We start from the raw sequence: 115343 nt of genomic DNA, 5'->3' as shown, positions 1-115343 counted from the left end.
GAGCCCATTCCCAGCGCTCATGGTGCTGATAGTCACCGGCGTACCAGGAGCGGCATAACGCAGTGCGTTTGCAATCAAATTGGCCAGTGCCCTGCGTAGCAACTGCGCGTCAGCGTACAACGTGCCACTGGCCTGATTTATCAACTCAATACCGCGCTCTTCCCCCATCCCTTCGAAATATTCGCAGAGCTGTCCGGCAAGCTCCTGCAGGTCGATGCGTTCGCGGCTGATGGACGACTTTGGCTGCTCGGTACGCGCGAGGAAAAGCATGCTGTCAATCATCCGCGCCAGGCGCTCGTATTCTTCTTGATTGGACACCAACAGATTCTGGTATTCCTCAATCGAGCGAGTACGACCAAGCGTCTGCTGGGTCTGCCCCATCAGGTTGCTCAATGGCGTACGCATCTCGTGGGCAAGGTCTTCGGAGAAGCGTGACAGCTGAGCGAAGCCTTGCTCCAGGCGGCTAAGCATCTGATTGAGCGCATGGCTCAGGGCACTTAGCTCGCTGAGATCATTGAACGCTTCCAAGCGCACATGCAGGTGCTGCACATCGATGGTCGCTGCGCGTGTCGCCAGTTGACGTACCGGCTTGAGGCCGCGCTGACTAACCAGCCAGCCGAGCAGAAACGCCAGCAACGCACCAACCGTCACTGCTGTCAGCACTTCCCAACGATAGGCACTGAGCATCTGCTCACGCTCACCGAGGTACTTACCCGCAATTAGGGTAAGGCGACGCTCTGGACTCGAGATATCGACCCAGGCAAAACGCAAAGCTGGATCATCAGGACTATCGGCAAGCTTTGGCGCGGACGATTTCGGCAGACTCGGCAATGGCACAGCGAGCGGGTTGATTTCGATTAGCAACTGCCCATTGCTGTCGACAATCCAAAGCATGTTGTCGCGGTTGCCCAGCATGTTTTCGTACAGCTGCGGGCGCGTGCGCAGCGAATCTACACTCTTACTGTCGCCGATCAGTGCCTGCATATGCTGCAGCCGACCGAGCAGGGCCTGATCATCACGCCAGGCTATTTCGCGTTGCAGAGAGTGATACAGATAGAACCCTACAGCACCTAAGAGCACCACGCTGATCAAGGCAAACATCAAGGCCAGGCGAAGGCTGAGTTTACGTGGCCATAGGCTCATGGTTGAGCATCCATCATGTAGCCCATTCCGCGTACGGTGTGAATCAGCTTGATCGGATAAGGATCATCAACCTTCGCACGCAAACGTCGAATAGCAACGTCTACGACGTTGGTATCGCTATCGAAATTCATCTGCCAGACATGCGAAGCAATCAGCGTACGTGACAGAACCTCACCTTCGCGGCTGAGCAACAAATGCAGCAACGCGAACTCTTTGTTGGTAAGGGGCAAACGCTCGCCACCGCGAGTGACCTTGCGCTTGAGCAAATCGACATGCAGGTCGGCAATCTGAAACTGCTCTACTTCTCTCGCCGGACCGCGGCGAAGCAGCGTACGTACACGAGCCAGCAGTTCCGCGTAAGAGAAAGGCTTCACTAGGTAGTCATCCGCCCCCAGCTCAAGCCCTTTGACCCGATCTTCGATAGCATCGCGCGCCGTCAGAAATAGCACAGGCGTCTGCCACTTTCGTCGGATGATCTGCAGCAATTGCCAGCCGTCCAAGCCGGGCAACATGACATCGAGGATGATCAGATCAAACTCGCACTCCTGCACCAAGTGCTGACCGTCTAATCCATTCAGGGCGACCTCCACAAGATAGCCGGACTCACTCAGCCCCTTGTGCAGGTAGTCAGCTGTCTTCGCTTCATCTTCAACAACCAGGATACGCATCTAGTCCTCCAGCGCAGGTGCATAGCCTAGGCCAATAAACAGCTTCGTCCCATTACAAATTGGTAATCCTCACGCAATCAGTCTGAGCGCAACGCTTATGCATGATGGCCGCCAATGGCTCAACCGAGCTTTGAACGGGAGGATTTATGCAAATCGCAAGAAGCTGCACCACCTCACTCCTATCCCTGGCGATAGGTTCAAGTGCCGCATGGGCAGATACCTCACCGGTTGCCCAGCGTGCGGATGTCACCCTTGCCGTGGCCAACCAATTGCTAGACGCCACATTGGCAGCCTGCCATGCAGACGGCCGTACCGGGGTAGCAGCAGTCGTAGACCGCGGAGGCAATCTGGTAGCCGTACAGCGCGATGACAATGTCGGGCCACACAACACACTGGCAGCGCAGCGCAAGGCCTTTACCGCCCTATCAACAAAGACCGCTACAGGCCTGTTATCAGACCGTGCACGCAGTAACCCCGAAGCTGAAAACCTAAACACACTCGATGAGTTGTTGCTGTTAGGCGGTGGAGTACCGCTGAAGGTGGGCGATCAAGTCATCGGTGCCATCGGCGTTGCCGGGGCCGGCGGTGCGCAGATCGATGAAGGCTGTGCCCTCAAAGCTATCGCACAAGTTTTACCCACCCATAAATAAATAGGAGACTCATCATGAATACATTGAAAACCCTTTTGGCCGGTGCCGTGTTGAGCGCACTTTCCTCCGCTGTTTTTGCGGCTGGTAACCCTCTGAGCGTCCATGTGCTGAACTTACAAGACGGCCTGCCATCACCTGGCGTGAATGTGACACTTGAAAAACAGAACGGCCAAGACTGGAGCAAACTGAACACCGGCATTACCAATGAACAGGGCCGTATTACTGCGCTTTATCCGGAAAACAAGGTGCTCGAGAAAGGGACCTATCGCGTAACGTTCAAAACGGGTGACTGGTTCAAAGAGCATCAGTCGGCAACATTCTTCCCGGAAGTACCTGTGATTTTCGAAGCAGACGGTAGCGTGCCTCACTACCATATTCCGCTGCTGCTCAGCCCCTATGGGTTCTCGACTTACCGCGGCAACTAAATTATTGATGTGGCTTTGCCCCGTTTTATGGGGCAAAGCCAGCTCTTGAGCAGAGTCGTTCAGGAGCACCTATTCATTGAGCCGCCCTAGATTCGTAGCCATATTTATGGCTGCTATTGGCCGAGAAAAGCCATTCATGAACAGCGACTCCAGGCCTCGGCTGATCTAGCAATGAAAGAGCTTTTCAACCAAGCTCGCCTCCAGCGGTGAGAGCTCCAGCGATTCAGACGCTTGAACCAATAGCTACGCAGCTCCCGCCAGAGTCGGGGTCAGCGCCGCATGCGTATTCCAGGGGGCATCGGCCCAAGCTCCGCTGCCGGGCGTCAGCAACTGGCGCAGATGCTGCTCATGGAACGCTTCGCCCAGCGAGTCGACGCGAAACGCCGCCACCCACTGCTCGCGCCCTAGCTGATAGGCCTTGCCGAATTCTTCCCAGCTGTCGAAACAGTCCTGCGCCCGCTGTGCATTGAGCAGCAGCACACGCCAGGCGAGGTCGGGCTCGAGCCAACGCATCAGCAGCGCGCAACGGACCAGAAACGCCACCCGAACGCAGGCAAAGGCCATGGCCGCACGCGGCTCATCACCGGTCATCAGCGCCTGCAGGTCGAGGTTGTACCACTGCTGTTCGAGGGTCGCACTGAAGTGCGACCGCACGGCTTCGTCATTGCAATTGCTGCGTATCCCGGCCTGGTGTAACAACGCTGCGCGTACAATCGTCTGTGCTTGCTCGGTGAAGTGATCGCACGCCGACGAGTAGAAACCCTCGACTTCCATCGCATCAGCCATGGGCCTGGCCAGCAGCAGCGACCAGTGCCTGCGTTGGCTGAACAACTGGGCGCCACGCGGTCTGAATGCTCGGCACAACATCCAGGCTGAAACAACAACTGCGATAAGCAAAAACATCCCGCTCTCCTTACCTTGCCCGGGCCTGCCAGGCCAGGATTTCCTCGGCCATTGGCGAGGTCATTTCAGGCCACGGCACACCTTCGGTGAGGTACAACGGGTCTTTGGGCTGACGCTCAATGTATTTGCTGAAAATGTGCCGGATGGCGTACTTGACCGACACCGCCTTCGGGGCCGCCTGCAGGAATTGCTGCGGCTGACGCCCGGCGACCAGCCATTCGACCATGGCGGACGGCGCATCGAGGCGCTCATAAAGTTGCGGATATCGGGCTACCAGGCGAGTCTGGGCGGTCGGGTCGTTGACCTCCTCGATACGCAGCCAGCCGGCTTCGGTACGCACGATGCCGATGGCGATACAGTCGGCGGGTGTCTGCTGGTCGGTGTCCAGAGCATTCAGGCACTGCAGCAGGTCCTGGTAATAGCGCTCCACCGGAGGCCGGTTTTGCTTACCCTTTACCTGCTCGAGCGTCAAGGTGCCGTCGGCCTGGACGATCAGGCTGATGGTGATGTGTGGCTGGCCCTGACTGTCACGCAAACTGAACACGCGCATGCGCTGCTGTTCGACCGCTTCGGCATAGCGCTCGCCGTAGCCGCCAGTCAAGGCGCGGCGATCGGCGAACTGGCCCAGACAGTGGCGCATCACGTAGCTTTCAAAGGCCATTTCCGCGCGCAGCAAGGAACTTTCGGGACGCAGTTCCTGCAATACGTGCTCCACGGTGTTCACCCGTGCAAGCAAGGCCTCGGGCTGGCTCTGGCGCCAGCCTTGTTCGACACGCGCCGCCATCTGCGCGTGTTCCTTTTGCCACAGCATCAACGCCTGGGGGCAGTTGATGCGTTCGAGCTTGCCCGCCAGTGCTGTGCCCTGACGCGAGGTCAGGAACTCCACCAGCAAGGCTTCCAGCGCCAGCAATGGCGCCTGCTGCGGATCGACCCAGACCAGCGGTGCAAGTGAATCTTTTTTTGCATCGCTCAAATGCCCAACCACCCAGGACGGCGGCTCGGCTCCCAATGCCTCGATAGCCTGCCCCATGCTCAGGATTCGCCGCGCAGGCTCGAAATTGCCGACCAGATGACGGTAAAAATGGTTGAGCAACCATTTGCCCACCTCTGGCGCATCACCTCGGGCCTTGCTGCGCTCGGCAATGCCACGCTTGAGTTGATCGGCATTGAGTGCGTTGCGCGGGGCATAACCGGACGTTCGCAGCTCCGGTGTCACTTCCATATCTGCCACCAGGCTTTGCCGGCCGGTTTTGCCGGCGCCTGCAGTTCGGCGATGCACTGGCGGATCATTTCATTGTTTCCCCGATCAACTTCGTTGTTCGGATCACTGCGCAGAATGGAGCGCTGATAATAGGCCACGGCCTCTGCCTTGCGCTCGAGCCCCTTGAGCACATCGCCGGCACAAGCCAGCAGAGAGGATTCAGAGAGTTCATCGATGACCGGCGCGTAACGTAACCACAGGTTAGTGGCCGCCTCCGGCAGGCTGTATGACAGGTACATGGCAATTTTCATCCGTGCGAACAGCGGCGAGTACTCCAGGTCCTTGTCGCTGATTTCGCGCTCTTCCTGCCATTTGAGAATGCGCTCCAGCCAGATCAGAAGCTCGCGCTCGCGGTCCAGTCGAAACAGGGCGCGGGTGACGTCCTGTATGTAATCTTCCGGGTTGTGGCGGCCGTAGCCATAGTCGGCTGCGTAGTGCCATAGCTGTTCGGCGGCTTCGGCGACGCCTGGGTTATCGTTCAGCAGAATACGATTTTCGAGGATGCCCTGATAATGTTCGGCGAACGGGCTGGCGGCGATGCCACGGGAATGCAACTCAAGTGCTTGACCCATGAGTTTGTCGTTGTAGCAGCGGTAATTGATCGCCAGGTTGTTGCACAGCATTGAGTACAGGTGTGCGCAGGCATCGTAGCGGTGTCCGCGGCCGCTGGCGAAGCACTGCTCCATACGGGCCTGGCCATGTTCGTAGGCAACCTTTTGCACTTCCCGCAGCCGCCACCAGGCCGAATCTGCCTCCTCGCTGGAAAGCTTCTCGACATGCGTTTCGACCACGCTTTCAAGGGACGTCGCAAAATTGTAGTAGTACATGCCACTGGCCAATAGCGGCAAGGGTTGGCGCAAGGCATCGAATATGCCGAACGCACTGGCGTGGGCGCTGAACAGGCTGTAGACGCTGCGGTGGTCCTGCAGATCGCCGGCCGAAACCGCCTCGCGTAGCATCGTCAGTTCGGTGTTGGCGTCGATGCGCCCGGCCTGACGTTCACGTACCGCCACCAGACGAGTGATCCACGGGTGGTTCGGCGCGCGTCGCCGGGCTTCTGCAAGGGCCAGGGTGAAGACGTTGTCAATTTGCTCAAGGTCATCGCGCGCGTCATGCAGTGCATCGAGCAGCGGGCCCATGGACGGGGTCGACTCGTCCCGCCACGGCAGGCCGGAAGTGAAGCGCTCCAGCACCCTCTGATCATCACAGGCACGTATCACGCACAACGGCCACCACGCTGACTGGTCCTCGGCATCGAGCAGGCGATCCTGGACCCAGTAGGCCGTGCCCGGCCACATTTCGCCGCGCATTTCATAGATTTCCATGAATGCACGTTGCCCCGCGTCGTCGATTTGGCCGTTTTCAAGCAGCCAGGGCAAATGGAAGTCAACGAAGTTGTCACCGCCGCCGGACTCCAGACTCAGGGTCGCCACTTCACAGATTTTCAAAGCACCGGCGAGGTCGCCCTGGGCCTGCAATGAACGGGCGGCCAGACGTGCCAGGCGCACTTCCCATTCTCGACGCTGGGGCAGCGACAATTCGGCGATCAATCGCACAACCGGCTGTTCGAACATCGCCAGGCGCAACGGAACGATTTCGATCAGCGCATCGCCCAGCCACAGCCAGTCGTTACCGTCGACATCCTGATCTTCGCCAGCGGTGCGTAACGCGGCAATTGCCGCCAGCGCGGCTTCACGAGCCTCTTCGTCGCGTTCATGGGCGGCCAGCGCCTGGGCCCGTCGCTGGTGTTGATCGGCATCGTCCCAGGCTCGCAGTGCATGACGGTCGGGGTTGATCAGGGCAAGGGTGTGACGCACTTCGATGGTCTTCAGGGCGACGTCGAGGGTGGCGTGTTGGAGATCTTCGAAAATGCGGTAGCGCCGGTACTGCTCGATGTCGAACGGCAGCGGCTCGTTGGTCAATTGCTGAAGGTTGTCGAGCGCCTGAAGCAGGCCCTGCTCGTCTTTGAAGTAGTTGCCCAGACGCAGTTGGTAGATCAGCAGGTTGACCTTGAGTTCGTTGCGCTCATCATCAGGCGTAGCCTCGATCAGTGCCTGGCCGTCGTCGGCCAGTACCGCCCTGGCCGCGTCTGCATCACCCGCATTGACCCACAGCACGTGCAGCCGTCCGATCGACTCCAGCGAGGTTGCCTTGAGCGGTTGGCCGCGCAGCTGGCCCAACAGGTAGTCGACACCATGTTCCTGATGCTCGACCTCAAGACGGTCCATGAATTGATCCAGCTGGATGCCCGACAGCACGGTGCTGTTTTGCGTCATTGTGAACTCCATTTGCGAATGACTGTGCATCGCCCGATGCGTCCTGCGTCAGTGCCCTCGAGTGGGGCAACGGTTCTCGTGCACGTCTGCCTTTTACAGGTCACGAATGAAGAAAGGGATCGGGCAATACAGCGAGGTGCCGAACGCTACCAGCTGGCGTTTAAAAAACCAAGAGTGCGCGGGGGGGCAAAGTCAGTGATTAACGTGCATGCAGCGAGTCGAAACTGCGAATCGCCCGCAGATTGGTCGGCACTTCAGAAGGCTGATTCTGGCCAATTGCTGCCGTTCGCGACCGTCGGCTTTCGGCCAAAAGCTGACGGTGGCTACAGGCAGAAATCGACCCACTGCTGCCGTCTAGATCAGACGTGATCTTTGTTGGAGCGGGCTTACCCGCAAAGAGGCTGCTTGAGCAACGCACATACTCTTCGAGCGATGTCATCTGCGCCATCGGGAATGTCCACTGAAATGCCTAAATAGTGTTCAAGGTGCAGGGTGAGCGTGTGTTCATCTACCAACAGATCCCAGTAGCGCTGATCTTGACCATCGAGCCTCTCTTTCCAGCAACCTCCCAGCCCTTGCTCAAGAACCCGGGCCACGTCCTCGAAAAGCGTCCAGTCGGCTTCTTCTGAAACTTCAATCCTCACCATGCGTCACCTCACCACCAGAAGTCCCCCGATTCTGGTGGCTCCTGCGAATGGTCGCAATGGGTCGATTTCGGTCAGTCGTGACAGGCAGAAATCGGCCAATAGCGCACACTCAAGTATCGACTATGCTTGGAGCAATTCAGCCCTGTACCTGAAGGATCTAAACAATGGGGTACCTTGTCGTTGCTCACGCGATGAATGTGAAGCCGGAGCTAGAGCCACTTTCTACTTTGCCGATGAGTATTGGGTGGTCATTGCACCAGGATGAAAGCGCCACGTCGTTCTACTTAGACACGTTTAAGGCTGGCGAAGAACGGAAATGGCCCTTTACATCTATGCCACCTATTAATGATGTACCGTTTGAGCTCCCTCAAGAATTGGCAGCTCTATCGCGGGTATACAAATTGCTTAAGGATGCTCAGCTGGCCGACTACTTCAAGAGAGCTTTCCTGAATGTGAATTTAGCGCTAAGCAAAAGCCTTCAATTACGCGTTTGCAGCTTTTGCACAGATGACGACGGGCTGGATTTTGTGTGCGTATCGTCGAATGGTGAACTGCAAAGGCTGCGTTGCGTTTGCGGTGATCTGGATATCACCTATGAGCTTGGGACGGTCTTGATCCAACCGCTTCTGATAGATGGCGTGGAAGGCACCGACGCAAGTGGTCTACATGACCCGGAGAGTGGTATTCACGTCTTGAGTCGGAATATAGCGCCTTCGTCGTTACTGCATGCGGTGGCTTCAGCAGAAACCACTCGCTTTCTACAAGCAGAAAGCCCCCCTCTGGGTCTAGGTAGCTTCGATGGTATGGAGGTCGCTCCGATAAAGATTGCAGGCTCTAAGATCGCCTCGCTGGCGTCTAAGATGGTTGCTCAGAAGGCGTGGTGGAAGCGGTGGTAGTCGTATCGACGCCTTCGACCCAAGCCAGGAGGATTCTTCGGCGAAAAATAGTCAATTATCAGCCTCGAAAAATTGGGGCCGATAATGGGGTGCCAATTTTCAAAAAACTACCCGTCAAGATGGGCTGCAATCGGCCAAACGCGGCCGCTCGATATTTTTTAATTCATGAGGGCCGCTATTTCTCCAGCAAATTTTCGCGCACGAGCTTTAATTAAGGCTGACGCGGGCTGAAAAAAAAGCACTTGAGGCTTCCTTTTGACATTCACGCAACTGAGAGGGCGCATGGACGAAGTAGTCAAATTTTCACTGCCTGTGGTCTTGGCGATCCTTGCCTGGTGACTAAAGCTGTCTCGGGAGCAAAGCACAGTTGGTCGAGCTATTAACCTGGCAAATAAATAGGGCATATTAGATAATCTGTCTCCATGAAAATAGATGCCCGCAAACTCAGCCCCCAAGAACAACGTGAAAAGCGCTCCACGGCCCTACGCATGCGTGAGCAGGGTTACACCTACAAGGCTATTGGCGAAGCGGTTGGTGTTCACCCCCGCACTATTGCTCACTGGGCGCAGGTCGCAGAACATAAAGGCGAAAAGGCTGCCATTGCCGGCGGCCAGCGTGGTGTGCGCCAGGGTGATCGCCGCAGTTTGAGCTCCAGCCAGGAAGTGCTGATTCGCACCTTGATGACCGATAAGATGCCCGACCAACTCAAGCTCGGCTTTGCGCTCTGGACGCGTGATGCGGTGCGAGAACTGATCCGCCAGCGCTGTGGTTTTCTCATGCCGGTTCGAACGGTTGGTGAATATCTCAAGCGTTGGGGCTACACCCCGCAGCGCCCACTGCATCGGGCTTATCAGCAGAAACCTGAAGTGGTTCAGCACTGGCTGGATAATGAATATCCACGCATCGCACAGCGGGCCAAGGCTGAGAATGGTGAGATTCAGTGGGGCGACGAAACCGGTATGCGCAGTGACAGCCATGCTGGCCGCAGCTACGCCCCTATTGGCGAAACGCCGGTGCGCCTGGTCAGCGGCAGTCGTTTTTCCACCAACATGATTTCCACCGTGACCAATCGGGGCAAACTGCGCTTCATGCTGTATCGGGAAACGCTGACAGCCCCAGTGCTGATTCGCTTCCTGAGCCGCCTGATTCGCGATGCTCAGGGCCGCAAGGTGTTCCTGATTCTCGACAACCTGCGCGTACACCACAGCAAAAAGGTGAGCGCCTGGGTTGGCGACCGCAAAGAGCAAATCGAACTGTTCTTCTTGCCGGCCTACGCCCCGGAGTTGAACCCTGACGAGTATTTGAATTGTGATTTGAAACATCAGGTCCGCACGGGCTTGCCGGCGCGTAATCAGGACGAACTGGAAAGGCGTGTTCGCTCGGTCATGAGACGATTGCAATTACGCCCTCAAAGAATCCGTTCTTATTTCCGGCATCCACGTATCGCCTACGCAGCATGATTTGGTGTATTTGATTGCCGGGTTAATATCTACTCGGAGATCATGGCGCTAACGGAGATAACGAGACATCGGCACTTTTTGCAAGATTTGAGAGTGCGCGCAGAATTTTATCGCAGCGACCCGTCCAAGCCAGCCGAGGAGTACCGTATATCAGTGGCAGACCATTACTGCCGGGTTTACGCCGGGAACATTCAAAACATCGGTTGCTTGGATGCGGAACAAGCAGCCCTCATTGTCAGGTTCTATCAGCTTGCAGATAGTGTTGTGAGAGACGTTTCGCAGGGCGGGCAATTGTACCAGGGCACCAATGATCCATGTGCTTATGAGGAGAACGCTTTGCTTCTTGAACAAGCCATGCAGGTTGCCGAGAATCTCAAAATGCTGCGAGAGCGGCAGTCTAACGAGCCCTGGTATCTCCGCTGTTGGAAAGCAGTCACATGATTGCTGCATCGTAAACAGGACGAATCCCCCCCGATTTCCTATCCGCTGCATAAGTTAAAGTGCAGGGCATGTGAGAATATTGGCAATGGCGCGTAAAAAATCGGCGGGTTTGGTATGTCAAGCTTAGAGATGGTAAAGAGTCGATTTGAGTCGTTGAATGGCATTCGCACGGTGGATCCGAATTTTATTGAAAAGCTCGAGCATGAGTTGAAAATATCACTTCCAGATAGCTTCAAATTGGTTGGGGAGTTTTTCGATGGAAGTGGTATTTATGTTTTACCGCTGCACCAGATCGGTTGGGAATCCCCAACTAACGTTCTTGATGAAACGAAGCGTTTGAGAAACAGTGGCCGACTTTTATCAAACTATCTTGTGTTGGGGGAGCCTGCTGAAGGTTTGATCGTGATGGATTGCAATTCCCAATTGGGGCAAGTGCTCTGGTGTGATGCGATTGATGTTAATCGGATTGGTAAAGAATCACTGATGACAGCACCTGAAGTATGGGGCTCCTACTTGGATTTTGTTGAGTATTTGGTTTCGGAGGAAGAGTCTGATCGACTGTAAGCAGCGCGTTAAGGCGTGCTCGACGTCGACCCATCTTCTGCTCGGGAGAAACCAGGTTCTTGATCAATTCACAGGATGCATCCGAGTCGTAACTCTATACCGTGCAGGCCTTCAGTCAATCATGTCGGCGATTCTAACCGTCCCGAAACTTCGTACAAAACCTAAACCGAGGTCCGTCAGGGAATGAATACCGCTGTTTTGATAGACATCATTGAGGGGCCGCTTCTGGCCGAACGCGGCCATACGACAAGTGCCCCGAATCGTGGGCAATTTGGTAGTTCGTGTTCGGCCGGCAGGTACCCCCCGGAAAGTCTAAGAAGTCACTAGATGAGGGGTCACATAGACCCACGCGGCATATGTGAAGAAACACATGCCAGTGCAGAAGCAAACAAATCCAATCAGGCTTGCCCCCCACATCAAACATCTCGCTTCACGCTGCGTCCCGCCCTGACTACTGCCAGCCCCCCTTGCCATTTTCATAACACTTGACCTTCCCCTCATGGCAAGCCGGATAAGACACTCCAGTGTTGGTTTGTCCTGAAAATTACAAGGAGGTACACGATGTACGGCAAGCGCATAACCCTGGTCGCCGTGGCGATAGCTGTCGTGTTCACGCTGGGTGGCTGTAAAGAGAGCGCGCCCGCGGCCGATGCCGCCAAGCCGCCTGGTGTGCCGGTGGCCGAGGTGGTTGCGCAGCCGGTGACTCCGTTTGTTGAATACACCGGTTCCTTGACCGCGATTGAGCAGGTTGAGTTGCGCCCGCGTGTCAGTGGTTATCTGCAAAGTGTCAGCGTGCCTGAAGGGCAATCCGTGGCCAAGGGCAGCCTTTTGTTTATGATCGACCCGCGGGAGTTCCAGGCGGCGCTGAACGCTGCCAAGGGCCGTTTGCGTGAGGCTGAGGCCAATGCATTGCTGGCCCAGGCCGAGCATGGTCGGGCTGAGCAACTGTTCGCCAAAAAGGTGGTGGCGCGGGATCGTCTCGACAGCGCCATCGCCTCGTTGAATGCCGGCAGGGCTCAGGTCGACGCCGCCAAGGCTGCGCTGGATGCTGCACAACTGGACTTGAGCTACACCCGCGTCACTGCGCCCATCAGCGGGCGTGTCGACCGCGCCCTTGTCACCGAGGGCAACTACGTCACCCGTGGGGTGACGCCGCTGACGACGATCGTTTCTATCGACCCGCTGCATGTGTATTTCGATGTCGACGAGCGCACCTATCTGCGCTCGCTTGCCGCGACTCGGGAGGTTGCTGCGTCGAAAGGGGAAAAGGCCGCCAGGGTCATGGTGGCGATGCTTAACGATGCAAGCTATGCACGCGCCGGGCGGGTGGACTTCCTGGCCAATGCGGCCGACCGCAAGACCGGCACAGTGCGTGCGCGTGCCGTGGTCGACAACCCGGATGGGCGCCTGACGCCGGGGCTGTTCGCCAAGGTCAAGCTGGACATCGGCGCGCCGCAACCCCGGGTGTTGGTGGCCGACCACTCGATTGGCACTGACCAGGGCCGCCGCTATGTGCTGGTGGTCGGCGCAGACGACAAGACCGAATACCGTCCCGTCGAACTGGGGCCGATGGCCAACGGCTTGCGCGTGATTGAGCAGGGCCTGCAACCGGGTGAACGCATTGTCGTCAAGGGGCTGGTGCGCCCCGGCATGCAGGTGACGCCATTGGCCGCCAGGATTGATGGGGCGCCGTTGGATGCGCCGTTGGTGTTGGGGGGCGTGCAATGAGCTTCCCACGCTTTTTCATTGACCGGCCGATCTTCGCCATCGTGCTGTCGGTGTTAATGATGATCGCCGGCATCGTGGCCTTCTTTCATTTGCCTCTCAGCGAATACCCCGCCGTGACGCCGCCCACGGTGCAAGTGACGGCTTCTTATCCGGGCGCCAACCCCCAGGTGATCGCCGAGACGGTGGCGGCGCCCCTTGAGCAGGTGATCACCGGCGTCGAGGGCATGCTGTATATGACGTCGCAATCGGCGACCGATGGCCGCATGATCCTCACCGCGACCTTCGCCCAGGGCACCAACGCGGACATGGCGCAGATCCAGGTGCAGAACCGCGTCTCGCGGGCCCTGCCGCGTTTGCCCGAAGAGGTGCAGCGCCTGGGCGTGGTTACGCAGAAGACCTCCCCGGACATCCTCATGGTGGTCCACCTGCTGTCGCCCGACCAACGTTATGACCCGCTCTACATCTCCAACTATGCCTACCTCCAGGTGCGCGACGAGCTGTCGCGGATTCCGGGGATCAACGACGTGCTGGTGTGGGGGGCGGGCGAGTACAGCATGCGTCTGTGGCTCGACCCGGACCTGATCGCCGCCCGTGGCTTGACCGCAGGCGATGTAATTACCGCAGTGCGTGAGCAAAACGTGCAAGTGGCGGCCGGCTCGGTCGGCCAGGCGCCTGACTCCAGCGCGGCGTTCCAGGTCACGGTCAATACCCTCGGGCGCCTGACGGACGAGGAGCAGTTTGGCGACATCATCATTCGCACCGGTGATAACGGCCAGGTGACGCGTCTGCGCGATGTGGCCCGTGTCGAAATGGGCGCCGATGCCTACGCGCTGCGCAGCCTGTTGGACGGCGAGCCGGCCGTTGCCCTGCAGATCATCCAGAGCCCGGGCGCCAACGCGCTGGATGTGGCGCAAGCGGTGCGCGATACCATGCAGCGTCTGGAGGCCAATTTCCCCGAGGGCATGGTGTCGCGGATTGCCTATGACCCGACAGTGTTTGTGCGTGCATCGCTGGAGTCAGTGGCCATCACCCTGATGGAAGCGATCCTGCTGGTGGTCCTCGTGGTGGTGGTGTTCCTGCGTAACTGGCGTGCGTCGCTGATCCCGTTGATGGCCGTGCCGGTGTCGATCATCGGCACCTTTGCGGTCATGCATCTGATGGGCTTCTCCCTCAATACCTTGTCGTTGTTCGGCCTGGTCCTGTCCATCGGGATTGTGGTCGACGATGCAATCGTGGTGGTCGAGAACGTCGAGCGGCATATCGAGAACGGCGAGGAGCCGACGCAGGCTGCGCGGCGAGCGATGGGCGAGGTCACCGGGCCGATTATTGCGATCACCTCGGTACTCGCTGCGGTGTTCATCCCCACCGCCTTCCTCAGTGGCCTGCAAGGTGAGTTCTATCGGCAGTTCGCGCTGACCATCGCGATTTCCACGATCCTGTCGGCGGTCAACTCCTTGACCCTCAGCCCGGCACTCGCCGGCCTGTTGCTGCGCCCGCGCGACGCTGCAGTGGTGCATGACCCGCGCAGCCTGCGCGGTCGCGCCGCGCATCTGGTGCAAGTGCTGAGCCGGCCGTTCCAGCGGGCACCGCAGGCGTATGGCAACACGGTGCGCAAGGTCGCGGGTCGTCGCGGCGCGGCGCTGTTGGTGTATGGCGGCTTACTGGCGCTGACCTGGTTTGGTTTCAGCGCTGTACCGGCGGGCTTCGTGCCGATGCAAGACAAGTACTACCTGGTAGGTATCGCCCAGTTGCCCAATGCGGCCTCCCTCGATCGTACCGATGCGGTGGTGCGGCAGATGTCGAAAATCGCCCTGGATGAGCCGGGCGTCGAAAGCGTGGTGGCGTTCCCTGGGCTGTCGGTCAACGGCTTCGTTAACGTACCGAATGCTGCCGTAATGTTCGTTATGCTCGATCCGTTCAAGGAGCGTACTTCTCCCGACATGGCTGCGGTCGCCATCGCCGGGCGCCTGCAAGCCAAGTTCGCGAGCATTCCCGACGGTTTCCTCGGTGTATTCCCACCGCCGCCAGTGCCCGGCCTTGGAGTGACCGGAGGCTTCAAGCTGCAGGTTGAGGACCGGGGTGGGGTCGGGCTCCAGGCTCTGGTGCAGCAGACCCAGGTGCTGATGACAAAAGCCACCGAGTCGGGTCAGGTCGCCGGGTTGATGACCAGCCTGGACGTCAATGCGCCCCAACTGAATGTCGATATCGACCGCACCCAGGTCAAGAGCCAGGGGGTGCGACTGGCGGATGTGTTCGAGTCTTTGCAGGTCTACCTCGGTTCGCTGTACGTCAACGACTTCAACCGGTTCGGCCGCACCTACAAGGTGACTGCCCAGGCCGATGCGGACCACCGCATGCAGGCCGAAGCCATCGGCCGCCTGCAGGTGCGCAACGCGGCCGGGGACATGCTGCCGTTGTCGGCGTTTGTCACCGTTACACCGAGTTCCGGGCCCGATCGGGTGATTCATTACAACGGCTATCCTTCGGCCGACATCTCTGGCGGAGCGATGCCTGGGGTCAGTTCCGGGCAGGCCGTCGCACTCATGGAGCGCCTGGCACAGGAGGTACTGCCCGAGGGCGTGACCTATGAATGGACGGACTTGACCTACCAGCAAAAGCTCGCCGGGTCATCGGCGCTGTTCATTTTCCCGCTGTGTGTGTTGCTGGCCTATCTGATCCTGGCCGCGCAATACAACAGTTGGTTGTTGCCCCTGGCGGTCTTGCTGATTGTGCCCATGTGTCTGCTCAGCGCGATCATCGGCGTTTGGTTGGTGGACGGCGATAACAACGTGTTTGTACAGATCGGGCTGGTGGTACTGGTCGGCCTGGCTGCGAAAAACGCCATCCTGATTGTCGAGTTCGCTCGCAGCCTTGAAGCCGAAGGCGCCAACCCGCTGGAAGCGGTTATCCATGCGTGCCAGCTGCGCTTGCGACCGATTCTGATGACCTCGCTGGCGTTCATCGCCGGTGTGGTGCCGCTGGTATTTGCCAGCGGTGCCGGGGCCGAGATGCGCCATGCCATGGGGGTTGCGGTGTTTGCCGGGATGTTGGGGGTGACCCTGTTCGGTCTGTTCCTGACGCCGGTGTTCTACATGGTGATGCGCAGCCTTGCGCTGCGCAAGGTTTCGAGTCCGAAGCTGCAGTTGGAGGAGCGCGTGTCATGAAATTGGCCTATCAAGCGTTTCTGGTGTCGTCGCTCCTGCTGGCTGGCTGCACCGCAGTCGGGCCCGATTACTCCGCGCCGGTGTTGCCCGCCGCGCAACGGCCAGCAAGCTTCGGCGCGCCCATTGCCGGTCTTGGTACGGGCGATGTCGAGGTGCAGTGGTGGCGTGTGTTCGATGAGCCGGCCCTCAGCCAATTGATCCAGCAGGCGCTGGCGGCCAACCACGATATCGGCATCGCGGCCGCGCGTCTCGACGAAGCCAAGGCGATGTTGCGCGAGAGCCGCCAGGGCTTCTTGCCCAGCGGCGGTGCCGCGTTAGGGTATGAGCACCGACAGCGCAGCGAAGTCGAGACCCCCTCGGCCAGCAGCGCTCCCTTGAAACCACGCGCGCGGCGCTGGATGCCGCCTGGGAAATCGATTTGTTTGGCCGCGTCCGGCGCTCGGTGGAGGCGGCGCAGGCCCAGGCGGGATCGCGCCAGGCGTTGCTGCGCAGCGTGCAGGCGAGCGTCGCCGCCACCGTCGCGGCAACCTGGTTCGAGCTGCAGGGGGCGAAGCCGAGCAGGCGGTAGTGGCGGACATCAGTCAAAGCCAGCGTGACAGCCTGGGCCTGGTGGAGCACTTGGTCAGCGTAGGCGCCGCCACCGAATTCGATCGGCTGCGTGCCGAGGCCTTGCTGCGCAATGTCGAGGCGGTAGCGCCTGGCCTGGAGCGACGTCGGGCAACCACCACCAACGCGTTGGCGGTATTACTGGGGCAGGCGCCACAAGGGTTCAAACTACCGCAGGCCCGGCCCGGCCGTGAGACCTTGAACCTGCGCACCCTGCAGGTGGGCGACCCGGCCGGCTTGCTGGCCCGGCGCGCCGATATCGCCGCAGCCGAACGGGTGCTGGCAGCCGAGACCGCGCAGATCGGCGTGGCAACAGCCGGTTTGTATCCGGATATCCAGGTGCAGGGCTCCATCGGTCTGCTGGCCGGAAGCCTCGGCGCCTTGGGCGACTCGGGCATGCAGTCGAACTTTATCGCACCGGTCATTCGCTGGTCGCTGCTGGACACTGGGCGCGTACGCGCGCGGATCGCCGCCAGCGAGGCGCGCACCCAGGCGGCATTGATCAGCTACGACCAGACCGTATTGCGCGCCCTGCAAGAAACCGATGACGCGTTCCAGGCCAACAGTGCTGCAGGCAGCACCTTGGGCTTGCGGCTGCTGGAAGCGGCGGCCAATCGTGAGGCGGCGAGGTTGGCCCGCACGCGTTTCACGGAAGGTGAGGGGGTGTATCTGGACGTCCTGGAGGCCGAGCGCGCGGACTTCAGCAGCCGCCGCGCACTGACTGTGGCGCGCACCGAGCAGCGCTTGGCGGTGGTCGGTATCTACAAGGCATTGGGCGGTGGCTGGCAGATCTGCGAGCAGGCGGGGCAGGTGTGCAGCGGTGCTGCGGCACTGCGTTAGACACCGTTGTTGTACGCAAGCGCGCTGCTTGCGGTGTTCGGCGAAGAACGGCCTGGCGGCAGATTTACTGTCGCAAGCCACCATTTATCGAATGAGGAGTCACCCAGATGGATACCAAGCAGGTTCTAACCGTTGGCCTGGCAGTGCTAGGCGCGGCGACAATGCCGTCGATGGCAGCCCAGGAAAGCATCAAAGGCACGTTCGCGCTGCCCGGCGAGAGCGAAAAGGCTGTTGGCGCGCTGATCGTCAAAGAAACCGGCCCACTGACACGTGAGTTGTCGATTGCCTTTACCGACAAGGCCACCGGGCAACCGATCGTGCAGTTTGACGAAGAACTGACCCAGCGCCTTCATGTGCTGGCGACCGACAGCCATTTCACCAGCTTTATCCATGAGCACGCGGCCAAGCTGGGCGCTGATGGTCGCTTCAAGGTCGCGATGAAGTTTCCCCGGCCGGGCACCTATTACGTCTATGCCGATGCCGTGCCGAGCGGGCTTGGCCAGCAGGTGGTGCGCTTCGAGGTGCCAGTACAAGGCGGCAGCGATGCGGTGGCCCAGGCGCCGGCCAAGCCGGAGCAAGGTAGCGATGGCCCGTACACGGTCAAGTTGGACACGTCGGCCTTGCGTGCCGGCAGCGAAAGCATGATGTCGCTGACCGTGCTCAAGGATGGCAAGCCGGCCCAGGACCTGGACACCTACCTGGGTGTGGCGGCCCATGCGGTTTTCGTCAGTACCGATGAGCTGGACTATGTGCATGCGCACGCCATGGCGGCGCAGGCCGCCCACGGTGACCATGGCGACCCAGGCGCAGTCTCGGCGCAGTTGATGCTGCATGCCAAGCCCGCGCATGCGGGGCCTTATGCCTTGTGGATTCAATTCAAGGGAGGCGACAAAATTCGTACCGTGCCTTTCCTCGTGACAGTTCCCGCCGCGTCCTGAAGCCTCCCCCCGGCATCCTCGCCTCGCCGTTGGTCAGCCATCGGCGGGGCGAACAGCCCTGGTTACGGGCTGTTTCAACTCAATGAAAAGAATTTTCCTACAGGTGTTGACCTTGCCACTGGAGGAACCTTTAGGATTTTTTTCGAGTACGTAAACATCATAAAAATAAGGATCAAAGGGGTTATCAATGGATACTGCTGCCCTGCAACAACGCCCGGACGCCCATCAGTGCACCATCGCTTCGGCGCTGATGGCTGATGCTTTAAAGCCCGGCGCGCCATACACCCAGGTCACCAGCGCGCTGGAAGCGCTGCTCGCGCTGACCCGGCAAGGCCTGTCGGGAGACGCCGGCGCCTACGCCCACTACCAGTCAGCACTGCTGCAACTGCACATTCCCGGCGAGCCGCGCACCGAGCCGACCCGTCGCTGGATGGCCAGTGAGGTTTACCGCGTTGAAGATGAATTCGCGGCCGACCTGCCGAGTTTCACCGCACTGCCGGCGGATGAGTTCCGCAAGCAGGTCGATGCTGAAATCGCCGCACGCAGCCGGGTCAATCATCCCATGTCGGTGCACCTGTTCCAGGGCACGCCGCCGGTGCAAGACGTGCGCTTCTTCCTGGAACACCACTGGACCCGCTCTTACAACTTCTACAGCCTGCTGGCCGAACTGGCCTTTCGCTTCGAAGCCATTGAGGACGCGTCGGTGTTCTACCGCAACCTTTACGGCGAAGCGGGCGCGGAGACACCGGAGCGTTCCCACCCGGCGATGCTGGCCCACCTCATGGAGTATTTCGATATTCCGCTGGCGATTGACTTCCCGGCACTGCACCCCCTGGAAAAGGCCTACCTGAACAATCGCATTCGTTGTGTGCGGCACACCGATGTGGCGTGGGGCCTGGCGTTGCTGTACGCCGTCGAGTCGGTCAGTTGCGTCAACCATCGGCGCATCTACGAGTTGTTGCAGCGCCTTGAGGTGCCAGAGGGGCCCAGTGAGTTCCACCGCCTGCATGGCACCCAGGATGAGATCGACACCGAGGAAATGTGGGCACTGATCGCCAAGTTCGCCAGTGATGAAGGCTTCCAGCGCATGTTCATGCGGGCGCTCAAGCGTCACTTCGAAATCAACAAGGCCTACTTCGACAGCCTGTGGCAGCAGATGCAGGAACAACGCCTGCCCGCCTGATCCTCCCAGCGACCCTAGAACAAAAAAATGGAGCACATGATGAGCCCACGTAATTTTTCGCTGCCGCAATTACAGAGCATTCACACCGCTGAAGCCCGCCTGCTGGCTGAGGCGCTCAAACCTGACACGACATTCAACCGTATCGAAATTGCCGCCAATATGCTGCGCGCCTTGTGCGAATCGGGCCACCGGGGCGATGCCGCGAACGCGGCGCAGTGTCAGCAATTGTTGTACATCCTGTCGCTGAGCGATGACGTCGCCACTGCCTCGACCCGGCGCTGGCTGGCCAATGCGATCTATGGCGTGCAAGAGCGTTTCATGCCGTCTGCGGACCTGGCATCGCCCTTGTCCGAAGCTGGCTTCCAACAGCGCCTGGAAGAGGAAATCGCCGCGCAGTCGCGGGAAAACCATCCGATGTCGCAGTACATATTTGAAGGCAAGGCCTCCCGTGAGCAACTGCAGGTGTTCCTGCATCACCAGTGGTTCCGCACCTTCCGCCTGTACCGCGACGCAGCGGACCTGCTGGTCAACCTCACCGACGTGGATGAGGCAGCCGCGCTTGGCCGTTACCTCTACGGCGAGCTGGGCGAAGAGGACGAGCAGCGCTCCCACCCACGGCTGTTGGCCAAGCTCCTCGGCGCCGTGGGCCTGCCTGCCGATTTCGACGCCATCTCGACCATGCCCGAAGAGATCGCCTACCTGAACAACCGGGCCCGGTGCTTTCGCAACCCGGATGTCGGCTGGGGCCTGGCGGTGTTCTACATCACCGAACTGGTGGTTCCCGGCAACCACGGCAAGTTGTACAACGCCTTGCGCAACGCTGGCCTGAGCCAGGACGACGCGGAGTACTACGAAGTGCATATCAGCCTTGTCCCGCCGCGGGCCAAGCGTGAATGGGCGCTGATCTCACGGCGTATTCCGGACCTCGCGTTCCAGAATTCATTCCTGACGTCCCTGGCCCAGCACTTCCGGCTGGAGAGGGCTTATTACGACGCTGTCTGGGAAGAAGTGCAGCGCGTGAAGTAGCCCTCCCTGGACAACGCGAGTAACCCGACATGCCGAGTCATATATCAGAATCCCGTATCCACGGGGGCGCTTACTCGTCCCCGGAATTTGCCGCGATCTTCTCTGATGCCAATCAGGTGCAGAAGTGGCTCGATGTTGAAACAGCGCTGGCGGCGACCCAGGCGCAGATGGGCATCATCCCCCATGAAGCTGCGCGGGAAATCGCCCGGGTGGCCAGTGTGGAGCTGCTCGACCTCGACGCACTGGGGCGCGAGAGCATGGAAACCGGGCACATCCTGGTGCCGACCATTCGCGCACTGGAGGCCTTGTGCGCCGATGGGTTGGGTGAATACGTGCATTACGGCGTGACCACCCAGGACATCCTCGATACCGGGCTCATCTTGCAGGTTCGCGATGCCTGGGGCCTGGTCTTGCAGCGTTTGCGGGGGATTCGTGGGCATTTGCTCACGCTCGCCCTGCAGCATAAGCACACGCCGATGGTCGCCAGGACCCACGGGCAGCAAGCGCTGCCCACCACGTTTGGCTACAAGGTCGCGGTGTGGGTCGATGAAATTGATCGACACCTTGAGCGCTTTGATGAGGCGTATGCCCGGGTAATGGTGGGCAACCTGACCGGCGCCGTGGGCACCTTGGCGGCCTTGGGCACACAGGGCCTGGAGGTACAGCGCCGGACCCTGGAAAGCCTTGGCCTGGCGGCACCGTTGAGCAGTTGGCACAGCGCCCGCGACCGGGTCCTGGAGGCGGCCTGGCTGCTGGTCCAGGCCTCGGCGACCTTGGGCCGGGTCGCCAATGAGATCTACCACCTGCAACGCACCGAGATAGATGAAGTGCGTGAAGGCCGCCGGGCAGGGCAGGTGGGGAGCAGCACCATGCCCCACAAGCAAAACCCGTCGACGGTGGATCTGATCAGCGCGCTTTCGCGGCTGGTACGCGCACAAATGCTCGCGCTGACCGATGCGGCGTTCCAGTTGCACGAGCGTGACGGCACCACCTGGCGCATCGAATGGGCGGCCTTGCCGGAGCTGTTCATCTACGCCGGTGCCTTGCTTGCACGGATGGAGGGTGTGCTGCTGGCCGGGCTGGACGTGCGCGAAGCGCGCATGCGCAGCAACCTGGATTTGCTGGACGGGCTGATCCTGTCGGAGCGGGTCATGCTCGCGCTGGCGCCTCGTCTGGGCAAGCAGACGGCCCATCAGTTGGTCCACGAAATAGCTCTGCAAGCCCAAGGCGCGGGTGTTTCTTTTCGCGAAGCCCTGCTCAACGATCAGCGTTTGCACGGCTGTTTCACCCGCCAAGCGCTCGACGACCTGCTTGACCCGACCACCTACACGGGGCTTGCGGCACAGATGGTCGAATTGGTGGCGAACAAAGCGATACCCCGGTCTTCAAGCGATGGCCTTGAAGCGGTGATGGCAACCCCAGGAAATGTCGGTCAGTCCCAGTACGCGATGGAGGGTATGTGATGGATTCGCAAACGTTGGAAAAGGTAGCCCGTGCATCTTGCACCGCTCGTTCGGAACACCTCGGCCTGGGTCATGACGGCGAGCAGTGCCGGCACGAACACAGCCACATCCTCGACTCGAAAACCCACGGTTCAGGCTATGCCGGCCCGCAGAGCCGCAAGATCTTCTGCAGTCACTGCCGCCTGCAGCGCTGGCTGGATGTGGAAGCTGCGCTGGCCATGGCCCAGGCCGATGTCAATATCATCCCGCTCGAGGCCGCCCTGGAGATCGAAAAAGCCGCCTTGCTGTCGGGCATCAATGTGCGCCAGTTGGCCGAAGGCGTGGCTGCCACCGGTCATTCGCTGATGCCCTTGCTGAGCGCCCTGCAAAAAAACTGCAGCCCGAGTGCCCGTGAATTCGTGCACTACGGCGCCACCACCCAGGACATACAGGACACCGCCCAGTCCATGGAAATGCGCGACGTCCTCGACGCGATGGACCTGGCCCTGGAAACCTTGCTGGGCAAACTGTCGACGCTGGCCGATGCGCACCGTGATTCGCTGATGGTCGCCAGGACCCATTCGATCCCAGCCTTGCCAACCACCTTCGGGCTGAAGGTCGCCGGCTGGATTGATGAACTGCTGCGCCACCGCCAGCGCCTGGCTGAGGCCCGCCAGCGAGTGCTGGTGGTGCAGCTGTTTGGCGGGGTCGGCACGATGGCGGCGTTCGGTCCGGACGCGATGCCCATGCTGGAGCGTTTTGCGCAGCGCTTGTCGCTGCAAGTGCCCCTGACCGGATGGCACGTGTCCCGTGACCGTGTCGCAGAGTTCGTCAGTACCTTGGCCATGGTCACCGCATCGCTGGCCCGTGTGGCCGACGAAATCCGCACGCTCAATCGTTGGGAGATCGGCGAAGTGGAAGTGGGCTGGAGCGATCAACAGATCGGCAGCAGCACCATGCCCCACAAGCGCAACCCCGAGGGCTGCGAGCAGGTCGTGGTCCTGGCGCGGTTGGCCAAGGCCCAGGTCGTGCTCGCGCTGGACGCGATGATCCTCGAGCACGAGCGCGATTACCGTGGCACGCGCCTGGAGTGGTGTGCGGTGGCGGACGTTTCGCACTATGCGCTGATGGCGCTCTCGATCCTGACCGAGACCATCGACGGGCTGACCGTTAACGTCAAGAAGATGGAATGCACCGCCCAGGGCTATGGCGATGCGATCTGCACCGAAGCCGTGGTGTTCGAAATGGCACGCAAGCTCGGCAAGAGCAGCGCCTACCAAATCATCTTCGAAGTGTCCCAGGCGAGCCAGCGCGATCACGTGTCGATCCGCACGGCGATCGAGGCCGATACCCGGGTGGTCGCTGTCATGGATGCAGGCGTCCTGGCGCGGCTGTTCGAGCCCAGAAGCCATCTGGGCATGTCCGAACGCATTGTCGATAACGTGCTGTCCAAACTGACGGACCGCTGACCCTTGCTCAATGAGCAGGCTTGCAAACTTATCAAGGAGAGACAGATGTCTAAGGTTATGGAAGTTGATAAAACCAAGGTTCAGCAGTTTTCCGCGCGGATCATGGAGGATTACGGCAACACACTGCGCGGTGCGATGCTCTACATCGGTGACCAGCTTGGCCTGTTCAAGGCACTGGCCGACGGTGAGGCCGTGACCCTGGAACAGCTGGCGCAGAAGACCGGCTACAACGCACGCTATCTGCGCGAATGGCTGGGCAGCATGGTCACCGGCAGCTATGTGACCTATGACGCGCAAACCCGTAGCTACCAGATGCCCGCTGAATTTGTGCCGGTTCTCGCCGATGAAGACTCGCCCTATTTTGCCGGTGGGATCATTCAGCTGAGTGTGCCGTTCGTGAGCATGGCGCCCAAGGTCATCGAAGCTTTTCGCCACGGTGGTGGTTGCGCCGAAGAGGCGTTTCCGCTGGAAACCTGGAAAGGCATGGAGCGCATGACCATGCCTTGGTACAAGCACTACTTGGTGCAGCACTGGATTCCTTCCCTGGACGGCGTCGAAGAGAAGCTCAAGACCGGCGGCAGTGTCCTGGATTTCGGTTGCGGCGCCGGCCTTGCGGCGATCACCATGGCCAAGGCGTACCCTGAGGCCCGGATTGTCGGCTGCGACTTTCACCTGCCTTCCATCGAGCTGGCACGGGCCAATGCCGAGGCAGCCGGGGTCGGTGACCGGGTGCAATTCGAGGTGAACGATTCGGATGCCTTGCGAGGCCAGCAATTCGACTTCGTGACCACCTTCGTGGTGATCCACGATGCCACCGATCCTCAGCAGATGCTCAAGGACCTGCGCGCCGCGACGGCCGAAGACGGCACCTACCTGATGGTCGAGCTCAACCTGTCCGAAGAGCTTCACGAGAACATGAACCTGTTCGGTCGAGTGATGTATCCGCAGAGCACCCTGTATTGCATGACCTGCTCGCTGTCCCACGGTGGGGCAGGGCTGGGGGCGTTCATGGGCGAGAAGCGCGCACGGCAGATGGCGCAAGCCGCCGGGTTCAGCCACTTCCGCAAGGTACCTTCCGAATGGCCGCCAATGCCGGCGTTGTTTGAACTCAAGCCGTGACCTAGCGTGCCCGGGGGCGTGTGGTACACGTTCCCGGGCATGCTCCTGCGACACCTGCGTGATGGACCGCCCAACTCTGTTATCGTGGCGCCCCTCTGAACGCACGGAAGCAATCACCCATGGATTTCTGCAAACCCCTGGCAATCGTCCTCCTGGTGTCGATTGGCAACCCCGCTGTGGCCGCCGAAAACAATAACCCGTTCCAGGGGGCGCTTATGCTCACCTCGGTAGCGCCCTTTGTGATTACCTCGGGAGCCACCGCCGGTACTTCCTACATTCCAGAGCTTTTCAAATCCTCCAAAAGTGACGCGCTGGCGTTCATTGGCTCCGATGGTGAGATCCGGGGTGCACAGTTCGAGCAGGCAAGCAGGTTTTATCGCTCGACCTACACGCCGCCGCTGATGTCTGACGCACAGCTGGCCCTGGCGATCGCGGCCTCATCTATACCGGCACTCTAGTGTTGGTTGTTCACGCCGCTCAACGGAACGTATGATCTGAGCCAGCCCTCCTTAGTTGGGGCTGCGCCGACTCACACCCGTTGAAGGACATGAGCATGCAAAAGCACTTCGGTAATTCAGGCCTGTTCAAGGCTGCTTCGTATCACTGCAACAACTCCCTGGTGAGCGGCATCGCGCGCTGGGAGCTGAAAAACATTGCGCTGAATACGAAGGAGTTTTTGATATGTCCAAAGAACTACTCGGAGTTTTTGCTCTAGGGTTGATGGTGATCGGTGAGTTTTGTGCAATCTACAGCGAAGTAGTCACCGCCAGGCTGGCCCATGCCGGCGACGGTTCATGGCAGGCATTCATCATGCCTGTAGTGCTGATGTGCTTTGCCGGGCTTTGCCTGTTGGGCGCCTATTGGCTGGGGTATGTGGCGGTCGGTGATATCTGGATCGTCACCGTGGTCTCGGTCACGTCCTTGCTGCTACTGGAGCCTGTGGTGGTCTGGGCGCTGTTCCATGAGGCACCTGGGCGCGGCGCATTGATCGGCTTTTGCCTGGGGGCGCTGGGGATGCTGGCTACGGTATTGTTGTAGTTGCACTTTCCTGGCCCGGCATGCAGATGCCGGGCACCCCGCTTTCAGCCAAATCCCAGACAAAGAAAAGCCCGCGATGGGGAGTGCGGGCTTAAAGGTTTTCACTAGGAGCTGGGATCACCTTAGGCGCCCGACTGTGAAAGGGATGTGAAAGCGTTAAGCAATCTGCAGTCGCGCTGATCAGCGCTGTATCGATAAGCGATAAACCCCCACCGGCCACTGCACCAGGGATTTACCCTTGTTGAACAGGGCTACGCGGTCCATTTGTGGAGTGGGCAGCCACAACGTCCCGTCCTTGTCCAGGAAGGGCGCGTCAACCCAATGCAGGCGCTTGTCCACGACCAGGGTTTCGATCTGTCCGTCAGGGCGGCGCACGCGCATGGCGTCGTGGGCCAGATCGGAAAAGTACAGGTTGCCCTGTGCATCCATGACCGAACCTCCCGTTGCCGGTATATCGGCAAAGAATTCTACCCGCGCGGCCAGTTGTTCCGGGGGCAGGGCCGGGTTCGCAAGGTCCTGGATCCGCACCTTGAACCACGGGCCTTGCAGCGCGCCATAGTACAGCCAGACGCCGTCAATGCTGACTTCCAGCGGGTCGGCGTTGACGCGCAGGGGTTGGCCGTTGGGGGCCTTGACCACCTGGTTGCTGAGGATCAAGTCCCGGTCGGGCCGGGCGACCACTGAGGCATGCTGGTTCAGCACGCGCCGGGCTTCGCCGGTCTCCAGGTCGACGACAATAATGCCGGCATTTCCCGCATCGGTGAGGAAGGCCTTGCCGGCGCTGAAGCGGACGTCGTCCACGTAGCTGCCGGCCATGGCGATATCCGGCCCGAAGAAGTAGGTGCGAACCACCTGGTTTGTAGGCAGGTCGATACACACCAGCTTTGCGCCTTGGCTGACAGGGTTGCCGCCGAATTCGGGCGATCCGGTATCCACCACCCACAGTTTGTCGCCCTCCAGGCGCAGGGCATTGATATTCACGAAGACGTTGGCAGCATCCCGCCCTGGTGCCCAGCTGTTCCAGGCACCGCTTGGATAGGCAGCGCGCTGGCCATTTTGGTCGATTGCCGTCAGTTGTGGCCCCTGGGTCCCGGTCCAGCGTGGCCCAGAGAGAAACGTGCGGCCGCTGTAGTGCGCTACGGCGTTCCAGATCTGCCCGGAGCTTTGGACCGCGACGTCCAGCTCGGGCTGTTTGACAGTGGCACACCCGGCAAGCAGTGCCAGCATGGCGGCGCCCAGCAGCAAACGGGTCATGAGCGTGCTCCCCCAGCGCGGGCACAGGTATCCCACAACTCGGTGAGGCGTTGATGGAGGGTGTGCATGAACTGGCTGACGGTGGCTTTCGACATGATGATTCTCCTGCATCTGGTGACGTGACCTAACGAGGAGATAGCTTGATTGCTGGCGTTTAACTGAAAAAGCCCAGGTTCGATGCAATCAGTTTCTTCAAAATATTGATAATCCGCGTTCACACAGCCCAATACGCCACGTTCGTTGCGCAATGTTTCCCCGGGTGAGAAGTTGGCCTAATTGTGACCGGTTATCATCTGCTGCCTATGTCATCTCCTTCCGCACGCATCCTGGTCATCGAGGATGACCTCGAGCTGTGCACCTTGCATAAACACGCCGGCAAGCCCTTGTCCAAGCGGCGCAAGCTCGTGGCGATGAACCTGCAGATGCTCAGCCAGGGGCGTTAGGTCCGCCAGGCTGGCACGCCCTTGTCGTCGATCGTCCAGTGCGGCTGCCCCGCTACGATCTGCACGCCACCGACCCAGCGCTCGTGGCTTGCATGATCGGGCCAGTACTCGCTGCCACTCAACACCTGGTGGCCCAGGGGCGTCAGCGCCAGTGTGCGGCCAGGCCAGGGTAGGTGGCTGTCGGACTCAGTCAGCAAAGGAGAGGCCCCGTCGATCAGCGGCCGCATCAGGGCATGGAACATCATGTCGCCGAGGTAGGGCAGGGGTTCACGCTTGGCCATCAGCTCGGCGAACACCCGGGCAAACGGCGTGGGGCCGACTTCTACCAGATACTGCAGGGCCAGGCGCTCGGTCAGCGACAAGCCATCGCGAGCGCCGGGCAACTCCTGCAACTGTCGGCGCAGTGCCGGGGCCAGCAAGGGCAAGGCGGGGAGGGGTTGCGGGCCAACTGTGCCAGGGCCACGGGCGAGCTGTCGCAATAGGCCGCCCACGCCTGCCGCGCCAATTGGCGCATGGGCTCGTCAACTGGCCGGCGCTGGGGCCACAGCCAGGCCAACACCTGCGGGGCCAATTGCCCGATGCCGATAAAGCGCTGCACGCCGGGAATGCGGTCGACCGCGATCAACTCCAGCCTGGCCGGCGTGTGCTGAAGACCTGCCAGGGCACGGATCAGGAACAGTTGGTCATAGGCATCCGCTTCGCACCACAACACGCTGTGGTCGGCGCTGCCCAGCTCTTCAAGATGGCTGTACTCATCGTCCAGGCGGCGTGCGGCATCTGCCACATCCAGGGTAAACACCTGGCCGATGAAGCGCGCCCGCATCGCCCGGTAGGCCTCGCCAGGCAAGGTCTGGACCGGGCCCATGCACAGCGGGTCGCTGAGCATCCGAAACCGCCCCTTGAACCCCGCCACGCCGAGGCTGTGGGCAATATCATTGCCGCAGCGCCAATGGGTGGTGCGCGCTTCATCGCTGGCTTCGAAACCGGGGTGGTTGGCGGCGAAATCCACTGCATCCACATGGGCCTTGAGCTTGGGCCAACTGCTGAAACCCAGTTGCCGGGCAATCAGCCATTGGGCATCGGAAAGCGTCGGGTGCGGGTTGGCAAGCAGCGCCAGTTCGGTTGGCGCGGTGCCATGTTTCAGGCGCTGCAACAGTTCCTTGGCGCGCTTGCGCTGCTGCTCAAGGTTGATACGGCCGTCAGTGGCTGATGAGGCGGGGCGTTGCGACATACGATCTCCTTGCACAAACCTTGTCCGCTTTAAGGTTGGGAGTCGTAGTGATGAGGTCTGCAGTCATGTCCTGGGCGCAGCCCTTTCCGCGGAAGGTGGCGTAGATGGCGCCTGGCGCGAATATAGGTAGGGGGAGGGTGGATTGCAAGGTGTTCTGTTTCTGGATGTTGAAATCGGCAACTTCTCCAAGAGCCGAAAAAACACTTGAGGTAGCCTTATTTCCTACAGACAACAAGGAGTCGTCATGCAACGAAAAACCATCAATCCCCCGACAGTCTTCAACTCCCTGCAATACGGTTTCAGCCAGGCCATGGAGGTGCGCGAGGGCCGGCGCATTCTCTTGTCCGGCCAGGTGGGGGTGGATGCAGACGAGCGCACCGTCGGCCCCGGCATCGCCGAGCAGACCGCCACCGCCCTGGACAATATTGAAAAGGTCCTGGCCGCGGCCGAGGGCGATCTGTCCCATGTGATCATGCTGCGCCTGTATATCGTCGAGTCCGCCCGCGATCAGCAGGAGCCTATCGCTGCCGCGCTGCGCGAGCGTTTCCCCGACAATCCGCCGCCGTCGTCATGGATCATCGTCAGCGGCCTGTCGCTGCCCGAGTGGTTGATCGAGATCGAGGCGGAGGCGCTGATCCCGGGGTGATCAATAGCGCATCATCACCGACTTGAGTTCGGTGTAGTCCTCGATAAACGCGCTGCCAAACTCCCGGCCAATCCCCGAGGATTTGTTGCCACCGAACGGCACGGCCGGGTCGAGCAGGGTGTGCATATTCACCCATACCGTGCCGGCGTTGATCGCCGGGACCATGCGCAGCGCCTTGCCCAGGTCGTTGGTCCACAGGCTGGCGCTGAGGCCGCCAGCGGTGTGGTTTATCAACGCCAGCAACTCATCCTCGTCGTCGTAGGGCAGGAACGTGGCGATGGGGCCGAAGGTCTCTTCGGTGAGCAGCGTGTCGTTGATGCTGTTGGCGAGAATGATCGTGGGCTCGACATAGCAACCCGGCCGATCCATTGGCTGGCCGCCATGGATGATTGTGTTGTTTTCGGCGCGGGCGGTGGCAAAAAAACCTTCCAGCTTCAGCTGGTGCTGACGGTGGGTGACCGGGCCGAACTCGGTGCGCTCATCCAGTGGCGAGCCGATATTCAGTCGGCTCAAACGCTGGGCCAGGGCTTGCATGACCGGGTTGATCTGCGAGCGGTGGACGAAGAACCGCTCGGCCGCCGCGCAGATTTGCCCGGAGTGCAGGAACCCGGCTTCGATAATGCCGTTGACGGCGGTTTCCAGCTTCACATCGGGCAGGAACGCCGCGGCGTTTTTGCCACCCAGTTCCAGGGTCGCGCGGGTCAGGCCGGCACCCATGGCCGCGCTGCCCACCGCAAGGCCGGTGGGCACCGAACCGGTGAATGACACCTTGTCGGTGCCGGGGTGTTCGATCAGCCCCTTACCCACCTGGCCGCCGCCGGTCAGCACATTCAGCACGCCAGCGGGCAGGCCGGCTTCCACCGCCAGTTCGGCAATGCGCAGCAGGGTCAGCGGCGTGAACTCGCTGGGCTTGATGATGATGCTGCACCCGGTCACCAGGGCCGAGGCGAGTTTCCAGATGGCGATCATGGTCGAGAAATTCCACGGCACGATGCCTACCACCACGCCCACCGGTTCGCGCAGGGTGAAGGCGGTGTAGCGCTCGCCGGCAAACGAGGGCAGTGACGGGGTGAGGGTCTGGCCGCTGATCTTGGTCGCCCAGCCCGCGTAATAACGCAGGAAATGCGCGGCCTGGTCCACCTCGAACGCCCGGGAAATCTGGATGATCTTGCCCGACTGACAGGTCTCGATCTGTGCCAGCTCCTCACGGTGGCGTTCCAGCAGGTCGGCGAGTTTGAGCAGCACGTTACCGCGCACCGCCGGGGCGGTCTGCGACCATTGTTTAAAGCCGTGCCTGGCGGAGGCCACGGCCAGCTCGATATCACTGGCTTGCGCGTCGGCGACCGTGGCGATGACCTGGCCGGTGGCGGGGTTGATCACCGCCAGGGTCTGGCTGGACTGGCTGGCGACGTAGCCACCGTCGATAAACAGGCCGTGGTCTCGACGCAGGAAGGCTTCGACGGTGGGCAGCAGCGCGATATCGCTCATGGGGAGGTTCCTGATCAAAAGGGAAACCCCGAGGCTAACCAACGCTGCAGGCGACAGCTTGACTGTGCCTGCCGGGGCGTATGTCTGTGGCTGCCATGCCCCTGTGGGAGCGGGCTTGCCCGCGATGGCTGAGTGTCAGTCGATACATTCGGCGGATGAACTACCGCTATCGCGGGCAAGCCCGCTCCTACAGGGGAAGTGCGGTGGCTCAGGCGCAACCCACGGCTTAGAACGGCACCGCCACCACCAACTGGCTATACACGTTGGTGCCGTTGCCACCGACCTGGTTGCCGCCCGTCTCCTGGTCCTTGTCCGGTTGGTACAGGCCAATCAACGGCGTGATGATCAGGTGTTCGTTCACCGCCCATTCGACATACAGGTCCAGCTCGCGGCCATCCAGGTCGAGCATGTTGCGCTTGCTGACAGTCTGGTAGTCGAAGAACAGTGCGCCGAGGGTCAGGTTGTCCAGCGGCTTGACCTTGAGTGCCACGTGCTGCACCGAGGTGTTGCTGTTGTAGGGCCCGGAGTAGTTGCCCGCTACTTCGCCCTGGACCCAGGTACCCAACCCTCGATTGAAGCCAGCGAATAGCGCATCCCAGTTTTTCGAGTAGCGCGCATAGCGGTAGGTCAGGTCCGGCGACCAGGGCAGTTCGGCGAAGGTGTAGCCGGCCTCGGCGTACCAGGCTTTTTCCGGGCCGGGGTCTTTGTCCTGCCAGGCGTATTCAAACGAGAAGTGCGCGTTGTCGATCCCGGCATTCCCGGTGCCGCGCAGGCTGTAGAGGTTCATGCCCTTGCGTTGGCGTTGCAGGTCGTTGGCAAACCGCTCGTCCACGTCGATGCCATGCAGGTAGGTCAGACCCAGGGTGCCTGGCGCTGCGCTGTATTCCAGGGTGCCGATGGCCATTTCGGTCAGGGCCTGGGCGCGGTTGTCGGACTCGATCCACATCAGGCTGCCATGCAAGCCGTCCTTGCCGCCCAGGCGCATCACTGCAGCCTTGTCGAACGCATGCCGCGCCGCGATGTAATAGGCGCCGCCGCGGTCGAACTCACCGTCGGCCACGCCATTGCCCAGGTTCGGGCCATCGTCGTTGATGATAAAACCGTCGCCCACGGTGATGATCTGGCGCCCGTACGACAGGTCCAGGCCATCCTTGCCCAGGGCCGGCAACAGGTCCCCCGAGCGCCAGCCGGCAAAGGCTTCGTCGAACTTGGTGGTGCGCTCGCTGCCGTCAGTCACGCGGGAGGCATCGCCATCGCCCCAGGTGCCGGAACTCACCAGGTTGGCGGTGCCATACACACTGGCGTTGCTGCCCAGGGTCTGCTCGACGCTCAAGCCATACTTGATAAAGCCTTCACGCCAGGTCGAACCGCCCTGGCTGCCCTCGTAGTTCTTGCGACTGTTGAACATGCCGTACACGGCCAGGAAGTTGCCGGTGACGGTGGTGTCGTCGTCGGCATACAGTTCGATTGCCTGGGCTGAAGGTTGGCCAATCAACAGCGCCAGACCCAGGCCGACAGCCGGGCGCAGGTGGCGGGTTTTGCGTGTGTGCTCCATTGTTATAGTCCCCCAAGGGTTAAGTTGAGGGCGCATTAGGGCGAGCGTCGGCGGCGCAAGTCTTTCACCTGCGTGCCAGGTAATTGATCCTGGCCGCCAGGCTGCAAACCCTGGCAGGGAGCAACAAAACCGGCGGCAGCCAGGGGCAAGACGATCAGGTGGGGCGGGGCGCACAGTGCAAACACTTCTAAAAAATCCCTTTCGAGGATCTGCACCATGTCGAGCAATGACAGACTTACTGCGCACCTGAACCGGGGCACGGTGGGTTTCCCCACCGCGTTGGCCAGCACCATTGGCCTGATCATGGCCAGCCCGGTGATTCTCACCGCGACCATGGGCTTTGGCATCGGCGGCAGCGCGTTTGCGCTGGCCATGCTGCTGGCCGTGGTGATGATGCTGGCCCAGGCCACGACCTTCGCCGAGGCCGCCTCGATACTGCCCACCACCGGCTCGGTGTACGACTACATCAATTGCGGCATGGGCCGTTTCTTTGCGATCACCGGCACCTTGTCGGCGTATTTGATCGTGCATGTGTTTGCCGGCACCGCCGAGACCATCCTCGCCGGGGTCATGGCGCTGGTGAACTTCGAACACCTCAACACCCTGGCCGAATCCGCCGGTGGCTCGTGGCTGCTGGGTGTCGGTTTTGTGCTGGTGTTCGGCGTGCTCAATGTGTTTGGCGTCAGTGCCTTTGGCCGCGCCGAGATCATCCTCACCTTCGGAATGTGGACCACCTTGATGGTGTTTGGCGTGCTGGGCCTGATCGCCGCGCCGGCAGTGCAGCTGGACGGCTGGTTTGGTGAGTCCCTGGTGGGCACCGACCTGGTGACAGTGCTGTCGTTGGTGGGCATGGCGATGTTTATGTTTGTCGGCTGTGAATTCGTCACCCCGCTGGCGCCGGACTTGCGCCAGTCGGCCAAGGTCATGCCCCGGGCAATGATGCTCGGCCTGATGGGCGTGGCAACGTGCATGTTCATCTATGGCGCAGCGATGAAGCGCCAGGTGGAAAACGTGGTGCTGGACGCGACCAGCGGCGTGCATCTGCTGGACACACCCATGGCCATTCCACGCTTTGCCGAACAGGTGATGGGGCAGATCGGGCCGCTGTGGCTGGGCATTGGCTTTCTGTTTGCCGGCGCCGCCACCATCAACACCCTGATGGCCGGTGTGCCACGCATTCTGTATGGCATGGCGGTGGATGGCGCGTTGCCCAAGGTCTTCACCTACCTGCACCCACGCTTCAAGACTCCGGTGCTGTGCATCCTGGTGGCGATGCTGATTCCGTGCCTGCATGCGCTGTACCTGGGCGGCAACACCGACAACATCATGCACCTGGTGCTGGCGGCGGTGTGTGCGTGGAGTTTCGCCTACCTGTTGGTCACGGTGTCGGTGGTGATCCTGCGCATTCGTCGCCCCGATTTGCCACGGGCTTATCGCTCGCCGTGGTTCCCGCTGCCGCAGTTGCTGTCCAGCGCCGGCATTCTGTTGGGCATGTGGTTTATCACGCCGCCAGGGATGAACCCGGCGGATATCTATGTCCCGTTCGGCGTGATGCTGGGCGGCACTGCGGTGTATGCGCTGTTCTGGACCCTGGTGGTGCAGAAGGTCAATCCATTCACGCCGGCGTCGGTGGAAGACGTGCTGGCCAAGGAGTTTGCCAATGAACCGGGTCACGCTCATCACGGCTATGTCAGCACTGCGGCAAAAGCTGTCTGAACTGTTCAGTGCGCAACGGGCGCCCGCCGGCTATCAGCCTGGGCGCACCCTGGGGCAGTTGCAGCGCAACCTCGGGCTGGCGCGTTTCGAGCAGGTATCGCCGACTTTGGCGCACGCCCTCCTGGACGACGACAGCCTGCACCTGGAGATCCGCGAGCGCACCGAATCGCAGTTGTTGATGCACCTGGTCATGACCGAATTCAGCCTGCGCCTACCCGCCTCGGCAGAGGGCGCGGCACGCTTTGAATTGCACCATGGCGGGGCCATTCGACGAACTGGAATCTGCTGCCGGCAGCGCGCGGGCGAGGGGGCATTGCTGGGGCAATTGCAGGCGCGCTTGCAACAGGACAGCGCCCTGCACGAGGCATTGATGCCCCTGGATTTCAAGCGCCTGCACATCGAGCTGCATGCCCAGCAATGGCACGTACGCCTGGAGCACATGGGCGGCAGCGAGGTGGTCAACCGCATGCCGGCCTTCCGACGCTACATTGCCCTGAGCCGTGAACAGCGGGATGTACTGCTGGCTGCGCTGCTCGGCTTGCAGCGCGTATTGCGCACGCTCTGATTGGCATCATTAGTGCTAACACAATGGTGGACAGGTACTTGTTGCGCGCATATAGATAACATGTTAACTATTGCCCGACAAAAACAATAAGCCATTGTGGAGACACCCATGGGTATCCAACAGAGTGCACAACAGGGGCTCGACACCTGGAACCGCGACTTGCGTGCCATGTGCGGCCACTTCGACACCGAACTGGCCTTCAACCGCTCGCTGTTTATCGGCGAGTTCTCCATGCTCGCCAGCGGCGGCCTGTCGTTGGCCAGCCTGCGTACCAATGCCGGGTTGATCAAGCGCCAGGCGACCAACCCCGACCGCGATAACGATCAGGATTGCTTTTTGGTCAGCCAGCGCAGCGGCTATTCGCAGATCGTGCAGAACGGCCAGCGGGTGCAACTGGCTCCTGGCGAACTGCTGCTGATGGACTCGGTGGGCTCTATTGAAATCACCCCATTCGGCTTGATCGAGCATATCTCGCTGTCGTTGCCGCGCACCCAGGTGTGCAAGCAGATGGGCAGCCAATCAAAGACCTTTGGCAAGATCTCCTCCAGCAAAGCCTGCGGGCGCATGTTGCATGTGTTGATGGACCAGTTGTGCAAGGGCAGCGAGGGTGCCGAGGACGAGGTTGAGGCGCTGCAGTGTGCCTTTGTGTCACTGCTGGGCTCGGCCCTGGAGCAGGACGATGACGCGCGCGAGGACGTGGCCGCGTTGCAGGGCAACAACCTGCGCAGCTACGTGCAGAAAATCATTGATGAGTCTCTGAGCCAGCCTGGCTTGAGCCCGGTGGGCCTGGCCAGCCGCTTGAACATCTCGGTGCGCCATTTGTACCGGCTGTTCGAAGAACAGGACGACAGCGTCTGCCGCTACATCCAGCGCGCGCGGCTCAAGCGCAGCGCCGATGACTTGATCAACCCGTTCCTGCGCAGCGAGTCGATCACCTCGATTGCCTACAAATGGGGCTTCACCGATTCTGCGCATTTCAGCCGTTCGTTCAAGAAGCAGTTTGAGCAGTCGCCCAAGGCGTTTCGCAGTAGCCGGTTGCAGCAGGTGGTAGGAATGGCCTGACCGCGACTTATCAATCAGCCCACCCCCAATGTGGGAGTGGGCTTGTGTGGGAGCGGGCTTGCCCGCGATTGCTGAGTGTCAGATTAGAAGTACTTAACTGATCCACCGCCATCGCGGGCAAGCCCGCTCCCACACCAAGCAACGCAGTTATGCGACCGCGAAGTAGTGCTTGACGAAACTCTCGCTGACCACTTCCCACAGCACGGGTGTGCCCTGGGTCACGAACCAGCTGTCACCGGCCTGGTAGCGGGTGGTTTGGCCGGTGTTTTCGTCGGTCAGGCGCACCTCGCCGGTGACCACTGTGGCTTGTTCATGAAACGGGTAGACCATGCGGAATTTGCCCTGGGTGGTGCCGAAGTAGGCGCTGCTGACTTTGTCGGTGGGCGCACCAAAAGTCATTTTGCCGAAAGCCTTGAGCTCGCCGGCGAGGATCTCGGAGCCGAGATCGGCAACGGTGCCCCAGGCGTCGAGTTCAGACAGCTGGATATCTTTCTTGAGGGTAACGAGGGCCATACAGTTGCTCCTGAGGGATAAAAATGGAGTTAGCGGCGACCATTCCAGTAACCGGACAGTTGGTGCCAGGATTTGCCGGCGGTCAGCAGCAAGGGGCGGATTGCGTCCTTGCCGATAATCGTCGGGCGGTGGATTGAGCTGACCAGGTCATAGCGCGCCGAGCCTTCGCTCATGCCTTCGGCCAGGACCTTGCAGATGATGTGGCTGGGGGTGACGCCAAAGCCCGAGTAACCCTGGACGAAGAACGCATTGCTGCGCCCCGGCAGGGTGCCGATCTGGGGGAACAGGTTGGGGCTGCAGGCCATCGGGCCGCCCCAGGCCAGGTCGATTTTCACGTCCTTGAGGTAGGGGAAGATCTTCAGCATCAACTTGCGGTTCCAGGCTTTCAAATCGCCGGGAATGTGCTCTACCAGCGGCGTGGCGGCGCCGAACAGCAGGCGGTTTTCGTTGGTCACGCGGTAGTAGTCGATCACCGGGCGGATGTCGCTGTAGGCCCCGCGAATCGGGCTTATCCGCTGGATCAGTTCTTCGCTCAACGGCTCGGTCATCATCTGGAACGCGTAGGTGTTGATGGTCGAGCGATGCAGCTCCGGCTCCAGCTTGTTGAGAAAACTGTCACAGGCCCACAACAGCTTGCTGGCCTTGACCGAGCCGCGCCCGGTGCGCACGGTGATGCGCTCGCCATAGCTGACTTCCAGCGCCGGGCTGTTCTCGAAGATCCGCACGCCAAGGCCGGCCAGGGCGGTGGCTTCGCCCAGCAGCAGGTTCAGCGAATGCACATGCCCGCCGCCCATATGCAACAGGGCGCTGCTGTAGGCGTCGGAGCCGATGATCTGCTGGACATCGGAGCCGCCGAGAAAGCGGATTTCATGCTTGCTGTTGATCGACTTGAAGTCTTTTTCCCAGGCCCGCAGGGTCTTTTCCTGACGGGCGTTGAAGCCCATATAGCCGTAGCCATGGCAGAAATCGGCGTCGATGTTGTACTTGGCGATCCGGTCTTTGATGATGTCGGCGCCCAGGTCACTGATCTCGAACACTTGGCGCAGGCCGTCTTCGCCGACGTCTTGCTTGATTTTCTCCAGGTCGTGGCCGATGCCGGCCATGATCTGCCCGCCATTGCGCCCGGTGCCGCCAAAGCCCAGGTAGCGCGCCTCCAGCACGACAATATTGGTGATGCCCTTTTCTGCCAGTTCCAGAGCCGTGTTGATCCCGGAAAAGCCGCCGCCGATCACGACGACGTCGGCCTCGATGTCCTGCTCCAGGGTGGGAAAGCTCAGGTTGTACTTCTTGGTCGCGGTGTAATACGTGGGGGTTTCAATAGTGATCATGGCGCAGCCTGAAAAGTGAAGGAAGGCTCTAAAGCAGATGTCTTCATTAGGGGCTTTGGCGGCAGCAATGTCTTGATCCTGCGTGCCGGGGCTTTTGATTCAGCGCGCCATGGACGTGCGCGACCATTAAGTTATAGCGCTTGCGCGGGGTGGGGATGTTAGAGTTTCGTTAAAACATTAACTAAATATCACGTGACCCTGACTCTATGCTCAAACCCCGGCAGTCCCTGACCCTCACTTTGCTACAGGCCCGCGAAGCGGCCATGAGTTTTTTCCGCCCCTCGCTGAACGAGCACGGCCTCACCGAGCAGCAATGGCGGGTGATCCGCATCCTCAATCAACACGATGAACTGGAGATTTACCAACTGGCGGAACTGGCCTGCATCCTCAAACCGAGCATGACTGGCGTGCTGGTGCGCATGGAAGCGGCGGGGATGATCCATCGGCGCAAGGCCGAGCAGGATCAGCGGCGGGTATTGGTGACCCTGGCGGACAAGGGGCGGGCGAGTTTTGCCTCCATGAGCCAGTGCATGGAGGCCAACTACCAGCGCTTGCAGGAGCAACTGGGGGAGGAGAAGTTGCAGACGTTGCTGGGGCTGTTGGATGAGCTGAAAAACATCAAGCGCTGAAACACGATCTCTCAAACACCACGCATCCAAAATGTGGGAGCGGGCTTGCTCGCGAAAGCAGTGGTTCAGTCACTGAATATATTGACTGACACACCGCTTTCGCGAGCAAGCCCGCTCCCACATTGGGTCCTGCGGCGTTTGAAGGTGATTAGTAGGCGCCGCCAGTGCTCGCTGGCGCGGGTTTGTCTTTGAACTTGCCCACCAACCCCTGCAACCCACGCATCAGCACCGTGGTATCCACCCCCACCGCGACAAACCCCGCGCCCAGTTCGATGTAACGCCGTGCCAGTTTCTCATCGGCACTGAGAATCCCCGCCGCCTTGCCCGCCTGGCGGATCCGCGCAATGGCATCTTCGATTGCCGCTTGCACGTCTGGGTGCCCCGGATTGCCTCGGTGGCCCATGGAGGCACTCAAGTCCGCCGGGCCGATAAACACGCCGTCCACCCCCTCGACGGCGGCAATCGCGTCGAGGTTGGCCAGGCCTTGCAGGCTTTCGATCTGCACCAGCAGGCACATCTGTGCATCGGCCTGGTCCAGGTAGCCGTCGATGCTGTTCCAGCGCGAAGCCCGCGCCAGCGCACTGCCCACACCGCGTATGCCCTGGGGCGGATAGCGCATGGCGCGCACCAGCTCCCGGGCCTGGGCGGCGCTTTCGACCATCGGCACCAGCAGGGTCTGCGCGCCGATATCCAACACCTGCTTGATCAGCGCGGTATCGCCGATCACCGGGCGAATCACCGCCGCGCTGGGGTAGGGCGCCACGGCCTGCAATTGGCCGAGCATGCCGCGCACGTCGTTGGGGGCGTGTTCGCCGTCGATCAGCAGCCAGTCGAAACCGGCATTGGCCGCCAGTTCCGCGCAGTACGCGTCCGCCAGGCCCAGCCACAGGCCGATCTGCGCTTCACCGCTGGCGAGCCGCTGTTTGAAACGGTTGACAGGCATGTCCATGAATCAGTCCTCCAGGGGTCAGACGAAGCGGCAGGAAATCGAACCGAGCATGTCGTAGTCGACATGGAAGGTATCGCCCGGGCTCGCCGCCACCGGCCGGGTAAACGAGCCGCCGAGGATGATTTGCCCCGGCAGCAAGGTGACGTCGTAGGGCGCCAGCTTGTTTGCCAGCCAGGCCACACCCTTGGCCGGGTGGTTGAGCACGGCGGCCGAGACCCCGGACTCTTCGATCACGCCGTTGCGGTACAGCACCGCCGGCACTTTGCGCAGGTCGATTTCGGTTGGCCGCACCGCGCGGCCGCCCATGACAACGCCGGCATTTGCGGCGTTGTCGGAGATGGTGTCGAACACTTTGCGCGTGGCCTTGGTGTGCGGGTCGATCTGCTGGATACGCGCGTCGATGATTTCCAGGGCCGGGATCACCCACTCGGTGGCGTCGAGCACATCGAAAATCGTGCAGTTGGGGCCCTTGAGCGGTTTGCCGAGGATGAAGGCCAGTTCGACCTCGACCCGCGGCACGATAAAGCGCTCGAACGGAATGTCGGTGCCTTCCTCAAACAGCATGTCATCGAGCAGCGCACCGTAGTCCGGTTCGGTGATGTTCGACGACACCTGCATCGCCCGCGAGGTCAGGCCGATCTTGTGCCCGACCAGCTTGCGGCCGCCCTTGATCTTCTGGGCGACCCAGGCGCGCTGGATGGCGTAGGCGTCCTCGATCGTGATCGCCGGATGCTCAAGGGAAAACTGGCGTACCTGTTCGCGGCTGCGTTCGGCATGGTCCAGCTGGGCGGCGGCTTGCAGGATGAGCTGTGGATCAAGCATGACAAGGGTCTCTTACTGAGGGTTGACGATGGCAGCGTTGGTGCGCAGCACCAGCAGGCCGCCAAGGGCGATAAACAGCGCCAGCACGTACAGGGCGAGGCTGGCGCTCTGGGTGGTGTCGCGCATCCAGCCGATCAGGTAGGGCGCGAGGAACGAGGCAATGCTGCCAAACGAGCTGATCATGGCGATCCCGGCCGCCTGGGTGCAGTTGGACAGGAAGGCCGGCGGCAGTTGCCAGAACATCGGCAGCGCGGCGCTGGCGCCCATGCCGGCGACGATCAGGCCGCCCATCACCACCAGCGAGTTGCCCGGTGCCAGGCCGGCCACCGCGATCCCCGCCGCCGCCATCAGCAATGGCACACACAAGTGCCAGCGGCGTTCGCGGTTGCGGTCCGAGGAGCGTCCGCAGCCGATCATGAAGAAGCAGCCGGCCAGGTACGGCACGGCGCTCAGCAGGCCGACCTGGCTGTCGCGGCCGATGCCGGCGCCATGGATCAGGGTGGGCATCCAGAACGCCAGGGTGTTGACCGCCAGCATCACCGCAAAATAGATCGCTACCAGCAGCCACACTTGCGGGTCGCGCAGGATGCCGCCAAAGGAGGTGATGGATTTGCGCTTTTCCTCGGTGCTCAACTGTTCGCGCAATTGTTGTTTCTGCGCAGGCTCCAGCCATTTCACTGTTTCAAAACTGTCCGGCAGGTACTTGAGCACCACCAGGCCCAGCAGCACCACGGGTGCGCCTTCGATCAGGAACATCCACTGCCAGCCGCGCATCCCGCCGAAGTCGTGGAAGTTCTCCAGGATCGCCCCCGAGAGCGGCCCGCCAATCACCCCGGCCATGGGCACGGCGATGGCGAACAGGGCGGTGATCTGCGCACGTCGGCGCGCCGGGTACCAGCGGTTGAGAAACACCAGGATCCCGGGGAAGAAACCCGCTTCGGCCACGCCCAGCAAAAAACGCAGGACGTAGAAGCCGGTGGAGCTTTCGATCCACAGCATGCTGGTCGACAGGATGCCCCACACCACCATCAGGCAGGCGATCCAGCGCCGTGGCCCAACGCGGTCCAGGGCCATGTTGCTGGGCACGCCGAACAGCGCGTAGGCGATAAAAAACAGACCGGCCCCGAAGCCATACACCGTGTCGCTGAAATGCAGATCGTTGCTCATCTGCATCTTGGCGAACCCGATGTTGATCCGGTCCAAGTGGGCAAACAGGTAACAGATCAGCAACAACGGCATCAGGCGCCAGGTGACAGTGCTGTGGGTGCGATCATGCTCGGCAAGGGTGACGCTGTGGGCGGTATTGGCTGTGCTCATGATGTTGTACTTTTTGTCTGAGAGGCCGTTGGGGGAGGCGGGGGGTCAACCCGCCTGGTTGCTTAAAAACGCGTGGACGTTGTTCTGTTTGAAATTCAACTGCGGGTGCAGCTCGACCATCTCGAAGGACAGCGCCAGCAGCCGTTGTGCCTGCAGGGCGGCGAAGTGCTCGGTGATCACCATGAACAGGGTTTCAGCCACCGCCTGACGGGTAGGCAGGTCGCGACCGTGGCCGACCTTGAGGGTCATATGGACGAAGGCGTAGTCGTGTTTGCCATCGGCCATGCGCCAGGTGTCCAGGCGCACCGCGCGGCTGCGGATGCCGCCGAGGGGGAACACGCCACTGTCTCCCAGCACCTGGTGGACCTTTTCAAACAGCCCTGCCAGGTCGGCCTGGGGTTCGAGGTTGTCGGTGTATTCGGCGATGAAATGCGGCATGCAAAGCCTCCTTCTGTAGGCGATTTAATGTGGGCGCTGTGTCGCCGGGCGAGGCTGCGCCCACATCTGCGGGTGTTGTATTCAGAGCGGGAAAATGGCGTTGATCTGGCCGGTGCCGGAGCTGCCGAACGGCTCGGTGATGATCTCGGCCGGGCGGTTGTACTCAGGCCCGCCGAGCAAACCCAGGAGCATCGCGGTGTCGTGCATCTTGCCCTCGCCAAAGCAGTGTTCGGCGTAGTCCGGGAGCATCGCGCAGAACTCCTTGAAGCGGCCTTCGCGCCACATCTGCACCACGTGCATATCCACTTGCTTGTCGAACTCGCGGGTCCAGTTGTGGATGTTGGCTTCGGCTTCGCGGTCGTCGGAGAAGCGGTGCGACAGTGACCCGGAAGCCAGCACCAGCACCTTGCGATCACTCTTCTCGATGGCCCGGCGCACGGCGGCACCGAAGGCGAAGCTGTCTGCCAGGCGATGCCAGGCGCACCAGGCGGCGATGGAGATCACCTTGAATTTCTGCTCTTGGGGCACGTCCATGTGCATGTAGCGCATGGGCACCAGGGTGCCGTATTCCAGCTCCAGGCTCGGGATGTTGTGGTTCATGGTGCGCACCCCGGCCAGGTTGGCTTCGGCGGCAATCAGTTCACCCAGTTCCGGGCAGCCGGGGTAGGCGTACTCCATGTTCTTGATGAAGTGTGGCAGCTCATTGCTGGTGTAGGTGCCCTGGAAGCGCTCGCCACCGTTGACGTGGTAACCGCTGTTGACCAGCCAGTGCACATCGAATACCACAGCGGTGTCGGCCCCCAGTTCACGGGCGCGGCGCCCGATCTCCTTGTGCCCGGCAATCGCCGCCTCGCGGCAACCGTGGTGCTTGCCCGGCAGTTCCGACAGGTACATGGAAGGCACGTGGCAGATTTTCGCCGCCAGGACTACTTCACCCATGATCATTCTCCTGATTTCATTATTCTTGTTGGTGCGCTACGGACCCTGTAGGAGCCAGCCCCGGCGGGTTATACGCCCCAGCGCGGGATGTGGTGGCTGCCCATGGAAATGCACACGTTCTTGATCTCGGCGAACACTTCGAAGCTGTACTGGCCGCCTTCACGGCCGGTCCCCGAGCCCTTGACCCCGCCGAACGGCTGACGCAGGTCGCGCACGTTCTGGCTGTTGATAAACACCATGCCGGCCTCGATGCCACGGGCCAGGCGATGGGCCTTGCCGATGTCCTGGGTCCAGATATAGGACGCCAGGCCATACTCGGTCTCGTTGGCCAGTTGCAGGGCCTCGGCTTCGTCCTTGAAGGGAATCAGGCACACCACCGGGCCGAAGATTTCTTCCTGGGCGATGCGCATGTTGTTGTTGACATCGGCGAACACGGTGGGCTGGATAAACTGCCCGCGTGCCAGGTGCGCCGGCAGGTTGGCCGGCCGCTCCAGGCCGCCTGCAACCAGGTTGGCGCCTTCTTCGAGGCCAATCTTGATGTAGCCGGTGACTTTGTCATAGTGGGCTTGCGTGATCATCGAGCCCACCTGGGTGTTAGGGTCTTGCGGGTCACCGACAATCAGGCGTTTGGCGCGGGCGGCGAACTCGGCGACGAACTGCGGGTACACGCTCTCCTGGATAAACACCCGGCTGCCGGCGGTGCAGCGCTCGCCGTTGAGCGAGAAGATGGTGAACAGCGCGGCATCCAGGGCCCGTTCGAGGTCGGCGTCTTCAAAAATCAGCACTGGCGACTTGCCGCCCAGCTCCATGGAGTACTTTTTCAGGCCGGCGGTCTGCATGATCTTCTTGCCGGTGGCGGTGCCGCCGGTAAAGGAAATCGCCCGCACATCCGGGTGACGCACCAGGGCATCGCCGGCGGTGGCGCCGTAGCCCTGGATCACGTTGAGCACGCCCTTGGGGATCCCCGCTTCCAACGCCAGGCGTCCCAGTTCGTTGGCGGTCAGCGGCGACAGCTCGGACATCTTCAGTACCGCCGTGTTGCCCAGGGCCAGGCACGGGGCGGTCTTCCAGGTGGCGGTCATGAACGGTACGTTCCATGGCGACACCAGCGCGCACACACCCACCGGTTGGTACAGGGTGTAATTGAGCATCTGGTCGTCCACCGGGTAGCTGTGGCCGTCCATGCGCGTGCAGACTTCGGCGAAGAAATCAAAGTTGTGCGAGGCCCGAGGGATCAGCACGTTCTTGGTCTGGTGGATCGGCAGGCCGGTGTCCAGGGTTTCCAGTTCGGCCAGGTGCGGTACGTTCTGCTCGATCAGTTCGCCGAGCTTGCGCATCAGGCGCGCGCGCTCCTTGGCCGGGGTGTTGGCCCACTTCGGGAAGGCTTCCTTGGCCGCAGCCACGGCCTGGGCGACTTCTTCGGCGCCACCGCTGGCCACTTCACCAATCGCCTCGCCGGTGGCGGGGTTGTAGTTGATGAAGGTGTCTTTGCTTTCGACCTCACGGCCGTTGATCCAGTGTTTGATCATGGGGTTCAAGCCTCTTTCCGGGCGGCGAAAAAGTCCGCCTCGCTGACAATTCGGTTGACCAGGCGGCCGACGCCTTGCACTTCCACCACCACTTCATCCCCTGGCACCACATCGGCCAGGCCTTCGGGGGTGCCGGTGGCGATCATGTCGCCGGGTTGCAGGGTCATGAAGCTGGACAGGTATTCGATCAGGTAGGGGATATCGAAAATCATGTCGCGGGTGCTGCCTTCCTGGCGCAACTCACCGTTGATCCAGGTGCGCAGGGTCAGGTTGCCTGGGTCCGGCACATCGGCCACGTCGACCATCCATGGGCCGACCGGGGTGGTGGCGTCGCGGTTTTTCACACGCAGGTTGGGGCGGTAGTAGTTTTCCAGGTAGTCGCGGATCGCGTAGTCGTTGCACACGGTGTAGCCGGCCAGGTACTCCAGGGCGTCCTCGCGCTTGACGTTGCGCGCCGGCTTGCCGATCACCGCCACCAGTTCGCACTCGTAGTGCATATAGGCGATGTTGTCCGGGCGCCAGGTGATCTGGTTGTGCCCGGTGTAGGTGCCTGGCGACTTGATAAAGGCCAGCGGCTCGGTCGGCGGGGCGAAGGCCAGCTCGGCGGCATGGTCGGCGTAGTTCAGGCCCAGGGCGAACATATTGCCGGTGGCCGGTGGCAGCCACTCGACCTGGTCTTCGGCCAGCAGCCGGCCATCGGCCAGGCGCACAGCGTTATCGGCTTCGACGTGGACCTGATGGACCTGGCCTGCATAGCGGATACGGGCGTGTTTCATGGGTGCTCCTCGGCCTGGATGTGGTTGACCAGGCGGCCCAGGCCGCTGATCTCGACTTCGACGGTGTCGCCGGGCTGCACATCCACGCGGCCTTCAGGCGTGCCGGTGATCAGCACATCGCCCGCATGCAGGGTCATGAACTCGCTGATTTCGGCGATCAAGCGGGGAATGTCGCGCACAAAATTGGCCGTGGTGTTCTGCTGGCGCAACTCGCCGTTGACGAACAGCTTGAGGCTCAACTGATGGGGGTTGGCGATCTGCTCGCGGGCCACCAGCTCAGGGCCCAGGGCGCAGAACCCGTCGCGGCACTTGGCTTTGACGGCGGGGCGGTAGTAGCTGTCTTCCGGCAGGCTGAACTCATTGACGATGACGTAGCCCGCCACGTGCTCCAGGGCATTTTCCACGCTGACGCGGCTGGCGCTTTTGCCGATCACCACGCCCAGGGCCGGGCCCGGTTGCAGGCGTTCGCCGTGGGGCTGGAGCACGATGCCGTCATGGCTGTTGCGGGTGTTGGGGGTCTTGATAAACAGCACCGGCTTGACCGGCGGCTTCTGGTACGGCGGCTGCTCGAATTCGGCGAGACGCTGGTTCAGCAAGCCCTGGTAGTTCAGCGCGACGCCGAACAGGGTGCCGCTGGCAACATCATGCAGGGTACGGCTCATGGATTTCTCCTGGCGATGGCGACTGCTCTGGAGGCAGTTCGTTAATGTGTTAACGTTATAATTAATATGTTAACTACCGTCAAGCGTGGCAAAATCATCGGGTGCAAAAAACAATAAAGAGGCGCCTGTGAAACCGATCCCCAACATCAACATCGGCCAGGTCTACGACCAGCGCTACAGCGATGCCGACGTGCATTACGACCGGCTCGGCAATCTGGCGGGGTTTTTCGGGCGCAATATGCCCGTGCATCGGCATGACCGGTTTTTCCAGGTGCATTACGTCAAGAGCGGCGCCGTGCGGGTCTACCTCGACGATCAGCAGTACCTGGAATCCGGGCCGATGTTTTTTCTCACGCCGCCCACGGTAGCCCATGCCTTTGTCACCGAAGCCGATGCCGACGGCCATGTCCTGACCGTGCGCCAGCAACTGGTACGGGCGCTGATTGATGCCGACCCGAGCCTTGCGCCCGGCCCGCAGATACCGCCCGCCTGCGTCGCGCTGGCACGCCTGGCACCCACGTTTGAGCCCGAGATCAAGCGGCTGGAGTGGCTGTTCGACGAGCTGTGCAACGAGGTCAACAGCACGGGCGCCGGGCGGGCGACAGCCCTGGAAAGCCTGACCCGCCTGATCATGATCAGCCTGCTGCGCCTGTGCGCCAATTCCCTGGAAGCGCGCCCGGCGCGCCACGAAGACTTGCGCATCTTCCATCGCTTCAATGAACTGATCGAAGACCACTATTTGCTGCATTGGCCGCTGTCGGCGTACGCCGAGCACATTGGCGTGACCGAGGCGCGGCTCAACGACGTATGCCGGCGTATTGCCGACCTGCCGTCCAAGCGCCTGGTGCTGGAACGGCTGATGCAGGAAGCCCGGCGCCTGCTGCTGTTTACCGGCAGTTCCGCGAATGAAATCTGCTACCAGTTGGGGTTCAAGGACCCGGCCTATTTCAGCCGGTTCTTCCAGCGTTATGCACAGATGACGCCGGGGGAGTACCGCCTGCGTCAATCGGGCCTGCGTTGATCACCACAGCGCCAGGCTGTAGCCGACGATGATGCGGTTTTCGTCGATATCACTGGTCAGGCCGTTGCTCGACCGCAGGGTCGCGTTACGCAGCCTGACGTTGACGTTTTTCAGCGGCCCGCTCTGCACGGTGTAGGCCAGGTCGGTATCGCGCTCCCATTCGCGGCCATTGCGCACGCTGGCGGTCTGCACATGGCCGCCGTCCACATAGCGCGTCATAAAGGTCAGCCCCGGCAGGCCGAGGGCGGCGAAGTTGTAGTCATAGCGCGCTTGCCAGGCATCGGTCTCGGCCTTGGTGAACACATTGATGGTTACCAGGTTGACCGAGTAGGGGTCCATGCCGGGGTAGGCGAAATCGCCATGGCCTGACAGGTTCTGGTAGCCCAGGCCGAACTTGTGCGCCCCTGTCGACAGGCTCAGCATGCCGTTGAAGAACCGGTTGTCGATGCGCCCGCCATCCACCCGCGAAGCGCCGCGCAATTCATGGCTGCCCTGTTCGCGGGTATCGAAGTAGCGCAGGTCGCTGCGCAGGCTCATGCCGTTGCTCAGCGGCAGGTCATGCACCAGGCCGATGAAGTGCTGGCGGTAGATATCCTGCATCTGTGCGTAGTAGTAAGTCGTCGCCAACTGTGGGGTGATTGCATAGGTGCCGCCGGCCAGGTCCAGGTGGCTGCTGTCGACGCCGGCATAGCTCATCGCGTCGTTGCTGGAAGAGTCGCGCAGGTTTTGTTTTTCCAGGCGGCCGAGGTTCAGGGTCAGGCCGGCGATGTCCTGGGAGGTGAGCAACTCGCCGCTATAGGTCGAAGGCAGTAGCCGGGTGTCGTTGTAGGCGGCCACCGGCAGTTGCGGCTGCAGGGTGCCGGCCTTGAGCACGGTTTTCGAGACCCGCACCTTGGCCGTCAGGCCCAGTTCACTGTAATTGTCGACGGGTTGCTGGCTGGCGCCATACGGCAGCAGCCCGGTGCCACGGCGGTCGCGGCTGGAGTCGAGCTTGACCCCCAGCTCACCCAGGGCATCCACGCCAAAGCCCACCCGGCCTTCGGTGTAGCCCGACTCCAGGCGCAGCACAAAGCCTTGGGCCCACTCATCGGCCTTGTTCTGCGGCGCGTTGGTTTGGCGAAAGTCGCGGTTCATATAGAAGTTGCGCAGGTCGAGGCTGGCCTTGCTGTCCTGGATAAACTCGGCGTAGGCGCTCAAAGGGCTGAACGTAGCGCACAGGCCAGCGCTGGCCGCCAGGGGAAGGAGGCGCAAATGCATGACAGATTCCTTTTGTTGTTTTTGTAGGTATCGCCCTTCGGATCGCTGAAGGGAGTGGCATATTGTTAACATGTTATATTTATTATGGGTAGACAATTTGCGCTGCTTCAAAATAATTCGTGTCGAGGTTAACGAGTTTGTGTGGCGGCCGGCTTGCATGCCCGTGGAGCCGACCCTAAGCTTCGACGCTTCGATCTCTTTTGTGCGTGAGCCATGTCCACTCCCAGACCTTCCCTGACGCTGACCCTGCTGCAGGCCCGCGAAGCCGCCATGGCGTTTTTCCGGCCGTTGCTCAATGAACATCAATTGACCGAGCAGCAGTGGCGGGTGATTCGGATCCTGCGCCAGCAGGGCGAACTGGAGAGCCATCAGTTGGCGCACCTGGCCTGCATCCTCAAACCGAGCATGACCGGCGTGTTGGCGCGCCTGGAACGTGACGGCATCGTGCGTCGGCGCAAGTCCAGCGAAGACCAGCGCCGCGTGTTCGTGACCCTCACCGAGCAGGGGCAACAGTGCTTCGTCGAGATGAGCGCGGGGATGGAAAGCAACTACCAGAAGATCCAGGAACAGTTCGGCGAAGAGCAATTGCAGCAACTGCTCGACTTGCTCAACCAGTTGAAAAACATCAAGCCCTAAGCTGTTGCCGGCGATGGCGCCTCATACCGCGCCGCACACAGGTTGAACACTCATGGAAAGACGGCAATTCAGCGGCGGGATGAAAGGCAAGAACCTGCGCTACCTGAACGAAACCCCGGGCCAGGCCCAACGCCAGGTGCGTGCAGGGTTTGTGTTGCTGGAACACTTTTCCCTGCCGGCCTTCACCCAGGCGCTGGACACCCTGATCACCGCCAACCTGCTGCGCCCGGGGTTGTTCACTTCACGCACTTTTGGCCTGGACGAGCAGGAGGTGATCAGCGACCTGGGCCTGGTGATTCGCCCGGACGCGCGCCTCGACCACAACGCCCTGGGCGACCTTGATCTGTTGGTGATTTGCGGCGGCTATCGCACCCAGCTCAAGGCCGGTGAAAGCTTTATCGAACTGCTCAAGGCTGCAGCGCAACAGGGTGTGATCCTCGCCGGCCTATGGAACGGCGCGTGGTTTCTGGGCAAGGCCGGGGTGTTGGACGGCTATCGCTGCGCCATTCACCCGGAACATCGCCCGGCCCTGACGGAAATCGCCAAGGCCACCCAGGTCAGCAGCGAGCCCTATGTGATTGATCGCGACCGACTGAGCGCGTCCAGCCCTTCGGGCGCGTTCCATATGGCCCTGGACTGGATCAAGAGCCTGCACGACAAGGCGCTGGTGGAGGGCATTGAAGATATCCTGGCGTTTGAGGAGTCGCGTTACCGGCGGATCAAGCCCGCCGAAAATATCTGCGTGAGTGCGCCGCTGCGCGAGGTGGTGCGCCTGATGGATGCCAACCTCGAAGAACCCCTGGCCCTGGAGCAACTGGCGGTGTATGCCGGGCGCTCGCGGCGCCAGCTGGAGCGCTTGTTCCGCGAGCAGTTGGGCACCACACCGCAGCGCTACTACATGGAGCTGCGCATCACCGAGGCCCGGCGCCTGCTGCAGCACACCGAACTGTCCCAGGTCGAAGTGCTGGTGGCGTGCGGGTTTGTGTCGCCCAGCCACTTCAGCAAATGCTACAGCGCCTACTTTGGCTACCGGCCTTCAAAGGAAACCCGGCTGGTGAAGTAACCCCCCCATTTCTACGCGGAATGCGTCGCCGGTTTGCTCGCCGTTGCGCGCTTGACGCAATGCGCCAGCGCCTGCTCGATATCCGCCAGCAGGTCTGCGATATCCTCCAGCCCCACCGATAAGCGCACCAGTCCTTCGGCAATCCCGTGCTGGGCACGTTCCTCCGGGGTGTAGGTGGAGTGGGTCATGCTGGCCGGGTGCTGGGCCAGGGATTCGGCGTCGCCCAGGCTCACTGCGCGGCTGAACAGCTTGAGCGCGTTCATGAAGCGTTTGCCGGTGGCGATGCCGCCCTTGAGTTCAAAGGCAATCATGCCGCCCGACAGTTTCATCTGACGTGCTGCCAACTCGTATTGCGGGAAGGAGCGCAGGCCGGGGTAGGTCACCGACTCGACTGCCGGGTGGGCCTGCAAGGCCTCGGCCACGGCCTGGGCATTGCTGCAATGGCGATCCATGCGCAGGGCCAGGGTCTTGAGGCCGCGCATCAATAGAAAGGCGTCCTGGGGCGACAGTACGGCCCCGGTCAGGTCCTTCAAGCCCTGCAGGCGAATGCGCTGCGCCAGGTCATGGCGGCTGACGGCGATCCCGGCAGTGATATCGCCATGCCCGCTGAGGTACTTGGTGGCCGAATGCACCACCACATCCGCGCCCAGTTCCAGCGGGCGTTGCAGGTACGGAGTGCAGTAGGTGTTATCAACCACCATGGTCACGTTGGCTTGCTGGTGAGCGATCTTCGCCACGGCGGCAATGTCGATCAATTGCAGGTTGGGGTTGGCCGGGGTTTCGCAGTAGATCATGCGGGTCGCGGGGGAGAGTGCGGCACGCAGGGCGTCGAGGTCTGCCAGGTCGACATGGCGCACCTTGATGCCGAACTCACCAATGCCATGGTGCAGCAGGGCGAAAGTACAGCCGTACAGGGTCTGGCTGACGATCACCTCATCGCCGGGGCGTAATAGGGTCCAGAAGGTCGCCGCAATCGCGCCCATGCCGGAACTGAACGCCACTGCGGCCTCGCCGCCCTCTAGGGTGGCCATGCGTGATTCCAGCAGCGCCAGGGTCGGGTTGGAAATGCGCGTGTAGAAGTGCCCGCTTTCTTCACCGGCAAAACACCCTGCGCCGTATTCGGCGGTCGGGAAGGCAAAGGTCGCCGACAGATAGATCGGCGGCACCAGGGCACCGTGATGGTCTTGCGCATCGTAGCCGTAGTGAATGGCACGGGTAGAAAAGCCGAATGTGTTGTGTTTATTGTGCATGTCGGACACTCCTTATTTCCTACAATGCTATGCTCATAACCGAGGCAGAACGTTGCCTACTTTGCCGAGAAAAGCCTGTGGCGAAGGATGAAATCCCATAAAAATAACAACTTGAGGCAAGACATGCCCAGCAGCCTGGACCGTACCGACAAAGCCCTGCTCAACGCCCTGCAAGGCAACGCTCGCCTGACCGTCGCCGAACTGGCCGAGCGCGTGTCCCTGACCACCTCGCCCTGCTGGCGAAGGGTCAAGAACCTGGAAGACAGCGGCGTGATCAGCGGCTACCAGGCGATCCTTTCGCCCAAAGCCCTGGGCTACGGGGTTACGGCCTTTGTCAGCATCATGATGGATACCCACTCCAAGGAAATCGCCCGGGCGTTTGAACAGCGGTTGCTGGACATCCCGGAAATCGTCGCCTGCCATAACGTGTCCGGCCGCTATGATTTTTTACTGGAAGTGGTGGCCAGGGACCTGGAGTCCTTCGGCGAATTTGCCCGTGAGGTGTTGCAGACATTGCCGTGTGTGAAGGAAATCTACTCGAGCTTTTCCTACAAGTCGGTCAGGCCGTTGCGGGTGATTCCGTTGCCGGGATGACGAGGCACTCGTGGGCATTGCGCAAGGCCGTGGTGCTTTCCTGCCGGCTTAAGAGATAAATCGTATTTCTTGCTCCGCTGTGACCCTTCAAGCCCATACGGTACTGCCGGATGCTAAAGGGCAGGGGGGCGATGTCTGGTTTGTAAGCAATGATAAAGATATGTCCGTGCCCAAAGCCCAGCCTGGTGATGCCGGTCGCCATACGCTCATCCATGAACTGGGCCACGCAATGGGGCTTACGCACCCCGGCAACTACAACGGCATTCTCGATCGTTCGAAGATCGACTCCCATGAAGACTCTCAAAGCCATAGCGTCATGAGCTATCGGGGCGAACACACGACCTATGCCAATCATGGGGGCTTTCGGGCGTCGGCTCCCCAGCTCGACGATATTTACGCTTACCAATCCAAATATGGCGTCAATCACCAGACCCGCAAAGACGACACCACGTATGGCTTCAATTCCAATACCGGTCGTGACTTCCTGAGCGTCAATACCAAGCACGACAAAATGGTCGCCGCCATTTGGGACGGTGGCGGCAATGACACGCTTGACTTCTCGGGCTACAGCCAAGACCAGAAAATCAGTCTTGAAGAGGGTACGTTTTCCGATGTGGATGGCCTAAAAGGCAACGTTTCCATTGCTTATGGCGCCACTATCGAGAATGCCAAGGGTGGGACAGGCAACGATTGGCTGGTGGGCAACGCCGCGAATAACGAACTGCGCGGTGGCGATGGCAACGACTCCAGCGCCACGGCACCGGACCGGATCCAGGACTTTGTCAGCGGCGAGGACAAGGTTGACGTGTCAGGTATCAGGGCGCAGCTGGGTGATAAACCGTTGCAGTTTGTCAGCCGTTTTACCGGGGTGAGCGGTGAAGCCATCGTCGCCTATGACCGACAGTCGAACATGAGCACGTTGCAGATTTCGGGAAAACCCAGCCAGCCGGCCTTTGTCCTGGAGGTGCAGGGAGAACTGCAGCGCAGTGATATCGTGAGCTGATCGCTAAAGGTGTCCAAGGGCGGTGGGCCAGTCCTGGCTGTTCAGTACACCCAGCACCTTGAGCTTGCCATGCGCATTGATTTGAACGAACAGTGAGCTGCCATATTCGGCGCCATCAGCGTGGGGGTAACCCAGCACTCGCTCCAGGTCACCGATGCATTCGCTGTGGGTGACCAGCAACAGGTTGCGCCCAGGGCGTTTGCGTACCGGCAGATCGTGGGCGAGGGCCGTGCCACATAAGGTCAAGCGGTCGGGCAATATCTGGGCATCGCCGAACATGAGTCGCGAGGTTTGCACGGTACGCGTGGTAGGGCTGCTCACCACATCGCTGTGGGACATGCCCAGGGTGTGGAACGCGCTACCCACGGCGACGGCCGAGACACCGCCGGGGCGGCTCAAGCCATCCGCAGGGCCCAGGCAGGGGTTGCCGGAGCGGTCGCAGCGTTCTTCATGGCGCACCAGTACGATCAGGTCGCCACTGCGCCAGGCCGCCAAGGCTCCCGAAGTGACCAGGCGATTGTCGATTCCCAGGTTCGGCGGCGTGGTTGGCCAGAGCATTGCGCCCATCACCACCAGGCACAGGGCGATGAGCGCAACGAAACGCAGCCATAACTGCTTGAAGGTTTTCGCCCGGGCCTCATCCGGGCAATTTATGTCAACCACACTCTTCACCCTGACACCTGAGATACAGCCATTTAAGTTGCTGGGCAATTTAGGGGCCGGGGCGTGGTCGGCCAGTGAAAGCGATGTGAAAAAATTGCCTGGGTGGCGAGGGATAAGTCCCTCGCAACAAGGTCAGTTTCTCCTACAGCACTGATCACATCCTCCTTACATCTATTTGAAAAAATACTGTACAGATATACAGTATTATCCTACAGTCCATCCCAGGTGAACGGATTTCACCGCGCACCGACGCCACAATTTTTTAACTATGGATGGATAAAAAATGAAATCGAAAAAAGCCTTTATGCTGGGCGCGGCCATGGCGGCCTCCTGCTTCGTTTCGGCCTTTGCAATGGCCGAACAATACCCTTCGCAAGCCCCAGCCAAACTGTCCGCCCAGGCAGTCAAGCAAGCGGTCGACCAAGTGCTTAAAGTGGGGGGCAAGGTCCAGTCGTCGAAATTGTCGGTCGAACTCAAGCAAAAACTCAAGGCGGCCAAGGCAGCCAAGCCCAAGGCCCTGGCGAGCAAAGCCGCAGCCAGCGCTGCGCCCTTTGAGGCGGTGATCGGCGAGTTGCAAAAGCCGCAGCAGGATCAACTGCAAGGCGCAGCGATCGCGGCTTTTACCCCACAGTTCCCGACCCTGGATATCAACACTCTGTACACCCTCACCGGGGTAGAGACCGGGGCCGAAATCGCCTATCACTTCAACCTGCCGAAAAACGCTCGCATCCAGGTCCAACTGCTGAACCAGAGCGCCGGTACCGATATGTCGTTGAGCCTGTTCCATGACGATGGTCAGGGCAACCTGACGCTGCTGGGCACCTCTGATAACGCAGATAGCGCTGATGAATACCTCAACGGCGTGATGCCTGCCGGCGATTACTACTGGTACATGGTGGCCAAAGCCGCGAGCAATTCGCAGTTCAGTTTTGGCGTGGCGGTGGACAGCAATATCGACGCCTTCGAGCCCAACGACACCGCGCAAACCGCGTTCGCCCTGCCGGATGCCCTGAACCAGGTGACCGGCAACCTCGACAGCGTCAACGATGTCGATTACTTCGACTTCACCGCGCTGCGTGGCCAGGGTGTGGGCATGTTCCTTGGCGATGACGGCGAGGGCACCCGCGACCAGTGGATCTTCGAGCGCTTCGATGGCAACAATTGGGTGGTGATCCAGCCAAACAACACCTCCACCTACCCCAACCTCACGCCTGGCTACACCGTCAAGGTTCGGGTGCGGGCCAACCCGGCAGTGGCGCTCAACCCGCAGGCGCGATACCTCTTGTCTTTTGGCTCGGCGCCGCGACTGAACCAGAGCAATGTGAATGGCGATAACGTGGTGCGCATTCCCAGTTCGATCATGCAACTGGCCACCCAGGCTGCCCGTAGCCTGAGCTGGAGCACCCAATGGTCGGACAGCACCGGTGAGCCGTTGCGGGGTGTGACCCCGGTGCTGCGGGTCGACAAGCGTTTCGATAACACCATCAACTACCACTGGGTCAACTACGAGGCCAAGACCGGTATCACCGGCGCGGCCTCCGGCAATGTCGACCTGGGCACCTGCTCCGGCGATCTCAATGCGGTCTACCCGGACAGCTCGTCCGGCCAGACTTACAACTGGCGGACCTGGTTCAACATGGGCGGCTGGCGCATCGAGCTCAAAGAGTTCCCCGGTGTTGGCGTGGGCGGCAACATCACGCAGTACGTAAGCCTGGGGCATATCTGCAGCCAGACCATCGTGCGCTAACCGAAAACGGCTTGCCGGCGATCGCCGGCAAGTCGGCTTCTACAGCGCCAGTTTCAGTGGCAAGCGGGCCATGCTGGTGTTCTTCAGCGAGCCCAGGTACAGCCAGTCGCCATGCTCGCGCGCCGTGGTCACCGGCGAATAGTTGCCGGCACTGCCATCCTGCAAATTAGCGATCACCTGGCCATGCACGTCCAACCCCAGCACAAAGGCTTTGCGCTCCACGGGCTTGGGCAGCACCAGCAGCGCACGTACCACCATCTTGCGGACCGCCGGGTAACCGGCCAAGCCATCAAGCAGCGGGTTACGCGGTGAATACAGGGCTACCCAGAACCGATCCCGGCCGTTGAAGGTGAGGTTGTCCGGCAACCCTGGCAGGTTGTCGATAAACAGGTCATGGGTGCCCGCCTTGTCGCCCTTGAGCCAATAGCGACTGATGCGATAGGCCCCGGTCTCATTGACCAGCACATAGGCCTCATCCGGCCCCAGCGCCACGCCGTTGGCAAATTGCAGTTGATCGAGCAACACCTCGGTCTGGCCGTTGCTGAAGTCATAGCGCAACAAGCGGCCATCGCCACCATGCTCGATCACCGCCTCACCATCCTGGCCATAGCCCCAGCGGCTCGACGCGTCGCTGAAGTAGGCGTAGCGCCCGGCCGTATCCACCGTCACATCATCGGTAAAGCCGAAGGGCAGGCCATTGGCGCTGGTCGTCAGGCTGGCCAGTTTGCGCTGGCCGTCCAGTGCCAGCAGGCCTTTGATCCCGTCGGCAATGATCAGCCGCCCGTCCGGGTGTTGCGCCAGGCCCAGCGGCCGCCCCCCGGTATGGGCCAGCACCTCCAGGGTCTGGCTGTCGGGTGCGGTGCGGATGATCCGCCCGTCATGCAGGCCGGTGATCAGAAAACCCTTGGCATCCACCAGCAACGCTTCAGGCCCGTCGATGCCCTGGGCACCGATACGCTGGACGTCCTTCAGGCGCTGGTTTTCGCTGTAGGGCCCATCCTTCAGCGAGGGGGCCTTGGGTGGTGTCCAGTTGACCGGTTGCACCTGGGTGGGCATCAGCAGCAGGAAGGCCACGACGACGATCAATACCAGGAGCAGCAAGTGGCGGATTTTTTGATTCATGGTGTGTCCCGAGGGGCTTTGGAGGGGGGCGTGACCGGCTCCCAGTGCAACGTGCCGAACAGATAGTCCATCAGCGGCAGCACAATGTTGAAGTTGCGCCCTTGCATCAACTCACGGCGGTGGTGCAACGCATGGAGCTGGTGCATGTGCCGGATCCACGGCAGGCGTGCCAGGGGATGGTCGGAGGGCAGATGTTCACAGGCATGGAAGGTTTCGTAGAGCAGGTAACCGAGGATCATACACCCGGCGAACAACCCCGCCACGTTGGGGTTTAACTGCTTGAGCAGCCACCAGGCGGGGAGGGTGATGGCAAGGCTATGGACAACGATCAGCCAGGCGGGAAACAGGATCACCCGCCAGTCCCTGGTGCTGTCGTAGGTCATATGGCCAGGGGTGAAAAAACTGTGGTGATCGCCGGTGTGGCGTGCATAGAACAGCTTGGCGACAGCGTGTTTGTGATGGCCCAGGTGGCGGTGGACGAGGTAGATGCACAGGTTGAAGAACACCAGGGTCAGGGGGATGGTCAGCCATTCCCAGGCCTGAATGTGCTGGGTGCTGCCCCATGCCAGGAGGATGCAGGACAAACCGTAGAGCAGTACAAAACCGGCATGCAGCCACGGGTTATAGCGTGGGTGGACAGCGGCACGGTAGCGTTCGCGAAAGGCCTCGGTGGGATGGGTCATGGCGTCGCTCGTTGTATTTTTTGTTGGTGAGTGAGCTTAGTCCGGCCTGAGGATTTTGCGAGCTGAGCTTGCCCCTGTGGGCGCTGGCTTGTCGGGTCGCCACATCGCTGCGATCACGCCAGTAAGAACACCCCGGGTGTGCGCCTTAACGACCCACGCGAGCATGCCCACACCCACAAGGGATATCGCAAGGGGCTTGCACCCACCTCATTTCCTTGCTAGCTTCTGGCAAAATGTTAACGATAACATTTGCTCTAAAAATAAAAACAAAACAGAGAACCACGCCATGAAAATGCTTCGCAAAACCCTGTGTTTGTTGGCTTTAAGCATCTCCACCGTCGCCCTGGCCGACACCAAGCCTGCCCCCATGCGCATCGGCGCTTCCTTCCAGGAAATCAACAACCCGTACTTCGTCACCATGAAAGACGCCCTGCAAGAAGCGGCGGCGACCATCGGTGCGCAATTGATCATCACCGATGCCCGCCACGACGTGTCCAAGCAGGTCAGTGACGTGGAAGACATGCTGCAAAAGGGCATCGACATCCTGCTGATCAACCCCACGGATTCGGTCGGCGTACAGTCCGCCGTCAAATCGGCCCACGCCGCGGGTGTGGTGGTGGTTGCAGTGGATGCCCAGGCCGAGGGGCCGCTGGATTCCTTCGTTGGCTCGAAAAACTTCGACGCCGGCTTCCAGGCCTGTGAATACCTGGCCAAGAGCATCGGCGACCAAGGCAATATCGCGATCCTCGACGGCATCGCCGTGGTACCGATCCTCGAGCGCGTGCGCGGTTGCAAGGAAGCCGTGGCCAAGCACCCGCAGATCAAGATCGTCAGCATCCAGAACGGCAAGCAGGAACGTGACCAGGCGCTGAGCGTGACCGAAAACATGCTCCAGGCCCAACCCACCCTCAAGGGCATTTTCAGCGTCAATGACAACGGCTCCCTCGGCGCACTGTCGGCCATCGAGGCCAGCGGCATGGACGTCAAGCTGGTCAGCGTCGATGGCGCACCGGAAGCGATCAAGGCCATCCTCAAGCCAGGCAGCAAGTTTATTGCCACCTCGGCGCAGTACCCCCGCGACCAGATCCGCCTGGCCTTGGGCATCGCCCTGGCGAAGAAGTGGGGCTCCCATGTCCCCGCCAGTATCCCGGTGGACATCGCCCTGATCGACCAGGCCAAGGCCAAGGATTTCAGCTGGTAAACCGTCCATGCCCCACGTCAATCGTGGGGCACAGGGCATCCTTCTGAACGAGAGGTCGGCGGTATGAGCAGTCTTTTGCAACTGGAAAATATCTGTAAGCGCTACCCCGGGGTGCAAGCCCTCAAGTCCATCAACCTGCAGGTGGAACGCGGCGAAATTCATGCCTTGCTCGGGGAAAATGGCGCGGGCAAATCGACCCTGATGAAAATCCTCGGCGGCGTCGAGCACCAGGATGAAGGGCGCATTCTGATTGACGGGCAGGCCCGACACTTTGCGACGTATCGCGATGCGATTGCCGCCGGTATCGGCATTGTCTTCCAGGAGTTCAGCCTGATTCCCGACCTCACGGCCGTGGAGAATATTTTCCTCGGCCATGAGCTGAACAACCGCTTCGGCCTGCTGCGCAAGCGCGATATGCATGAGGCGTCCCAGGCATTGTTTCAGCGCCTGGGGGTGAGCATCGACCTGCAATGCCCGGTGCGGCGCCTGAGCGTGGCCGAGCAGCAGTTTGTCGAAATCGCCAAGGCCCTGGCCCTGGAGGCGCGGCTGCTGGTGCTCGATGAACCCACCGCGACCCTGACGCCGAGCGAGGCCGAACTGCTGTTCGAGATCATGCGCGAACTCAAGCGCCAGGGTGTGGCGGTGATTTTTATCTCGCACCATCTGGAGGAGATCTTCCAGGTTTGCGACCGCATCAGCGTGTTGCGCGACGGCGGCAATGCTGGCGTCACCGACGTGGCCGACAGCGATATTGACCGCCTGGTGGAGATGATGGTGGGCCGCAAGCTGGAATGCAGTTTTCCCGCCAAACCCACCGCCGCGCGCGGGCCGCTGCTGCTGGAGGTCAGGGATATCCAGTTGCAGCGCAATGGCCCCCACAACCAGTTCCACCTGCACCAGGGCGAAATCCTCGGCTTTGCCGGGCTGGTCGGTTCGGGCCGTACCGAGCTGGCACTGGGGATGATGGGCGCACTGCCGTCGGTGACCAAGGATGTGTGGTTGCGCGGCGCCAAAATCAGCCTCGACGACCCGGCCCAGGCGTTGGCCCACGGCATCGGCCTGTTGCCGGAAAGTCGCAAGAGCGAAGGCCTGATCACCGATTTCAGCATTCGCGAAAACATCTCCATCAACAACCTGCACAAGTACCAGGGCGCCAGCGGCCTGATCGACAAGGGCAAGGAGTGCGCCAGCGTCGAAGCGTTGATGCAGCAACTGTCGATCAAGGCGCCGAGTGGCGAAAGCCGGGTGTTCAACCTGAGCGGCGGCAACCAGCAGAAAGTGGTGATTGCTCGTTGGATCAACCATCACTGCGATGTGCTGGTGTTCGATGAACCAACCCGTGGCATCGACGTCGGCGCCAAGGCACAGATCTACGCGCTGATGCGCAAGCTCACCGAGCAAGGCTACGCAATCATCATGATTTCCTCCGAACTGCCGGAAATCATCGGCATGTGCGACCGCGTCGCCGTGTTCCACAAGGGCGCCATCGTCAAGGTACTGGAAGCGTCCGCCGTCAACCCACAAGAGGTCATGCGCCATGCAACAGGGGGCTCAAGTGAATACGTCCATTAACCGCGCAGGTACCCAGGGGTTACGGCTGAACCTGGCACGACTGGTGCGCTCGCCGGCGTTCTATCCGTTTATCGGGCTGCTGGTGGTCACGGCGGTGATGATTGTGGCCAGCGACAACTTCCTCACCGCCAGCAACCTGTCCAATATCGGCCGCCAGGTGTCGATCAACGCGATCATCGCGGTGGGCATGACCTGCGTGATCCTCACCGGTGGTATCGACTTGTCGGTGGGGCCGGTGATGGCCTTGTCCGGCACCCTGACCGCCGGGCTGATGGTCGCGGGCCTGCCGCCGGGCCTGGCGATTGGCGCGGGCCTGTTGATCGGCGTGGCCTTTGGTATCGGTAACGGGCTGTTCGTGGCGTACCTGCATATGCCGCCGATCATCGTCACCCTGGCGACCATGGGCATCGCCCGGGGTTTTGGCCTGATGTACACCGATGGTTATCCGATTTCCGGGCTGCCGGAGTGGTTTGGTTTCTTTGGCCGCCAAAGCCTGCTGGGCATCCAGGTGCCGATCCTGATCATGCTGGTCACCTACCTGATGGCCTACGTGCTGCTGCAACACACACGCATCGGTCGCTACATCTACGCCATCGGTGGCAACGAAGAGGCGGTGCGCCTGTCCGGGGTGCGCGCGGCGCGCTTCAAGTTGCTGGTGTATGGCATCAGCGGCCTGACCGCAGCGATTGCCGGGCTGGTGTTGACCTCGCGCCTGATGAGTGGCCAACCCAACGCCGGCATCGGTTTCGAGCTGGATGCGATTGCCGCGGTGGTCCTGGGCGGCGCCTCGATTGCCGGTGGGCGCGGGGTGATTGTCGGCACCTTGCTCGGCGCCATGCTGTTGGGCGTGTTGAACAACGGCCTGAACATGCTCGGGGTCTCGCCCTATGTGCAGAGCGTGATCAAGGGCGCAATTATTTTGCTGGCGATCTTTATCAGCCGTCAGCGCCACAAGTAAAAAAACCAGCACCTCGACGCGGCCGCCGTGGCCGCGACGGGCTCTCTCATCTTCAATAAAGGTCAGTACATCATGGATAAGCACAGCCAAATGCAAGCCGTCGTCTGCCACGGCCCGAAAGACTACCGCCTGGAGCGCATCAGCAAACCCCTGGCGCGGCCCAATGAACTGGTGATCCGCATTGCCGCCTGCGGGATCTGCGCCAGTGACTGCAAATGCCACTCGGGCGCGGCGATGTTCTGGGGTGGCGACAATCCGTGGGTCAAGGCGCCGGTGGTGCCGGGGCACGAGTTTTTCGGTTACGTGGAGCAAGTGGGCGAGGGCGCCGAGGAGCACTTTGAGGTCAAGGTCGGCGACAAGGTCATCGCCGAGCAGATCGTGCCCTGTGGCAAGTGCCGCTTCTGCAAGTCCGGCAAGTACTGGATGTGCGAAGTGCACAACATTTTCGGCTTCCAGCGCGAAGTGGCCGAAGGGGGCATGGCCCAGTACATGCGCATCCCCAAGACCGCCATCGTGCACAAGATTCCCGAGTCGGTGTCCCTGGAGGATTCGGCGTTGATCGAGCCCATGGCCTGCGCGATCCATACGGTCAACCGTGGCGACCTGCAACTCGATGACGTGGTGGTGATTGCCGGTGCCGGCACCCTGGGCCTGTGCATGGTCCAGGTGGCTGCGCTGAAGACCCCGAAAAAGCTGGTGGTGATCGACATGGTCGACGAGCGCCTGGAGCTGGCGAAAAAATACGGCGCCGATGTGGTGATCAACCCGGCCCGTGACAACGCCCGTGCGATCATCAACGGCCTGACCGACAGCTACGGCTGCGACGTGTATATCGAGACCACTGGCGTGCCGGCCGGCGTGACCCAGGGCCTGGATTTAATCCGCAAGCTGGGGCGGTTTGTCGAGTTCAGCGTGTTCGGCGCCGAGACCAGTGCCGACTGGTCAATCATCGGTGACCGCAAGGAACTGGACGTACGCGGCGCACACCTGGGGCCGTATTGCTACCCGGTGGCCATCGACCTGTTCGAGCGCGGCCTGGTGACATCCAAGGGCATCGTCACCCACGATTTCCCCCTGGATAACTGGGCCGAAGCGTTCGACCTGGCCAACTCGGTGAAGTCGATCAAGGTGCTGCTCAAGCCGGGGCAATAAGTATGAAATACGTGATTGGCGTGGACATTGGCACCCAAAGCACCAAGGCGCTGTTGGTGGATGGTGAGGGTCGGATCATTGCCCAGCACAGCCAGGGCTATCGCGTGGACACGCCAAAAGTGCGCTGGGCCGAGCAGTGGCCGCAGGTCTGGCTGGACGCGGTGGAGGCCTGTGTGGCCGGGTGCATGGGCAAGGCCGGGGTCGTCAAAGAGCAGGTCAAGGCGCTGTGCATCAGCAGCCTGTACGGCGGCTCGGGGATAGCCGTGGATGCGCAGATCAAGCCGCTGCACCCATGCCTGATCTGGATGGACCGCCGCGCCGGCGAGCAGGTGGCCTGGGTCCGCGAGCAGGTTGACCTGGAGCGCCTGTTCGCGGTCACCGGCAACTCCCTGGACAGCTACTACGGCTTCACCAAGATGCTCTGGCTCAAGCAGCACCAGCCTGAAGTCTGGGCCAACACCCGCTACCTGCTGCCGCCCAACAGCTATATCAATTACTGCCTGACCGGTGAGGTGGCGGTGGATCACAGCAGCGCCGGCAATATCGGCGGGGTCTATGATGTGGCCGCGCGCGGCTGGTCCGTCGAGATGCTGGCGGCGCTGGATATCCCGTTGGCAATGATGCCCGAGCGCTTGCTGTATTCGGGCGAAGTGGTGGGCGGTTTGCTGCCGGAATGGGCTAGGCGCCTGGGCCTGGCGCCGGGCATGCCGGTGCTGGCCGGTGGCGTCGATGCGGCGATGGCGACCCTGGCGGCCGGCGTCACCCGGCCGGGCAACCACGTGGCGATGATCGGCACCAGCATGTGCTGGGGCTACCTCAACCAGCAGGTGGATGCCCGCCATGGCCTGGTGAGCATGCCCCATGTCTATAACGGCCAGCAGGACCTGTACATCTTTGGCGGCGCGATTACTGCCGGTGCCTCGGTAAGCTGGTTTCGCGAGCAGTTCTGCCAGGCCGAGGAGCAACAGGCCCAGGCCACCGGCCAAGACAGCCTGTGGCTGCTGGAACAGCGCGCGCGCGAGATCCCGGCGGGCAGTGAAGGGCTGTTGTTTTTGCCCTACCTGATGGGCGAGCGCAGCCCGGTGTGGGATGACCAGGCCAGCGGCAGTTTTGTCGGCCTGAACCTCTATCACAGCCGCATCCACCTGTACCGCGCGGTGCTCGAAGGCGTGAGTTTTGCCCTGCGGCACAATATCGAGGCGGGCATGCGCGGTGCCCATTCCCTGGACCCACGGTTGATCGTGGTGGGCGGCGCGAGCCATTCGGATTTGTGGATGCAGATTATCGCGGATGTCACCCGCTACCCGGTGTACACCATCGTCCAGGAAGTGGAGGCGGCGCTGGGCGCAGCGTTGTTGGCGGCGCATACGGTGGGGCTGGTGGATAAGGCGCAAATGGACAAAGGCTGGGTGCAGTTGCAGCTGCGGGCCGAGCCTGGGGCTGAAAATGTGCAGGCATACGACCGCGCTTTTGCCGACTACCTGAGGCTGTATCCGGCACTCAAACCGATCATGCACAGCCTGCAAATGAGTTAAGTGAACACAGACCAAGATTTGGGAGCAGGCAAACCAGCTCCCACAGGGGTTCTCCATTGCATTCGAGACCGTCATCCATGACCACCACCTTCGACTTCAGCCACCAGCGCATCCTTGTTACCGGCGCCACCAGCGGTATTGGCCGGGAAATCGCCCTGCAACTGATCGCCAGCGGCGCCCAGGTCTTTGCCATCGGCCGCGATGCCCACGCCCTGTCCCAATTGGGTTGTGCAACCCTGTGCCTGGACATCGCCAACAGCGCCGCCCTGGACCTGGCCCTCAAGGACTTGCCGCCCATGCACGGCCTGGTCAATTGCGCCGGGATCTCGCGCCTGGAACCGGCAGCGGCGATCAGCAGCGCCGCCTTCGACCACGTGATGAACGTCAACGCCCGCGCCGCCGCGCAAGTCGCCAGCCGGGTGGCGGCGGCGATGATCGCGGCAGGTATCGCCGGCAGTATCGTCAACGTTTCCAGCCAGGCCTCGTTGGTGGCGCTGGAGGATCACCTCGGTTATTGCGCGTCCAAGGCTGCCCTGGATGCGATCACCCGTGTGCAATGTGCCGAATGGGGACGTTTCGGGATCCGCGTCAACAGCGTCAACCCCACCGTGACCCTCACGCCGATGGCGCAACAGGCCTGGTCCGACCCGGCCAAGCGCGACCCGGCTCTGGCGGCGATTCCCCTGGGGCGTTTTGCGCAGCCCCGGGAAGTGGCGTTGCCGGTGCTGTTCCTGTTGAGTGAGGCTGCGAGCATGATCAGTGGGGTCAGCCTGCCGATTGATGGCGGCTACACCAGCCGCTAGCCGTTCTCCAGCTTGCCGGCGATCACCACCTTGTCCCGGGGTTTGTGCGGGTCTTGCAGGCGGTCGAGCAACAGGCGCACCGCACTGCTGCCGGCCAGCGACGCATCGTGGGCCACGCAGGCAATCGGCACGCCGAAGATATCGGCAAACGGCAGGCGGTCGATGCCGCAGATGGTCAGGCTGTCGTGGGGGATATTGTGCATGCGCAAGGCGCGCAGGGCGCCGAGGGTGATCAACTGGTTGAAACCCATGATCGCCTCCGGCGCGGGGTGCGCGGCCAGGTAGTCGAGGGTGTGCAGGTAGGAGGGCATCAAGGTGTAGTCGCCGGCGCACACTTCGACCTGCACCTGGGGGTGCTCGGCGAGCACTTCGCGCAGGCCCTTGAGGCGCTCCACGGTGATGCGTGAATGCTGCGGCCCGGTCAGTACCAGCAGGCGCTTGAGCGCCGGGTTCTGGCGCAACAGGTACTGCGCGGCCTCGATCCCGCTGTGGTAGTTGTCCAGCACCACGCGGCTGAACGGGCTGTCGTGGATCGTGCGGTCGAGCAGCACCACCGGGGTCTTGCCGTTGCCCAGGCGCTCCAGGTAATCGGGCTGGTAGTCGGGCTCGTCGGAGACCGGCGACAGGATAATCCCCGCCACGCGATAACCCAGCAGGGTATCCACGGCCTTGCTTTCCAATTCTTCCAGCTCGTCGGTGTCCACCAGCATGATGGTGTAGCCGTGCTTTTTCGCCTCGCGGGAAATCGCCTTGATCATTTCGCTGTAGAACGGGTTGTCCACCGACGCGGTGATCACCCCGATGATCAGGCTTTCACTGCGCTTGAGCCCGCGAGCAAAGGCGTTGGGCACATAGTCCAGCTCCCGCGCCACCTCAAGGATCCGCGCCAGGGTGGCGGGCTTGACCAGGTCAGGTTTGCTCAACGCCCGCGACACCGTGATGGTGGTCATATTGACGCGTTTGGCGATGTCGCTGATGGTGACGGATTTTTTCTTGTTCATCGGCAGGTGGGACCAGGAGAAAACATCAGGAGGCTACCATGGGCATCGGTTCAAAGCACCGGATCCCAACGCTGTGACCAATCGCTCTCGGCCTTGACCACCCCGCGCAGCAGCACCAGGGCCTGCTGCAGGATCGCCGAATCACGCTCACGCGAGTACACCAGGTAGGTCGGGAAACTGAACTCCGGGGCCTTGGGCACGCGCTCCATCACGCCGCTCTCGAGATAGCTCTGCACCACCCGCGTGCGGAAATAGCCGCTGCCACCGTTCTCCAGGATGTACTGCAAGGCCAACGGCCCCAGGTTGAAACTCACAGCCGCGCGGGCCTTGTCCGGCAGGGCGGCGTCGTGTTGCTGGCGAAAGCCCGCGCCCCAGTCGATATACACATAGGGATCGGGGCGGGCGGCCAGGCGCACCAGGATCAGTTTTTCCTCCAGTACCTGCTCCACCTGCAACCCCGGCCAGTACTGTGGCTGGAACACCAGCGCCGCATCCAGCACCCCCAGTTCCAGCTGGCGCAACAGGTACTCCCCGTCACGCACTTCGGTGCGCAGCGCATGGCTGGGGATGTGTTCGCGCAGGGCCTTGGCCCAACCGAGGATCAGCGGGTTGCACAGGCTGACTTCGCCGCCGATATGCAACACATTGCGATAGCCCTCGGGTAACGGCAGGTCGCGGCGTGCGGCTTCCCAGGTTTGCACCAGTTGATTGGCATACACCACGAATGCCTCGCCATCGGCCGTCAACCGCGCCCCGGCGCGGTTGCGCACAAACAGGGTGCTGTCGAGCTGGCTTTCGAGCTTTTGCACCCGGGCGGTGATGGCGGTCTGGGTAACGTGCAGTTTCTCGGCGGCTGCGGCCAGGCTGCCGCAGCGGGTGATTTCCAGGAAAGTGCGTGCCAGTTCGATGTCCATGTCGGCTCCGAGGCAGGAGCGAGCGTGCTCGCGAAAAGTGTCAACGATACCACGCGCCTCTTCGATGAGTGCGTTGCTCCAGGGCTCAGCGCGTGCGCGTGGGCTCACGCTTTCCTTAAGGAAAGGCCTATGTCTGCTCGCTGTGTGCAGGGCTAGTTTGGGATGTGCCCAGGCGGGCTCGTCCCCCGGCATTTCTCACCACTTCACTGCACCAGTGAAAAGGAGACGCAACATGTCGACTTCAACAACGTTTAACCTTTCTCCCTTTGCCAGCAATACCGTGACTCACTTGGATCGTGTCCTTCACCACGATCAACGCGGTGGCGAACGCACAATCAACGGCAAACCTTCATATACCGTCGAGCAGGCCGCCGATGAGATAACCCGTGACAATTCTCGTTGGCACGATACCAATGGTGATGGAAAAACTGATGTCACCTACCAGTTTCGAACGACGGCCGGGCCGTTTTTTCGGGCATTGGGCCTGAGTGGGTTCAGTGAATTCAATCAGGCCCAGAAGGATTCAGCGCGGCAGGCCATGGACCAATGGTCGGATGTGGCGAATGTGCGCTTCACCGAACAGGCTCAGGGAGCGGTGAGTGAGGGCAATATCAACTTTGGAAACTTCAATGAAAGCGCTGACGGCAAAAACGCTTTCGCGACGACGCTGCCTTCTGAAACGACACAGCGATATCTGGCGGCAAACCCGCGTATTCCACGGTTCGGTGCAGCCTCTGAAATATGGCTGGCCGGATCGGATGAGGTCCATACAGCCCCCAGCCATTCCAACGACGGGCACAGAACCACCGCCCACGAACTGGGGCATTCCCTGGGGTTGTCGCACCCGTTCAGAAGCCTTCCTACAGGTTCGAGTTACGCGACGGCTACCTACGCGGAGGACACCAGCGGGCATAGCATCATGAGCTACTGGAGTGAGCAGCATACTGGCCAGTCCTTCGTAAAAAACGGCATCAACTACCAGCCCTCTACACCGATGGTGGATGACATGGCCGCCATCCAGAAACTCTACGGGGCGAACCACGAAACCCGGACGGGCGATAACACCTATGGCTTCAACTCCAATGCCGACCGTGAGGCTTATCGTTTGAGTTCATCCAGAGACGCTCCGGTGTTTACAGTCTGGGACGGTGGTGGTGTAGACACGCTGGATTTTTCTGGGTTTAACGATAATCAGGTGATCAATCTCAACGAAGGCGCACCGTCGGATGTCGGCGGGATGAAAAAGAATGTATTCATTGCCAAGGGCACGACCATCGAAAACGCCAAGGGTGGGGCGGGAAACGATATTTTTATCAGCAACCTTACCCAGAACATATTGACTGGCGGCGGTGGCAGGAACTCCTACCTGTTCTTGAATGCGCAGCAATCGACACCGCAGAGTCCTGATCGAATCACCGACTTCGTGTCGGGCAAGGACAAGATCGACGTGTCCAACCTGCGGGCGACGGGGCCAGAGGCTACTTATGTGGATGAGCGTGACGTTTCAGTGGTTGATGAAGCGCTGCATGGAGTTGAATCAGCGCCGAGGCGTGACATTGCGGAAAAACCCATGAGGTTCGTCAGCCGGTTTACCGGTGAAGGTCGACAGGCCATTTTGGAGTACGACGCTCAAGCCCATCAGTCCACGCTGCAGATTGACCTGAACGGTGATCGTCGCGCCGACTTCCTGCTCAAGATTGATAGTGAGCAGCCTTTGAAGGGCTCCGATATCAAAGCCTAAGCCCGCAGCAACCTGTAGTCGGAGCCGGTCAGCCGGCTCCTGCAGGTGATCGCGTTTCAGGTGGGCGTATGCGGTGCTTGCAAATGCTGGGTCGGGAACGCCCTGGCATACGCCTGGCACACCCGCAGCACCTGCTCATCGGCAAACCGCGCCCCCACCACATGCAAGCCCACCGGCAAACCATTGGCCGCCAGCCCGCACGGCACCGAGGCCGCCGGTTGCTGGGTGAGGTTGAACGGATAGCTGAAAGGCGTCCACTCCATCCACTCGCCCAGCCCGGAGCCCGGTGGCACGTTATGCCCGGCGTCAAAGGCGGTGATTGGCAGCATCGGCGAGACCAGTAGGTCGTAGTGCTCATGGAACGCCGCCATGCGCGCCACCAATGCCGCCCGGGCCTCCAGGGCGGCGCTGAAGTCGGCCAGGCCGAGGCGTTCGCCCTGTTGCGCAATGCGCAGCAGGCCGGGGTCGAGCAGCTCGCACTGGGCGTCGGTCAACTGCCCGGTCAGGCGCGCCGCGCCGGCACACCACAGGGTACTGAACACCTCCAGCGGATCGCTGAAGCCCGGGTCGATCTGTTCGACATGCGCTCCCAGTTGCACCAGGCCCGCGACCGCTTGGGCGACCACCTCGGCCACCTGCGGATCGACGTCCACGTAACCAAAATCCGGGCTGTAGGCGATGCGCAGGCCCTTGAGGTCCGTGCCCGGCTTGAGCCATGGCGTGTTGCGCGGCGCGCCGATCAGGCCGTCCCGGGCATCCGGTTGGGCCACGGTTTGCAGCATCAGCACTGCATCTTCCACGGTGCGGGTCATCGGCCCCAGGTGCGAGAGGATCGTCATCGAGCTGGCCGGCCATTGCGGTACGTAGCCAAAGGTCGGCTTGATCCCGAAGGTGCCGGTAAAGGCGCAGGGAATGCGGATCGAGCCGCCAGCATCGCTGCCCTGGTGCAACACGCCAAGGTTCAGCGCCGCCGCTGCACCCGCGCCGCCGGACGAACCACCGGCTGTGGTGCGCGTGTCCCAGGGGTTGCGGGTGATGCCGTACAGCGGGTTGTCGGTGACGCCTTTCCAGCCGAATTCCGGGGTGGTGGTCTTGCCCAGCAACACGGCGCCGGCCTTGCGCATAAACGCCGAAAACGGCGCGTCAACGTCCCACGGCCCGGTGGCGGAGGAGGTGCGTGAGCCCTTGCGTGTGGGCATGCCTACCGTCAGGGTCAAGTCCTTGATCGACGCCGGCACCCCGTCCAATGCCCCGCAGGGCGCGCCCTGGAACCAGCGCTGCTCCGAAGCCCGTGCGGCGTTCAAGGCGCCCTCGGGGTCGACATGGCAGTACGCGTTGACCACCGGGTTGTAGCGCTCGATGCGCAGCAGAGTGTCTTCGGTCACTTCCACCGGCGACAGGCTCTTATTCCGGTAGCGTGCCAGCAGTTCTACAGCCGTCAGGTTGGCGATCTGCGTCATGCTGCGTCACCTCCCTGTTGCGCGGCATTGACCATGGCCCGCAGCAGCACCGCGCAGCCGGCGGCCAAATCATCCGGCGCGGCGTTTTCGATTTCGTTGTGGCTGATACCGCCTTCGCACGGCACAAAAATCATCCCGGCCGGGCCCAGTTCAGCGACAAAAATTGCGTCGTGCCCGGCGCCGCTGACAATGTCCATGTGGCTCAGGCCCAGCACCTGGGCGGCATCGCGCACGGCGTTGACGCAGGTCGGATGAAAGTCCAGCGGCGGGAAGTCGGCGGTGGGCGTCAATTCATAGCTCAAACCATGCTGCTTGGCTGTGGCTTCGATCACTTCACGCACTTCATCGACCATGGCCTGCAGCTTGTCGGCATGCAGGTGGCGCAGGTCGATGGTCATCTGCACTTGGCCGGGAATCACGTTGCGCGAGCCCGGATGCAGGGTCAGGCAGCCGACCGTGCCGCAGGCGTGGGGTTGCTGTTGATGGGCAATGCGGTTGACCGCACTGACCACCTGCGCGGCACCCACCAGGGCGTCCTTGCGCAGGCGCATGGGCGTGGGGCCGGCGTGGGCTTCGACGCCGGTGAAGGTCAGGTCGAACCACTTCTGGCCCAGGCAGCCCATGACCACGCCGAGGGTGATGGCCTGATCTTCGAGGACCGGGCCCTGTTCGATATGCGCCTCGAAGTAGGCGCCCACCGGGTGCCCGAGCACCGCACGCGGGCCGGCGTAGCCGATGCGCTGCAGCTCGGCGCCCACCGACAGACCTTGCTCATCCTGTTTGTCGAGGGTTTCCTGCAGGTCGAATTTGCCGGCAAACACTCCCGAGCCCATCATGCACGGCGGGAAGCGTGAGCCTTCCTCGTTGGTCCACACCACCACATCAATCGGCGCTTCGGTTTCCACGCCCAAGTCATTCAAGGTGCGGATCACTTCCAGGCCGGCCATCACCCCATAGCATCCATCGAACTTGCCGCCGGTGGGCTGGGTGTCGATGTGGCTGCCGGTCATCACCGGTGGCAGGTTGGGGTTACGCCCGGCGCGGCGGGCAAAGATATTGCCGATCGCATCCACGCTGACACTGCACCCGGCCGCTGTGCACCACTGCACAAACAGGTCGCGGGCCTGGCGGTCGAGGTCGGTCAGGGCCAGGCGGCACACGCCGCCTTTGGCCGTGGCGCCGAGTTGGGCCAGGTCCATCAAGGATTGCCACAGGCGGTCGCGGTTGATCAGCGGGGCGTTGCTCTGGAGCGGTTGCGCAAAACTATTCATCAGCAGTCTCCGGTCAGGCACTCAGGGCCAGGTAGCGGTTCTTGATCGTCGGGTCGGCGCGAAACGCCTCGGCGCTGCCTTCGTAGACCACGCGGCCCTGTTCGAGTACGTAGTGGCGGTCGGCGAGCTTGTCGCAGACCAACAGGTTCTGCTCCACCAGCAGCACTGGCAGGCCGTCGTCCTTGATCTTGCGCAGGATCTTCACCAGTTCGTCGACGATCACCGGGGCCAAGCCCTCGGTGGGTTCGTCGAGGATCAGCAGCTTGGGATCGTTGAGCAGGGCGCGGGCGATGGCGAGCATCTGCTGCTCGCCACCGGACAACGCATGCCCGGCGTTTTTGCGCCGCTCCTTGAGGCGCGGGAACATCGTGTACACGTCCTCCATCTGCCAACGGCTGGTCTTGCGCACGGCAATGCGCAGGTTTTCCTCGACCGTAAGCAGGCGGAAAATCCCGCGGTTCTCCGGCACCAGCGCTAATCCCTGGCGGGCAATTTCAAAGATTTTCTGCCCCACCAGCGGTTTGCCGTTGAAGTGAATCTGCCCCTGGCGCGGGCAGATAATCCCCAGGATGCTGCGCAGGGTGGTGGTCTTGCCGGCGCCGTTACGGCCGAGCAGGGTCACCAGTTCGCCGGGATTGACAGTCAGGGACACGCCCTCGAGGACGTGGCTCTTGTCGTAGTAGGAATGGATATTGTCGACGGTCAGCATCAGGCGGCCTCCCCCAGGTAAGCACTGCGCACGCGCTCGTCGGCGCGCACGAATTCCGGTGTGCCCTCGACCAGGATCTGCCCGTGGCTCATCACAGTGATGCGTTGGCTGATGGACATGACGATGCTCATGTTGTGCTCGATCAGCAGCACCGTATGGTCGCGGCCCAGGTCGCTGATCAGTTGGGTCATGATTGGGATGTCGTCGATGCCCATGCCCGACGTGGGCTCGTCGAGCATCAACAGCTTGGGCTTGGAGCAAATCGACATGCCCACCTCCAGCACACGCTGCTGGCCGTGGGACAGCTCGCCGGCCAGGGTCTCGGCGCGGGCGGTGAGTTGCAGACGCTCCAGGACCTGGTCGGCCATCTCCAGGTGTTCACGCTTACTGTCCACGCGGCGCCAGAAGTTCAGGGCGCGTGCGCCGTCACGGCCCTGGGCGGCCAGGCGCAGGTTTTCGCGCACGCTGAGGTTCTGGAACAGGCTGGTGAGCTGGAACGAACGCGCCATGCCCAGGCCGACGCGGCTGTGGGCCGGCTTGCGCATCAGGTTCTGGCCGTCGAAATGAATCGCCCCGGCGGTGGCCTGGCGTTCGCCGGTCAGGCAGTGAAACAGGCTGGTCTTGCCGGCGCCGTTGGGGCCGATAATGGTGTGGATGGTGCCGGCTTCGACCTTGAGGTTGACGCCGTTGACGGCATGGAAGGCGCCGTAGGCCAGTTCCAGGTCTTTGGTTTCCAACAGGATGCTCATAGCAGCTCCTCCTTGGTCACGGCGGCGGCCTTGCGGCTGCCACGCACACGTTCGAACAGCGCCGACAGGCCGCCCCACAAGCCTCCGCGCATAAAGATCACCACCAGGATCAGGATCACCCCCAGCAGCATCAGCCAGCGCGGCCACAGGTCGGAGAGAAAGTCCCCCAGCAGCACGATGGAACCGGCCCCCAGCAACGAGCCGAACAGCGAGCCGGTGCCGCCGACGATGGTCATGATCAGGATGTTTTCCGACATCACCAGGTCGATGTTGGACAGCGGCACAAAGTGCAGGAGCATGGCGTACAGCGCCCCGGCGATCCCGGTGACCGCGCCAGACAGCACAAACACCAGGATCTTGAAGTGGCGCGTGTCGTAGCCGATGGCCGAGGCGCGGGTTTCGTTTTCGCGGATCGCCATCAGCGTGCTGCCGAACGGCGAGGCGATCACCCGGCGCGCGCCGATAAAGATCAGCAGGAACAGCACCGCGACAAAGCCATAGAACACCCGGGCGTCGGCCAGGGACAGCAGCACTGTGTCACCGATACGGATTTCCGGGCGCGGCACACTGAGCAGGCCGTTGTCGCCACCGGTCCAGTCGCTCAGGGTGTAGGCCAGGAAGTAGGCCATCTGGCTGAAGGCCAAGGTCAGCATCACGAAATAGATGCCGGTGCGGCGGATCGCCAGGGCGCCCACCAGGAAGGCCAGGAACCCGCCGACCAGGGCCGCGCCGAGTAGCGCGCTGAACAGGCCCAGTTGCAAGTGGATCATCAGCAAGGCGGCGCAATAGGCACCGGCGCCGAAGAAGATGCCTTGGCCGAACGACAGCAGTCCGGTGTAGCCCAGCAACAGGTTGCAGGCCAGGGCGGCGAGGGCAAAGATCAGGATCTCGGTGGCCAGGGTTGCCGAGGGCAGGATCAACGGCAGGCCGATCAGTACCGCCAGCACCCACAGCAACATGGCCTTGGATTGAGTTTTAGCAAACGGCAGGGGATTTTTCTCGCTCATGTCAGGCTCTCCCGAACAGGCCGTAAGGGCGTACCAGAATCACCACGGCCATGGCGCCGTAGATCATCAGGCTCGCGCCTTGGGGCCACAGGGTGGTCATCAGGCTCTGCACCACGCCCACCAGCAGGCCGCCCACCAGGGCGCCGCCGAACGAGCCCATGCCACCGATCACCACCACCACAAAGGCGATGCCGAGGATCTCCGGGCCGACAAAGGGCTGGGCGCCACGCAACGGGGCAAACAGCACCCCGGCGATCCCGGCCAGGGCCACGCCGAGGGCGAAGGTCATGGAGAACAGGCGGAAAATATTGGTGCCCAGCAGCGACACGGTCTCGGTACTTTCACTGCCGGCCCGCACCAGGGCGCCAAAGCGCGTGCGCTCCAGCAGCAGCCACAGGCCCAGGCCCACCAGCCCCGAGAACACAATCAAAAACAGGCGGTAGTAGGGGTACACGAAGTCGCCGACCACCAGCACCCCGCGCAGCAGTTCCGGCACGGCGACGCTTTTGCCCACTGGGCCCCAGATCATCACGCTGGCTTCCTGGATGATCAGCGCGATACCCAGGGTCACGAGGATCTGGAACATGTGCGGCAGGTGGTAGATCCGCTGGATCAATAATCGCTCGATCAGCCACGCCAGCGCGGCCACCACCAGCGGCGCGATCAGCAGGGCCAGCCAGAAGCTTTCGGTGAGGCTGACGGCGGTGTAGCAGATGTACGCCCCCAGCAAAAAAAACGCGCCGTGGGCGAAGTTGACGAAGTTCAGCAGGCCGAAAATGATCGTCAGCCCGACCGCAATCAGGAAGTAGATCATCCCCAGGCCCAGGCCATTGAGAATCTGGAACAGGTAAAGATTGAGCATGCAGGAATCCTCCAACAGGCGGCCGCGGTCAACGACCCTGTCGTGTGTTACCGGTGAAAGTGGGCGGATCAGCCGAGCTTGCAGCCCGTGGCTTCTACCGGTGGGAACGACTGGCCGGAGCTGAGGACTTTGGCCAGGTCATCCTTGTCGGCCATGTCGCCCGTGGCCTTGCCCACCAGCAGGTAGTAATCCTTGATCACCTGGTGGTCGCCGGCGCGGATCGTTTCCTTGCCGGTCGGGCCGTCGTAGCTCAGGCCCTGCATGGCCTTGGCCACGGTGGGGCCGTCGAAGCTGCCGGTGGCCTTGATGGTGTCGAGCATGACTTTGGTGCTGATGTAGTCAGCGGCTAGCGGGTAGGTGGGGTTGATCCCGTATTTGGCCTGGGTCAGCTTGACCAGCTCACGGTTGAGCGGGGTATCGACCTGGTGCCAATACTGCGCGCCGAGGTACACGCCTTCGAGTACATCACTGCCCAGCTCCTGGAACTGGTCGAGGCCGGCGGACCACACCAGCAGCACTTTCATGCGCTCCTTGATACCGAAGTTGACGGCCTGGCGCAGGGTGTTGGAGGACTGGCTGCCGAAATTCAGCAACACCAGCACGTCGGGCCGGGCGGCGATGGCGTTGGTCAGGTAGCCGGAGAATTCCTGTTCCTGCAATGAGTGATAGCTGTTGCCCACATGCTCCAGGCCGTTTTCGGCCAGCACGCTCTTGGCGCCTTCGAGCAAGGCTTCGCCGAACACGTATTGCGGGGTGATGGTGTACCAGCGCTTGGCCTCGGGCAGCAGCTTGATCAGCGGCACCAGGGTTTCGCGGATCGCGCCATAGGTGGGCACCGACCAGCGGAAGGTCGCACTGTTGCAGTCCTTGCCGGTGACTTCGTCAGCGCCCACCGGGGTCATGAACACACCGCCAACCTTGTCCACTTCCTTGGCCACTGCCAGTGCCGAGGACGACAGGGTGCAGCCCTGGAAGAACCGCGCGCCGTCCTGGCCGATCGCCTCCTGGACCTTGCGCACCGCCTTGCCGGCGTTGCCTTCGGTGTCGATCACCTTGTAGTTCAGTGGGCGCCCGAGAAGTTCGGGGTACTGGGCCACCGCCAAGCGTGAACCCATGTCGGCAAACTTGCCATAGCTGGCAAAGGCGCCAGACATGGACTTGAGGCCGTAAAAGGTAAACGGTTCGGCGGCGAATGCACTGCGCACGCTCAGCGGAAGGCTGAGCGCGGCGGCGGCGGTGAGGCTGGCTTTCAACAACGTACGACGCTGCATGGGGTGACTCCCTGGTTTAGTTATTGGCAGGAGTGGCAATGGCGATACGGTGGAGCACGGCCTGTGGGCAGGCCTTTTTTATTGAGGTGAAACACGGTCAAAACTGTAGGCGCAGGCAAGCCAGCTCCTACAGGGGATTTGGGGTGTTTTCAGGAGTGGTCGAACTCCAGCAAAAAGTGTGGGCTGACCTGGCCTTCCAGCGCGGTCATGTGGTGTTCGGCGTCGCACATGTGTTCATGCATCAGGCTGCGCACGGCCGCTTCATCGTTGGCGCGAAACGCGCTCAGCAGTTGCTTGTGATAGTCCAGGTTGGCCGCGTCGAATTGCTTGCGCTTGGGCTTGTAGGCTTTTTTCAGCACCACCAGGTCGCGCAGCAGGTCGTTGAGGAACTGCGCCATAAAACTCAGCAACGGATTGGGGCAGGCCCTGGCCAGCAGGTTGTGGAACTCCAGCTCCGCCAGGCGCTGCTCGCGCTGGCCGGCCTCGCTGTCTTCCGGCGCGCTGCAAAAGTCCACGTTGTCTTGCAGGGCGCGATAGTCGTCTTCGCTCAGGCGCCCCAGCACTGACACTGCCAGTTCCACCTCGATTACCTTGCGCAGTTGATACACCTGCTCGCCATCCAGGTGCTGGAAGTGCAGGTAGTTGCGCAAGGCGCGGCTGGCCGGCTCCGTGCCGGCCTGGTTCAGGTACGCGCCACCGGTAGGGCCGGTGCGGGTGCTGACCAGGCCTTCGACCTCCAGGGCCTTGAGCGCTTCGCGGGCCGAGCCCTTGGAGCATTGGAAGCTCTCCATCAATTCGCGCTCGGTGGGCAGGCGGTCGCCGGGCTTCAAGGCATCGGTGACGATCGAGCGCTTGACCGACTCGACAATCACATCGGAAAGCTTCTGGCGTTTGCGTCGCAGGGGGCGGCTGAGCATGGTTTTCTATTTATCGTATTAATGCGGATAAATAGCACTTAATAGGGGTTGGGGCGGGGCGTCAACGGCAGGGGTCGTTTTCAGTTAAAACAGGTCGTAAACCACGTCCATGCCCCCATGTGGGAGCGGGCTTGCTCGCGAATGCGGTGTATCAGCCGACATATCCATCACTGACCCACTGCATTCGCGAGCAAGCTCGCTCCCACAGTTGATGTGTCGTGCTCATAAAATTTGAGCCTGGCGCAGTAATTGCCTGCCATAGCGCTCCAGTCTTTGTGCAGGAGCACCCGAGCATGCAATTACGAGCCTTGCGGTATTTTCACGAGGTGGCGCGCTGCGCCTCGTTGCGTAAGGCAGCCGAGCGTTTGTACGTCACGCCCACTGCCGTCAGCCGGCAGATTGAACACCTCGAACACTTCTTTGGCGCCGCCCTGATTGAGCGCGGCCCGCGCGGTATCCGCCTGACGGTGGAGGGTGAGTGCCTGGCCGAGCAGGTCACTAGCACCCTGCGCGGCCTCGATCAGGTGCGCGATGTGATCGCCAGCCGGCAGAGTCAGGTGGCGGGTAACATCAGCATCCATGTGTCAGAAAGTATCGTTTCCACGGTGCTGGCGCCGGTGCTTGCGGCGTTCTACCGGGCGCACCCCAAGGTCACCTTCAATATCGTGATCGCCAGCGCCTCGGCCACCCTCGACGCCCTGTGCAGTGGCGAGGCCGACCTGGGCCTGGCGTTCTATCTGCAGGAACGGGCCGACGTGGAAGTCACCGCACAATGCGAGTTGTGGCACCGGGTGCTGGTCAGTGCCGAGCACCCCTTTGCCCAGCGCGACAGCATCGAACTGCGCGAACTTGAAGGCCAGCCCCTGGCCATTCCTGACTCGGCGTACGGCGTGCGCCAGGCTCTGGAGATGGCAGCAAAAAAACGAGGAGTGACGATCCAGCCGGTGTTTACCACCAGCTCCCTGGAAGTGCAGAAGAGCCTGGCCCGGCAACGGGCGGCGGTGTTGATCCTGCCCCAGGTGGATGCCGACGCCCGCGACCTGGGCGATGGCCTGGTGGCGGTGCCGATTGCCGATGAGCACCTGGGGCGAATCCGCATCGACCTGTGCGGGTACCGCAACCGGCCGCGCTCGGTGGCGGTGCTCAAGTGCCAGGAAATGCTGGCCAGCGCGATGCAGCGTTGTGCGCTGGTGGACTGAAGCCTCAGTTGCCCAGGCAGTCGCTTGCCGGCGGTGGCTGCCTGCCGTGTGCCAGGTAGACACCCGCCCAACGATTTACGCAGCGGCTGGCATCGACGACGGAACTGCCCTGTAGATAAGGCCCCTTGAGCCGCAATGTGGCGGGCAGGGATTCGAACGCCGGGGTGGCAGCCTCATCGGGCTCTACCAGCACCATGCGTTCGATGCGATCGGCAAACAGCCCGGCGTACCCGGCACCGAGCACGTTGCCTTGGGCGATGCCCAGGAAGCTGATCCGTTGCTCACCCAGTTGCTGGCGTACGAAATCCATGTCCCAGGCCGATTGCTCGTTGTCGGCTGCTGTGCGGGCGTTGCGCGGGCTCAACTCGATGACATCGTAGAACTGGGTCAGCGTGCGGTACGCCTCGGTGTTGTAGTACTTCCAGACTGTGGCCAGGTGCACCGCGAACACCCCGCGCAAATCCGCTTGTGCGGTAGCCGGGCGGGTGAAGATCACACCCCGACGCTCCAGGGGCTGACGGGCACCGACCCGGGTGAGGGTCAGGCGCAACGTGCGTGCGTCCGCGACCTGATGGTTTTGCGGCACGGTGACGATGCCGCACTGGGTGCGTGCCATCACCTCCTGGTCAAGGGCCCGCCCGGGCAGGCGCGGGCAATCCACCAGCCACTCGATACCCGGCGGTGCGGCATGGCCGGGGGAACTCAAGAGCATTAACCATCCACTGATGATGCAAAGCGCTGCTGCTTTCAAAGGTTTCATCCGCGTTCCTGGGTAACCGTCCGTAGGGGACAGGCTTTTTACCAAGCGCGGCGGCGAGCCAATGCCGGAGCAGTCTCATGCAGGGTGTAAGAATTCTGAATATTACCCGTCGGCATTGACTGGTGCCGACGGGCGGGTGTCAGAACAGGTTGATGGGGAAGTTGCCGACGATCCGGAACTCGTCGTAACTGCCGTCAATTTGACCGCCGCTGGCGCGGTGGTTGTAGACGATGGTGCGCAGTACGGTGTTCTTCAATTTCCCCGATTGCACCACGTAGGCCAGCATCAAGCCGTTTTCATTGTGCTTGGCGTTATCCAGGCCGCGCACGTTGTAGCCGGTGTTGTGGCCGTTGCGATCACCCTCGTAGTGCGTGCCGTCGATGCCCCAACCCTTGGCGTGCCAGAGGCTGGCGGTCAGGCCGGGCACGCCGTAGGCGGCCAGGTCGAGGTCGTAGCGCAGTTGCCAGGATTTTTCGTTGGGGCCGTTGTAGTCCGAGTACAGCGAGTTGGCCATGTAGTTGCCGGTGGACTCCCACACATAGTCGAAGTACTCGTTGCCGAACACCTGTTGCCAGGCCAGGGTCAGGCTGTGGGCCTGGTGGTTGGCGGTCACGGCCAGGCTGGCGGCGTCGTTGTCGATATAACCCAGGCGCTGCTGGCCGGAATCCTGAGTGTGGTAGTAGTGCAGGGCGGTCTTGAGCGCCACCGCGTTTTTGTCGCCGATACGGTGGGTCAGCCCCAGGTAGTACTGGTCCCACATGTCCTCGAAGCGCGAGCCGTAGAGGCTGGCTTCCAGGCCGTAGCCCGGCTTGAGCGTGGCCCCCAGGTAGCTGATGCGCGCGCCGCTGTAGGCGCGGTTGCCAAAGGTGGTGGTCAGGCGTTCGGCGCCGGTGCCGGTGCGCGGGATGGCCCGGTCGAAGCTGCCGCCCTGCACCGACAGCCAGTCCCGTTCGTTGCTGTACAGGCCCACGCCCTGGAAGCTGGAGGGCAGGGCGCGGTTGTCCTTGTAGCGCAGGATCGGGTTATCGGTCATCAAGCGCCCGGCCTTGAGCTCGGTGTTGGACAGGCGAAACCGCACATCGCCCACCCCCAGCCGGCTCCAGGTCGGGATCGCATCGCCGTCGCTGTCCACCAGCACGCGGTCACCGCCATTGGCCACCTTGCCATGCCCGCGCTGCAGGTTGACCGCGCTGAATACGCCGATATCGACCCCCACGCCAATCACGCCCTGGGTGTAGCCGGAGCTGTACTTGAGCATGGCGGTCTGCACCCAGGTTTCACGCACGCGGGTGCGTTCGATGCCGGCGGGTTTCTGGATGCTCAGGTAGGTGCTGCGCTGGGTGTGCTGGTTGGAGTAGTAGTGACGCAGGTTCAGGTCCAGGCTGCTGCCGTCGATAAAGCCGGGGGCGCTGGCCTGGGCGTTTTCTTGAGCAAAAGCCTGGGTACCGGACGCCAGGGCGGCGGCCAGGAAAAGACGTGGATACATGGTGAATCCCCACACAAAGAAGAGTAAGGCGACCGCTGAGGCCGGGCACAGTACCTGTGGCAAGTGGTCTTGCCACAGTAGGGATAAAGCGATCAGCGAACCGGGGCTTCTCTGAGCCGGGTTTCGCGGGCCGGGGTGCCGGGCAGCACAGGCCGGGTTTCCTTGGCGAACCAGGCGGCGGTGAGGCACACCAGGTTGGCGATCAGCAGGTACCACACCGGTGACATCGGGTCGCCCGTGGTGCCGATCAGCCAGGTGATGATGATCTGTGCGGTGCCGCCAAACGCCGCCACACCGAAGGCGTAGACGATGGAGAAACCGGTGGAACGCACGGATTTGGGGAAGCTTTCCACCAGCAACACGATCAACGCCGCGCCGCTCATGCCATGCAGGCCGGACAGCAGCGCCAGGGTCAGGAGGAAGGTCGACGGGCTGGGGTGTTCGGTCATCAATTGCAAGGCCGGGAACAGGATCAGCAACAGCACCACCCGGGGCGTCATCAGGATCACCCGGCGCCCGAAACGGTCGCACAACATGCCGCCAGCCACTGCGCACACCGCCATGGCCGCACCGGCCACCAGGGTTGAGAGCATGGAAATACTGGTGGGCAGCTTCAGCTCAGTCAGGGCAAAGGTGGTCATGTAGTTGAGGAAGTACTGGGTGATGGTGCTGCCCGAAAGGATCAGCAGGCCCAGGACCAGCGCGCGTCGATGCTTGCCGCAGACTTCGCGCACCAGGTCGCCGGTGCTGGTGGTTTCGCCCTGGCCGTGGAAGGTCTCGGCCAGGTTGCGGCGGATATAGATACCAATCGGCAACACCAGCAGGCCAAACACGAACGGCACGCGCCAGCCCCAGCTGTTGAGGTCTTCGGGGGACATGACTTTGGTCAGGGTGTAACCCACCAGCCCGGCGGCCATGGCGGCGACGCCCTGGGCGACCACTTGCCAGCAGGCATAGGTGCCGCGTTTGTGCGGCGGCGCGGCTTCCAGGATATAGGTGGTGGCGGGGCCGGCTTCACCGCCCCAGGCCAGGCCCTGAATCATGCGGGTGACCACCAGCAGGATCGGCGCGGCAATCCCGATGGTCTCGTAGCCGGGCAATATCGCAATACTGCCGGTGCCCACCGCCATCATCACCAGGGTCAACAACATCGCCGGCTTGCGCCCCACGCGGTCGGCGTAGGCGCCAATCAGCACCGCGCCCAGGGGCCGTACGATAAAGCCGATGCCAAAGGCTGTGACCGAGAGCATCAAGCTGACGAAGGCGCTGTCGGACGGGAAAAACGTATGGCCGATCATCACCGCGAAGGTCGCATAGACCCCAAAGTCGAAAAACTCCACGGCATTACCCAACACCACAGCGAAGATGCTCTTGCGACCGGCGTCCGGCGATGGCGTTTCGGGTGTGTGCTCGGGACCCTCGCGAGTCAATTGTTCAGTGTGCATACCAGCCCCTCGATTTTAGTTATAGGTCGTCCAGACCCCGGCCTTGGGGCCAGGGAACGGGCGTGTGGGTGGGCAGTTCAGTTACAGCGTCAAGGTCAGTTCGGGTTCGGCCATTGGTGGATTGCGCCACGCCAGCTCTCATAGGTTTTTGCGATTTGCAGCAGCCAGATATCGGCAAAACGCGGTGCGATCATCTGCAGGCCGATGGGCATGCCATCGGCGGCGAAACCACAGTTGATCGACAGCGCCGGTTGCTCGCCCATGTTCCAGGGCACGGTGAACACGATGTGTTCGAACGGCAATTGCGGGTCATTGCTCGGTGACGGCCATTCGGCGGGGAACGCGTTGACCTGGTTGGTGGGCGACAGGATCAGGTCCAGGTCGCTGAAGGCCTGGGCGGCGCGGCGGCGCATCTCGAAGGTCTGGTTGAACCCCTGCACCGCCTGCACGCCGCTGATATCGGCACCGGGCGCGGCCCAGTCGCGGATGTACGGCAAGACCTTATCGAATTGCTCGCTGCTCAACGCCGACAGGTCGCCCCATTGCCGGGCGCGCCAGAATTGGTCGAGGCCGTCGAGCTGGGCGCGGTCCATGATCGGGGGGATCAGCGTGACCTTGGCGCCATGGGCTTCGAACAGGCGCGCGGCGTGTTCCACCGCCTCACACACGAAACCTTCCGGTTGCAGGCCGGCGCCGGGTTCCAGCATCAAGCCGACGCGCAGGCCCTTGACCGACAGCGGCTGGTTGCTCCACTCGCTGGTGAGCGGCGGCAGGCTGGTGGCGTCGCGGGCATCGGGGCGGGCCAGGTGCTGCATCATCAGCACGCAGTCGTCCACCGTACGGGTCATGGGCCCGGCGGTGCGTCCGGTGTAGTACGGGTCAATCGGGATACGCCCCAGGGTCGGCTTGAACCCCACCAGGCCGCACCAGGCGGCGGGCAAACGCACCGAGCCGCCGATGTCGGTGCCGATATGCAGTGGCCCGTAACCGGCGGCGGCCGCAGCGGCAGCCCCCGAGCTGGAACCGCCGGTGTTGTTGGCAGTGTTCCACGGGTTGCGGGTGATGCCATGGAAGCTCGACAGGCCGGAGGAGAGCATGCCGAAATCCGGGACAGTGGTCTTGGCCAGCACAATCGCCCCGGCTTCCCGCATCCGCGCGGCGGGCGGGGCGTCCCTGAGGGCCGGGGTCAGGCGGGTGGCGGCACTGCCGAGGGGAATCGGCGTGCCTTCGGTAGCCACCAGTTCCTTGATGGTCACGGGCACGCCATCGAGCACGCCATTGGGCTGGCCTTTGTTCCAGCGCTCGGTGGAGGCCTGGGCTTCCCGGCGCACCTGCTCGGGATCGAAGGCGTACAGGGCGCGGATCTGCGGCTCCCAGCGGTCGATATGGCCCAGCAGGTGATCGTAGTAGTCGATGGGGGAAAGCTGGCGACTGGCGAAATGCGCCAGCAATTGCGCGGCCGTGAGGTCGTGAAGGTCGGTCATTGAGCGCTTCCTGGTGATGGGCCCTGGGGCTCATGGCGGGTGGCTGTTGGACCCGACTATATAAACCCTGGGGGGCAGCGACCATCACATTCGAAGCGGTGCAGTGTTGCGTTTTTGTGTGCACTCAATTGTCACGACTGTGGGAGCCGGCAAGCCCTAATGCCCGTCAGTTAAGCGCAGATCCCCTGTGGGAGCGGGCTTGCTCGCGAAAGCAGTAGGTCAGTCAACATCAATGTTTGCTGGGCCGACGTCTTCGCGAGCAAGCCCGCTCCCACACTGGATCAGCGCAACAATGGCTCGATCGCTTGCCGGACCCGTGGATCGTCACAGTGCGCCACATTGAAACGCATAAACTCGCCCATCCCCGACTCATACCCAAACAACGCCCCCGGCGCCAACACCATGCCGCGCTTGAGCCCGGCCTCGGCCAATTGTTCAGCGTTAACCCCGGCCGGCAGACGCGCCCAGAGAAACATCCCGGCCTCATACCCCATGGGCAGCTCACAGCCACAGCGGCGCAACCACTGTTCCACCCGCGCACCGGCTTCCAGTAGGCGCTGGACCATGCGCTTGCGGTGCCGCGCATAGCTGCCCTCGCTGAGCAGGCGGTAGACCAGTTGCTCGAACAGCTCCGAGGTCACGCCGCCGCTCATCAACTTCATATTGGTCAGGTTGGCCGCCAGTTGCGGTGCGGCCACCACATAGCTCATCCGGGTATTGGCGCTGAGGGTTTTCGAGAAGCCCGACAGGTAGGTCACCTGCTCCAACCCGGCCAGTGCCGCCAGGCGGGGCGGCGGGTTGGGGTGCAGGTCGCCGTAGAGGTCGTCTTCGATGATATGGCAGTGATACTGACGCATCAGTTGCAGCAAGCCAAAGGCCTGGGCTGCACTGAAGGAATGGCCAGTGGGATTGTGCAGGATGCTGGTGGTCACATACAGGCTGGGCCGGGCCTCGGCGAGCAACTGCTCCAGGGCCGCCAGGTCGAGCCCGTCCGGGCCGCGCGGCAGTGTCAGCACCTTGACCCCGTGCAGCGCCAGGTTGGCGTGGAAGTTGAAATAGCACGGCGCATCCAGCAGCACTGTGTCACCGGGGCGCGCCAGCAGGCGCATCAACATGTCCAGGCCCTGCAGGGTGCTGGGCGTGGTGATGATCTGTTCCACCGGCACCGCCAGGCCATCGCCCTGCAGTTTTTGTTGCAGGGCCTGGCGCAGGGGCAGGAAACCCGCTGGCGTACCCATGCCGGCAACCCGCAGGGAAGGGGCCCGCACCACACTGCGCAGGGCCTGGCGCATGGCCTCGGAGTCGAGCCAGTCTTCGGGCAGATGCCCGCCACCGGGGCGTAGCTCGCCCTGGCCGGTCAGCATGGGGCGGCGCAGCACACTGAGCAAATCCTGGGGCAGCAGGTCCACCCAGTTGCTCGACGACGGCTGCGTCTGGCGCTGGGCCACAAAGTGCCCACGGCCTTGGCGCGAGGTCAGCAGATGTTGGCCGCGCAGACGGTCCAGGGCTTCATTGATGGTGAATTTTCCGACACCCAACTGCGCTCCCAGCTCACGCACCGACGGCAGTTTGCTGCCAGCGGCCAATTCGCCTTGTTCGATAGCACGGGCGAACGCCTCGACGATCTGCTGGACCTTGGGGGCGTGCTCATGAAAGTGGATCTGCGGAAGGGCCATCGCGACGTCCTGAAGTTTGCCGGTCACTTTACCGGTAAAGCCTGCGTGAATAACCGCCGAGTTTACCTGCCCGACACGGAATTCGCGCCCTAGACTGCGCAACATTCCTCCCCGCCGCGAAATTACCCACCATGGTCACCGCCCTTACGCTGTCTTCCTTTCTGTATTTTCTGGTGTTGTGCAGCACCCTGGCCTTCAGCCCCGGCCCGATGACCTTGCTGCTGCTGAGCCTGGGTCTCAAGGACGGCCTGCGGCACTCCTTGCCGGCCCAGTTCGGCGCCAGCGTGTCGTACCTGATTTCGATCCTGATCTTTGCCGTGGGCTTTTCCGAGCTGATCAAGGGCTACCCGCTGATTACCCAGGGCATCCAACTGGTGGGCGTGGCCTATATTCTGTACCTGGCCTACAAGCAGTGGACCAGCAGCGGCGTGCAGATCACCGCCGCCGGGCACGGGCCGGAGACGCCCCGCGGCCGGTTCGGCAAGGGCTTGCTGACCGGCCTGTCCAACCCCAAGGCAATCATCCTGTTCAGCGCCGTGTTCCCGCAGTTTGCCGCCGTCGGGCAGGACAGCGCCGCCGGTGACATCGCCATCCTCGGCCTGACATTCCTGATCCTGCAATTCGCCAGCGGCTGCCTGTATTGCTACTTCGGCCAACGCATCAAGCATGTGCTCGAGTCGCCGCGCAAACGCGTGCTGTTGCAGAAGGTCACGGCAGTATTGCTGCTGGCGGTGGCGATGTTGTTGGCCCGCGGTTTCTCCAGCTAGGCCGCTGGCGTCAAGGGTTTGGCAAAGCGATTGGCGTCTGCAGTAACTGTCTGAGCGGTACTGGCTATTTGCCTTTGCCCTGATAGACTTTCAGCATTCATCCAGGATCAGCCAGATCATGTCAGCCGCAGGAGGAAAAGGACTTCCGCTCGCCAAACGCCTGTACAAATCTCGGACCCTGGGGCTGACGCTCGGCTTTGTCTGTGTATCGGCCGGCATGTACCCACTGGACCCGCCTGGCTGGGTCTGGGCCTGGATGCTGATCAACGCCTTCGCCTGGCCGCACCTGGCCTACCAAATGGCGCGCCGCGCCGAAAACTCCCTGCGCGCCGAGCGCCGCCACCTGTTGGTGGACTCGTTTTGTGGCGGCTTCTGGGTCGCTGCCATGCACTTCAACCCGCTGCCCAGCGTCACCACCCTGTCGATGATGACCATGAACAACGTCGCCATCGGTGGCCTCCGATTTATGCTGATGGGGTGGGTGGCCCAGGCACTGGGCATCGGGGTGGCGCTGCTGCTGTTCGCCCCGGCCTATATCGCCCTGACCACGCCCGCCCAACTCTACGCCTGCTTGCCGATCCTGATGCTCTATCCGCTGGTCCTGGGCTGGATCTGTTATCGCCAGGCCATCACCCTGGCCCGGCATAAACGCGAACTCCTGGCCCTGAGCCGCACCGACAGCCTGTCCGGGTTGCTTAACCACGGCGCGTGGAAAGACCAGCTGGAAATCGAATTCGCCCGCTGCCGGGGCGGCCAGCAGGGGGCCGCCATTGCGTTGATTGATATCGACCATTTCAAGACCATCAACGACACCTACGGCCACGTCACCGGCGATATCGTGCTACGCCAGTTGAGCAAGATCCTGCGTCAGAACCTGCGCGCCACTGACCTGGCCGGGCGTTACGGCGGCGATGAATTTTGCGTGATCCTGCCGGACATGCCTCTGGGCCACGCCACCGAAGTAATGGACGCCCTGCGCGACCGCTTCAGCTCCCTGGGCTACGCCCAGGACCCCACCCTGCGCGCCAGCCTGAGCATCGGCCTGGCACCGTACCAAGCCTCCCACGACGACGCGACCAGTTGGCTGAATGACGCCGACCAGGCGTTGTATGAGGCCAAAAGCGGCGGGCGCAATCGGGTGCGGTCGGTGCAGGGAGGGTGGGTGCGGTCGGTTTGAAGGGCCTTGGGGAATCTTGGTACTGCTTTTTTGTGGGAAGTCCGCTCGCCACAGGGATCGTGTTTGCCTCAGTTGCTGCGGTGTTAAATCCATCACCCTCCCCGGTAAGGGCATATCGACTTTATCAATGAGCATCAATAGTGGTTATTAGTTGGTTTTTTGTAATATTTTGGACTCCTAAATAGATCTGTTCTGATTATCTTAGCGAGTCTCCCCAGCGCACGCGAAATTCAATTTGTTCCTCGATATCGTTAGTCAGGTCATGTTCTTCGTAATCGAATATACGCACCATCTCTGGTTCAGGCTCACCTAACTTCATTTCATAGGCTACGAGGCCACTAGACATCGAAGATGACATAGCAGAAGGGAAAACATTGATTTTTGAGCCTTTGCACAAAAATTTTACTTCGCTAAATTCCTTTCGCAACAAACCAAATGAGCGAAAAACATCCAGTCCGGAGTACGTTTTTTTTGTTTGATCGGAAAAGGTTATAAAAAGCGCACATGTGTTTCGATCGTATTCTATTTTTGCTTTTTCAATGTTGCCTCGATTGAGTATGCTTATTTCTATATTTTTCATGATTTACTTTCTATAAGGGTTTATTAGGCTGTAGTTTGCGGATGTGCCATCTTCGTTTATTGGGGTTGCACCTAATATGTCTTTTCGATGAATACGGTCGGGGATGGCTATTTCTTTTTCCCTTTTGTAGTCGGATAGTATTCCTAGTTCTTTGTTGACGTCTCGGCCGGGTATCTTTTTTAAAGTGTACAAAAAGCCATCTTCTAATCCGTAACGTGTTGCAAATATTATACCTACGTCCCTTGAAGTCGAGGTGGGTACAAAATTGCTTGGTGGATCCATATTGTCTCTCGAGTGCAAGAGTAGGTCCGTGCTTTTTCCTCTGCTCTTAAACCCCTCTTTGAAGATTTTACGTGGATGCCTGGAGTCTCCCCGGTAAAGATATTGCTTTTTCGTTGCGGGGGCTGGAAGGGAAGGAGCGCTCTCGTCGGTCTTCGTATCGGCGGACGGGTTTTGGACTTCAGATCCGGGCTCACATTTTTTTTCGCCCGGACACGCATTCAACCCCAACGGATCCACCCACCCCGTAGGATTGGGCACATACAAATACCCGTTCACCCCACCCGCCAACTTCACCGGGTCGGGCGTCAGGTAGCGTCCGTTATCCGGATTGTAGTAGCGATGCCGGTTGTAGTGCAGCCCGCTTTCCCGGTCGAAATACTGCCCTTGAAAACGCAGCGGGTTATCGACGGTGCTCACGTCCAGCCGGGTGACTTTTCCGTAGGCTTGGTAATGGGCTGACCAGACGATTTTGCCGTCCGTGTTCGTCAGTTCCTGGGGCGTACCCAGATGGTCCAGTTGGTAGTAAAACGTCTGTGTATTGGCTGGACCAAAGCCTTCCAGCAAGGCCAGCGGCCTGAAGCTATCCGGCTCGTAGAGATAGCTGCGATGCTGCCCCGCCGTGTGCTCGGCGATGACTTTGTCGCCTTGCCAAAAAAACTCGGTGGTTTTGCCCGCCACGGTTTTGCTGATGCGCCGCCCAAACGGGTCATAGCGATAACTGGCCTGGCTGCCGTCCGGTTGCGTCACGCCGATCAGGCGGTGCTGGCAGTCGTAGCGGTATTCGGTGACTAACTGCTGCGCGCGGCCACGGCGTTCGCGTATGAGGTTTCCGAAGGCGTCGTAGTCGTAATGCCGGTCGCCTTGCAGTAACAGGCGGTTGCCGACGACGATGCCGGGGCCTGGGCGGTCTTGCATCAGCAGGTTGTTCGCCGGGTCGTGGGCGAAGCGTTCGGTGGGATCCTGGGAATGGTCGGCGCGGGTCAGGCGGTCGAGGGGGTCGTAGTGGTAGTCGTGCTGGCCCTTGCGGGTGTCGAGCAGGCGGGTGAGGTTGCCGCTGTTGTCGTAGGTGTAGCGGCGAAGGCCGTGGCGGTGTTCGTGTAGGGCCAGGCGGCCCTGGTCGTCGTAGTGGTAGTGGCTCAGCAGTTGGCCCTGCTGGCGCTGGTGTTCGCGGCCTGCTTTGAACAGGTGCGAGCTGAGTGTCCGGCCATTCAGGTCGATAGTGGCAAGGTGGCCGCCCTTGTCGTGGTTGAAGGTCAGGCGGTTGTTGTCCGGCAGGCGCAGGGTTTCGAGTTGGCCGCAGTGGTCGTAGCCATAACGCAGGGTGCCCCAGCCTTGGTGCTCGGCGGTCAGGCGGCTTTGCGCGTCGTATTCGTACTGCAGCGGCCAGTGGCCGTCGTCGACGCTAAGCAGATTGCCGAGGCGGTCGTAGGTGTAATCCACCGTGCTGCCATCGGGCAGGTTTTTTCGGACGAGGCGGCCGGTGTTATCGCGCTGGTAGGTGGTAACCAACTGACGGTCATCGTCGCCAAACTCGGTTTTTTCCTGCAGGTGGCCGTTGAGGTCGTAGACGTAGGCGGTGCGTTGGCCGTCGAAGCCGGTTTCCTGCTGGATCAGGCCGTTGGCGTGGTACTCCAGTTGATAGCGCTCACCTGCCTCGTTTTCGATCTCGGTCAGCAGCAGGCGAGTGTTGTCGTAGCGGTACTTGAGTTGAGAGCCATCGGGGTTGATCCGGCGACTGATCAGGTGCAAGCCATCGGCATATTCATACCGGGTCACACGCCCCAGCTCATCGCGCTCGGCGGTGATTTTTCCGTAGGGGTTGTAGCTCAATTCGCGGGTGGCACCGCCCGGCATTACCACCTTGATCAGCCGACCCACCGCGTCCCAGTGATACTGGGTCAGGGCGCCATGTTCATCCTCGCGGGCAATCTGCCGGCCCAGGTCGTCATAGCGATAACGGCGCACGCCGCCATTGGGCAATTGTTCCCCAATCAACTGCCCAAGCTCGTTCCACGTCAGGCGCTGACAGCTGTGGTCCGGGTACCAAACCGCTAAAAGCTGGCCACGCTTGTCATAGCTGTACTCGGTGACATTGCCGGCTGGATCAGTCTGGCGCGTGATCGCGCCCTGATCATTACGCTGGTACTTCCAGACCGCCTCACCCCGGCGCATGACCCGTACGAAGCCATCCTCATACTCGTAGGAGGTAGGCTCGTCATCCCCAGGAAACAGCGCCACCAAGCGCCCAGCCTCGTCGTACTGATAGGCCGTGATCGCGCCCAGGGGATCCTGTTCAACCGTCAGCCGCCCCTGTGCGTCGTAGGACCTGAAATGCTCGCCGCCATCCGGATCAACCCGCTGCACCAGGCGTGCCCGCGGGTCATGCACGTAGACTTCCTGACTGCCATCGGCGTTAAGCAGGGTGACGCGGCCGTCGTCCCAGCTATAGCGCGTATCCATCTGCGCAAAACTGGCCCAATGCCGCACACAGCGCGCCGCCTTGCCAGACCGTTCCCACTCCCAGAAGAAACTCGCCCCACCGGCCAACTGCCGCTCAGTGATCACCGCAAGGCTGTCGTACTGATAGCGCTCGCTTTCGCCGACGGCATTGATCGCCTCAAGCAGTCGCCACTGTTCGTCATAGCGGTAGGAAACAACGTTCTGCTCAGTAACCCAGGCGTCATCCGATTCGCTTTCCACGCGAAACACCTGGTAGTCCAGCGCCACGATATGCCCGCGGTCATAACGCAACAGCAAGGCGCGACCGGCACCGTTATCCAGGCGCAGAATCCGCCCCAAGCCATCGCGGGAAATACCCAGGCGGTTGTCATACCCATCGCTGATCGCCGTCAGCACACCGTCGTGAAAGTGGTAGAAGCGTGCCCCCTGCGCCAGCACCAGCTCATCCGGCGTCGCCCCCAGATAAATCGCCGCTTCAGCCAGGCTATTGCTGATCGCCGGGCGGGCAACGGAGGGCAGGGGAAAGGTGGTGCTGCGGTTCTCATGGTCCGTCCACACCACCGACCCGCCGACCACCTCCAGCCGCTGCGCCAACGAGTGGCTCCAGCCAAAGCCCAACCCGCAATCCACCTCCACGGCACTGGTGCGATACAGGCGTGTCCAGGCAAATGGCAGCACGCCATCCAGTTCGCCATCGGTCAGGGTCAGCAGTTCTTCGCCGGTGACCATGGACACCGGGCAACCGTGGGTCGCGGTTTTATCAGCGCTAGCAGTTGCTTCCCCGTTGGGGTTTTTCGCGGAGGAGGGTGCGTCGTCGACCGCCTCATGCTTGACCAAGGCCGTCTTGGGCGCGGATTTTTCCCGCACCAGGGGCACCGGATTGGTTACTTCCATTGCGCCGGCTTTCAGCGGCACGCTGGGCACCGTCTTGATCGGCGTTGCAGGGCTACCCAGCAATAACGGCCTGAGCGCCTCGGCATGGGGCTCCATGCCGGTCTTCGCAAATGGCCGGGCCATCTGCTCGAGCCATTGGCGGACCCGATCCGACTTGATCTTGCCCAGCACTTGCGCGCCCAGGCGCACCGTCACGCCCATGCCGGCGGTGACCCACACCAGCAACAGGTTGATCAGCACTTCGGCGGTGATTTGCCCCAGCAGTTCGTTCAAGTACGGCGGCGGCAGCATGCGCATCCAGCTGACCAGCGCCGACAGGTAGATAAACAACAGCGGCTCATCGCTGAGCATCAGCAGGCCATTGGTGATGGCTTCCTGGCTCAACGCCAGCAGGGCATCGAGTTCGGTCTGGGAGAGGTAGTGCAGGAGTTTTTCGCTGTTGGGCTTGAGGTCCGCCAGCCATTGATACAGCTGTTGGATGTTGTCCCACAGCTCATGCAGTGCGTTGCCAAATCCCTGCGCATAGCCTTGGTCCAGCAGGCGGTAGCGCTGCACAAAGTTGGCTTCGGAGTAGCCCTGCCACAAAGGTTCGAATGTACTGCTCCAGTCTTTGCGCAACTGGCTTTCCAGCGGCGCAATGATGGCCTGGTAAGACGCGTACAACGCCTGGACGTGGGCTTTGGAAACATTGGGGTAGAAGGTGATCCGATACGGCTGGTCGCGGGTGCAGTCGGTGACTTCGAGAATGCCGCTGGGGCCGATGGTTTTGTAAAGGGGGTCGCCCAGCGGGCCACCGTTCTTGGGGATGGCTTGCAGCATCACCGGGGTGTTGCCGATGGGCACAAAACGTGTGCTCTCGAACATATGCACCAGGGTCAACGAGCCACTGGCCTTGCACATCGCGACGGTGCTGCTGGGGGCTTTGGACGCAATGGGCGCCACCAGCGCCACCTCATCGCCCACCTTGAAGACCTGCTCGACCTCCAGCGCCGAAAAGCTCCAGAAACTCTCGGCCCAGGCGTCATAGGTGTTCAGGCATTGCCGGAAGTCGGCGAGAACCGCTTCGACGTCCCGCGTTTTGAAGTCCATGGCCGCCAGGACCATAAAACCAATGGCGGCATTCAAGAGGTTGCCCCCAGGACCGGGGCATCAATTGGAGAGTACATCGGCGGTCCCTTGCGCTGTGTGATCAGGCGAGGGACTTTGCAGCGGTTTTTAACGCTTGGAAGTAGAGATTATCCGGCAGTCGGGTGGGATATTTCGGGGGGGCCTGACGAAGAGTCTCCTGTCGGTTTGCGGATGAACAATGTGGCCATTGTCAGGTAGGGTGTGAGAGACCCTCTCCAATAAAAAACAAGGATCTGTTCATGACTCTCAACGTCCCCCGTACGCTGTTGTCCGCTGCCCTGGGGTTGTCCCTGGGGATCGCCATGCCGGCTTTCAGCGCCCAGCCTCACCCGCAGATCCAGGCCGATGCCGAGCAGTACAAGGCCCCGGCCTTGAAGCTGTTGGAGCGTCTGGTGAATATCGACTCGGGTTCCGGCTACGAGCCGGGCCTGACCCAGGTGCGCGAGATCGCCGTCGATGAATTGAAACAACTGGGTTTCAGCATCGAACAGGTGCCAGACGCGGCAGCCAATAACAGCCATGTGATCGCCACGCTCAAAGGCACGGGCAAGGCGAAAATCCTGCTGATGGCGCATATGGACACGGTGTTCAAGGAAGGCTCGGCGGCCGAGCGGCCGTTTCATATCAAGGACGGCCGTGCCTATGGCCCCGGGGTGATGGACGACAAGGGCGGGATCGTCGCCGGGATCTATGCCTTGAAAGTGCTGAAAAACCAGCACTTCACGGACTACGCGCAAATCACCTTTCTGCTCGATGCCAGCGAAGAAACCGGCTCCGAGGCCGTCTCCGAACTGATCCGCAAAACCGCCAAGGCCCACGATGTCACCTTGAACCTGGAGCCCGGTCGTCCGGCCGATGGCCTGGTGGTCTGGCGCAAGGGCAGTGCCACAGCGGTGGTTGAGGTCAAGGGCAAGGCCGCTCACGCCGGGGTTGCCCCGGAGCTGGGGCGTAACGCGGCGATGGAGGCGGCCCACCAGATCCTGCAACTGGGCAAGCTTGGGGATGACGAGAAAAAAACCACCATCAACTTCACCGTGCTCAAGGCTGGCGATCGCACCAACGTGATCCCCGACCAGGCCACGGCCAAGGCGGATGTGCGGGCGGCGCTGCCGGAAGAGTTTGATCGGATCGAGAAGGATCTGGCGCGGGTTTCCGCCAATAAGCTGATTCCTGAAACACAGGTCACCACCAGCCTGCAACGGGGTTTGCCGCCGATGCCGCAGACGCCTGAGTCTGACAAGTTGGTGGCTATCGCCCAAGGCATCTACGCCGAACTTGGGCGCAAGCTGACCATTGAAGGCAGTGGCGGGGCGGCGGATGCCAGCCTGTCGGCGGGTGTCGGCACCCCGACGCTGGACGGCTTCGGGATTGTCGGCGGCAATATCCATACAGCGCAGGAGTACGCCGAGGTGGAGAGTGTGGCGCCGCGGATTTATCTGTTGAGTCGGATGATTATGGAGCTGGCCAAGCGCTGATCTGAAAGCACCATCAATCGCTCGGTAGACACCGGGTTGATGTGGGAGCGGGCTTGCCCGCGATAGCGGTGTGTCAGGCGGCATCTTGGTTGACTGATTCGCCGCCATCGCGGGCAAGCCCGCTCCCACACAAACCGACACATTAGGAGATTGCCGCCCGCACCTTGTCCCTGCCCAGCACCAAACTGCACAACGCTGGCAAGAACAGCAGCGTCAACAATGTCCCCACCAACACCCCGCCGATCAGCACATACGCCAGGGACGACCAGAACACCGACAAGGTCAGCGGAATAAACGCCAACGCCGCCGCCAGCGCAGTCAGTATCACCGGCCGTGCGCGGCGTACGGTGGCTTCGACAATCGCCTCGGTGGTGGCCAGGCCCTGTTCTTGGTTCTGACGGATCTGGTCGGTGAAGATCAGGGTGTTGCGCATCAGGATCCCGCCAATCCCGATCAACCCCAGGATCGCATTGAAGCCAAACGGTTGGTTGAACAGCAGCAAGGTCGGCACTGCGCCGATCAAGCCCAGCGGGGCGGTGGCGAAGACCATGAACATCACGCCGAACGAGCGCACCTGGAACATGATCACCGTGAGGGTCAGCAGGATCATGATCGGGAACAGTGCCGCCAGGGCCACGTTGGCCTTGGCGCTTTCTTCCACCGGGCCGCCGATGTCCAGGCGGTAGCCGGCCGGCAATCGTGCAATCAGCGCTTGCAGGTCTTTGTAGACAGCCATCTCCACGTCGGGCGGTTGCACGCCGTCGATGATGTCGGCGCGCACTTCAACCGTGGTCTTACGGTCGCGGCGCTTGAGGATAGGTTCCTCCATCACGGCCTGGAAATGCCCGACCTGGGCCAGGGGCAGCGACACGCCGGCGCTGTTGGTCAGGGTCATATTGTCGAGGTTGCCGAGGTCTTCACGCTGGCTGCCCTGGGCACGGACCACCACCGACACCGTGCGGTTGCCTTCGCGTACTTCGGTGATCGGGTTCCCGCTGAGCAGGGCGTTGAGTTGGGATTTCACCTCGTCGGGGGTGAAGCCCAGCAGGCGCAGGCGATCCTGGTCCAGCACCAGGCGATAAGCGCTGCTGCGTTCGCCCCAATCGAGGAACGCGTCCTTGGTCAGAGGGTTGGCGGCAACCACCTGGCGCACCTCTTCGGACAGGCTGCGCAACAGGCTCAAGTCGGGGCCGGACACGCGAAACACCACCGGGAAGGGCACCGGCGGGCCGAACAGCAATTGCGTGACCCGTACCCGCGCGGCGGGGAATTCGCCGTCGGCGATGCGCTCGCGCATGCGCCTTTTCAAGGCATCGCGGGCATGGGCGTCGGCGGTTTGCACGATCAGTTTGGCGAACGCCGGGTCAGGCAACTCAGGGTTAAGCGACAGGAAAAACCGTGGCGCACCGCCGCCTACATAGGTGTCGACCATGCGCGTCTGCGGCTCTTGCAGCAGCGCCTTTTCCAACTGCGCCGCCACCGCCTCGGTGCTTTTGAAGGCACTGCCCGGCGGCATATACACCTCCAGGATCAATTCGGAACGGTCGGAGTTGGGGAAGAACTGCTTCTTCACCACACCCATGCCCAACCCGCACAGCACAAACGCCGACACCACCAGCCCGGTCACCTGCCAGCGCCGGCGCACGCAGGTTTGCACCAGGTGGCGCAGTTTCTGGTACCAGGGGCCGGCATAGATCGCGTCGTGGCCGCCGGGCACCGGCTTGATATTGGGCAGCAGCTTGACCCCCAGGTACGGGGTAAACACCACCGCCACCAACCACGAAGCGATTAGGGCAAAGCCAACGATCCAGAAGATATTGCCGGCATATTCGCCCGCGCCCGAACGGGCAAAACCCACCGGCAGAAAGCCGATGATCGTCACCAGGGTGCCGGTCAGCATTGGCGCGGCAGTGGCGCTCCAGGCGAAGGTCGCGGCGTGGATGCGGTCGAAGCCTTCTTCGAGTTTCACCACCATCATCTCAATGGCGATGATTGCGTCGTCCACCAACAGGCCCAGGGAAATGATCAGCGCGCCGAGGGTGATGCGGTCAAATTCGCGGCCGGTCAGCAGCATGATCACAAACACTATGGACAAGGTCAGCGGCACCGCCGCCGCTACTACCAAACCGACGCGAAAACCCAGGGCCAACAGGCTGATGACCATCACCACGGCCAGGGCGACGAAGAATTTGAGCATGAACTCATCCACCGCCAGGCTGATGTTTTTCGCCTGGTCGGAGACTTTTGCGAAGTTGACGCCCAGGGGCAGGTCCGCCTGGATTTTAGCCTCCTGGGCCTTGAGGCTCTGGTCCAGGTCCAGGCCGTTCCAGTGTTTTTCCATGATGATGCCCAGCATCAAGGCCGGGTCGCCCTGGTGGCGGATACGGTAGCTGGGCGGGTCTTCATAGCCACGGCTGACGGTGGCGACATCGGCGATGCGCAGCACTTTGCCGTCCACCGGCAGCGGCACGTTTTCGATCAGCGCCAGGCTGTCAAAGGCGCCGTCGATACGGATATAAGTACGGGCGCCGGCGGTTTCGACAAACCCCGACGGCGCCACGGCGTTTTGCGCGGCGAGGGCGGCGAAGATCTGCTCGGGCTTGATCCCCAGGGTCGCCAGGCGCTCATAGGAGAACTCGACAAATACCCGCTGCGCCTGTTCGCCGAGGATATTGACCTTCTTCACCCCCGGCAGCCTGAGGAAGTCCTGGCGCATTGCTTCGGCCATCTGCACCTGTTGGCGATGGGGCAGGTGTTCGGCTTCCAGGGCGTATAGGGCGAAGTACACATCGGAATATTCATCATTGAAGAACGGCCCGATCACGCCCTTGGGCAGTTTGGCGGCTTCGTCACTGAGTTTTTTGCGGGTCTGGTAGAACAGGTCCTGGATTTCATTGGGGCGCGTGGACTCGAGGAAGGTCATGCGCATCGACACAAACCCCGGTTGGGCGATGGTTTCGACGCGGTCGTAGTCGTCCAGTTCCTGCAGGCGCTTTTCCAGGCGGTCGGCCACTTGCTCCTGCATCTCCTGGGCCGTGGCGCCGGGCCAGGCGGCGGTGATGGTCATGACTTTGACGGTGAACAGCGGGTCTTCGGCGCGCCCCAGTTTACCGAAGGAAAAAATCCCGGCAGCGAGGATCGCGAGGATCAGGAACAGGGTGACGGCACGGTGCTTGACCGCCAATGCCGAGAGATTCAGGCCATGCATGCTCAAGGTTCCTGGCGGCGGTTGAAGGGCTGTGCCTGGGCGGGCAGCACGCGCACGCTGTCACCCTGATGCAGCAGGTGCGCGCCGAGGGCGACCACCCGTTGGCCGGGGCTGACGCCGCTGGAAAGCAGGGCTTCTTCCTGGCCCAGGCTGGCCACCGTGACCGCAGCGAAGCTGACTTTGTCATCCGCGCCAATCAGCCAGACCCCGCTGCCGTTGCCGGTATCCTGCAAGGCGCCAATCGGCACGCGGGTGTGTGGCGGTTGGTCGTTGCCTTGCAGGCGCAGGGTGATGGTGGAACCGAGGGCGACACGCTCGACCGTGCCGTGCAGCACATAGCGCGCGCGGTAGGTGCGGGTGACGGGATCGGCGCTGGCCGAGAGTTCACGCAATGTCGCGGTGACCGCCTGGTCCGGCGCACCGAACGGCAAGGCCAGGGCTTTTTGCGAGGCGCGGTCACGCTGGTTTTCCGGCAGGTGGATGATGGCTTCCCGCGCACCGTCGTGGGCCAGGCGCGCGACGATCTGCCCTTCGGCCACCACCTGCCCGCGCTCCACCCGCACATCGGTGATCACCCCGTCGCCATCGGCCCGCAGCACCGAGTAGGTGCGACGGTTTTCAATCTGGCTGGCGTCCGACTGGGCGGCGGCGAGTTCTGCTTCGGCGACCCGCAGGTTAGTCGCGGACTGGTCGAAAATCTGCCGTGACACCGCGCCGGTGCTGGCCAGGCGTTGGTAGCGATTGGCATCATCACGGCGCTGACGCAGTTGCGCCTGGGCGGCATTGACGCGGTTTTTTGCCGAGCGCAGTGCCAGCTCGAAGTCGCCGATATCCAGGACCAGCAGGATGTCGCCCCGGGAAACGTGCTGGCCGGGATCGACTTTGCGTTCGATCACCTTGCCACTGACTCGAAAACCCAGGTCGCTTTCGGTGCGTGCCGCCACCACCCCGGTATAGGCATTCTGCTGGCTTGCAGCGGCTTCGACGTTGGCCGCCAGCACCGGGCGCGGTGGGGCGGTGTTGGCGGTGGGGTCGGCCTGGCTGTTGCAACCGCTGAGCAGGATCAACAGCGCCAGGGGCGAAAAAAGGCGGTGAAGAGGAGGGCGTGGGCTCATTTCAGGCTCCGGGTGGCGTTGGCGTAGAAAAAATTACGAACGTAATATTTGGCCAAATATTACGACCGAAATATAATTTAATCCACCCTTTGCTTTGGATCGCGTTGTCACACGTTGTCCAGGTTGTTCGGGCGTAGATGATTAAGATGCCTGCTTTGCGTTTTGCGGGTGGCCTGTAGTCTCAACGCCCACGCCAATGAAACCGGATGGGCTATGACTGCGAAGCGCCGCGGTTAAGTCGTCCCATCCATGGAACGATGCGAGCCAAATCCGCTGTCTAGTGCCTTATTGGTATTGGATTTAAGGTGGATGCACTTTGGAGGTCCATCATGAAAAACATCATTGGTATCTACACCAGCCCACGCGGCCATTGGGTCGGCGACGGTTTTCCGGTTCGCACGCTGTTTTCCTACGACACCATGGGCAAGCACATCAGCCCGTTCCTGCTGCTGGACCACGCCGGCCCGGCGGATTTCACCCCCACCACGCAGCGACGTGGCGTGGGCCAGCATCCCCATCGCGGCTTTGAAACCGTGACCATCGTCTACGACGGCGAAGTCGAGCACCGCGATTCCACGGGTGCCGGCGGCACCATCGGCCCGGGCGATGTGCAGTGGATGACTGCGGCCAAAGGGATCCTGCATGAAGAGTTTCATTCCGAAGCCTTCGCCAAACGGGGCGGCGCCCTGGAAATGGTGCAACTGTGGGTCAACCTGCCGGCCAAGGACAAAATGAGCGAAGCCGGCTACCAGACCATTCTCGACGGCGATATTCCGTCGTTGCCCCTGGCCAACGGTGCCGGCAGCCTGCGCCTGATTGCCGGTGAGTTCGCTGGCCGCACCGGGCCGGCACGCACCTTCACGCCGATTGACGTGTGGGACCTGCGCCTCAACGGCGGCAAGGCCGTGACCCTGGACCTGCATGCCGGGCGCAATACCGCGCTGGTGGTGCTCAAAGGCACCGTGCAAGTCAACGGCCAGGAACTGGCACGCGAAGGGCAACTGGTGCTGTTTGAGCGCGAGGGCGATCAGCTCAGCCTGGAGTCCAACGCCGACGCCATGGTGCTGCTGCTCAGTGGTGAACCCATCGACGAGCCCATCGTCGGTCACGGTCCGTTTGTGATGAACACCGAGCAAGAGATTCACCAGGCCTTCGCCGACTTCCAGTCCGGCCAGTTCGGCCAAATGCACGGCGCCTCCCGCTGATTGGCGGCGCCCTATACCCGCCAACTGCATTTCATGCGATCTTCAGGGCATTCGCCCTGGAGTCGCCTGGATGCTGTCTTTTCTCTCCGATCACCCGATGCTGTGCGCCCTGGCGCTGATCCTTATCGATATCGTCGTCTGGCGTCTGTTTTCGGCCAGCCCCGGCAACTGGAAGCTGATTGCGCGCCTGGGGATTTTCGCCGTGTTCAGCGCCGTGCTGTTCAACGACGGCATGAACCCCATGCAACTGGCGCCGTACGCCGACAATACCCCGCTGCACCTGGCCGCCACGGCCTTGCAGATCGCCTGGTGGTTGTTTGCCGCGCGCACCCTGACGGTGTTGCTCGGCGCGCTGATGATGCAGCGGGTCGGCCACACCGGGCGGTTGCTGCAAGACCTGATGGGCGCGGTGATTTTCCTGATCGCGATCATCGCGGCCATGGCCTACGTGCTCGACCTGCCGGTCAAGGGCGTACTGGCCACCTCCGGCGCGGTGGCGATCATCGTCGGCCTGGCGCTGCAGAGCACCTTGAGCGACGTGTTCTCCGGAATCGTGCTCAACACCACCAAGCCCTACCAGCTGGATGACTGGATCTCCATCGACGGCACCGAAGGCCGGGTGACGGATATCGACTGGCGCGCCACGCGCCTGCAAACCTCCCAGGGCAGTATGGCGGTGATCCCCAACTCGCTGGCGGCCAAGGCCAAGATCATCAATTTCTCACGCCCGGCGGATATGTTCGGCCTGGCGGTGAGCCTGCAAGTCAGCCCCCATGCGCGTCCGCAAACAGTATTGGAAGCCCTGGAACGGGCCATGCAAGGTTGCCGGCAATTGCTGGCCAAGCCGGCGCCGAGCGTGGCCTTCAAAACCTCTACCGGTGGTGGCGTGGAGTATGAAATCAGCGGCTTCGTGCCGGCCATGGCCCTCAAGCGCGAGGTGCGCAACCAGCTTTATGACCTGGCCTACCGGCACTTGCAGGCGGCCGGTGTGAGCCTGTTGTCGAGCGCCGAAAGCCCGACCTCGCCGGCCACTACACCCGCACGGGCACTGCTGGAAAGCTCGAGTATCTTCTCGACCTTGCGTCAGGAAGAGAAGGAAACCTTCAGCCAGAACATGACCCTGCACACCTTCCGCGCCGGTGAGATGATCCTGCCGAGGGGGGAGGTCAGCGATCACCTGTTTATCATCGAGTCCGGGGTGGTTTCGGTGATGCTGGTCAAGGCTGGGCACGCGTTCGAAGCCGGGCGCATGGGGCCAGGAGAAGTGATTGGTGAAGCCGGGATTCTGGGGGCGCAAAGCGTGCCGGCGGACTTTGTGGCCAAGACCTACTGCACCCTCTACCGCATCGAAAAGGAATACCTCAAGCCGTGCCTGGATGCGCGCCACGATATCAGTGAAGCCATGCAGAACCTCCTGGATTTCCGCCTGCACACCGCCCAGCACCTGACCCAGGACGCACCGATCGTGCCGGTGAAAAAGGGCTTTTTACAGTGGCTGCGCCGCCGGGCCTGAAGCGCCTGGCATTGGCTACCTGTTCTTCGTCAGGATTGGCTATTTGTGCGAGGCAGTGGGGTGATTAAGCTGGGCGCCAATTCCTACTGTCCTGGAGTAACACCATGTCTGCTCGCATTGATTTCTACACCGCGTCCCCCGATGCGATGAAAGCCATGCTCGCCCTGGAAGCCGCCGTCGGCAAACTGTCGATTGAACTGCCGCTGCTGGAGCTGGTGCGCCTGCGCGTCTCCCAGATCAACGGCTGCGCCTTCTGCCTGGATATGCACACTGCCGATGCCCGCAAGGGCGGCGAGACCGAGCGTCGCTTGTGCACCCTGTCGGCCTGGCGCGAAACGCCGTTCTTCACCCCGCGCGAACGCGCCGCCCTGGCCTGGGCCGAAAGCCTGACGCTGATCAGCCAGACCCACGCCTCGGACGAAGACTATGCGTTGCTCAATGCCGAGTTCAGCGCTGCCGAACAGGTCGACTTGAGCGTGGCCATTGCCACCATCAACAGCTGGAACCGCCTGGCGGTGGGCTTTCGCAAGATGCCTAAGTAAAGACATTCAAGGGTAGGCGCTGGCCATTGTGGGAGCTGGTTGTGTGGGAGCTGGCTTGCCTGCGATGGCATCACCTCAGTATTGCTGATTCACCGAGGCGCCTGCATCGCAGGCAAGCCAGCTCCCACACAAGCCAGCTCCCACACAAGCCAGCTCCCACATAAGTCAGGTTTCACATTGGGGCGGGGGTCAGAAGTTGATGGAAGCACTCAGGCGTGCTGTCAATGGCGCACCCTGGAACAGGTAGTCATCGCCCATGTATTCGCCCGCATCACGCCAGTAGCGCTTGTCGAACAGGTTGTCGACGCTCAGGCGGAACACCGTTTCATAGCCGTCGACCTGGGTGGTGTAGCGGCTGCCGATGTTGACCAGCGCATAATCCCCCACTTCCACATTGCCGGTACGGTTGGCGTTCTTGCTGGCGCTGTATTGCACGCCGCCGAGTACCGCCAGGCCGTTGACCCATGGCAGGGCGTAGTCGGCGTACACACTGGCGCGCAGCTTGGGCACGTTGATCGTCTGGTGGCCTTCGTATTGCGGCGTGCCGCTGCCGCTCACCCGGGCGCGAATCGCCGCCACGCTGGTCGCAATCTGCAGACGCTCGGTGGCCCAGCCATTGGCTGACAGCTCCAGGCCGGTGTTTTTCTGCTGGCCCTGCTGCACGTAGGTGAAGCCTCCGGCGTTGTCGGGCTTGGCGTACTGGTAGGCCTGGCGTGTCTGGAACACCGCGGCGGCGAAGCTGATGCGGCGCCAGTCGTATTTCACCCCGGCTTCGATCTGCCGGGAGACGGTCGGCGCGAGGATTTCCCCATCATTGCTCGCATACCACGGTGCCTCACCGCCCAGTGACAGGCCCTTGCTGTAGCTGGTGTACAACGAGATGTTTTCCACTGGCTTGTAGATCAGCGCAGCGTTGGGCAGGAACTCGTACTGCTGGGTGTGACGCTCCTGCACGCCATGTTGATCGAAGGATTTTTCATCCAGGCGCACTTCGCGGCCACCGAGCACGGTTTGCCATTGCTCGTTGAAGCTGATGCGGTCGGTGACGAACAGCCCGTACTGGCGGCTGTCGAGGCGCCGGTGACTGTCGTTCAGGGGCTTGTCGGTGGGCGGGAAGGTTTCCGGGTCCTGATTGATATTGCCGCTGCCGACGTATTCATTGACCGACTTGCGCTTGTCGATCACCCGGCGGAAGGCGCTGGTGCCGAAGGTCAGTTCATGGCTCAGGCCGGCCGTGCTGAACAGGCCGGTCATGGCCGCCTGGATTTCATCATTGCGCCGGGTGTCGTCAGGGCTGCGGTAGTCAGCGATGTCGTAGTTGCCTTCCGGGCTGAAGTAGTTCGGCACTTTGACGCCGGCGCAACTGGGGGAGCCGTAGCAACCCCAGGCAAACGAACTGTAGTCATCAATCACCACCTTGCTGCGGGCCGCGCTGACGCTGCCTTTCCACTGGTCACTGAAGCGGTACTCGAACTTGCCGTTGAGGTTCAGCGAGTCGATCCCCACCTGCTTGGAGCCGCTCTGGTGGCCGAGCAGTTTTTTCGGCGAGGCGTCATGGGGCACTTCGGTACCGCCGAGCAACTGGTAGCCGGGCACCGAGCGCTGTTGTTTGTCCTGGTATTCGGCATCCAGTTGCAGCACGGCGTCGGGGCTGATGTTCCAGTCGAAGGCCAGGGACACAAAGTCCCGCTGGCCATTGGCATGTTCGACATAGGAATTGAGGTCTTCATGGGCGACGTTGGCGCGCAAGCCAAATTGCTGCTCGCTGCCAAACCAGCCGCCGACATCGGTGGCGATATAGCCGCTGCCGCGATCATCGGTGGACACCGTGACCGAGCGCACGTCTTCCGGGCGTTTGGTCACGTAGTTGATCACGCCGCTGGGCTCGGAAATCCCGCTTTGCAGGCCCGCCAGGCCCTTGAGCAACTCCACCCGCTGCTTGTTTTCCAGGGCTACGTTCTGCTCGCCGGTGATGGTGCGCCCGTTGATCTTGTAGCTGCTGGCGGCATTCAGGGAAAAACCCCGGACCACGAAATTTTCGTAATAGCCAATCGGCGCGTAGCTTTCGCCCACCGAGGCGTCGTTGCGCAGCACTTCACTGAGCAGGCGTGCCTGCTGGTCCTTGATCAGCGCGGCGTTGATCACGGTGATCGAGGCCGGGGTGTCGAGCAGCGGTGCTTCATTGAAGCCGCCGACCGACGCGCTTTGCGCACGATAACCGGACTCATCCTGGCCCTGGATGTTCAGCGCCGGCAGTTCCAGCTCAGCCGCCAGGCTGTTGCCGATGCCGCCGCTGAGCAGCAGGCCGAGGGCCAAATGTGAGGTGACGACGGGGCGAAAACGCAAAACCATGGGGGCAAGGCCTTAAAGCGCGGGGCGGGGGCGCATAAGCTAGGCATAAGTGCGCGTCTTTACAAGTACTCGCCTCAGCCCGGCTACTTGAGACGTTGCGTCTCAAGCCCTGCGCCAATTCATCCGGGCCTCGACAGCGTGACCCCGCACCTGCGATAGACAAGGCTTCGCTTATCGTTGCAGGAGATCATCATGGGTATCGCTGGAAAAGTTGCACTGGTGACCGGCGCCGGGCAGGGCATTGGCCGGGCCATCGCCCTGCGCCTGGCGCGGGACGGGGCGGATATCGCCCTGGTCGATATCAATAGCGCCAAGCTCGAAGCCGTGGCGGCCGAGGTCGTGGCACTCGGGCGCAAGGCCTCGGTGTTTACCGCCGACGTGTCCAAGCGCGAGCAGGTGGTCGCGGCGGTCGAGCATGCGCACCAGACCCTGGGTGGCTTTGACATCATCGTCAATAACGCCGGGGTGGCGCAGATTGATTCGCTGCTGGACGTGACCCCGGAACAGGTCGAACGCACCCTGGGCATCAACGTACAGGGCGTGTTGTGGGGCATCCAGGCGGCGGGCAATAAGTTCAAGGCGCTCAAACAGAAGGGCAAGATCATCAATGCCTGCTCGATTGCCGGGCACGAAGGCTTTGCACTGCTGGGGGTGTATTCGGCGACCAAGTTTGCCGTGCGTGCCCTGACTCAGGCAGCGGCCAAGGAACTGGCAAGCGCCGGGGTGACGGTGAATGCCTATTGCCCAGGCGTGGTGGGCACCGATATGTGGGTCGAGATCGACAAGCGCATGGCCGAGATTACCGGCGCGCAAGTGGGGGCAACGTACAAGAAGTACGTGGATGGCATTGCCCTGGGCCGTGCAGAAACACCGGAGGATGTGGCGGGCCTGGTGGCCTACCTGGCCGGCCCGGATTCGGACTACATGACCGGCCAGGCGCCGCTGATCGACGGTGGCCTCGTCTACCGCTAAACCCCAGAGTCGACTCGGTAAAAATGTGGGAGCGGGCTTGCTCGCGAAAGCGGTGTATCAGTAACAAGCAAGCTACCTGACACACCGCTTTCGCGAGCAAGCCCGCTCCCACATTTGGATTGCATTGTGTCAGGGGTGTTTACCGGGCATATCAATGCCCAACTGCTTGACCCGGCGATACAGGGTCGCGCGGGAAATCCCCAGCGCCTGCGCCGCCGGCAATGGCTTCCAGCGATGGCGTACCAAAGCATCCAGCAGCACCTGCCGCTCCGGGCTCATACTTTGCTCGACCTCGACCTCCAGCCGTTCACCACGCACCTCCAGCGGCAAGTCCGCCAACTGGATCGTGCCGCCGTCACACACCGCACAGGCATACGCCAGCACATGGCGCAGTTGCCGCACATTACCCGGCCAGGCATAGCCCAGCAGCCGCTCCAGCGCGGCCTGGCCGATGCCGACCGTGACCCCGCTGCTGCGCGCTTCCTGCTCCAGCAGCCGGTTGATCAAGGCCAGTTTGTCGGTGCGCTCGCGCAGGGGCGGCAGGGTGACGCGGGCGCAGCCCAGGCGAAAGTACAGATCTTCACGGAAACGCCCCTCACTGACCAGGCTCGCCAGGTCACGGTGGCTGGCGCAGATCACCTGAATATCCACCGCGCGGGTTTTCGCCGCACCCAGCGGCGCCACTTCACCTTCGGCCATCACCCGCAGCAAGCGGGTCTGCAGGGCCAGGGGCATATCGCCGATTTCATCGAGGAACAGCGTGCCGCCATGGGCCTGCTGCAACAGCCCGGTCATGCCCTTGCTGGACGCGCCGGTAAAGGCCCCGGCGACGTAGCCGAACAGCTCGCTTTCGATCAGGTTTTCCGGGATCGCCGCACAGTTCACCGCCACGAATGGTGCGTCGCGGCGTGCGCTGCGGGCGTGCAGCTGGCGGGCAAAGACTTCCTTGCCAGCCCCGGTTTCACCCTGCACCAGCACCGGCAGGTTGCGGTCCTTGACGCGCACCGCCAGGCGCAGGTGTTCTTCCACCTGGTGGTCGACCTGGGGGTTGGGCGTCACCCGCGCCGGTTGGCGTTGCGGCGTGTTGAGTCGCACATGGAGTATCCCGGCTTCGCCGCGCCACTGCAGTTGCTGGAGCGATTGATCGGTCACCGCGCGTAGGGCATCGAGGTCGAACACCTCGCCGATATGCACCGGCACCTGGCCAAAACGCCGGCGCAGTGCCTGGCGTGCCTTGCTGTTCAAGGCTTGCAGGCGTCCGTCCTGGTCCCAGGCCAGCAGCAGGTCGGGTTGGCTGTCGACATAACCCGGGGTGCTGTGGGCCTGCAGTACCCAGTGCCGCGCAGCGCTGTGCATGAAGAAGGCGTTTTCGATGGCCTGGGCGCTCTGCGCCACCATCTGCCGCACCAGGTGCTGGCTGCGGCGGTCATCCGGGGATTGCAGCGCCGAGGCGTCCATCACCCCCAGCAGGTTGCCCTGGGGGTCGAAGATCGGTGCGGCGGAGCAGGTCAGGTTGATAAAGGCGGCGCGGAAGTGATCGCGCTTGTGCACCGTCACCGCCGCCTGGCTGGTCAGCACCGTGGCCACGCCGCAGGTGCCTTCTTCGGCTTCCGACCAGCAGGTACCCAGGTACAAGCCGGCCTTGCGACAGTCGCTGCGGATGGCCGCGTCTACCCGGTGGTCGATGGTCTGGCCCTGGGCATCGGTGAGCATCACGCAGTAGTCGGCGTGGCGCACGCGGTGGTGCAACTGGCTGACTTGCTCGCTGGCAATGCGCATGAACAGTTCGGCACGTTCGCGGCATTCCTTGAGCAGCGGCTCGGTGAGGATCCGTGGCCCCTGCAGCGAGCCGGGATCGAGGTGGTGCTGCTCCATGGAGCGGCGCCATGAATCGAAAATCAGCGACGGCACCGGCGCCTGGGGCAGGCGCTCGGCATTGCGGACCACACGACTGACGCAGTCGACGTGCTCTCTGGAGTTCGCGGCGAGCATAAGGCCTCCGGTTCTCGATCTTTGTTGTTATGCCCGCCATTAAGCGCCCAGGGGCGCAGGGGGACAAGGGCGGCCTGACCAACTGCCCGCCTTGAGACGCAGCGTCTCATCCTGCCTGAGACGCAACCTGCACGCTGCAATGCGCCGTCTCATTGTGCGGTGGCATGCCGCACCGGCACAACCGCACGGCACTGCTCTGGGTCAACGCTTTGCCAGGTTTTAGCGGGCCTTGGCACAGGCTGTGCTGAACAGGTTGCAGCTGGCCACAGCCAGCCTTTTGTGTGTCGAGACAACCTGGAGAACAACAAGATGTCCACTCACCTGTCCACCGATCAACTACTGCATGCCTACACCGTGATGCGCACCATCCGTGATTTCGAAGAACGCCTGCATGTGGAATTCGCCACCGGCGAGATCCCCGGGTTCGTGCACCTGTATGCCGGCCAGGAGGCCTGCGCCGCCGGGGTCATGGCCCACCTCAACGATGAAGATTGCATCGCCTCCAACCACCGTGGCCACGGCCATTGCATCGCCAAGGGCGTGGATGTGTTCGGCATGATGGCCGAGATCTACGGCAAGAAAACCGGGGTATGCGGTGGCAAGGGGGGCTCCATGCACATTGCCGACCAGGAGAAGGGCATGCTCGGCGCCAACGGCATTGTCGGCGCCGGTGCGCCGCTGGCGGCCGGCGCGGCCCTGGCGTCCAAGCTCAAGGGCAGCCAGGGCGTGGCCGTGGCGTTTTTTGGCGACGGCGGTTCCAACGAGGGCGCGGTGTTCGAGGCGATGAACCTGGCCGCGATCATGAAACTGCCGTGCCTGTTCGTCGCCGAAAACAATGGTTATGCCGAAGCCACCGGTTCCGGCTGGTCGGTGGCGTGCAAGGACATTGCCGAGCGCGCCGTGGGTTTTGGCATGCCGGGGTGATTGTCGATGGCAATGATTTCTTTGCCGTCCACGCAGCGCTGGGCGTGGCGGTGGCGCGGGCGCGCCAGGGCGAGGGGCCGACCCTGGTCGAGGTCAAGCTGCACCGCTTCTACGGCCACTTTGAGGGCGATGCGCAAACCTATCGCGGCCGCGATGAAGTGAAAAACCTGCGCGAAACCCAGGATTGCCTGGCGCTGTTTCGCCAGCGCTGCAGTGCCGAAGGCTGGTTGCAGGCGGCGCAGTTCGAGCGCATCGACGCCGAAGTCGCGCAGTTGATCGACGACGCCGTGCGCCTGGCCAAGTCCGATCCCAAGCCCCAGGCCGCCGACCTGCTCAGCGATGTCTACGTCGCCTACCGCTCATAACAACAAGACCCGGAGAGAATTTCATGGCTCGCAAAATCAGTTATCAGCAGGCAATCAACGAAGCCCTGGCCCAGGAAATGCACCGCGACCAGAGCGTCTTTATCATCGGCCAGGATGTATCCGGCGGCACCGGCGCCCCTGGCGAGCAGGATGCCTGGGGCGGCGTGCTGGGCGTCACCAAGGGCCTGTACCCGGAGTTCCCTGACCGCGTGCTGGATGCGCCGCTGTCCGAAGTCGGTTACGTGGGCATGGCCGTCGGCGCCGCCACCCGGGGCATGCGCCCGGTGTGCGAGTTGATGTTCGTCGACTTTATCGGCTGCTGTCTCGACCAGTTGCTCAACCAGGCCGCCAAGTTTCGCTACATGTTCGGTGGCAAGACCACCACGCCCCTGGTGGTGCGCGCCATGTACGGCGCCGGCCTGCGCGCTGCGGCCCAGCATTCGCAGATGCTTACCTCGATGTGGACGCACATCCCCGGCCTGAAGGTGGTGTGCCCGGCCACGCCCTATGACGCCAAGGGCATGCTGATCCAGGCGATCCGCGACAACGACCCGGTGATTTTCCTTGAGCACAAGATGCTCTATAGCCTGCAAGGCGAAGTACCGGAGGAGCTGTATACCGTGCCCTTCGGCGAGGCCAACTTTGTGCGCGAAGGCAACGACGTGACCCTGGTGACCTACGGGCGCATGGTGCATGTGGCCCTGGAAGCTGCGGCCAACCTGGCGCGCCAGGGCATCGACTGCGAAGTACTGGACCTGCGCACCACCAGCCCGCTGGATGAAGACAGCATCCTTGAAAGCGTGGAAAAAACCGGGCGCCTGGTGGTGATCGACGAGTCCAACCCACGCTGCTCGATTGCCACGGATATCAGCGCCCTGGTGGCCCAGCGTGGGTTTTCCTTCCTGCGTGCGCCGATTGAGATGGTCACCGCGCCGCATACGCCGGTGCCGTTTTCCGATGCCCTGGAAGACCTGTACATCCCCGACGCGGCGAAGATCGAGGCCGCGGTGCGCAAGATCGCTGACAAGAGGACTGCGGCATGATCCATACCTTGACCATGCCCAAGTGGGGGCTGTCGATGACCGAAGGCCGGGTCGATGTCTGGCTCAAGCAGCCGGGCGACCGGGTAGAGAAGGGCGAGGAAGTGCTCGACGTGGAGACCGACAAGATCTCCAGCAGTGTCGAGGCGCCGTTCAGTGGGGTGTTACGCCGAGTGCTGGCGCAGAGCGACGAGACCTTACCGGTGGGTGCATTACTGGGGATTGTGGTGGAGGGTGAAGCCACCGAGGCAGAAATCGACGGCGTGATCGACAGCTTCAATGCCGGCTTTGTCTCCAGCAGCGCCGAGGCGCAGGCGTCGGGGCCGAGTGCGCAGAAAGTCGAGCTGGGCGGGCGCCTGCTGCGCTACCTCGACCTTGGCGAGGGCGGCTTACCGCTGGTGCTGATCCACGGGTTTGGCGGCGACTTGAACAACTGGCTGTTCAACCATCCTGCCCTGGCCGCCGAGCGCCGAGTGATCGCCCTCGACTTGCCGGGGCATGGCGAGTCGGGCAAGCGCTTGCACAGTGGCGATGCCGAGGAATTGAGCCAGGCGGTGCTGGCCTTGCTCGATCACCTCAAGCTCGACCGGGTGCACCTGGCCGGGCACTCCATGGGCGGGTTGGTTTCGCTGACGGTGGCGCGCCAGGCACCGCAGCGGGTCGCCTCCCTGGTATTGATCGCCAGCGCCGGCCTGGGGGCGGATATCAACGGTGATTACCTGCAGGGATTCACCGAGGCCAATAACCGCAACGCGCTCAAGCCGCAGCTGGTGCAACTGTTCAGCGACCCGGCGCTGGTCACGCGGCAGATGCTGGAGGACATGCTCAAGTTCAAGCGCCTGGAGGGGGTTGATCAGGCGTTGCGTCAACTCAATGCCAAGCTGTTCGACGGCGGGCGACAGATGCTTGACCTGCGTTCGGTGGTGGGGCAGCAGCCGAGCCTGGTGATCTGGGGCAGTGACGACGCCATTATCCCGGTACGGCATGCCCAGGGGTTGCAGGCCCAGGTGGAGGTCTTGCCGGGGCAGGGGCATATGGTGCAGTTGGAGGCGGCGGAGCAAGTGAATCAGTTGCTGAGTCTCTTCCTCAAATCTCAAGCCTGATAGCAATCAAATGTGGGAGCGGGCTTGCTCGCGAATACGGTGGGTCAGTCAGACATTTATTGCCTGACACACCGCTTTCGCGAGCAAGCCCGCTCCCACAGGGTTGACCGTGTATCAACCATGACGCTTGAGGGTTTCGCTGGGCAGTTCCTTGAACAACGCGCGGTAGCTATTGGAAAACCGCCCCAGATGCCAGAACGACCAATTCATCGCCACCTCGGCCACCGTGGTCTGGTCGCAGCTCAACAACTCGCGCCGTGCGCCGTTCAACCGGCGCAGGCGCAACCACTGCGCCGGGCTCATCCCGGTGTAGGTCTTGAAGCCCTGTTGCAACTGGCGCAACGGCACGCCGGCAATCTGCGCCAGTTGCAGCAGGTTGACGGTCTCATCCGGCGCATCCGCCGCCCACGCGCCGATGCGCGCCATCAGCCGGCGTTCTTCACTGCGTCGCTGCAATGAGTAGCGGTCCAGGCACACGCAGGCGTTGTCGAGGATAAACAGGCAATCGTCGAGCAGTTGCCGGGTGAGGGCGTCGCGGCTGATCGGGTCGATCTCACTGGACAAGCGCGTCAGGGTGCCACTGAGCCAGCGGCTGAACAGCGCGTTCTGTTGGCAGGTCAACGGCGCCATGAACAGGCCTTCGAGTCTGGCCACATCCAGGCCATGGCGTTGCACGAACTGCGGGCCGAACACCACGGCCACTTCCCGGTAGTTTTCCGGGGTGATCCAGGTGTTGCGGCTTTCGCCATTGAGCAGGTACAGCGCGTTGTCGCTGCCGTCGAAACAGAACGCCAGGGCGCCTGGCGGCGCGTTGAAGTGCTGCTCGACGCGGGTGTTCATGCACTCTTCGTACACCTGCACTCCCTGCAGGTCGAGGTAGCGGATCTGCCCGGCAAAATGCCCCGGGGACATCTGCTGGTACTGCTGTACCCAACCGGGTGTCGCACTGCATTGGGCGGCCACATCACCGGTGGTGAAGGCCTGTACGCGCAAAGCTGTTGCCTGTGTCATGGGTGATCCGTGCGCACTCTATTGGTGCGTTGTGGGTCGTGCAAAGTGGATAGATGCCTGGGTAAGGCTGGCCCAAGATAGACCTCAATGCGCCGGGAGTACAAGTCGGCGCAGCACCCAACCCATGCCGAGGTCTTTATGAATGCCCCTTTCGATCAGCTGTCCACCTGGCTGAAAGAACACAAGATTACCGAAGTCGAATGCGTGATCAGCGACCTGACGGGCATTGCCCGCGGCAAGATTGCGCCCACCAACAAGTTCCTGCATGAGCGCGGCATGCGCCTGCCGGAAAGTGTGTTGCTGCAAACGGTAACCGGGGATTTTGTCGACGACGATATCTACTACGACCTGCTGGACCCGGCCGATATCGACATGATCTGCCGCCCGGTGGCCAACGCCACCTACGTGGTGCCGTGGGCCATCGAGCCCACCGCCATTGTGATCCACGACACTTTCGACAAGCAGGGCAACCCCATTGAGTTGTCGCCGCGCAATGTGTTGAAAAAAGTCCTGCAGCTGTATACCGACCAGGGCTGGCAGCCGATTGTCGCGCCGGAAATGGAGTTTTACCTGACCCAGCGCTGCGAAGACCCGGACCTGCCGCTGAAAACCCCGGTGGGACGGTCCGGGCGTGCCGAGACCGGGCGCCAGTCGTTTTCCATCGACGCGGCCAACGAGTTCGACCCGTTGTTTGAAGATGTCTATGACTGGTGCGAAGCCCAGGGCCTGGACCTCGACACGCTGATCCATGAAGACGGCCCGGCGCAGATGGAAATCAACTTCCGCCACGGCGACGCCCTCGACCTGGCCGACCAGATCACCGTATTCAAACGCACCCTGCGCGAAGCGGCGCTCAAGCACAATGTGGCCGCGACCTTTATGGCCAAGCCGGTGGCCGACGAGCCGGGCAGCGCCATGCACCTGCACCAGAGCGTGGTGGAGATCGCCACCGGCAAGCCGGTATTTGTCGACGCCGATGGGCAGATGAGCCCGCTGTTCTTGCAGCACATTGGCGGCTTGCAGAAATACATCCCGATGCTGCTGCCGATGTTTGCGCCCAACGTCAACTCGTTCCGCCGCTTCCTGCCCGACACCTCGGCCCCGGTCAACGTGGAGTGGGGCGAAGAAAACCGCACCGTCGGCCTGCGCGTGCCGACCTCCAGCCCCGACGCGATGCGCGTCGAAAACCGTCTGCCTGGGGCCGATGCCAACCCCTACCTGGCCATCGCCGCCAGCCTGTTGTGCGGCTACCTGGGGATGATCGAGAAGATCGAACCGAGCGCTCCGGTGGAAGGCCGTGCCTATGAGCGGCGCAACCTGCGCCTGCCGATCACCATCGAAGATGCCCTGGCGCGCATGGAGGCCTGCGACACGGTCAAGCAGTACCTGGGGGACAAGTTCGTGCGCGGGTATGTCGCGGTGAAACGCGCCGAGCATGAGAATTTCAAGCGGGTGATCAGCTCCTGGGAGCGTGAGTTCCTGTTGCTGAGTGTCTGACTCCACCATCAACCATAAAAAAAGGTGTCGATATGCGTCTCGTCAAACAGCTCCTCCCACTGGCCCTCGCCGCAGTGTTCAGCAGCGCCAGCCATGCCGCGCCGACGGTCAGTGTCTACAACTGGACTGACTACATCGGCGAGACCACCCTGGCCGACTTCCAGGCCAAGACGGGAATCAAGGTGGTCTACGACGTGTTCGACTCCAATGAAACCCTGGAGGGCAAGCTGCTGGCGGGGCGTACCGGGTATGACGTGGTGGTGCCGTCCAATCACTTCCTGGGGCGCCAGGTAAAGGCCGGGGCGTTCCTTGAATTGGACCGTGCGCAATTGCCCAACTACCCGAACCTGGACCCCAAGTTGCTCAAGCTGCTGGAGCAGAACGATCCCGGCAATGCCCATGCGGTGCCGTACCTGTGGGGCACCAATGGCATCGGCTATAACGTCGACAAGGTCAAGCAAGTACTGGGCATCGACCACATTGATTCGTGGGCGGTGATGTTCGAGCCCGAGAACCTGAAGAAACTGCAGCAATGCGGGGTGGCGTTCCTCGATTCGGCAGATGAAGCATTCCCGGCGATCCTCAACTATATGGGCATGGACCCGCGCAGCGAGACGGTCGGCGATTATGCCAAGGCCGAGGCCAAGCTGCTGACCCTGCGTCCGTACATCACCTATTTCCATTCCTCCAAATACATCTCGGACCTGGCCAACGGCGATATCTGCGTGGCCTTCGGTTACTCCGGCGATGTGTTCCAGGCCGCCAACCGCGCCAAGGAAGCCAAGAATGGCGTGAACATCGCCTATGCAATTCCCAAGGAGGGCAGCAACCTGTGGTTCGACTTGCTGGCGATTCCCGCAGACGCCACCAACCCGAAACAGGCCCACGCGTTTATCAACGACCTGCTGGACCCCGAAGTCATCGCCAAGATCAGCACCTATGTCGGCTACGCCAACGCCAACCTGGCGGCGAAGACTTTCATGGCGCCGGAACTGGTGAATAACCCCGAGGTGTACCCGCCCCAGGACGTGCTCGACAAACTGTACATTTCCACCACCCCCAGCCCGGCCATCATGCGTGTGATGACCCGGGCCTGGAGCAAAGTGAAGTCCAACCGATGAATCAGTCCCAAGACCATGCCCGTTCCTATTACCTGGCGTCGGCCAATGCCATGCCCCAGCGCGCGGCGCTGGCCGAGGACCTGAGCGCCGATGTGTGTGTGATCGGCGGCGGCTTTACCGGCGTCAACACCGCGATTGAACTGGCCCAGCGCGGCCTGTCGGTGATCCTCCTGGAAGCCCGGCGCATCGGCTGGGGCGCCAGCGGGCGCAATGGCGGGCAGTTGATCCGGGGGATCGGCCATGACGTCTCGGGTTTTGCCCGGCATGTGGGCGAGGAGGGCGTGCGTTACCTGCAACGGGCCGGGATCGACTCGGTAGCGTTGGTCGGTGAGCGCATCCGGGAGCATGGGATCGACTGCGACCTGCGCTGGGGCTTTTGCGAGTTGGCCAATACACCGGCGCAATTTGCTGCGTTCAAGGGGGAGCAGGAAAGCCTCGCGGCCCTTGGGTACCTGCCTGAAACCCGCCTGGTGGCGGCGCAGGATATGGCGCAGGTGGTCGGCTCTCAACTGTACGCCGGGGGCCTGGTGGACATGGGCTCGGGCCACTTGCATCCGCTGAACCTGGTATTGGGCGAGGCCCGTGTGGCCGAGGCGCTGGGTGTGCGGATTTTCGAGCACAGCGCGGTGCTGCAATTGATCCATGGCGACACCGTGCAGGTGCGCTGCGCCGGCGGCAGCGTGCGGGCTGGTAGCCTGGTGTTGGCGTGCAATGCGCACCTCGACGAACTGGAGCCGCGCCTGAGTGGCAAGGTGCTGCCGGCCGGCAGCTATATCATCGCCACCGAACCGTTGCCGGCTGCGCTCGCCGACGAACTGATCCCGCAGAACCTGGCGCTGTGCGACCAGAAAGTCGGCCTGGACTACTACCGGCTTTCCGCCGACCGTCGGCTGTTGTTCGGTGGCGCCTGTCATTATTCGGGACGTGACCCGGTCGATATCGCCGCGTACATGCGGCCGAAGATGCTCAAGGTATTCCCGCAACTGGCCAACACCGCCATCGACTTCCAATGGGGCGGCAAGATCGGGATTACCGCCAATCGCTTTCCCCAGGTCGGGCGGTTGCAGCAGTACCCCAACGTGTTTTACGCCCAGGGCTATTCCGGGCATGGGCTTAACGTCACGCACTGGTGCGCACGGCTGCTGGCCGAGGGGATCCACGCAGGTGTCAGCCAGGGCCTGGACACCTTCAGCCGGGTGCCGCACATGACCTTTCCCGGCGGCAAGGCTTTACGCTCGCCGTTACTGGCGCTGGGCATGGTGTGGTACCGGCTTCGGGAAATGCTGGGATAGGTGGGTAGCGGTTTAAAACACTGCATGATCGGATCCAATACGCTATAACCCCTCGGTCGCTGTGTCATTCCGAGGCCCCGCTTTTCATGCAGAACCCTTTGCAACGCCCGTTGTGGCAGGTGTACCTGTTCTTTCTTGCGCCGATGGTGCTGTCCAACTTCCTCCAGAGTTTTTCCGGCACCCTCAATGGCATTTATGTCGGGCAGATGCTCGGCACCCAGGCGCTGGCGGCGGTGTCGGGGATGTTTCCCATCGTGTTCTTTTTTATCGCCCTGGTGATTGGCCTGGGGGCGGGCGCCTCGGTGCTGATCGGCCAGGCCTGGGGCGCGGGGGAAACCGCACTGGTCAAGGTCATCACCGGCGCGACCCTGACCCTGGGGGCGTTGATCGGGATTCTCGCCGCCGTGCTCGGCAGCCTGTTCGCCCGCCCGGCCATGCACGCGCTGGGCACGCCGCTGGATGTGCTGGACGACGCCGTCGGCTATGCCCAGGTGATGATGCTGATCATGCCGTTACTGCTGGTGTTCATCCTCTACACCCAATTGCTGCGAGGCGTGAGCGATACGGTGTCGCCGTTGCTGGCGCTGATGGTTTCAACGGTGGTCGGCCTGTTGCTGACCCCGGCCCTGATCCGCGGCTGGCTGGGGCTGGCGCCCATGGGCATCCAGAGCGCGGCCTATGCTGGCCTGGTGGCCAACGCCGTGGCCATGCTGTTTCTGGTGCTGCGCCTGCGCCATAAAAACCATGTGATGGCGCCGGACCGCGCATTATTGGCGGCCTTGCGCCTGGACCGGGCGATCCTCGGCAAAGTCCTGCGCATCGGCCTGCCCACCGGCTTGCAGATGGTGGTGCTGTCGTTGTCGGAGCTGGTGATCCTGGCGCTGGTCAACGGCCACGGCTCCCAGGCCACGGCGGCGTATGGCGCGGTGACGCAGATCGTCAACTATGTGCAGTTCCCGGCGCTGTCGATCGCCATCACCGCCTCGATCCTCGGCGCCCAAGCCATTGGCGCCGGGCGCCTGGAACGCATCGGGCCGATCCTGCGCACCGGGCTTGCGATCAACCTGTGCCTGACCGGAGGCCTGATCGTGCTGGGCTACGCCTTGTCCCACTGGCTACTGGGCCTGTTCATCACCGATGATCAGGCGCGGGTCCAGGCCGAACACCTGCTGCACATCATGCTCTGGAGCATTCTGGTGTTCGGCTTCCAGGCAGTGATTGGCGGCATCATGCGCGCCAGTGGCGTGGTGCTGATGCCGGTGGCGATCTCGATCTTCTGCGTGCTGGGCGTGGAACTGCCGGTGGCGTACCTGCTCAATGCACGCTTTGGCCTGGAAGGGGTGTGGATGGCGTTTCCGGTGACTTAC

Annotated in this window: 96 protein-coding genes and 3 pseudogenes (2 of these 99 cut by a window edge); 52 read left to right on the top strand and 47 right to left on the bottom strand. The window is 61.8% G+C overall.

Going from position 1 to position 115343, the window contains the following annotated elements; all coding sequences use genetic code 11:
• On the bottom strand, positions 1-1143 hold the 5' portion of the coding sequence (locus K1X80_RS18720) for a heavy metal sensor histidine kinase (protein WP_120733597.1). Its footprint begins 234 nt before the window's first position; 1143 of the gene's 1377 nt are visible here — the first part of the coding sequence; it begins with the start codon at positions 1141-1143; its stop codon lies off the left edge, out of view.
• The gene (locus tag K1X80_RS18715) at positions 1140-1811 is read right to left on the bottom strand and encodes a heavy metal response regulator transcription factor (RefSeq protein WP_120733596.1); all 672 of its coding nucleotides are present in this window, start codon (positions 1809-1811) and stop codon (positions 1140-1142) included. Before K1X80_RS18715 ends, K1X80_RS18720 begins: the two co-directional genes overlap by 4 nt.
• 146 nt (positions 1812-1957) lie before the next feature.
• Here K1X80_RS18715 and K1X80_RS18710 point away from each other — a divergent pair, with 146 nt between their 5' ends.
• Together K1X80_RS18710 and uraH are read left to right on the top strand one after the other, a co-directional pair.
• On the top strand, positions 1958-2461 hold the full coding sequence (locus K1X80_RS18710; protein ID WP_120733595.1) for a heme-binding protein: 504 nt from the start codon (positions 1958-1960) through the stop codon (positions 2459-2461).
• Between the two features lie 14 nt (positions 2462-2475).
• Entirely contained in the window at positions 2476-2886 is a 411-nt protein-coding gene (gene uraH / locus K1X80_RS18705; RefSeq protein WP_057441708.1) for a hydroxyisourate hydrolase, read from the top strand.
• Positions 2887-3129: 243 nt separating this feature from the next.
• On the opposite strand, the gene K1X80_RS18700 is transcribed toward uraH, so the two are convergent.
• The 4 genes from K1X80_RS18700 to K1X80_RS18685 all read right to left on the bottom strand — a co-directional run bounded on the left by K1X80_RS18700 (position 3130) and on the right by K1X80_RS18685 (position 7973).
• Positions 3130-3789 (bottom strand): DUF1266 domain-containing protein, encoded by a 660-nt coding sequence (locus tag K1X80_RS18700; RefSeq protein WP_128593353.1) that lies wholly within the window; start codon positions 3787-3789, stop codon positions 3130-3132.
• A gap of 10 nt (positions 3790-3799) precedes the next feature.
• Entirely contained in the window at positions 3800-5011 is a 1212-nt protein-coding gene (locus tag K1X80_RS18695; protein ID WP_128593352.1) for a hypothetical protein, read from the bottom strand.
• Positions 5002-7326 (bottom strand): hypothetical protein, encoded by a 2325-nt coding sequence (locus K1X80_RS18690; RefSeq protein WP_220172406.1) that lies wholly within the window; start codon positions 7324-7326, stop codon positions 5002-5004. Before K1X80_RS18690 ends, K1X80_RS18695 begins: the two co-directional genes overlap by 10 nt.
• Positions 7327-7712: 386 nt before the next feature.
• Entirely contained in the window at positions 7713-7973 is a 261-nt protein-coding gene (locus K1X80_RS18685; RefSeq protein WP_034103363.1) for a DUF3630 family protein, read from the bottom strand.
• A 164-nt stretch (positions 7974-8137) separates the two neighbouring features.
• Between K1X80_RS18685 and K1X80_RS18680 the strand changes: the two genes are divergently transcribed.
• The 16 genes and pseudogenes from K1X80_RS18680 (at position 8138) to K1X80_RS18605 (ending at position 25887) form a co-directional block, all read left to right on the top strand.
• A complete protein-coding gene (locus K1X80_RS18680) occupies positions 8138-8869 on the top strand; it encodes a hypothetical protein (protein WP_128593351.1) in 732 nt (243 codons plus the stop codon).
• 422 nt (positions 8870-9291) lie between these two features.
• The gene (locus K1X80_RS18675; protein WP_013982509.1) at positions 9292-10329 is read left to right on the top strand and encodes an IS630-like element ISPa47 family transposase; all 1038 of its coding nucleotides are present in this window, start codon (positions 9292-9294) and stop codon (positions 10327-10329) included.
• Between the two features lie 93 nt (positions 10330-10422).
• The gene (locus K1X80_RS18670; protein WP_128593350.1) at positions 10423-10770 is read left to right on the top strand and encodes a hypothetical protein; all 348 of its coding nucleotides are present in this window, start codon (positions 10423-10425) and stop codon (positions 10768-10770) included.
• 114 nt (positions 10771-10884) lie between these two features.
• Entirely contained in the window at positions 10885-11334 is a 450-nt protein-coding gene (locus tag K1X80_RS18665; RefSeq protein WP_120733590.1) for an SMI1/KNR4 family protein, read from the top strand.
• Positions 11335-11895: 561 nt separating this feature from the next.
• The gene (locus K1X80_RS18660; protein ID WP_186625958.1) at positions 11896-13062 is read left to right on the top strand and encodes an efflux RND transporter periplasmic adaptor subunit; all 1167 of its coding nucleotides are present in this window, start codon (positions 11896-11898) and stop codon (positions 13060-13062) included.
• Positions 13059-16226 carry an efflux RND transporter permease subunit gene (locus K1X80_RS18655; RefSeq protein WP_220172405.1) on the top strand — a complete coding sequence of 1056 codons (3168 nt, stop codon included), beginning with the start codon at positions 13059-13061 and terminating at the stop codon, positions 16224-16226. Before K1X80_RS18660 ends, K1X80_RS18655 begins: the two co-directional genes overlap by 4 nt.
• Positions 16223-17672 (top strand): annotated as a pseudogene (locus tag K1X80_RS28605) (efflux transporter outer membrane subunit). The gene K1X80_RS18655 and the pseudogene K1X80_RS28605 overlap by 4 nt, the downstream one beginning before the upstream one ends.
• A gap of 107 nt (positions 17673-17779) precedes the next feature.
• Complete coding sequence (locus K1X80_RS18645; protein ID WP_057960139.1) at positions 17780-18610, top strand: hypothetical protein; 831 nt, start codon at positions 17780-17782, stop codon at positions 18608-18610.
• 187 nt (positions 18611-18797) lie between these two features.
• The gene (locus K1X80_RS18640; protein ID WP_120733586.1) at positions 18798-19793 is read left to right on the top strand and encodes an HOASN domain-containing protein; all 996 of its coding nucleotides are present in this window, start codon (positions 18798-18800) and stop codon (positions 19791-19793) included.
• A 39-nt stretch (positions 19794-19832) separates the two neighbouring features.
• A complete protein-coding gene (locus K1X80_RS18635) occupies positions 19833-20819 on the top strand; it encodes an HOASN domain-containing protein (RefSeq protein WP_057441693.1) in 987 nt (328 codons plus the stop codon).
• A 29-nt stretch (positions 20820-20848) separates the two neighbouring features.
• Entirely contained in the window at positions 20849-22282 is a 1434-nt protein-coding gene (gene purB / locus K1X80_RS18630; RefSeq protein WP_057441691.1) for an adenylosuccinate lyase, read from the top strand.
• Positions 22282-23730, top strand: a complete 1449-nt coding sequence (locus K1X80_RS18625) for an adenylosuccinate lyase family protein (protein WP_115128610.1) — start codon at positions 22282-22284, stop codon at positions 23728-23730. Before purB ends, K1X80_RS18625 begins: the two co-directional genes overlap by 1 nt.
• Positions 23731-23775: 45 nt before the next feature.
• Entirely contained in the window at positions 23776-24849 is a 1074-nt protein-coding gene (locus K1X80_RS18620) for a methyltransferase domain-containing protein (protein ID WP_057444279.1), read from the top strand.
• A gap of 119 nt (positions 24850-24968) precedes the next feature.
• A complete protein-coding gene (locus K1X80_RS18615; RefSeq protein ID WP_057960135.1) occupies positions 24969-25307 on the top strand; it encodes a DUF2388 domain-containing protein in 339 nt (112 codons plus the stop codon).
• Between the two features lie 95 nt (positions 25308-25402).
• Positions 25403-25564: a hypothetical protein gene (locus K1X80_RS18610; RefSeq protein WP_162947739.1), complete on the top strand. Its 162-nt coding sequence runs from the start codon at positions 25403-25405 to the stop codon at positions 25562-25564.
• A 5-nt stretch (positions 25565-25569) separates the two neighbouring features.
• Positions 25570-25887 (top strand): hypothetical protein, encoded by a 318-nt coding sequence (locus tag K1X80_RS18605; protein WP_057441684.1) that lies wholly within the window; start codon positions 25570-25572, stop codon positions 25885-25887.
• Positions 25888-26067: 180 nt separating this feature from the next.
• Here K1X80_RS18605 and K1X80_RS18600 read toward each other — a convergent pair whose 3' ends face one another.
• Positions 26068-27141 carry an L-dopachrome tautomerase-related protein gene (locus tag K1X80_RS18600; RefSeq protein ID WP_220172404.1) on the bottom strand — a complete coding sequence of 358 codons (1074 nt, stop codon included), beginning with the start codon at positions 27139-27141 and terminating at the stop codon, positions 26068-26070.
• 302 nt (positions 27142-27443) lie between these two features.
• Between K1X80_RS18600 and K1X80_RS18595 the strand changes: the two genes are divergently transcribed.
• Entirely contained in the window at positions 27444-27584 is a 141-nt protein-coding gene (locus K1X80_RS18595; RefSeq protein ID WP_164844833.1) for a hypothetical protein, read from the top strand.
• Here the strand turns inward: K1X80_RS18595 and K1X80_RS18590 are convergent.
• Positions 27581-28815 (bottom strand): annotated as a pseudogene (locus K1X80_RS18590) (DUF1835 domain-containing protein). The gene K1X80_RS18595 and the pseudogene K1X80_RS18590 sit on opposite strands and share 4 nt — an antisense overlap.
• Positions 28816-29059: 244 nt before the next feature.
• On the opposite strand from K1X80_RS18590, the gene K1X80_RS18585 reads away from it, so the two are divergent.
• The gene (locus K1X80_RS18585; protein WP_057441680.1) at positions 29060-29461 is read left to right on the top strand and encodes a RidA family protein; all 402 of its coding nucleotides are present in this window, start codon (positions 29060-29062) and stop codon (positions 29459-29461) included.
• On the opposite strand, the gene K1X80_RS18580 is transcribed toward K1X80_RS18585, so the two are convergent.
• Both K1X80_RS18580 and K1X80_RS18575 read right to left on the bottom strand, forming a co-directional pair.
• Entirely contained in the window at positions 29462-30949 is a 1488-nt protein-coding gene (locus K1X80_RS18580; RefSeq protein ID WP_169960183.1) for an aldehyde dehydrogenase family protein, read from the bottom strand.
• A 226-nt stretch (positions 30950-31175) separates the two neighbouring features.
• Positions 31176-32504, bottom strand: a complete 1329-nt coding sequence (locus K1X80_RS18575) for an alginate export family protein (protein WP_220172403.1) — start codon at positions 32502-32504, stop codon at positions 31176-31178.
• A gap of 216 nt (positions 32505-32720) precedes the next feature.
• On the opposite strand from K1X80_RS18575, the gene K1X80_RS18570 reads away from it, so the two are divergent.
• From K1X80_RS18570 to feaR, 3 genes are all read left to right on the top strand, one after another.
• Positions 32721-34220, top strand: coding sequence for an APC family permease (locus K1X80_RS18570; RefSeq protein WP_057441676.1), 1500 nt, complete (start codon positions 32721-32723; stop codon positions 34218-34220).
• On the top strand, positions 34165-34785 hold the full coding sequence (locus tag K1X80_RS18565; protein ID WP_057960127.1) for a DUF3156 family protein: 621 nt from the start codon (positions 34165-34167) through the stop codon (positions 34783-34785). Before K1X80_RS18570 ends, K1X80_RS18565 begins: the two co-directional genes overlap by 56 nt.
• Positions 34786-34893: 108 nt before the next feature.
• Entirely contained in the window at positions 34894-35847 is a 954-nt protein-coding gene (gene feaR, locus K1X80_RS18560; RefSeq protein WP_169990037.1) for a transcriptional regulator FeaR, read from the top strand.
• A gap of 147 nt (positions 35848-35994) precedes the next feature.
• Here the strand turns inward: feaR and K1X80_RS18555 are convergent, their stop codons facing one another.
• Together K1X80_RS18555 and K1X80_RS18550 are read right to left on the bottom strand one after the other, a co-directional pair.
• A complete protein-coding gene (locus K1X80_RS18555; protein WP_057441665.1) occupies positions 35995-36360 on the bottom strand; it encodes a cupin domain-containing protein in 366 nt (121 codons plus the stop codon).
• A gap of 29 nt (positions 36361-36389) precedes the next feature.
• The gene (locus tag K1X80_RS18550; RefSeq protein ID WP_057441663.1) at positions 36390-37688 is read right to left on the bottom strand and encodes an FAD-binding oxidoreductase; all 1299 of its coding nucleotides are present in this window, start codon (positions 37686-37688) and stop codon (positions 36390-36392) included.
• Between the two features lie 206 nt (positions 37689-37894).
• On the opposite strand from K1X80_RS18550, the gene hpaR (K1X80_RS18545) reads away from it, so the two are divergent.
• Positions 37895-38317 (top strand): homoprotocatechuate degradation operon regulator HpaR, encoded by a 423-nt coding sequence (gene hpaR, locus K1X80_RS18545; RefSeq protein ID WP_057960125.1) that lies wholly within the window; start codon positions 37895-37897, stop codon positions 38315-38317.
• 148 nt (positions 38318-38465) lie between these two features.
• On the opposite strand, the gene hpaI is transcribed toward hpaR (K1X80_RS18545), so the two are convergent.
• The 8 genes from hpaI to K1X80_RS18505 all read right to left on the bottom strand — a co-directional run bounded on the left by hpaI (position 38466) and on the right by K1X80_RS18505 (position 45749).
• Positions 38466-39266, bottom strand: coding sequence for a 4-hydroxy-2-oxoheptanedioate aldolase (gene hpaI / locus K1X80_RS18540; RefSeq protein WP_220172402.1), 801 nt, complete (start codon positions 39264-39266; stop codon positions 38466-38468).
• 18 nt (positions 39267-39284) lie between these two features.
• Positions 39285-40088 carry a 2-oxo-hept-4-ene-1,7-dioate hydratase gene (gene hpaH / locus K1X80_RS18535; protein WP_057441657.1) on the bottom strand — a complete coding sequence of 268 codons (804 nt, stop codon included), beginning with the start codon at positions 40086-40088 and terminating at the stop codon, positions 39285-39287.
• A gap of 12 nt (positions 40089-40100) precedes the next feature.
• Entirely contained in the window at positions 40101-41405 is a 1305-nt protein-coding gene (locus K1X80_RS18530) for an MFS transporter (protein ID WP_057960122.1), read from the bottom strand.
• 45 nt (positions 41406-41450) lie between these two features.
• Complete coding sequence (locus tag K1X80_RS18525) at positions 41451-41843, bottom strand: 5-carboxymethyl-2-hydroxymuconate Delta-isomerase (protein ID WP_057960121.1); 393 nt, start codon at positions 41841-41843, stop codon at positions 41451-41453.
• 81 nt (positions 41844-41924) lie between these two features.
• On the bottom strand, positions 41925-42782 hold the full coding sequence (gene hpaD / locus K1X80_RS18520; protein ID WP_057441719.1) for a 3,4-dihydroxyphenylacetate 2,3-dioxygenase: 858 nt from the start codon (positions 42780-42782) through the stop codon (positions 41925-41927).
• A gap of 68 nt (positions 42783-42850) precedes the next feature.
• Complete coding sequence (gene hpaE, locus K1X80_RS18515) at positions 42851-44311, bottom strand: 5-carboxymethyl-2-hydroxymuconate semialdehyde dehydrogenase (protein ID WP_057441651.1); 1461 nt, start codon at positions 44309-44311, stop codon at positions 42851-42853.
• A gap of 5 nt (positions 44312-44316) precedes the next feature.
• Complete coding sequence (locus K1X80_RS18510) at positions 44317-45087, bottom strand: fumarylacetoacetate hydrolase family protein (protein ID WP_057441649.1); 771 nt, start codon at positions 45085-45087, stop codon at positions 44317-44319.
• Positions 45084-45749 (bottom strand): fumarylacetoacetate hydrolase family protein, encoded by a 666-nt coding sequence (locus K1X80_RS18505; protein ID WP_057441647.1) that lies wholly within the window; start codon positions 45747-45749, stop codon positions 45084-45086. The genes K1X80_RS18510 and K1X80_RS18505 overlap by 4 nt, the downstream gene beginning before the upstream one ends.
• A gap of 127 nt (positions 45750-45876) precedes the next feature.
• Here K1X80_RS18505 and hpaA point away from each other — a divergent pair, with 127 nt between their 5' ends.
• A complete protein-coding gene (hpaA, locus tag K1X80_RS18500) occupies positions 45877-46770 on the top strand; it encodes a 4-hydroxyphenylacetate catabolism regulatory protein HpaA (RefSeq protein ID WP_057441645.1) in 894 nt (297 codons plus the stop codon).
• Here the strand turns inward: hpaA and K1X80_RS18495 are convergent, their stop codons facing one another.
• Positions 46771-48027 (bottom strand): OprD family porin, encoded by a 1257-nt coding sequence (locus K1X80_RS18495; protein ID WP_216312267.1) that lies wholly within the window; start codon positions 48025-48027, stop codon positions 46771-46773.
• A 213-nt stretch (positions 48028-48240) separates the two neighbouring features.
• Between K1X80_RS18495 and hpaR (K1X80_RS18490) the strand changes: the two genes are divergently transcribed.
• Both hpaR (K1X80_RS18490) and K1X80_RS18485 read left to right on the top strand, forming a co-directional pair.
• The gene (hpaR, locus tag K1X80_RS18490) at positions 48241-48663 is read left to right on the top strand and encodes a homoprotocatechuate degradation operon regulator HpaR (protein ID WP_057441641.1); all 423 of its coding nucleotides are present in this window, start codon (positions 48241-48243) and stop codon (positions 48661-48663) included.
• Between the two features lie 52 nt (positions 48664-48715).
• Entirely contained in the window at positions 48716-49726 is a 1011-nt protein-coding gene (locus tag K1X80_RS18485) for a GlxA family transcriptional regulator (protein WP_081044276.1), read from the top strand.
• An 11-nt stretch (positions 49727-49737) separates the two neighbouring features.
• Here K1X80_RS18485 and K1X80_RS18480 read toward each other — a convergent pair whose 3' ends face one another.
• The gene (locus tag K1X80_RS18480; protein WP_057960118.1) at positions 49738-50976 is read right to left on the bottom strand and encodes a methionine gamma-lyase; all 1239 of its coding nucleotides are present in this window, start codon (positions 50974-50976) and stop codon (positions 49738-49740) included.
• Positions 50977-51099: 123 nt separating this feature from the next.
• Between K1X80_RS18480 and K1X80_RS18475 the strand changes: the two genes are divergently transcribed.
• Entirely contained in the window at positions 51100-51570 is a 471-nt protein-coding gene (locus K1X80_RS18475; protein WP_032863716.1) for an Lrp/AsnC family transcriptional regulator, read from the top strand.
• Between the two features lie 160 nt (positions 51571-51730).
• Positions 51731-52573 (top strand): M10 family metallopeptidase C-terminal domain-containing protein, encoded by an 843-nt coding sequence (locus K1X80_RS18470; protein ID WP_220172401.1) that lies wholly within the window; start codon positions 51731-51733, stop codon positions 52571-52573.
• 3 nt (positions 52574-52576) lie between these two features.
• Here the strand turns inward: K1X80_RS18470 and K1X80_RS18465 are convergent, their stop codons facing one another.
• Positions 52577-53236 (bottom strand): histidine phosphatase family protein, encoded by a 660-nt coding sequence (locus K1X80_RS18465; protein ID WP_258571523.1) that lies wholly within the window; start codon positions 53234-53236, stop codon positions 52577-52579.
• A gap of 283 nt (positions 53237-53519) precedes the next feature.
• Between K1X80_RS18465 and K1X80_RS18460 the strand changes: the two genes are divergently transcribed.
• Positions 53520-54983 carry a hypothetical protein gene (locus K1X80_RS18460; protein WP_186625949.1) on the top strand — a complete coding sequence of 488 codons (1464 nt, stop codon included), beginning with the start codon at positions 53520-53522 and terminating at the stop codon, positions 54981-54983.
• 39 nt (positions 54984-55022) lie between these two features.
• Here the strand turns inward: K1X80_RS18460 and K1X80_RS18455 are convergent, their stop codons facing one another.
• Together K1X80_RS18455 and K1X80_RS18450 are read right to left on the bottom strand one after the other, a co-directional pair.
• Complete coding sequence (locus K1X80_RS18455; protein ID WP_220172399.1) at positions 55023-56105, bottom strand: SMP-30/gluconolactonase/LRE family protein; 1083 nt, start codon at positions 56103-56105, stop codon at positions 55023-55025.
• Entirely contained in the window at positions 56102-56788 is a 687-nt protein-coding gene (locus K1X80_RS18450) for a sterol desaturase family protein (protein ID WP_057960113.1), read from the bottom strand. Before K1X80_RS18450 ends, K1X80_RS18455 begins: the two co-directional genes overlap by 4 nt.
• Before the next feature lie 286 nt (positions 56789-57074).
• Here K1X80_RS18450 and K1X80_RS18445 point away from each other — a divergent pair, with 286 nt between their 5' ends.
• The 6 genes from K1X80_RS18445 to K1X80_RS18420 all read left to right on the top strand — a co-directional run bounded on the left by K1X80_RS18445 (position 57075) and on the right by K1X80_RS18420 (position 64009).
• Positions 57075-57989 carry a substrate-binding domain-containing protein gene (locus tag K1X80_RS18445; RefSeq protein WP_057444288.1) on the top strand — a complete coding sequence of 305 codons (915 nt, stop codon included), beginning with the start codon at positions 57075-57077 and terminating at the stop codon, positions 57987-57989.
• A gap of 63 nt (positions 57990-58052) precedes the next feature.
• Positions 58053-59561, top strand: coding sequence for a sugar ABC transporter ATP-binding protein (locus K1X80_RS18440; protein ID WP_057960112.1), 1509 nt, complete (start codon positions 58053-58055; stop codon positions 59559-59561).
• The gene (locus K1X80_RS18435) at positions 59527-60519 is read left to right on the top strand and encodes an ABC transporter permease (RefSeq protein WP_115128590.1); all 993 of its coding nucleotides are present in this window, start codon (positions 59527-59529) and stop codon (positions 60517-60519) included. The genes K1X80_RS18440 and K1X80_RS18435 overlap by 35 nt, the downstream gene beginning before the upstream one ends.
• A 72-nt stretch (positions 60520-60591) precedes the next feature.
• A complete protein-coding gene (locus tag K1X80_RS18430) occupies positions 60592-61671 on the top strand; it encodes an alcohol dehydrogenase catalytic domain-containing protein (protein ID WP_115128589.1) in 1080 nt (359 codons plus the stop codon).
• A gap of 2 nt (positions 61672-61673) precedes the next feature.
• Entirely contained in the window at positions 61674-63206 is a 1533-nt protein-coding gene (locus K1X80_RS18425) for an FGGY-family carbohydrate kinase (protein WP_115128588.1), read from the top strand.
• A 77-nt stretch (positions 63207-63283) separates the two neighbouring features.
• Positions 63284-64009 (top strand): SDR family oxidoreductase, encoded by a 726-nt coding sequence (locus tag K1X80_RS18420; RefSeq protein WP_128593331.1) that lies wholly within the window; start codon positions 63284-63286, stop codon positions 64007-64009.
• Here the strand turns inward: K1X80_RS18420 and K1X80_RS18415 are convergent.
• Positions 64006-65010, bottom strand: a complete 1005-nt coding sequence (locus K1X80_RS18415; RefSeq protein WP_057441621.1) for a LacI family DNA-binding transcriptional regulator — start codon at positions 65008-65010, stop codon at positions 64006-64008. The two genes, K1X80_RS18420 and K1X80_RS18415, sit on opposite strands and share 4 nt — an antisense overlap.
• Before the next feature lie 50 nt (positions 65011-65060).
• Positions 65061-65924 (bottom strand): LysR family transcriptional regulator, encoded by an 864-nt coding sequence (locus K1X80_RS18410; protein WP_057960108.1) that lies wholly within the window; start codon positions 65922-65924, stop codon positions 65061-65063.
• Positions 65925-66156: 232 nt separating this feature from the next.
• Between K1X80_RS18410 and K1X80_RS18405 the strand changes: the two genes are divergently transcribed.
• The gene (locus K1X80_RS18405) at positions 66157-67665 is read left to right on the top strand and encodes a M10 family metallopeptidase C-terminal domain-containing protein (protein ID WP_198830953.1); all 1509 of its coding nucleotides are present in this window, start codon (positions 66157-66159) and stop codon (positions 67663-67665) included.
• A 56-nt stretch (positions 67666-67721) separates the two neighbouring features.
• On the opposite strand, the gene K1X80_RS18400 is transcribed toward K1X80_RS18405, so the two are convergent.
• The 8 genes from K1X80_RS18400 to K1X80_RS18365 form a co-directional block, all read right to left on the bottom strand.
• Positions 67722-69125 (bottom strand): amidase, encoded by a 1404-nt coding sequence (locus K1X80_RS18400; RefSeq protein WP_198830954.1) that lies wholly within the window; start codon positions 69123-69125, stop codon positions 67722-67724.
• Positions 69122-70396, bottom strand: coding sequence for a Zn-dependent hydrolase (locus tag K1X80_RS18395; protein ID WP_198830955.1), 1275 nt, complete (start codon positions 70394-70396; stop codon positions 69122-69124). Before K1X80_RS18395 ends, K1X80_RS18400 begins: the two co-directional genes overlap by 4 nt.
• 13 nt (positions 70397-70409) lie before the next feature.
• Complete coding sequence (locus K1X80_RS18390; RefSeq protein ID WP_120733574.1) at positions 70410-71105, bottom strand: ABC transporter ATP-binding protein; 696 nt, start codon at positions 71103-71105, stop codon at positions 70410-70412.
• Entirely contained in the window at positions 71105-71854 is a 750-nt protein-coding gene (locus tag K1X80_RS18385) for an ABC transporter ATP-binding protein (RefSeq protein WP_057441609.1), read from the bottom strand. The genes K1X80_RS18390 and K1X80_RS18385 overlap by 1 nt, the downstream gene beginning before the upstream one ends.
• On the bottom strand, positions 71851-72861 hold the full coding sequence (locus K1X80_RS18380) for a branched-chain amino acid ABC transporter permease (RefSeq protein WP_115128584.1): 1011 nt from the start codon (positions 72859-72861) through the stop codon (positions 71851-71853). The genes K1X80_RS18385 and K1X80_RS18380 overlap by 4 nt, the downstream gene beginning before the upstream one ends.
• A gap of 1 nt (position 72862) precedes the next feature.
• On the bottom strand, positions 72863-73723 hold the full coding sequence (locus tag K1X80_RS18375) for a branched-chain amino acid ABC transporter permease (RefSeq protein ID WP_057960104.1): 861 nt from the start codon (positions 73721-73723) through the stop codon (positions 72863-72865).
• A 68-nt stretch (positions 73724-73791) separates the two neighbouring features.
• Positions 73792-74994 (bottom strand): ABC transporter substrate-binding protein, encoded by a 1203-nt coding sequence (locus K1X80_RS18370; RefSeq protein WP_186625944.1) that lies wholly within the window; start codon positions 74992-74994, stop codon positions 73792-73794.
• Positions 74995-75143: 149 nt separating this feature from the next.
• Positions 75144-75911 (bottom strand): FadR/GntR family transcriptional regulator, encoded by a 768-nt coding sequence (locus K1X80_RS18365; protein ID WP_057441603.1) that lies wholly within the window; start codon positions 75909-75911, stop codon positions 75144-75146.
• A gap of 293 nt (positions 75912-76204) precedes the next feature.
• Between K1X80_RS18365 and K1X80_RS18360 the strand changes: the two genes are divergently transcribed.
• Complete coding sequence (locus K1X80_RS18360) at positions 76205-77110, top strand: LysR family transcriptional regulator (protein WP_057960102.1); 906 nt, start codon at positions 76205-76207, stop codon at positions 77108-77110.
• A gap of 4 nt (positions 77111-77114) precedes the next feature.
• Here K1X80_RS18360 and K1X80_RS18355 read toward each other — a convergent pair whose 3' ends face one another.
• From K1X80_RS18355 to K1X80_RS18335, 5 genes are all read right to left on the bottom strand, one after another.
• On the bottom strand, positions 77115-77822 hold the full coding sequence (locus K1X80_RS18355) for an alpha/beta hydrolase (RefSeq protein ID WP_220172398.1): 708 nt from the start codon (positions 77820-77822) through the stop codon (positions 77115-77117).
• 187 nt (positions 77823-78009) lie between these two features.
• Positions 78010-79356, bottom strand: coding sequence for an OprD family outer membrane porin (locus K1X80_RS18350; RefSeq protein ID WP_057960100.1), 1347 nt, complete (start codon positions 79354-79356; stop codon positions 78010-78012).
• A 92-nt stretch (positions 79357-79448) separates the two neighbouring features.
• Positions 79449-80801 (bottom strand): citrate-proton symporter, encoded by a 1353-nt coding sequence (locus K1X80_RS18345; protein WP_057960099.1) that lies wholly within the window; start codon positions 80799-80801, stop codon positions 79449-79451.
• A 95-nt stretch (positions 80802-80896) separates the two neighbouring features.
• Positions 80897-82285: an amidase gene (locus tag K1X80_RS18340; protein ID WP_057444291.1), complete on the bottom strand. Its 1389-nt coding sequence runs from the start codon at positions 82283-82285 to the stop codon at positions 80897-80899.
• Positions 82286-82566: 281 nt separating this feature from the next.
• Positions 82567-83961 carry a PLP-dependent aminotransferase family protein gene (locus tag K1X80_RS18335; RefSeq protein ID WP_057960098.1) on the bottom strand — a complete coding sequence of 465 codons (1395 nt, stop codon included), beginning with the start codon at positions 83959-83961 and terminating at the stop codon, positions 82567-82569.
• Positions 83962-84092: 131 nt separating this feature from the next.
• On the opposite strand from K1X80_RS18335, the gene K1X80_RS18330 reads away from it, so the two are divergent.
• Together K1X80_RS18330 and K1X80_RS18325 are read left to right on the top strand one after the other, a co-directional pair.
• Complete coding sequence (locus K1X80_RS18330; RefSeq protein ID WP_220172397.1) at positions 84093-84728, top strand: LysE family translocator; 636 nt, start codon at positions 84093-84095, stop codon at positions 84726-84728.
• Positions 84729-84846: 118 nt separating this feature from the next.
• Positions 84847-85905, top strand: a complete 1059-nt coding sequence (locus K1X80_RS18325) for a diguanylate cyclase (RefSeq protein WP_220172396.1) — start codon at positions 84847-84849, stop codon at positions 85903-85905.
• 196 nt (positions 85906-86101) lie between these two features.
• Here the strand turns inward: K1X80_RS18325 and K1X80_RS18320 are convergent, their stop codons facing one another.
• Entirely contained in the window at positions 86102-86485 is a 384-nt protein-coding gene (locus K1X80_RS18320; RefSeq protein ID WP_169990049.1) for a hypothetical protein, read from the bottom strand.
• A gap of 3 nt (positions 86486-86488) precedes the next feature.
• Complete coding sequence (locus K1X80_RS18315) at positions 86489-91210, bottom strand: RHS repeat-associated core domain-containing protein (RefSeq protein WP_220172970.1); 4722 nt, start codon at positions 91208-91210, stop codon at positions 86489-86491.
• A 278-nt stretch (positions 91211-91488) separates the two neighbouring features.
• Between K1X80_RS18315 and K1X80_RS18310 the strand changes: the two genes are divergently transcribed.
• Positions 91489-92724, top strand: a complete 1236-nt coding sequence (locus K1X80_RS18310) for a M20/M25/M40 family metallo-hydrolase (protein ID WP_220172395.1) — start codon at positions 91489-91491, stop codon at positions 92722-92724.
• Positions 92725-92866: 142 nt separating this feature from the next.
• Here the strand turns inward: K1X80_RS18310 and K1X80_RS18305 are convergent, their stop codons facing one another.
• Positions 92867-95932, bottom strand: coding sequence for an efflux RND transporter permease subunit (locus K1X80_RS18305; protein WP_220172394.1), 3066 nt, complete (start codon positions 95930-95932; stop codon positions 92867-92869).
• Positions 95933-95934: 2 nt separating this feature from the next.
• Positions 95935-97047: an efflux RND transporter periplasmic adaptor subunit gene (locus K1X80_RS18300; RefSeq protein ID WP_057959066.1), complete on the bottom strand. Its 1113-nt coding sequence runs from the start codon at positions 97045-97047 to the stop codon at positions 95935-95937.
• Positions 97048-97376: 329 nt separating this feature from the next.
• Between K1X80_RS18300 and K1X80_RS18295 the strand changes: the two genes are divergently transcribed.
• From K1X80_RS18295 to K1X80_RS18285, 3 genes are all read left to right on the top strand, one after another.
• Positions 97377-98252 carry a pirin family protein gene (locus K1X80_RS18295; protein ID WP_057959067.1) on the top strand — a complete coding sequence of 292 codons (876 nt, stop codon included), beginning with the start codon at positions 97377-97379 and terminating at the stop codon, positions 98250-98252.
• A gap of 70 nt (positions 98253-98322) precedes the next feature.
• A complete protein-coding gene (locus tag K1X80_RS18290; RefSeq protein ID WP_057959068.1) occupies positions 98323-99765 on the top strand; it encodes a mechanosensitive ion channel family protein in 1443 nt (480 codons plus the stop codon).
• Positions 99766-99869: 104 nt separating this feature from the next.
• Entirely contained in the window at positions 99870-100307 is a 438-nt protein-coding gene (locus K1X80_RS18285) for a carboxymuconolactone decarboxylase family protein (RefSeq protein ID WP_057438487.1), read from the top strand.
• A 189-nt stretch (positions 100308-100496) separates the two neighbouring features.
• Here K1X80_RS18285 and K1X80_RS18280 read toward each other — a convergent pair whose 3' ends face one another.
• Positions 100497-102659: a TonB-dependent siderophore receptor gene (locus tag K1X80_RS18280; protein WP_057959069.1), complete on the bottom strand. Its 2163-nt coding sequence runs from the start codon at positions 102657-102659 to the stop codon at positions 100497-100499.
• Positions 102660-102851: 192 nt separating this feature from the next.
• On the opposite strand from K1X80_RS18280, the gene K1X80_RS18275 reads away from it, so the two are divergent.
• Positions 102852-103631: an acetoin reductase gene (locus tag K1X80_RS18275; protein ID WP_057438489.1), complete on the top strand. Its 780-nt coding sequence runs from the start codon at positions 102852-102854 to the stop codon at positions 103629-103631.
• A 129-nt stretch (positions 103632-103760) separates the two neighbouring features.
• On the opposite strand, the gene K1X80_RS18270 is transcribed toward K1X80_RS18275, so the two are convergent.
• Positions 103761-105623 carry a sigma-54-dependent Fis family transcriptional regulator gene (locus K1X80_RS18270; protein WP_057959070.1) on the bottom strand — a complete coding sequence of 621 codons (1863 nt, stop codon included), beginning with the start codon at positions 105621-105623 and terminating at the stop codon, positions 103761-103763.
• A 309-nt stretch (positions 105624-105932) separates the two neighbouring features.
• On the opposite strand from K1X80_RS18270, the pseudogene K1X80_RS18265 reads away from it, so the two are divergent.
• The 3 genes and pseudogenes from K1X80_RS18265 to K1X80_RS18255 all read left to right on the top strand — a co-directional run bounded on the left by K1X80_RS18265 (position 105933) and on the right by K1X80_RS18255 (position 109055).
• Positions 105933-106912: pseudogene (locus K1X80_RS18265) on the top strand (thiamine pyrophosphate-dependent dehydrogenase E1 component subunit alpha).
• A gap of 23 nt (positions 106913-106935) precedes the next feature.
• The gene (locus K1X80_RS18260; protein ID WP_057959071.1) at positions 106936-107955 is read left to right on the top strand and encodes an alpha-ketoacid dehydrogenase subunit beta; all 1020 of its coding nucleotides are present in this window, start codon (positions 106936-106938) and stop codon (positions 107953-107955) included.
• Complete coding sequence (locus K1X80_RS18255; protein WP_057959072.1) at positions 107952-109055, top strand: acetoin dehydrogenase dihydrolipoyllysine-residue acetyltransferase subunit; 1104 nt, start codon at positions 107952-107954, stop codon at positions 109053-109055. Before K1X80_RS18260 ends, K1X80_RS18255 begins: the two co-directional genes overlap by 4 nt.
• Positions 109056-109169: 114 nt before the next feature.
• Here the strand turns inward: K1X80_RS18255 and K1X80_RS18250 are convergent, their stop codons facing one another.
• The gene (locus K1X80_RS18250) at positions 109170-110066 is read right to left on the bottom strand and encodes a helix-turn-helix domain-containing protein (protein ID WP_057959073.1); all 897 of its coding nucleotides are present in this window, start codon (positions 110064-110066) and stop codon (positions 109170-109172) included.
• A 138-nt stretch (positions 110067-110204) separates the two neighbouring features.
• On the opposite strand from K1X80_RS18250, the gene K1X80_RS18245 reads away from it, so the two are divergent.
• The 4 genes from K1X80_RS18245 to K1X80_RS18230 form a co-directional block, all read left to right on the top strand.
• A complete protein-coding gene (locus K1X80_RS18245; protein WP_057959098.1) occupies positions 110205-111563 on the top strand; it encodes a glutamine synthetase family protein in 1359 nt (452 codons plus the stop codon).
• A 32-nt stretch (positions 111564-111595) separates the two neighbouring features.
• Positions 111596-112684, top strand: coding sequence for a polyamine ABC transporter substrate-binding protein (locus K1X80_RS18240; RefSeq protein WP_057438494.1), 1089 nt, complete (start codon positions 111596-111598; stop codon positions 112682-112684).
• Positions 112681-113976 (top strand): FAD-binding oxidoreductase, encoded by a 1296-nt coding sequence (locus K1X80_RS18235; RefSeq protein ID WP_057959074.1) that lies wholly within the window; start codon positions 112681-112683, stop codon positions 113974-113976. The genes K1X80_RS18240 and K1X80_RS18235 overlap by 4 nt, the downstream gene beginning before the upstream one ends.
• Positions 113977-114062: 86 nt before the next feature.
• Positions 114063-115343 carry the 5' portion of an MATE family efflux transporter gene (locus K1X80_RS18230; RefSeq protein WP_057959075.1) on the top strand. It continues 75 nt past the right edge of the window, so only the first 1281 of its 1356 coding nucleotides appear in the window; its start codon is at positions 114063-114065; its stop codon lies beyond the right edge, outside the window.

Source organism: Pseudomonas sp. So3.2b (assembly GCF_019464415.1).
GTDB classification, from domain to species: Bacteria; Pseudomonadota; Gammaproteobacteria; order Pseudomonadales; family Pseudomonadaceae; genus Aquipseudomonas; species Aquipseudomonas shahriarae.
This window is presented reverse-complemented; position numbering and strand designations above follow the sequence as displayed.

Bases quoted from the DNA above. Each gene is read 5' to 3' on its own strand.
- K1X80_RS18715 (WP_120733596.1), bottom strand. From the start codon at position 1,811: ATGCGTATCCTGGTTGTTGAAGATGAAGCGAAGACAGCTGACTACCTG.
- K1X80_RS18710 (WP_120733595.1), top strand. From the start codon at position 1,958: ATGCAAATCGCAAGAAGCTGCACCACCTCACTCCTATCCCTGGCGATA.
- uraH (WP_057441708.1), top strand. From the start codon at position 2,476: ATGAATACATTGAAAACCCTTTTGGCCGGTGCCGTGTTGAGCGCACTT.
- K1X80_RS18700 (WP_128593353.1), bottom strand. From the start codon at position 3,789: ATGTTTTTGCTTATCGCAGTTGTTGTTTCAGCCTGGATGTTGTGCCGA.
- K1X80_RS18695 (WP_128593352.1), bottom strand. From the start codon at position 5,011: ATGGAAGTGACACCGGAGCTGCGAACGTCCGGTTATGCCCCGCGCAAC.
- K1X80_RS18690 (WP_220172406.1), bottom strand. From the start codon at position 7,326: ATGACGCAAAACAGCACCGTGCTGTCGGGCATCCAGCTGGATCAATTC.
- K1X80_RS18685 (WP_034103363.1), bottom strand. From the start codon at position 7,973: ATGGTGAGGATTGAAGTTTCAGAAGAAGCCGACTGGACGCTTTTCGAG.
- K1X80_RS18680 (WP_128593351.1), top strand. From the start codon at position 8,138: ATGGGGTACCTTGTCGTTGCTCACGCGATGAATGTGAAGCCGGAGCTA.
- K1X80_RS18675 (WP_013982509.1), top strand. From the start codon at position 9,292: ATGAAAATAGATGCCCGCAAACTCAGCCCCCAAGAACAACGTGAAAAG.
- K1X80_RS18665 (WP_120733590.1), top strand. From the start codon at position 10,885: ATGTCAAGCTTAGAGATGGTAAAGAGTCGATTTGAGTCGTTGAATGGC.
- K1X80_RS18660 (WP_186625958.1), top strand. From the start codon at position 11,896: ATGTACGGCAAGCGCATAACCCTGGTCGCCGTGGCGATAGCTGTCGTG.
- K1X80_RS18655 (WP_220172405.1), top strand. From the start codon at position 13,059: ATGAGCTTCCCACGCTTTTTCATTGACCGGCCGATCTTCGCCATCGTG.
- K1X80_RS18645 (WP_057960139.1), top strand. From the start codon at position 17,780: ATGGATACCAAGCAGGTTCTAACCGTTGGCCTGGCAGTGCTAGGCGCG.
- K1X80_RS18640 (WP_120733586.1), top strand. From the start codon at position 18,798: ATGGATACTGCTGCCCTGCAACAACGCCCGGACGCCCATCAGTGCACC.
- K1X80_RS18635 (WP_057441693.1), top strand. From the start codon at position 19,833: ATGAGCCCACGTAATTTTTCGCTGCCGCAATTACAGAGCATTCACACC.
- purB (WP_057441691.1), top strand. From the start codon at position 20,849: ATGCCGAGTCATATATCAGAATCCCGTATCCACGGGGGCGCTTACTCG.
- K1X80_RS18625 (WP_115128610.1), top strand. From the start codon at position 22,282: ATGGATTCGCAAACGTTGGAAAAGGTAGCCCGTGCATCTTGCACCGCT.
- K1X80_RS18620 (WP_057444279.1), top strand. From the start codon at position 23,776: ATGTCTAAGGTTATGGAAGTTGATAAAACCAAGGTTCAGCAGTTTTCC.
- K1X80_RS18615 (WP_057960135.1), top strand. From the start codon at position 24,969: ATGGATTTCTGCAAACCCCTGGCAATCGTCCTCCTGGTGTCGATTGGC.
- K1X80_RS18610 (WP_162947739.1), top strand. From the start codon at position 25,403: ATGCAAAAGCACTTCGGTAATTCAGGCCTGTTCAAGGCTGCTTCGTAT.
- K1X80_RS18605 (WP_057441684.1), top strand. From the start codon at position 25,570: ATGGTGATCGGTGAGTTTTGTGCAATCTACAGCGAAGTAGTCACCGCC.
- K1X80_RS18600 (WP_220172404.1), bottom strand. From the start codon at position 27,141: ATGACCCGTTTGCTGCTGGGCGCCGCCATGCTGGCACTGCTTGCCGGG.
- K1X80_RS18595 (WP_164844833.1), top strand. From the start codon at position 27,444: ATGTCATCTCCTTCCGCACGCATCCTGGTCATCGAGGATGACCTCGAG.
- K1X80_RS18585 (WP_057441680.1), top strand. From the start codon at position 29,060: ATGCAACGAAAAACCATCAATCCCCCGACAGTCTTCAACTCCCTGCAA.
- K1X80_RS18580 (WP_169960183.1), bottom strand. From the start codon at position 30,949: ATGAGCGATATCGCGCTGCTGCCCACCGTCGAAGCCTTCCTGCGTCGA.
- K1X80_RS18575 (WP_220172403.1), bottom strand. From the start codon at position 32,504: ATGGAGCACACACGCAAAACCCGCCACCTGCGCCCGGCTGTCGGCCTG.
- K1X80_RS18570 (WP_057441676.1), top strand. From the start codon at position 32,721: ATGTCGAGCAATGACAGACTTACTGCGCACCTGAACCGGGGCACGGTG.
- K1X80_RS18565 (WP_057960127.1), top strand. From the start codon at position 34,165: ATGAACCGGGTCACGCTCATCACGGCTATGTCAGCACTGCGGCAAAAG.
- feaR (WP_169990037.1), top strand. From the start codon at position 34,894: ATGGGTATCCAACAGAGTGCACAACAGGGGCTCGACACCTGGAACCGC.
- K1X80_RS18555 (WP_057441665.1), bottom strand. From the start codon at position 36,360: ATGGCCCTCGTTACCCTCAAGAAAGATATCCAGCTGTCTGAACTCGAC.
- K1X80_RS18550 (WP_057441663.1), bottom strand. From the start codon at position 37,688: ATGATCACTATTGAAACCCCCACGTATTACACCGCGACCAAGAAGTAC.
- hpaR (WP_057960125.1), top strand. From the start codon at position 37,895: ATGCTCAAACCCCGGCAGTCCCTGACCCTCACTTTGCTACAGGCCCGC.
- hpaI (WP_220172402.1), bottom strand. From the start codon at position 39,266: ATGGACATGCCTGTCAACCGTTTCAAACAGCGGCTCGCCAGCGGTGAA.
- hpaH (WP_057441657.1), bottom strand. From the start codon at position 40,088: ATGCTTGATCCACAGCTCATCCTGCAAGCCGCCGCCCAGCTGGACCAT.
- K1X80_RS18530 (WP_057960122.1), bottom strand. From the start codon at position 41,405: ATGAGCACAGCCAATACCGCCCACAGCGTCACCCTTGCCGAGCATGAT.
- K1X80_RS18525 (WP_057960121.1), bottom strand. From the start codon at position 41,843: ATGCCGCATTTCATCGCCGAATACACCGACAACCTCGAACCCCAGGCC.
- hpaD (WP_057441719.1), bottom strand. From the start codon at position 42,782: ATGGGTGAAGTAGTCCTGGCGGCGAAAATCTGCCACGTGCCTTCCATG.
- hpaE (WP_057441651.1), bottom strand. From the start codon at position 44,311: ATGATCAAACACTGGATCAACGGCCGTGAGGTCGAAAGCAAAGACACC.
- K1X80_RS18510 (WP_057441649.1), bottom strand. From the start codon at position 45,087: ATGAAACACGCCCGTATCCGCTATGCAGGCCAGGTCCATCAGGTCCAC.
- K1X80_RS18505 (WP_057441647.1), bottom strand. From the start codon at position 45,749: ATGAGCCGTACCCTGCATGATGTTGCCAGCGGCACCCTGTTCGGCGTC.
- K1X80_RS18495 (WP_216312267.1), bottom strand. From the start codon at position 48,027: ATGCATTTGCGCCTCCTTCCCCTGGCGGCCAGCGCTGGCCTGTGCGCT.
- hpaR (WP_057441641.1), top strand. From the start codon at position 48,241: ATGTCCACTCCCAGACCTTCCCTGACGCTGACCCTGCTGCAGGCCCGC.
- K1X80_RS18485 (WP_081044276.1), top strand. From the start codon at position 48,716: ATGGAAAGACGGCAATTCAGCGGCGGGATGAAAGGCAAGAACCTGCGC.
- K1X80_RS18480 (WP_057960118.1), bottom strand. From the start codon at position 50,976: ATGCACAATAAACACAACACATTCGGCTTTTCTACCCGTGCCATTCAC.
- K1X80_RS18475 (WP_032863716.1), top strand. From the start codon at position 51,100: ATGCCCAGCAGCCTGGACCGTACCGACAAAGCCCTGCTCAACGCCCTG.
- K1X80_RS18470 (WP_220172401.1), top strand. From the start codon at position 51,731: ATGTCCGTGCCCAAAGCCCAGCCTGGTGATGCCGGTCGCCATACGCTC.
- K1X80_RS18460 (WP_186625949.1), top strand. From the start codon at position 53,520: ATGAAATCGAAAAAAGCCTTTATGCTGGGCGCGGCCATGGCGGCCTCC.
- K1X80_RS18455 (WP_220172399.1), bottom strand. From the start codon at position 56,105: ATGAATCAAAAAATCCGCCACTTGCTGCTCCTGGTATTGATCGTCGTC.
- K1X80_RS18450 (WP_057960113.1), bottom strand. From the start codon at position 56,788: ATGACCCATCCCACCGAGGCCTTTCGCGAACGCTACCGTGCCGCTGTC.
- K1X80_RS18445 (WP_057444288.1), top strand. From the start codon at position 57,075: ATGAAAATGCTTCGCAAAACCCTGTGTTTGTTGGCTTTAAGCATCTCC.
- K1X80_RS18440 (WP_057960112.1), top strand. From the start codon at position 58,053: ATGAGCAGTCTTTTGCAACTGGAAAATATCTGTAAGCGCTACCCCGGG.
- K1X80_RS18435 (WP_115128590.1), top strand. From the start codon at position 59,527: ATGCAACAGGGGGCTCAAGTGAATACGTCCATTAACCGCGCAGGTACC.
- K1X80_RS18430 (WP_115128589.1), top strand. From the start codon at position 60,592: ATGGATAAGCACAGCCAAATGCAAGCCGTCGTCTGCCACGGCCCGAAA.
- K1X80_RS18425 (WP_115128588.1), top strand. From the start codon at position 61,674: ATGAAATACGTGATTGGCGTGGACATTGGCACCCAAAGCACCAAGGCG.
- K1X80_RS18420 (WP_128593331.1), top strand. From the start codon at position 63,284: ATGACCACCACCTTCGACTTCAGCCACCAGCGCATCCTTGTTACCGGC.
- K1X80_RS18415 (WP_057441621.1), bottom strand. From the start codon at position 65,010: ATGAACAAGAAAAAATCCGTCACCATCAGCGACATCGCCAAACGCGTC.
- K1X80_RS18410 (WP_057960108.1), bottom strand. From the start codon at position 65,924: ATGGACATCGAACTGGCACGCACTTTCCTGGAAATCACCCGCTGCGGC.
- K1X80_RS18405 (WP_198830953.1), top strand. From the start codon at position 66,157: ATGTCGACTTCAACAACGTTTAACCTTTCTCCCTTTGCCAGCAATACC.
- K1X80_RS18400 (WP_198830954.1), bottom strand. From the start codon at position 69,125: ATGACGCAGATCGCCAACCTGACGGCTGTAGAACTGCTGGCACGCTAC.
- K1X80_RS18395 (WP_198830955.1), bottom strand. From the start codon at position 70,396: ATGAATAGTTTTGCGCAACCGCTCCAGAGCAACGCCCCGCTGATCAAC.
- K1X80_RS18390 (WP_120733574.1), bottom strand. From the start codon at position 71,105: ATGCTGACCGTCGACAATATCCATTCCTACTACGACAAGAGCCACGTC.
- K1X80_RS18385 (WP_057441609.1), bottom strand. From the start codon at position 71,854: ATGAGCATCCTGTTGGAAACCAAAGACCTGGAACTGGCCTACGGCGCC.
- K1X80_RS18380 (WP_115128584.1), bottom strand. From the start codon at position 72,861: ATGAGCGAGAAAAATCCCCTGCCGTTTGCTAAAACTCAATCCAAGGCC.
- K1X80_RS18375 (WP_057960104.1), bottom strand. From the start codon at position 73,723: ATGCTCAATCTTTACCTGTTCCAGATTCTCAATGGCCTGGGCCTGGGG.
- K1X80_RS18370 (WP_186625944.1), bottom strand. From the start codon at position 74,994: ATGCAGCGTCGTACGTTGTTGAAAGCCAGCCTCACCGCCGCCGCCGCG.
- K1X80_RS18365 (WP_057441603.1), bottom strand. From the start codon at position 75,911: ATGCTCAGCCGCCCCCTGCGACGCAAACGCCAGAAGCTTTCCGATGTG.
- K1X80_RS18360 (WP_057960102.1), top strand. From the start codon at position 76,205: ATGCAATTACGAGCCTTGCGGTATTTTCACGAGGTGGCGCGCTGCGCC.
- K1X80_RS18355 (WP_220172398.1), bottom strand. From the start codon at position 77,822: ATGCTCTTGAGTTCCCCCGGCCATGCCGCACCGCCGGGTATCGAGTGG.
- K1X80_RS18350 (WP_057960100.1), bottom strand. From the start codon at position 79,356: ATGTATCCACGTCTTTTCCTGGCCGCCGCCCTGGCGTCCGGTACCCAG.
- K1X80_RS18345 (WP_057960099.1), bottom strand. From the start codon at position 80,801: ATGCACACTGAACAATTGACTCGCGAGGGTCCCGAGCACACACCCGAA.
- K1X80_RS18340 (WP_057444291.1), bottom strand. From the start codon at position 82,285: ATGACCGACCTTCACGACCTCACGGCCGCGCAATTGCTGGCGCATTTC.
- K1X80_RS18335 (WP_057960098.1), bottom strand. From the start codon at position 83,961: ATGGCCCTTCCGCAGATCCACTTTCATGAGCACGCCCCCAAGGTCCAG.
- K1X80_RS18330 (WP_220172397.1), top strand. From the start codon at position 84,093: ATGGTCACCGCCCTTACGCTGTCTTCCTTTCTGTATTTTCTGGTGTTG.
- K1X80_RS18325 (WP_220172396.1), top strand. From the start codon at position 84,847: ATGTCAGCCGCAGGAGGAAAAGGACTTCCGCTCGCCAAACGCCTGTAC.
- K1X80_RS18320 (WP_169990049.1), bottom strand. From the start codon at position 86,485: ATGAAAAATATAGAAATAAGCATACTCAATCGAGGCAACATTGAAAAA.
- K1X80_RS18315 (WP_220172970.1), bottom strand. From the start codon at position 91,210: ATGGACTTCAAAACGCGGGACGTCGAAGCGGTTCTCGCCGACTTCCGG.
- K1X80_RS18310 (WP_220172395.1), top strand. From the start codon at position 91,489: ATGACTCTCAACGTCCCCCGTACGCTGTTGTCCGCTGCCCTGGGGTTG.
- K1X80_RS18305 (WP_220172394.1), bottom strand. From the start codon at position 95,932: ATGCATGGCCTGAATCTCTCGGCATTGGCGGTCAAGCACCGTGCCGTC.
- K1X80_RS18300 (WP_057959066.1), bottom strand. From the start codon at position 97,047: ATGAGCCCACGCCCTCCTCTTCACCGCCTTTTTTCGCCCCTGGCGCTG.
- K1X80_RS18295 (WP_057959067.1), top strand. From the start codon at position 97,377: ATGAAAAACATCATTGGTATCTACACCAGCCCACGCGGCCATTGGGTC.
- K1X80_RS18290 (WP_057959068.1), top strand. From the start codon at position 98,323: ATGCTGTCTTTTCTCTCCGATCACCCGATGCTGTGCGCCCTGGCGCTG.
- K1X80_RS18285 (WP_057438487.1), top strand. From the start codon at position 99,870: ATGTCTGCTCGCATTGATTTCTACACCGCGTCCCCCGATGCGATGAAA.
- K1X80_RS18280 (WP_057959069.1), bottom strand. From the start codon at position 102,659: ATGGTTTTGCGTTTTCGCCCCGTCGTCACCTCACATTTGGCCCTCGGC.
- K1X80_RS18275 (WP_057438489.1), top strand. From the start codon at position 102,852: ATGGGTATCGCTGGAAAAGTTGCACTGGTGACCGGCGCCGGGCAGGGC.
- K1X80_RS18270 (WP_057959070.1), bottom strand. From the start codon at position 105,623: ATGCTCGCCGCGAACTCCAGAGAGCACGTCGACTGCGTCAGTCGTGTG.
- K1X80_RS18260 (WP_057959071.1), top strand. From the start codon at position 106,936: ATGGCTCGCAAAATCAGTTATCAGCAGGCAATCAACGAAGCCCTGGCC.
- K1X80_RS18255 (WP_057959072.1), top strand. From the start codon at position 107,952: ATGATCCATACCTTGACCATGCCCAAGTGGGGGCTGTCGATGACCGAA.
- K1X80_RS18250 (WP_057959073.1), bottom strand. From the start codon at position 110,066: ATGACACAGGCAACAGCTTTGCGCGTACAGGCCTTCACCACCGGTGAT.
- K1X80_RS18245 (WP_057959098.1), top strand. From the start codon at position 110,205: ATGAATGCCCCTTTCGATCAGCTGTCCACCTGGCTGAAAGAACACAAG.
- K1X80_RS18240 (WP_057438494.1), top strand. From the start codon at position 111,596: ATGCGTCTCGTCAAACAGCTCCTCCCACTGGCCCTCGCCGCAGTGTTC.
- K1X80_RS18235 (WP_057959074.1), top strand. From the start codon at position 112,681: ATGAATCAGTCCCAAGACCATGCCCGTTCCTATTACCTGGCGTCGGCC.